General features: G+C 59.4%; 106 protein-coding genes and 1 pseudogene (2 of these 107 only partly in view). 39 read left to right on the plus strand and 68 right to left on the minus strand.

The genetic code is table 11. The features are described 5' to 3' along the window. The 3 genes from dapE to BMS17_RS09025 form a co-directional block, all read left to right on the plus strand. A protein-coding gene (gene dapE / locus BMS17_RS09015) for a succinyl-diaminopimelate desuccinylase (protein ID WP_077430794.1) crosses the window boundary here: on the plus strand, positions 1-642 show its 3' portion. The gene continues 510 nt to the left of window position 1, outside the view; the window shows 642 of its 1,152 coding nt (coding positions 511-1,152); the start codon falls outside the window, past its left edge; it ends in the stop codon at positions 640-642. Then, positions 642-1,451, plus strand: a complete 810-nt coding sequence (locus BMS17_RS09020) for a putative RNA methyltransferase (RefSeq protein ID WP_077430795.1) — start codon at positions 642-644, stop codon at positions 1,449-1,451. Before dapE ends, BMS17_RS09020 begins: the two co-directional genes overlap by 1 nt. 75 nt (positions 1,452-1,526) lie before the next feature. After that, positions 1,527-1,904, plus strand: a complete 378-nt coding sequence (locus BMS17_RS09025; protein ID WP_046029164.1) for a hypothetical protein — start codon at positions 1,527-1,529, stop codon at positions 1,902-1,904. A 135-nt stretch (positions 1,905-2,039) separates the two neighbouring features. On the opposite strand, the gene BMS17_RS09030 is transcribed toward BMS17_RS09025, so the two are convergent. Continuing rightward, positions 2,040-2,249, minus strand: coding sequence for a cold-shock protein (locus tag BMS17_RS09030; RefSeq protein WP_010462862.1), 210 nt, complete (start codon positions 2,247-2,249; stop codon positions 2,040-2,042). A 237-nt stretch (positions 2,250-2,486) separates the two neighbouring features. Between BMS17_RS09030 and plsB the strand changes: the two genes are divergently transcribed. From plsB to BMS17_RS09045, 3 genes are all read left to right on the plus strand, one after another. Beyond that, positions 2,487-4,970 carry a glycerol-3-phosphate 1-O-acyltransferase PlsB gene (gene plsB / locus BMS17_RS09035; RefSeq protein WP_046029161.1) on the plus strand — a complete coding sequence of 828 codons (2,484 nt, stop codon included), beginning with the start codon at positions 2,487-2,489 and terminating at the stop codon, positions 4,968-4,970. A gap of 102 nt (positions 4,971-5,072) precedes the next feature. After that, positions 5,073-5,687, plus strand: coding sequence for a hypothetical protein (locus BMS17_RS09040; RefSeq protein ID WP_175648958.1), 615 nt, complete (start codon positions 5,073-5,075; stop codon positions 5,685-5,687). 77 nt (positions 5,688-5,764) lie between these two features. Next, a complete protein-coding gene (locus BMS17_RS09045) occupies positions 5,765-6,454 on the plus strand; it encodes a DUF4197 domain-containing protein (protein ID WP_077430797.1) in 690 nt (229 codons plus the stop codon). A gap of 62 nt (positions 6,455-6,516) precedes the next feature. On the opposite strand, the gene BMS17_RS09050 is transcribed toward BMS17_RS09045, so the two are convergent. The 3 genes from BMS17_RS09050 to BMS17_RS09060 all read right to left on the minus strand — a co-directional run bounded on the left by BMS17_RS09050 (position 6,517) and on the right by BMS17_RS09060 (position 12,153). Continuing rightward, positions 6,517-7,884: a Fic family protein gene (locus tag BMS17_RS09050; RefSeq protein WP_077430798.1), complete on the minus strand. Its 1,368-nt coding sequence runs from the start codon at positions 7,882-7,884 to the stop codon at positions 6,517-6,519. Between the two features lie 96 nt (positions 7,885-7,980). Beyond that, a complete protein-coding gene (locus tag BMS17_RS09055; protein WP_046029155.1) occupies positions 7,981-11,046 on the minus strand; it encodes an efflux RND transporter permease subunit in 3,066 nt (1,021 codons plus the stop codon). 6 nt (positions 11,047-11,052) lie between these two features. Beyond that, entirely contained in the window at positions 11,053-12,153 is a 1,101-nt protein-coding gene (locus tag BMS17_RS09060) for an efflux RND transporter periplasmic adaptor subunit (RefSeq protein ID WP_046029154.1), read from the minus strand. 93 nt (positions 12,154-12,246) lie between these two features. Between BMS17_RS09060 and BMS17_RS09065 the strand changes: the two genes are divergently transcribed. Further along, a complete protein-coding gene (locus BMS17_RS09065) occupies positions 12,247-12,891 on the plus strand; it encodes a TetR/AcrR family transcriptional regulator (RefSeq protein ID WP_046029151.1) in 645 nt (214 codons plus the stop codon). 118 nt (positions 12,892-13,009) lie between these two features. Here the strand turns inward: BMS17_RS09065 and BMS17_RS09070 are convergent, their stop codons facing one another. Further along, entirely contained in the window at positions 13,010-13,792 is a 783-nt protein-coding gene (locus BMS17_RS09070) for a class I SAM-dependent methyltransferase (RefSeq protein WP_046029149.1), read from the minus strand. Positions 13,793-13,885: 93 nt separating this feature from the next. On the opposite strand from BMS17_RS09070, the gene BMS17_RS09075 reads away from it, so the two are divergent. After that, positions 13,886-14,506: an energy transducer TonB gene (locus BMS17_RS09075; RefSeq protein ID WP_077430799.1), complete on the plus strand. Its 621-nt coding sequence runs from the start codon at positions 13,886-13,888 to the stop codon at positions 14,504-14,506. 34 nt (positions 14,507-14,540) lie between these two features. On the opposite strand, the gene BMS17_RS09080 is transcribed toward BMS17_RS09075, so the two are convergent. The 6 genes from BMS17_RS09080 to ppc form a co-directional block, all read right to left on the minus strand. Further along, positions 14,541-15,362, minus strand: a complete 822-nt coding sequence (locus BMS17_RS09080; protein WP_046029147.1) for an isocitrate lyase/phosphoenolpyruvate mutase family protein — start codon at positions 15,360-15,362, stop codon at positions 14,541-14,543. A 33-nt stretch (positions 15,363-15,395) separates the two neighbouring features. Further along, complete coding sequence (locus tag BMS17_RS09085) at positions 15,396-16,256, minus strand: DUF72 domain-containing protein (protein ID WP_046029146.1); 861 nt, start codon at positions 16,254-16,256, stop codon at positions 15,396-15,398. Continuing rightward, positions 16,256-16,561, minus strand: coding sequence for a hypothetical protein (locus tag BMS17_RS09090; RefSeq protein WP_046029145.1), 306 nt, complete (start codon positions 16,559-16,561; stop codon positions 16,256-16,258). The genes BMS17_RS09085 and BMS17_RS09090 overlap by 1 nt, the downstream gene beginning before the upstream one ends. Positions 16,562-16,795: 234 nt before the next feature. Then, entirely contained in the window at positions 16,796-17,470 is a 675-nt protein-coding gene (gene tsaB, locus BMS17_RS09095; protein ID WP_046029144.1) for a tRNA (adenosine(37)-N6)-threonylcarbamoyltransferase complex dimerization subunit type 1 TsaB, read from the minus strand. A gap of 86 nt (positions 17,471-17,556) precedes the next feature. After that, positions 17,557-18,204, minus strand: coding sequence for an adenylate kinase (adk, locus tag BMS17_RS09100; RefSeq protein ID WP_046029141.1), 648 nt, complete (start codon positions 18,202-18,204; stop codon positions 17,557-17,559). Between the two features lie 288 nt (positions 18,205-18,492). Continuing rightward, complete coding sequence (ppc, locus tag BMS17_RS09105) at positions 18,493-21,123, minus strand: phosphoenolpyruvate carboxylase (protein WP_077430800.1); 2,631 nt, start codon at positions 21,121-21,123, stop codon at positions 18,493-18,495. A gap of 212 nt (positions 21,124-21,335) precedes the next feature. Here ppc and BMS17_RS09110 point away from each other — a divergent pair, with 212 nt between their 5' ends. Next, positions 21,336-21,680, plus strand: a complete 345-nt coding sequence (locus BMS17_RS09110) for a hypothetical protein (protein WP_034150733.1) — start codon at positions 21,336-21,338, stop codon at positions 21,678-21,680. A 69-nt stretch (positions 21,681-21,749) separates the two neighbouring features. Here BMS17_RS09110 and BMS17_RS09115 read toward each other — a convergent pair whose 3' ends face one another. From BMS17_RS09115 to BMS17_RS09190, 15 genes are all read right to left on the minus strand, one after another. Further along, complete coding sequence (locus tag BMS17_RS09115; protein WP_077430801.1) at positions 21,750-22,079, minus strand: hypothetical protein; 330 nt, start codon at positions 22,077-22,079, stop codon at positions 21,750-21,752. Then, complete coding sequence (locus BMS17_RS09120; protein ID WP_077430802.1) at positions 22,076-22,990, minus strand: alpha/beta hydrolase; 915 nt, start codon at positions 22,988-22,990, stop codon at positions 22,076-22,078. Before BMS17_RS09120 ends, BMS17_RS09115 begins: the two co-directional genes overlap by 4 nt. A 147-nt stretch (positions 22,991-23,137) precedes the next feature. Beyond that, entirely contained in the window at positions 23,138-24,415 is a 1,278-nt protein-coding gene (locus BMS17_RS09125; RefSeq protein ID WP_046029128.1) for a flavohemoglobin expression-modulating QEGLA motif protein, read from the minus strand. Positions 24,416-24,451: 36 nt separating this feature from the next. Beyond that, on the minus strand, positions 24,452-25,006 hold the full coding sequence (locus BMS17_RS09130) for a hypothetical protein (protein ID WP_046029125.1): 555 nt from the start codon (positions 25,004-25,006) through the stop codon (positions 24,452-24,454). Between the two features lie 161 nt (positions 25,007-25,167). Further along, a complete protein-coding gene (locus BMS17_RS09140) occupies positions 25,168-25,884 on the minus strand; it encodes a TetR/AcrR family transcriptional regulator (protein WP_046029123.1) in 717 nt (238 codons plus the stop codon). 99 nt (positions 25,885-25,983) lie between these two features. Continuing rightward, positions 25,984-27,486 carry a lysine--tRNA ligase gene (lysS, locus tag BMS17_RS09145; RefSeq protein ID WP_046029121.1) on the minus strand — a complete coding sequence of 501 codons (1,503 nt, stop codon included), beginning with the start codon at positions 27,484-27,486 and terminating at the stop codon, positions 25,984-25,986. A gap of 114 nt (positions 27,487-27,600) precedes the next feature. Next, positions 27,601-28,696, minus strand: a protein-coding gene (gene prfB, locus BMS17_RS09150) for a peptide chain release factor 2 (protein ID WP_109786026.1) whose coding sequence is annotated in 2 segments (ribosomal slippage) — positions 27,601-28,623 and positions 28,625-28,696 — 1,095 coding nt in all. Because the reading frame shifts where the segments join, the coding sequence is not laid out codon by codon here. Between the two features lie 284 nt (positions 28,697-28,980). After that, complete coding sequence (locus BMS17_RS09155; protein ID WP_046029115.1) at positions 28,981-29,982, minus strand: PleD family two-component system response regulator; 1,002 nt, start codon at positions 29,980-29,982, stop codon at positions 28,981-28,983. A 48-nt stretch (positions 29,983-30,030) separates the two neighbouring features. Further along, a complete protein-coding gene (locus BMS17_RS09160) occupies positions 30,031-31,041 on the minus strand; it encodes a chemotaxis response regulator protein-glutamate methylesterase (RefSeq protein ID WP_077430805.1) in 1,011 nt (336 codons plus the stop codon). Then, positions 31,038-33,305 carry a hybrid sensor histidine kinase/response regulator gene (locus BMS17_RS09165; protein ID WP_077430806.1) on the minus strand — a complete coding sequence of 756 codons (2,268 nt, stop codon included), beginning with the start codon at positions 33,303-33,305 and terminating at the stop codon, positions 31,038-31,040. The genes BMS17_RS09160 and BMS17_RS09165 overlap by 4 nt, the downstream gene beginning before the upstream one ends. Next, on the minus strand, positions 33,302-33,985 hold the full coding sequence (locus tag BMS17_RS09170; protein ID WP_077430807.1) for a chemotaxis protein CheW: 684 nt from the start codon (positions 33,983-33,985) through the stop codon (positions 33,302-33,304). The genes BMS17_RS09165 and BMS17_RS09170 overlap by 4 nt, the downstream gene beginning before the upstream one ends. Next, entirely contained in the window at positions 33,982-35,241 is a 1,260-nt protein-coding gene (locus tag BMS17_RS09175) for a protein-glutamate O-methyltransferase CheR (protein WP_077430808.1), read from the minus strand. Before BMS17_RS09175 ends, BMS17_RS09170 begins: the two co-directional genes overlap by 4 nt. Beyond that, positions 35,238-35,774, minus strand: coding sequence for a chemotaxis protein CheW (locus BMS17_RS09180; RefSeq protein WP_046029103.1), 537 nt, complete (start codon positions 35,772-35,774; stop codon positions 35,238-35,240). The genes BMS17_RS09175 and BMS17_RS09180 overlap by 4 nt, the downstream gene beginning before the upstream one ends. After that, positions 35,774-37,396, minus strand: coding sequence for a methyl-accepting chemotaxis protein (locus BMS17_RS09185; protein WP_077430809.1), 1,623 nt, complete (start codon positions 37,394-37,396; stop codon positions 35,774-35,776). The genes BMS17_RS09180 and BMS17_RS09185 overlap by 1 nt, the downstream gene beginning before the upstream one ends. Before the next feature lie 93 nt (positions 37,397-37,489). After that, positions 37,490-38,173 (minus strand): tellurite resistance TerB family protein, encoded by a 684-nt coding sequence (locus BMS17_RS09190; protein WP_046029090.1) that lies wholly within the window; start codon positions 38,171-38,173, stop codon positions 37,490-37,492. 176 nt (positions 38,174-38,349) lie between these two features. Between BMS17_RS09190 and BMS17_RS09195 the strand changes: the two genes are divergently transcribed. The 8 genes from BMS17_RS09195 to BMS17_RS09230 all read left to right on the plus strand — a co-directional run bounded on the left by BMS17_RS09195 (position 38,350) and on the right by BMS17_RS09230 (position 48,288). Continuing rightward, a complete protein-coding gene (locus BMS17_RS09195) occupies positions 38,350-39,264 on the plus strand; it encodes a LysR family transcriptional regulator (protein WP_046029088.1) in 915 nt (304 codons plus the stop codon). Positions 39,265-39,365: 101 nt separating this feature from the next. Next, positions 39,366-40,853 carry a gamma-aminobutyraldehyde dehydrogenase gene (locus tag BMS17_RS09200; RefSeq protein WP_077430810.1) on the plus strand — a complete coding sequence of 496 codons (1,488 nt, stop codon included), beginning with the start codon at positions 39,366-39,368 and terminating at the stop codon, positions 40,851-40,853. 82 nt (positions 40,854-40,935) lie between these two features. Further along, positions 40,936-42,087 carry a putative ABC transporter substrate-binding protein YdcS gene (ydcS, locus tag BMS17_RS09205; protein ID WP_046029082.1) on the plus strand — a complete coding sequence of 384 codons (1,152 nt, stop codon included), beginning with the start codon at positions 40,936-40,938 and terminating at the stop codon, positions 42,085-42,087. Positions 42,088-42,277: 190 nt separating this feature from the next. After that, positions 42,278-43,315 carry an ABC transporter ATP-binding protein gene (locus tag BMS17_RS09210; RefSeq protein ID WP_077430811.1) on the plus strand — a complete coding sequence of 346 codons (1,038 nt, stop codon included), beginning with the start codon at positions 42,278-42,280 and terminating at the stop codon, positions 43,313-43,315. A gap of 1 nt (position 43,316) precedes the next feature. Continuing rightward, the gene (locus BMS17_RS09215) at positions 43,317-44,264 is read left to right on the plus strand and encodes an ABC transporter permease (protein ID WP_077430812.1); all 948 of its coding nucleotides are present in this window, start codon (positions 43,317-43,319) and stop codon (positions 44,262-44,264) included. Then, complete coding sequence (locus BMS17_RS09220) at positions 44,254-45,063, plus strand: ABC transporter permease (protein ID WP_077430813.1); 810 nt, start codon at positions 44,254-44,256, stop codon at positions 45,061-45,063. Before BMS17_RS09215 ends, BMS17_RS09220 begins: the two co-directional genes overlap by 11 nt. Positions 45,064-45,153: 90 nt before the next feature. Next, positions 45,154-46,578 (plus strand): gamma-aminobutyraldehyde dehydrogenase, encoded by a 1,425-nt coding sequence (locus BMS17_RS09225; protein ID WP_077432173.1) that lies wholly within the window; start codon positions 45,154-45,156, stop codon positions 46,576-46,578. A 225-nt stretch (positions 46,579-46,803) separates the two neighbouring features. Then, complete coding sequence (locus BMS17_RS09230) at positions 46,804-48,288, plus strand: APC family permease (RefSeq protein ID WP_046029071.1); 1,485 nt, start codon at positions 46,804-46,806, stop codon at positions 48,286-48,288. Between the two features lie 44 nt (positions 48,289-48,332). Here BMS17_RS09230 and BMS17_RS09235 read toward each other — a convergent pair whose 3' ends face one another. Both BMS17_RS09235 and BMS17_RS09240 read right to left on the minus strand, forming a co-directional pair. After that, positions 48,333-48,959, minus strand: coding sequence for an RloB family protein (locus tag BMS17_RS09235; protein ID WP_077430814.1), 627 nt, complete (start codon positions 48,957-48,959; stop codon positions 48,333-48,335). A gap of 2 nt (positions 48,960-48,961) precedes the next feature. After that, a complete protein-coding gene (locus tag BMS17_RS09240; protein WP_077432174.1) occupies positions 48,962-50,215 on the minus strand; it encodes an ATP/GTP-binding protein in 1,254 nt (417 codons plus the stop codon). Between the two features lie 436 nt (positions 50,216-50,651). Here BMS17_RS09240 and BMS17_RS09250 point away from each other — a divergent pair. Beyond that, positions 50,652-51,187: pseudogene (locus BMS17_RS09250) on the plus strand (Bro-N domain-containing protein). 78 nt (positions 51,188-51,265) lie between these two features. Here BMS17_RS09250 and BMS17_RS09255 read toward each other — a convergent pair. Further along, entirely contained in the window at positions 51,266-51,451 is a 186-nt protein-coding gene (locus BMS17_RS09255; protein WP_046029626.1) for a hypothetical protein, read from the minus strand. 392 nt (positions 51,452-51,843) lie between these two features. Between BMS17_RS09255 and BMS17_RS09260 the strand changes: the two genes are divergently transcribed. Beyond that, entirely contained in the window at positions 51,844-53,469 is a 1,626-nt protein-coding gene (locus tag BMS17_RS09260; RefSeq protein WP_077430816.1) for a glucan biosynthesis protein D, read from the plus strand. A 191-nt stretch (positions 53,470-53,660) separates the two neighbouring features. Here the strand turns inward: BMS17_RS09260 and BMS17_RS09265 are convergent, their stop codons facing one another. The 3 genes from BMS17_RS09265 to BMS17_RS09275 form a co-directional block, all read right to left on the minus strand. After that, positions 53,661-54,767, minus strand: a complete 1,107-nt coding sequence (locus BMS17_RS09265) for an NADH:flavin oxidoreductase/NADH oxidase (RefSeq protein WP_046029058.1) — start codon at positions 54,765-54,767, stop codon at positions 53,661-53,663. A 224-nt stretch (positions 54,768-54,991) separates the two neighbouring features. Further along, positions 54,992-56,701 (minus strand): single-stranded-DNA-specific exonuclease RecJ, encoded by a 1,710-nt coding sequence (recJ, locus tag BMS17_RS09270; RefSeq protein ID WP_046029056.1) that lies wholly within the window; start codon positions 56,699-56,701, stop codon positions 54,992-54,994. 55 nt (positions 56,702-56,756) lie between these two features. Further along, the gene (locus BMS17_RS09275; protein WP_046029054.1) at positions 56,757-57,299 is read right to left on the minus strand and encodes a YaeQ family protein; all 543 of its coding nucleotides are present in this window, start codon (positions 57,297-57,299) and stop codon (positions 56,757-56,759) included. A 147-nt stretch (positions 57,300-57,446) separates the two neighbouring features. On the opposite strand from BMS17_RS09275, the gene BMS17_RS09280 reads away from it, so the two are divergent. Then, positions 57,447-58,646, plus strand: coding sequence for a CaiB/BaiF CoA-transferase family protein (locus tag BMS17_RS09280; protein ID WP_046029052.1), 1,200 nt, complete (start codon positions 57,447-57,449; stop codon positions 58,644-58,646). A gap of 109 nt (positions 58,647-58,755) precedes the next feature. Continuing rightward, positions 58,756-59,568, plus strand: coding sequence for a TIGR02285 family protein (locus BMS17_RS09285; protein ID WP_371916722.1), 813 nt, complete (start codon positions 58,756-58,758; stop codon positions 59,566-59,568). A gap of 170 nt (positions 59,569-59,738) precedes the next feature. Here BMS17_RS09285 and BMS17_RS09290 read toward each other — a convergent pair whose 3' ends face one another. The 6 genes from BMS17_RS09290 to xerD all read right to left on the minus strand — a co-directional run bounded on the left by BMS17_RS09290 (position 59,739) and on the right by xerD (position 66,522). Beyond that, positions 59,739-60,026, minus strand: coding sequence for a DUF3509 domain-containing protein (locus tag BMS17_RS09290; RefSeq protein ID WP_046029048.1), 288 nt, complete (start codon positions 60,024-60,026; stop codon positions 59,739-59,741). Positions 60,027-60,188: 162 nt separating this feature from the next. Further along, entirely contained in the window at positions 60,189-61,541 is a 1,353-nt protein-coding gene (locus BMS17_RS09295) for a transporter substrate-binding domain-containing protein (RefSeq protein WP_046029046.1), read from the minus strand. A gap of 133 nt (positions 61,542-61,674) precedes the next feature. Continuing rightward, on the minus strand, positions 61,675-63,084 hold the full coding sequence (gene thrC / locus BMS17_RS09300; RefSeq protein ID WP_077430817.1) for a threonine synthase: 1,410 nt from the start codon (positions 63,082-63,084) through the stop codon (positions 61,675-61,677). 66 nt (positions 63,085-63,150) lie between these two features. Next, on the minus strand, positions 63,151-64,455 hold the full coding sequence (locus BMS17_RS09305) for a homoserine dehydrogenase (RefSeq protein WP_046029043.1): 1,305 nt from the start codon (positions 64,453-64,455) through the stop codon (positions 63,151-63,153). Between the two features lie 133 nt (positions 64,456-64,588). After that, on the minus strand, positions 64,589-65,320 hold the full coding sequence (gene dsbC / locus BMS17_RS09310) for a bifunctional protein-disulfide isomerase/oxidoreductase DsbC (protein ID WP_046029041.1): 732 nt from the start codon (positions 65,318-65,320) through the stop codon (positions 64,589-64,591). Positions 65,321-65,625: 305 nt separating this feature from the next. Continuing rightward, positions 65,626-66,522 carry a site-specific tyrosine recombinase XerD gene (xerD, locus tag BMS17_RS09315; protein WP_046029039.1) on the minus strand — a complete coding sequence of 299 codons (897 nt, stop codon included), beginning with the start codon at positions 66,520-66,522 and terminating at the stop codon, positions 65,626-65,628. A 105-nt stretch (positions 66,523-66,627) separates the two neighbouring features. On the opposite strand from xerD, the gene BMS17_RS09320 reads away from it, so the two are divergent. Continuing rightward, complete coding sequence (locus BMS17_RS09320; protein ID WP_077430818.1) at positions 66,628-68,436, plus strand: sodium:proton antiporter; 1,809 nt, start codon at positions 66,628-66,630, stop codon at positions 68,434-68,436. Between the two features lie 61 nt (positions 68,437-68,497). On the opposite strand, the gene rplS is transcribed toward BMS17_RS09320, so the two are convergent. The 5 genes from rplS to ffh all read right to left on the minus strand — a co-directional run bounded on the left by rplS (position 68,498) and on the right by ffh (position 72,069). After that, complete coding sequence (rplS, locus tag BMS17_RS09325) at positions 68,498-68,848, minus strand: 50S ribosomal protein L19 (RefSeq protein WP_030139558.1); 351 nt, start codon at positions 68,846-68,848, stop codon at positions 68,498-68,500. Between the two features lie 45 nt (positions 68,849-68,893). Next, positions 68,894-69,646: a tRNA (guanosine(37)-N1)-methyltransferase TrmD gene (gene trmD, locus BMS17_RS09330; RefSeq protein ID WP_010463006.1), complete on the minus strand. Its 753-nt coding sequence runs from the start codon at positions 69,644-69,646 to the stop codon at positions 68,894-68,896. A gap of 2 nt (positions 69,647-69,648) precedes the next feature. After that, complete coding sequence (gene rimM, locus BMS17_RS09335) at positions 69,649-70,185, minus strand: ribosome maturation factor RimM (protein ID WP_046029032.1); 537 nt, start codon at positions 70,183-70,185, stop codon at positions 69,649-69,651. A 5-nt stretch (positions 70,186-70,190) separates the two neighbouring features. Beyond that, the gene (gene rpsP / locus BMS17_RS09340; protein ID WP_003198088.1) at positions 70,191-70,442 is read right to left on the minus strand and encodes a 30S ribosomal protein S16; all 252 of its coding nucleotides are present in this window, start codon (positions 70,440-70,442) and stop codon (positions 70,191-70,193) included. A gap of 250 nt (positions 70,443-70,692) precedes the next feature. Continuing rightward, on the minus strand, positions 70,693-72,069 hold the full coding sequence (gene ffh / locus BMS17_RS09345; protein ID WP_034149000.1) for a signal recognition particle protein: 1,377 nt from the start codon (positions 72,067-72,069) through the stop codon (positions 70,693-70,695). Between the two features lie 195 nt (positions 72,070-72,264). Between ffh and BMS17_RS09350 the strand changes: the two genes are divergently transcribed. The 3 genes from BMS17_RS09350 to BMS17_RS09360 all read left to right on the plus strand — a co-directional run bounded on the left by BMS17_RS09350 (position 72,265) and on the right by BMS17_RS09360 (position 75,951). Beyond that, complete coding sequence (locus BMS17_RS09350; RefSeq protein ID WP_046029026.1) at positions 72,265-73,077, plus strand: inner membrane protein YpjD; 813 nt, start codon at positions 72,265-72,267, stop codon at positions 73,075-73,077. 12 nt (positions 73,078-73,089) lie between these two features. Further along, positions 73,090-74,325, plus strand: coding sequence for a transporter associated domain-containing protein (locus tag BMS17_RS09355; protein ID WP_046029025.1), 1,236 nt, complete (start codon positions 73,090-73,092; stop codon positions 74,323-74,325). A 309-nt stretch (positions 74,326-74,634) separates the two neighbouring features. After that, positions 74,635-75,951 carry an MFS transporter gene (locus tag BMS17_RS09360; RefSeq protein WP_077430819.1) on the plus strand — a complete coding sequence of 439 codons (1,317 nt, stop codon included), beginning with the start codon at positions 74,635-74,637 and terminating at the stop codon, positions 75,949-75,951. Between the two features lie 119 nt (positions 75,952-76,070). Here BMS17_RS09360 and purT read toward each other — a convergent pair whose 3' ends face one another. The 5 genes from purT to BMS17_RS09385 form a co-directional block, all read right to left on the minus strand. Continuing rightward, positions 76,071-77,252 carry a formate-dependent phosphoribosylglycinamide formyltransferase gene (gene purT / locus BMS17_RS09365; protein WP_046029021.1) on the minus strand — a complete coding sequence of 394 codons (1,182 nt, stop codon included), beginning with the start codon at positions 77,250-77,252 and terminating at the stop codon, positions 76,071-76,073. A 94-nt stretch (positions 77,253-77,346) separates the two neighbouring features. Then, entirely contained in the window at positions 77,347-77,814 is a 468-nt protein-coding gene (locus BMS17_RS09370; protein WP_008151608.1) for a VUT family protein, read from the minus strand. Positions 77,815-78,018: 204 nt separating this feature from the next. After that, positions 78,019-78,234 (minus strand): DUF1289 domain-containing protein, encoded by a 216-nt coding sequence (locus BMS17_RS09375; RefSeq protein ID WP_077430820.1) that lies wholly within the window; start codon positions 78,232-78,234, stop codon positions 78,019-78,021. Beyond that, positions 78,231-78,755, minus strand: coding sequence for a gamma carbonic anhydrase family protein (locus BMS17_RS09380; RefSeq protein WP_034154816.1), 525 nt, complete (start codon positions 78,753-78,755; stop codon positions 78,231-78,233). The genes BMS17_RS09375 and BMS17_RS09380 overlap by 4 nt, the downstream gene beginning before the upstream one ends. Positions 78,756-78,819: 64 nt before the next feature. After that, positions 78,820-79,419, minus strand: coding sequence for a CoA pyrophosphatase (locus BMS17_RS09385; protein ID WP_007944856.1), 600 nt, complete (start codon positions 79,417-79,419; stop codon positions 78,820-78,822). Between the two features lie 146 nt (positions 79,420-79,565). Between BMS17_RS09385 and BMS17_RS09390 the strand changes: the two genes are divergently transcribed. After that, complete coding sequence (locus tag BMS17_RS09390) at positions 79,566-80,117, plus strand: NUDIX hydrolase (RefSeq protein WP_046029009.1); 552 nt, start codon at positions 79,566-79,568, stop codon at positions 80,115-80,117. 50 nt (positions 80,118-80,167) lie between these two features. Further along, positions 80,168-80,671: a murein L,D-transpeptidase family protein gene (locus BMS17_RS09395; protein WP_046029007.1), complete on the plus strand. Its 504-nt coding sequence runs from the start codon at positions 80,168-80,170 to the stop codon at positions 80,669-80,671. A gap of 100 nt (positions 80,672-80,771) precedes the next feature. Here the strand turns inward: BMS17_RS09395 and BMS17_RS09400 are convergent, their stop codons facing one another. Both BMS17_RS09400 and purL read right to left on the minus strand, forming a co-directional pair. Then, on the minus strand, positions 80,772-81,083 hold the full coding sequence (locus tag BMS17_RS09400) for a YqfO family protein (protein ID WP_046029005.1): 312 nt from the start codon (positions 81,081-81,083) through the stop codon (positions 80,772-80,774). Positions 81,084-81,103: 20 nt separating this feature from the next. Then, on the minus strand, positions 81,104-85,000 hold the full coding sequence (gene purL / locus BMS17_RS09405; RefSeq protein WP_077430821.1) for a phosphoribosylformylglycinamidine synthase: 3,897 nt from the start codon (positions 84,998-85,000) through the stop codon (positions 81,104-81,106). A gap of 274 nt (positions 85,001-85,274) precedes the next feature. On the opposite strand from purL, the gene mltF reads away from it, so the two are divergent. Continuing rightward, entirely contained in the window at positions 85,275-86,735 is a 1,461-nt protein-coding gene (gene mltF, locus BMS17_RS09410; RefSeq protein WP_077430822.1) for a membrane-bound lytic murein transglycosylase MltF, read from the plus strand. 125 nt (positions 86,736-86,860) lie between these two features. On the opposite strand, the gene pdxJ is transcribed toward mltF, so the two are convergent. The 8 genes from pdxJ to lptF form a co-directional block, all read right to left on the minus strand. Next, complete coding sequence (pdxJ, locus tag BMS17_RS09415) at positions 86,861-87,604, minus strand: pyridoxine 5'-phosphate synthase (RefSeq protein WP_046029001.1); 744 nt, start codon at positions 87,602-87,604, stop codon at positions 86,861-86,863. 48 nt (positions 87,605-87,652) lie between these two features. After that, on the minus strand, positions 87,653-88,339 hold the full coding sequence (gene recO / locus BMS17_RS09420; protein WP_077430823.1) for a DNA repair protein RecO: 687 nt from the start codon (positions 88,337-88,339) through the stop codon (positions 87,653-87,655). Between the two features lie 173 nt (positions 88,340-88,512). Next, positions 88,513-89,415: a GTPase Era gene (era, locus tag BMS17_RS09425; protein WP_046028999.1), complete on the minus strand. Its 903-nt coding sequence runs from the start codon at positions 89,413-89,415 to the stop codon at positions 88,513-88,515. Next, complete coding sequence (gene rnc / locus BMS17_RS09430; protein ID WP_017340629.1) at positions 89,408-90,097, minus strand: ribonuclease III; 690 nt, start codon at positions 90,095-90,097, stop codon at positions 89,408-89,410. Before rnc ends, era begins: the two co-directional genes overlap by 8 nt. A gap of 185 nt (positions 90,098-90,282) precedes the next feature. Next, on the minus strand, positions 90,283-91,137 hold the full coding sequence (gene lepB / locus BMS17_RS09435) for a signal peptidase I (RefSeq protein ID WP_046028998.1): 855 nt from the start codon (positions 91,135-91,137) through the stop codon (positions 90,283-90,285). A 5-nt stretch (positions 91,138-91,142) separates the two neighbouring features. Further along, positions 91,143-92,942 carry a translation elongation factor 4 gene (gene lepA, locus BMS17_RS09440; RefSeq protein WP_046028997.1) on the minus strand — a complete coding sequence of 600 codons (1,800 nt, stop codon included), beginning with the start codon at positions 92,940-92,942 and terminating at the stop codon, positions 91,143-91,145. 172 nt (positions 92,943-93,114) lie between these two features. After that, positions 93,115-94,176 (minus strand): LPS export ABC transporter permease LptG, encoded by a 1,062-nt coding sequence (gene lptG / locus BMS17_RS09445; RefSeq protein ID WP_046028996.1) that lies wholly within the window; start codon positions 94,174-94,176, stop codon positions 93,115-93,117. Then, positions 94,169-95,287 carry an LPS export ABC transporter permease LptF gene (gene lptF / locus BMS17_RS09450; RefSeq protein WP_046028995.1) on the minus strand — a complete coding sequence of 373 codons (1,119 nt, stop codon included), beginning with the start codon at positions 95,285-95,287 and terminating at the stop codon, positions 94,169-94,171. Before lptF ends, lptG begins: the two co-directional genes overlap by 8 nt. A gap of 307 nt (positions 95,288-95,594) precedes the next feature. Between lptF and BMS17_RS09455 the strand changes: the two genes are divergently transcribed. The 5 genes from BMS17_RS09455 to rlmF all read left to right on the plus strand — a co-directional run bounded on the left by BMS17_RS09455 (position 95,595) and on the right by rlmF (position 102,309). After that, positions 95,595-97,085 (plus strand): leucyl aminopeptidase, encoded by a 1,491-nt coding sequence (locus tag BMS17_RS09455; RefSeq protein ID WP_046028994.1) that lies wholly within the window; start codon positions 95,595-95,597, stop codon positions 97,083-97,085. A gap of 60 nt (positions 97,086-97,145) precedes the next feature. Continuing rightward, a complete protein-coding gene (locus tag BMS17_RS09460; RefSeq protein WP_046028993.1) occupies positions 97,146-97,574 on the plus strand; it encodes a DNA polymerase III subunit chi in 429 nt (142 codons plus the stop codon). Positions 97,575-97,582: 8 nt separating this feature from the next. Further along, positions 97,583-97,972 (plus strand): hypothetical protein, encoded by a 390-nt coding sequence (locus BMS17_RS09465; RefSeq protein WP_046028992.1) that lies wholly within the window; start codon positions 97,583-97,585, stop codon positions 97,970-97,972. A 222-nt stretch (positions 97,973-98,194) separates the two neighbouring features. After that, positions 98,195-101,041 carry a valine--tRNA ligase gene (locus BMS17_RS09470; RefSeq protein ID WP_077430824.1) on the plus strand — a complete coding sequence of 949 codons (2,847 nt, stop codon included), beginning with the start codon at positions 98,195-98,197 and terminating at the stop codon, positions 101,039-101,041. 245 nt (positions 101,042-101,286) lie between these two features. Next, on the plus strand, positions 101,287-102,309 hold the full coding sequence (gene rlmF / locus BMS17_RS09475) for a 23S rRNA (adenine(1618)-N(6))-methyltransferase RlmF (protein ID WP_046028990.1): 1,023 nt from the start codon (positions 101,287-101,289) through the stop codon (positions 102,307-102,309). Between the two features lie 206 nt (positions 102,310-102,515). Here rlmF and BMS17_RS09480 read toward each other — a convergent pair whose 3' ends face one another. Further along, entirely contained in the window at positions 102,516-102,797 is a 282-nt protein-coding gene (locus tag BMS17_RS09480; RefSeq protein ID WP_007905514.1) for an HU family DNA-binding protein, read from the minus strand. Positions 102,798-103,191: 394 nt separating this feature from the next. Here BMS17_RS09480 and yejK point away from each other — a divergent pair, with 394 nt between their 5' ends. Both yejK and BMS17_RS09490 read left to right on the plus strand, forming a co-directional pair. Further along, positions 103,192-104,196 carry a nucleoid-associated protein YejK gene (gene yejK, locus BMS17_RS09485; RefSeq protein ID WP_007944833.1) on the plus strand — a complete coding sequence of 335 codons (1,005 nt, stop codon included), beginning with the start codon at positions 103,192-103,194 and terminating at the stop codon, positions 104,194-104,196. Beyond that, the gene (locus tag BMS17_RS09490; RefSeq protein WP_046028989.1) at positions 104,196-104,546 is read left to right on the plus strand and encodes a glutaredoxin family protein; all 351 of its coding nucleotides are present in this window, start codon (positions 104,196-104,198) and stop codon (positions 104,544-104,546) included. Before yejK ends, BMS17_RS09490 begins: the two co-directional genes overlap by 1 nt. A 119-nt stretch (positions 104,547-104,665) precedes the next feature. Here the strand turns inward: BMS17_RS09490 and BMS17_RS09495 are convergent, their stop codons facing one another. The 5 genes from BMS17_RS09495 to BMS17_RS09515 form a co-directional block, all read right to left on the minus strand. After that, positions 104,666-105,601 (minus strand): glutathione S-transferase family protein, encoded by a 936-nt coding sequence (locus BMS17_RS09495; RefSeq protein ID WP_077430825.1) that lies wholly within the window; start codon positions 105,599-105,601, stop codon positions 104,666-104,668. A gap of 88 nt (positions 105,602-105,689) precedes the next feature. After that, complete coding sequence (locus tag BMS17_RS09500; protein WP_077430826.1) at positions 105,690-106,010, minus strand: GIY-YIG nuclease family protein; 321 nt, start codon at positions 106,008-106,010, stop codon at positions 105,690-105,692. Between the two features lie 39 nt (positions 106,011-106,049). Beyond that, positions 106,050-106,520, minus strand: coding sequence for a nuclear transport factor 2 family protein (locus BMS17_RS09505; protein ID WP_077430827.1), 471 nt, complete (start codon positions 106,518-106,520; stop codon positions 106,050-106,052). Positions 106,521-106,633: 113 nt separating this feature from the next. After that, entirely contained in the window at positions 106,634-107,944 is a 1,311-nt protein-coding gene (locus BMS17_RS09510) for an MFS transporter (protein WP_077430828.1), read from the minus strand. Beyond that, positions 107,934-108,593: a FadR/GntR family transcriptional regulator gene (locus BMS17_RS09515; protein WP_046028979.1), complete on the minus strand. Its 660-nt coding sequence runs from the start codon at positions 108,591-108,593 to the stop codon at positions 107,934-107,936. Before BMS17_RS09515 ends, BMS17_RS09510 begins: the two co-directional genes overlap by 11 nt. A gap of 167 nt (positions 108,594-108,760) precedes the next feature. On the opposite strand from BMS17_RS09515, the gene BMS17_RS09520 reads away from it, so the two are divergent. Together BMS17_RS09520 and BMS17_RS09525 are read left to right on the plus strand one after the other, a co-directional pair. After that, positions 108,761-109,072, plus strand: a complete 312-nt coding sequence (locus BMS17_RS09520) for a type II toxin-antitoxin system MqsR family toxin (protein WP_046028977.1) — start codon at positions 108,761-108,763, stop codon at positions 109,070-109,072. Further along, positions 109,069-109,557 carry a type II toxin-antitoxin system MqsA family antitoxin gene (locus tag BMS17_RS09525; RefSeq protein ID WP_077430829.1) on the plus strand — a complete coding sequence of 163 codons (489 nt, stop codon included), beginning with the start codon at positions 109,069-109,071 and terminating at the stop codon, positions 109,555-109,557. The genes BMS17_RS09520 and BMS17_RS09525 overlap by 4 nt, the downstream gene beginning before the upstream one ends. A gap of 65 nt (positions 109,558-109,622) precedes the next feature. Here BMS17_RS09525 and BMS17_RS09530 read toward each other — a convergent pair whose 3' ends face one another. The 4 genes from BMS17_RS09530 to BMS17_RS09545 all read right to left on the minus strand — a co-directional run bounded on the left by BMS17_RS09530 (position 109,623) and on the right by BMS17_RS09545 (position 113,784). Further along, positions 109,623-110,387: an amino acid ABC transporter ATP-binding protein gene (locus BMS17_RS09530; protein ID WP_007944823.1), complete on the minus strand. Its 765-nt coding sequence runs from the start codon at positions 110,385-110,387 to the stop codon at positions 109,623-109,625. A gap of 10 nt (positions 110,388-110,397) precedes the next feature. Further along, positions 110,398-111,495: an amino acid ABC transporter permease gene (locus tag BMS17_RS09535; RefSeq protein ID WP_046028973.1), complete on the minus strand. Its 1,098-nt coding sequence runs from the start codon at positions 111,493-111,495 to the stop codon at positions 110,398-110,400. A 10-nt stretch (positions 111,496-111,505) separates the two neighbouring features. Further along, a complete protein-coding gene (locus BMS17_RS09540) occupies positions 111,506-112,687 on the minus strand; it encodes an amino acid ABC transporter permease (protein WP_046028971.1) in 1,182 nt (393 codons plus the stop codon). A 65-nt stretch (positions 112,688-112,752) separates the two neighbouring features. Beyond that, positions 112,753-113,784 (minus strand): amino acid ABC transporter substrate-binding protein, encoded by a 1,032-nt coding sequence (locus BMS17_RS09545; RefSeq protein WP_046028970.1) that lies wholly within the window; start codon positions 113,782-113,784, stop codon positions 112,753-112,755. A 469-nt stretch (positions 113,785-114,253) separates the two neighbouring features. On the opposite strand from BMS17_RS09545, the gene BMS17_RS09550 reads away from it, so the two are divergent. Both BMS17_RS09550 and rhlB read left to right on the plus strand, forming a co-directional pair. Then, positions 114,254-114,910, plus strand: coding sequence for an alpha/beta hydrolase (locus BMS17_RS09550; protein WP_077430830.1), 657 nt, complete (start codon positions 114,254-114,256; stop codon positions 114,908-114,910). A 96-nt stretch (positions 114,911-115,006) separates the two neighbouring features. After that, on the plus strand, positions 115,007-115,343 hold the start of the coding sequence (gene rhlB / locus BMS17_RS09555; RefSeq protein ID WP_077430831.1) for an ATP-dependent RNA helicase RhlB. It continues 1,151 nt past the right edge of the window; only the first 337 of its 1,488 coding nucleotides appear in the window; the start codon lies at positions 115,007-115,009; its stop codon lies off the right edge, out of view.

Consider the following 115,343-nt stretch of genomic DNA (forward strand, 5'->3'; position numbering starts at 1 on the left):
CCGTCGAGCACCACCCTGGTGGGCGATGTGGTCAAGAACGGTCGTCGCGGTTCCCTCGGCGCCAAATTGACCGTGCGCGGTGTGCAAGGTCACGTGGCCTATCCGCACCTGGCGAAAAACCCGATCCACCTCGCCGCCCCGGCCCTGGCCGAACTGGCCGCCGAGCACTGGGACCACGGCAACGATTTCTTCCCGCCGACTAGCTTCCAGATCTCCAACGTCAATTCCGGCACCGGCGCGACCAACGTCATCCCGGGTGATCTGGTGGCGGTGTTCAACTTCCGCTTCTCCACCGAGTCCACCGTCGAAGGCCTGCAAAAGCGCGTGGCCGACATTCTCGACAAGCATGGCCTGGACTGGCACATCGACTGGGCGTTGTCCGGCTTGCCGTTCCTTACCGAACCGGGCGCGCTGCTGGATGCTGTTGCGTCGAGCATCAAGGACATCACCGGCCGCGAAACCAAGGCTTCCACCAGTGGCGGCACCTCTGACGGTCGTTTCATTGCGACCATGGGCACGCAAGTGGTTGAACTGGGCCCGGTCAACGCGACCATCCACCAGGTCAACGAGCGTGTACTGGCAGCTGACCTCGATGTGTTGACCGAGATCTACTACCAGACCCTGATCAAGTTGCTCGCCTGATGCTCGCGTGCCCGATATGCAGTGAACCGCTGAATGCGGTGGACAACGGCGTGGCCTGCCCCGCCGGGCATCGTTTCGACCGCGCGCGGCAGGGTTATCTGAACCTGTTGCCGGTGCAGCATAAAAACAGCCGCGACCCTGGGGATAACCTGGCCATGGTTGAAGCCCGCCGCGACTTCTTGAACGCCGGCCATTACGCGCCAGTGGCCAAGCGTCTGGCGGAACTGGCGGCGCAATACGCGCCACAGCGCTGGCTCGACATCGGCTGTGGCGAGGGTTACTACACCGCGCAAATCGCCGAGGCCTTGCCGAACGCCGACGGTTACGCGCTGGACATCTCTCGCGAAGCGGTCAAACGAGCGTGCAAGCGTAACCCGCAGCTGACTTGGTTGATCGCCAGCATGGCACGGGTGCCATTGGCCTCGGGTAGTTGCCAGTTTCTGGCGAGCGTCTTCAGCCCTCTGGACTGGGAAGAAGCCAAACGCCTGCTCAGCCCCGGTGGCGGTTTGATGAAAGTCGGGCCGACCAGCGGCCATCTGATGGAGTTGCGCGAACGGCTGTACGACGAAGTCCGCGAATACACCGACGACAAGCACCTGGCCCTAGTGCCGGAAGGCATGGCGCTGCAACACAGCGAAACCCTGGAATTCAAACTGACCCTGGAAAGTGGTCAGGATCGCGCCAACCTGTTGGCGATGACCCCTCACGGTTGGCGCGCCAGTGCCGAACGCCGCACAGCGGTGATCGAGCAGGTCGAGCCGTTCGAGGTCACCGTGTCGATGCGCTACGATTATTTCGTACTTCAATAATTTTTGGTCTTGAGCAACGGCTTGAGGCCGGCTAAATCCGCGAATGGATTTTTCAGACCCGCAGTGAGGACATCCATGCGCCAACCCGATATCGAGATTTACCTGAAAGACGCCGACGTTGACCACAAAGCCATTTCGGCCTGGCTCGGCGCGGCTTTAGGCCCGTGCACCGACTGGGTCCAGAAAGGCCAGACCTACAAGTGCAAGGCCGGCAACGTGCCCGTCACCTGGCTGCCCAAAGCCGTGGGCAAGTGGAACAGCCTGTTTCTGGACAGCGACCAGACCCCGTGGGAAGACGACATCGCCTGCGCCCGCGCAGCCTTTGCCGCGCTGAACGTGGAAGTACGTTGCGCGCCGGGGACGTGGGTCGAAGAAGAAGGCGAAGAGACAGCGGATCGCTGGATGCGCATCAGCGCTGATGGTGAAGAAGAAATCACCTGGAAAACCGCTTAACAACGACACGCATAACCTGTGGGAGCGGGCTTGCCCGCGAAGGCGGCGGCACATCCAGAATAGATGTGACTGACAAACCGCTTTCGCGGGCAAGCCCGCTCCCACAGTGTTTTTTGGTGATCCAAAGAGTGCGAGTTACAGCCCCACCACATCCTCAGCCTGCAAACCCTTCTCGCCGGTCACCACGGCATATTCAACCTGCTGACCTTCAGCCAGCGAACGGTGCCCTTCGCCACGAATCGCGCGGTAGTGCACGAACACGTCCACCCCGTCCTCGCGTTGAATAAAGCCGTAGCCCTTGGCGTCGTTGAACCACTTCACGTTGCCGGTTTCGCGTGTTGCCATTTGTTCATACTCCCTTTTTATTATTGATCGGGCTTTTCGCAGGAAAGCCTTCAGGAACGTCAATCTGCGCGCGACGTCCCAGCAAGGGCTTCGACGGCAGACGGCCGAGTATATGACAGGCAGCGAAACTCTCAACTCAACTTTACTTAGGCGCTTTTTTGCCGATTTTCGACGAATCCGGCACACTGTCGCCCTCCCGAGCAAACGCTCGGTTTTACTCACTCACGCAGAAGCCGTATGACCCGCTCCCCGTTCCGCCGTCTTGTGTTTGGCACCCTGCGTCGACTGTTGTACCTCTGGGTTCGCTCGGAGACGATCAACCAGTCGTCGTTCACCCTCAACCTCGACCGCAGTCGTCCGGTGTTCTACGTCCTGCAAAACCCTTCGCTGACCGACCTCGCCGTGGTCGACACCGAATGCAGCAAGGCTGGCCTGCCCCGCCCGGTACTGCCGGTTTCAGTGGGTAACCTGCTGGAACCCGCCGCGTTCTTTTACCTGACACCGGAGCCCGACTGGCTCGGTCGACAGGACAAACGCGGCGCGCCGCCAACCCTGACCCGCCTGGTCAGCGCCCTGAGCCAGAATGGCGCCGAAGACGCGCAGATCATTCCGGTCAGCGTGTTCTGGGGTCAGTCGCCGGACAGCGAATCGAGCCCGTGGAAACTGCTCTTCGCCGACAGTTGGGCCGTCACCGGTCGCCTGCGCCGCTTGCTGAGCATCATCGTGCTGGGGCGCAAGACGCGTGTGCAATTCTCTGCGCCGATTCACCTGCGCGAGCTGATCGATCACAACAAGGGCCACGAGCGCACCGTGCGCATGGCCCAGCGGATCCTGCGGGTGCACTTCCGCAATCTCAAAGCCGCCGTCATCGGCCCGGACATTTCGCACCGACGCAATTTGGTCAAAGGTTTGCTCAACCAGCCACTGGTCAAGCAAGCGATCCTCGATGAAGCCGAGCGCGAGAACATCTCCCCGGAGAAAGCCAAGGCCCAGGCCTTGCGTTACGGCAACGAAATCGCCTCGGACTACACCTACACCGCAATCCGCTTCATGGAAGTGGTGCTGAGCTGGTTCTGGAACAAGATCTACGACGGCATCAAGGTCAACAACATCGAAGGCGTGCAAAAAGTCGCCCCGGGTTACGAAGTGATCTACGTACCCTGCCACCGCAGCCACATCGACTACCTGCTGCTGTCCTATCTGCTGTTCCGCAATGGCCTGACCCCGCCGCACATCGCTGCCGGGATCAACCTCAACATGCCGGGGATCGGCGGCCTGCTGCGTCGCGGCGGTGCGTTCTTCATGCGCCGTACTTTCAAAGGCAACCCGCTGTACACCTCGGTGTTCAACGAATACCTGCACACCTTGTTTACCAAAGGCTTCCCGGTCGAGTACTTCGTCGAGGGCGGCCGTTCGCGCACCGGGCGCATGCTGCAACCGAAAACCGGGATGCTGGCGATTACCCTGCGCAGCTTTCTGCGTTCGTCGCGCATGCCCATCGTGTTTGTGCCGGTATACATCGGCTACGAGCGTGTGCTGGAGGGCCGGACCTACCTCGGCGAACTGCGTGGTGCGACCAAGAAGAAAGAGTCGATTTTCGATATTTTCAAAGTCATCGGCGCGCTCAAGCAGCGCTTCGGCCAAGTGGCGGTGAACTTCGGCGAGCCGATCAAACTGGCGGAATTCCTCGACAGCGAACAGCCGGACTGGCGCCAACAGGAGCTCGGCCCGCAATTCAAACCGGCCTGGCTCAACGAAACCACCAACCGTTTGGGCGAGAAAGTTGCGCAGCATCTGAACGAAGCCGCAGCGATCAATCCCGTGAACCTGGTGGCCCTGGCGTTGCTGTCCACCAGCCGATTGGCGCTGGATGATCGCGCCATGGCGCGAGTGCTGGACCTGTACCTCGCACTGTTGCGCAAGGTTCCGTATTCGCCGCACACCACACTGCCGGAAGGCGATGGTCGCGCACTGATCGAACACGTGAAGGACATGGACTTGCTGTCCGAGCAGAGCGATGCCCTGGGCAAGATTCTGTATCTGGACGAGCAGAACGCCGTCCTGATGACCTACTACCGCAACAACGTGCTGCACATTTTTGCGTTGCCGGCACTGCTCGCGAGTTTCTTCCAGAGCGCGTCGCGCATGAACCGCGAGCAGATCCTGCGTTACACCCGCGCACTGTATCCGTACCTGCAATCGGAACTGTTCATTCGCTGGTCCATGGATGAACTGGACGCGGTGATCGACCAATGGCTGGAAGCGTTCGTTGAACAAGGCCTGCTGCGTTTCGAAAACGATGTCTACCTGCGCCCCGCACCAAGCTCACGGCATTTCGTGCTGCTGACCTTGCTGTCGAAGAGCATCGCCCAGACCTTGCAGCGCTTTTATATGACCGTGTCCCTGCTGCTCAACAGCGGCCAGAACAGCATCAGCGCCGAAGAACTCGAAGACCTGTGCACAGTCATGGCCCAGCGCCTTTCGATCCTCCATGGCCTGAACGCCCCCGAGTTCTTCGACAAGAGCCTGTTCCGTCACTTCATCCAGACGATGCTTGATCTGGAGGTGCTCAAGCGCGACGAAGCTGGCAAGTTGAGCTATCACGAATTGCTCGGCGAACTGGCCGAAGGCGCGGCCAAACGGGTGTTGCCGGCGGAGATTCGATTGTCGATCCGTCAGGTTGCGTTGCACCGCAGTGAAGATGCGGCGGATCAGGCTTAGTTGGGTCAACAGTAACTTCCTGACAACAACTATAAAAACAGGGACGTTCTTATAGTTGTCCGATTATGGATTAATAGATCACTCCAAATAACCCACCACGATATGGATATCGCGATGAACTCATTAGATAACCCCACCCACTACATCACCCTGACATTTAGTTTGCCTGACGACTTTATGCCTCCCACCAGTGGTGAGGCCGAGACTTATATAAGCGTTCATACGGCAAACACTCAGTCCCCCATCAAAGTGGCGCAATCCCGTAAACCGATGCTGTACAGCGGCCGCTGGAATTTTTCATTTGCACACAGTTTTTCCGACGTCAGCGTCAAATACCGCGTGAGTGTCACCATGACCCACAACGGTGTGCCACTCCTGATCGACCTGGACCACTTCATCATTGTTCACCGCACGCCTCACCGCCAAACACTGCACCTGAGTCCGATCGGTCGCCTCTACATCCAGGCGCAAGAACCTCAAGCGGTGGAACCCGAACACGCGGTGACCATTGTTGCCCATGAGCACGACAATGCGACGGTGCAACTGACTCAAGTGCATATCAGTGAACAAATGGCAGAGGCGTTTTATCTGGAGTACGATCCGGACACTGTTGTGCCCGGTAAACGCTACACCCTGACGGCGACTGAAAATGAATACCGCAATGCAATCGAAGTCTATCCCGGCTCTGTTGTATTAAAACCCTTCAGCAAAGCCTGATAACCTTCGCGCCCACAATAAACCGGCGAAACGGCTGTCAACATCCGTTCCTCCTCAACCCGAACAAGGAAGCTGCCATGTTCCGCCCTACCCTTCGCTTCGCCGGCCTCTGCGCAGGCTTGATGATTTCTGCCAGCGCACTGGCGCTCTCGTTCAGCGACCTGTCGCAAAAAGACGCCACCGGCGGCCTCAAGGATGCCCTGACCCAAGGCGCGCAACTGGCCGTGAAACAGCTCGGCACACCGGGTGGTTTCAGCAACAACCCGGACGTGAAAATCGGACTGCCGGGCAAACTCGGCAAGGTCGCCAGCAAGATGAAGCAGTTCGGTATGGGCGATCAGGTCGACGAACTGGAAGCCAGCATGAACAAAGCGGCTGAAACCGCCGTGACCCAGGCCCAGCCGATCCTCGTGGACGCAGTAAAGAAGATGAGCGTGGAAGATGCCAAGGGCATCCTCAGCGGTGGCAACGACTCCGCCACTCAATACCTGAACAAAACCAGTCGCGAGCAGATCCGCGCCAGGTTCCTGCCCATCGTCAAGCAAGCCACCGACCAGGTTGGCCTCGCCAAACAGTACAACACGTTCGCGGGGCAGGCGGCGACCATGGGCGTGCTGGATGCGAAGAACGCCAACGTCGAAAACTACGTCACCGAGCAGGCGCTGAACGGCTTGTTCGAGATGATCGGCAAACAGGAAGAAACCATCCGCCAGAACCCGGCAGCGGCGGCGACCAGTCTGGCGAAGAAGGTGTTTGGCACGCTGTAACGTTCAGCGAATACCACACAAGAAAAAGCCCGCGGACCTTTCAGGTTCAGCGGGCTTTTTACTTAAATGGCTTCCATGACGGATGAAGTGACGGGTGCGGGCCGTAAAAAGAACACCCACTCACGCCCCATCTTGCGCTTCTCAAACACCTTCAGATCAACCAACCCGTTCAAGGTCGCCGAAGCAGTGTTGTAAGAACAGTCCAGGTTCTCCTTCACATTGACCGCCGTAAATTCCTTGGCCATGCCGCTCTTGGCCACTTGATAGACGGCACGCTGCTTTTCGGTGAGCTGGTTGAAAAAACCGGATGCCATCAACCAGCGATCAAAGCGTTCGGTGTAAGCCAGACTGTTGCGATAGGCGCTGGTAAAACCACTGACCGCCCGAAGGATCACCGAACACTGGAAATCGATGAAGTAGGTCAGGTCCAGTTCATCGGCCTCGGTATTCAAATACGAGCGTCCGTATTTCACCGGCGCGTTGCGTAGCAAAATGCTGATCGCAATGTATCGAAAGGCCGAAAAGTCATTCTTGAACATGAACCAGTAAAACAGCGCCCGCGCGACACGCCCGTTGCCATCGCGAAAAGGATGTTCATAACCCAAAGCAAAATGCAGCGCGATGCCTTTGATCAGCGGATGAAGATAGTCCGCACGGTTGGGATCGTTGTGGGGTTGATTGATCCATTTCGACAGCACCTGTAACCGTGCCACCAGCCCCGCTGCGGGCGGCGGGGTATGCACGGTGTTGCCCTCGCCGTCCTGTACCACCACATCATCGTTGCCTCGCAATTCTCCCGGCGAGTACTGCACGTCGTCGATGCCCTCGACACCAACACGATGCATCGCGGTGATGAGCTCAACACTCAGAGGCTCATAACGCTGCTCCCAAGCAAAGGTCATCATTTGGTAATTGCCAATGACCATTCGCTCATCTGGCGTTCGCGGCTGGCGATGACGCTTGAGCATATCCTTGGCCACCCGAGTGGTCGTTGCCGCGCCTTCGAGCTGGCTGCTGCTGATGGCCTCGTCTTCGATCAGATCATTGAGCAGATAACTGAAATGTGCGCGCTCACCAATCTGGCTGGTCATGTATTCCAACGCAGCGGTTGTGGCTTGCCGATCGACGGCTGAAATAGCCTTCTGCGCCAGCGGTGTCAGCAGGAAGTTGCCCCACTGGACCGGCTCGCCCAAAGGTAGAAGGCGGGAATACTGAGCCGTGCGGGCTTTTTTGACCAAAGCCCAGCACAACCTGGAATCCAGTCCTGGTGCCCAGCGGTAACGCAATTCATCGAATGGAAGATAGCGCCCCTGATCATCCAGCGGCTTGAGCAGGGCCAGGTAGTCCGAGAGGCGTTCCTTGTGGGGCGAGGTCATCAACAGGTCGAATACCGGATCGGTCCTCCCCGCCACAACAGGTGGTTTTTTCATGACGACTGTCTCAAAAACTCGTGAAATCGAGATTCGAGTACAGCATTCAGCCCCCTCTGACTCAATATCAGAGGGATCTGAAATACACGTAGGAAGTCAGACCGGTTCTTTCTTGACCCTGAACCACGCCGCATACAGCGCCGGCAGGAACAACAGCGTCAATGCCGTCGCCACGATCAGTCCCCCCATGATCGCCACCGCCATCGGCCCGAAGAATACACTGCGTGACAACGGGATCATGGCCAGCACCGCCGCGAGCGCGGTCAACACAATCGGGCGGAAGCGGCGCACGGTCGCCTCGATAATCGCTTGCCAGGGCTTGAGGCCTGCCGCGATGTCCTGCTCGATCTGGTCGACCAGAATCACCGAGTTGCGCATGATCATCCCGGACAACGCGATGGTCCCGAGCATGGCGACAAAACCGAACGGCTGACGGAACACCATCAGGAACAGCGTCACGCCGATCAGCCCCAACGGCGCGGTCAGAAACACCATTACCGTGCGTGAGAAACTGCGCAGTTGCAGCATCAGCAACGTCAGCACCACGACGATGAACAGCGGCACGCCGGCCTTCACCGAGTTCTGTCCGCGGGCAGAGTCTTCTACGGTGCCGCCCACGTCCAGCAAGTAACCGTCCGGCAGTTCGGCGCGTATCGGATCAAGCGTCGGCATGATCTGCTGCACCAGTGTGGCCGGTTGTTCCTTGCCATAAATGTCGGCGCGAACCGTCACGTTAGGCAGGCGATTGCGGTGCCAGATGATGCCTTCTTCGAAGCCATACTCCAGCGTCGCGATCTGCGACAGCGCAACGCTGCGGCCGTTGTCGGTCGGCACCGCCAGGCTCGGCAGCAACGACAGCTCGGTGCGCTCGTGCAGGGTGCCGCGCAGCAGAATCTCGATCAACTCGTTGTCTTCGCGGTACTGGCTGACGCTGGAGCCGGTCAGTGAACTTTGCAGGAACTTCGACAAGTTCGCCGTGCTCACGCCAAGCGCTCGGGCGCGGTCTTGATCGACGTTCAGGTACACCACTTTGCTGGGCTCCTCCCAGTCCAGGTGCACGTTGACCACGTGCGGATTCTCGCGAACCTTGGCCGCCACTTTACGGGCCAGTGCGCGAACTTCTTCGATGTGCTCACCGGTCACCCGGAACTGCACTGGATAACCAACAGGCGGCCCGTTCTCAAGACGCGTGACCCGTGAACGCAGGGCCGGAAATTTTTCGTTGAGGGTTTCGATCAACCAGGTGCGCAGGGTCTCACGCTCCTCGATGGTCTTGGCCAGAACCACAAACTGCGCGAAGCTCGCCGCAGGCAGTTGCTGATCCAGCGGCAGGTAAAAACGCGGTGAACCGGTGCCGACGTAAGCCACGTAATTGTCGATACCGGCGTGATCTTTCAACAAGCCTTCAAGGCGTTTGACTTCATCGGCGGTGTTACTCAGGGACGCGCCTTCGGCCAGTTTCAAATCGACCATCAGCTCCAGTCGACCCGACGCCGGGAAGAATTGCTGCGGCACGAAGCGGAACAACACCACCGAGGCAACGAACATCATGATCGTCAGCACGATCACCGTTTTGCGGCGGCGCACGCACCACTCCACCAGACGCCTGACCCGCTGATAGAACGGCGTGGCGTAAGGGTCCGGCTGACCCGCACCATGTTTGGCGGCATGAATTTTCGCCAGATCCGGCAGGAGTTTTTCCCCCAGGTACGGCACGAACACCACGGCGGCCACCCACGAGGCCAGCAACGCAATGGTCACCACCTGGAAAATCGAGCGGGTGTATTCGCCGGTGCCCGACTGCGCAGTGGCAATCGGCAGGAACCCGGCGGCGGTGATCAGCGTACCGGTGAGCATCGGGAATGCGGTGCTGGTCCAGGCATAACTGGCCGCTTTGACGCGGTCGAAGCCCTGCTCCATTTTGATCGCCATCATTTCCACGGCGATGATCGCGTCGTCCACCAGCAAACCCAGCGCCAGCACCAGCGCACCAAGGGAAATCTTGTGCAGGCCGATTCCCAGGTAATACATGCAAGCAAAAGTCATCGCCAACACCAGCGGAATCGCCAGCGCCACCACCATGCCGGTACGCACGCCGAGTGAGAAAAAGCTCACCAGCAACACAATCGCCAAGGCTTCGACCAGCACTTGAACGAATTCGCCGACCCCGGTTTTCACCGCGGCAGGTTGATCCGATACTTTGCGCAGTTGCATGCCGGCCGGAAGGTTTTTCTGGATGCGGTCGAACTCGACTTCCAGGGCCTTGCCCAGCACCAGAATGTCGCCGCCGTCCTTCATCGCGACGGCCAGACCGATGGCATTTTCCGCCATGAAGCGCATGCGCGGCGCTGGAGGATCGTTGAAGCCACGGCGAACGTCCGCCACATCGGAAATGCGGAACGTACGATCACCGACGCGGATAGGGAAGTTCTTGATCTCGTCGACTGTCTGAAAATTCCCCGAGACCCGTAGCTGCAAGCGCTCACTGGTGGTTTCGAAGAACCCCGCCGTCGACACTGCGTTCTGCTCTTCCAACGCTTGCTGCACAGCGGCCAACGGCAAGCCTAGGGTGGCGAGTTTGACGTTGGAGAGATCGATCCAGATCTTCTCGTCCTGCAGCCCGAGCAACTCGACCTTGCCCACGTCCTTGACCCGTTGCAGCTGGATCTGGATACGGTCGGCGTAATCCTTCAACACCGCATAGTCAAAACCGTCGCCAGTCAGGGCGTAGATATTGCCGAAGGTGGTGCCGAATTCATCGTTGAAAAAAGGCCCCTGAATGCCCGGCGGCAGGGTGTGACGGATGTCGCTGATCTTCTTGCGGACCTGATACCAGAGCTCGGGAATGTCGACCGAGTGCATGGAATCGCGAGCGATAAACGTCACTTGGGACTCACCCGGGCGCGAGAACGAGACGATGCGCTCGTACTCGCCGGTTTCCATCAGCTTCTTCTCAATGCGCTCGGTCACCTGGCGCGACACTTCCTCGGCCGTGGCCCCCGGCCAATTGGTGCGTATAACCATCGCCTTGAAGGTAAAAGGCGGGTCTTCGCTTTGGCCGAGTTTGGTGTAGGACAGTGCGCCGACGATTGCCAGCAAAAGCATCAGAAACAGTACGATCTGGCGATTACGCAACGCCCATTCGGAAAGGTTGAAGCGCATCGGGGATTACTCCTTGTCCGCCAGATTGACCACGCGATTGGAGCGATCCACCGGGCGCACTTGCTGCCCGTCATGAAGCACATGAACACCGGCGGCCACGACCCAGTCGCTGGCGTTCAGGCCTTCGAGCACCGGCACGGTTTTCTCGCCGAACGCACCGACCCGCACCGGGGCTTTTTTCAAGGTGTTATTGGCGTTGAGTACCCAAACGTACGTCGCGCCGTTTTCTGCGGTGACGGCCGACAAAGGCACCGACAACGCCACCACTTCAGCGGTCTGGATAAACACCCGGGCGCTCTGGCCGAGTTCAGCGGTGACCTTGCCGGAGGTGAACGCGATGCGCGCGGCAAAGGTGCGCGACTTCGGATCGGCCGCCGGTGACAACTCACGAATGCGGCCACTGAAACGTTGATCGGGCTGAGTCCAGAGTTCTACCGACACCGGCTGCCCGACCTTGAAGCGACCGAAGCTCTGTTCCGGCAGGCTGATCAACACTTCACGTTCGCCATCGGTGGCAATGGTGAACACGGTTTGCCCAGCGGCCACCACTTGCCCGACTTCCACAGCCCGTTTGGCCACCACGCCATCCTGAGGCGCGCGCAGCACCGCGTAACTTGCCTGGTTGGTCGAGACGTTGAATTCGGCTTTGATTTGGTTGAGGCGTGCTTCACCGGATCGGTAAAGGTTTTCGGCATTGTCGTACTGCGAGCGGCTGACCATCTGACGGTCCATCAGGGTCTTGTAGCGATCCCGCTCGGCGCGTACCAGGCTCAGATTGGCCTCGGCGGCGGCGACTTGGGCGCGGGCGGCATCCAGTTGCAGGCGTACGTCTTGCGGATCGAGTTCGGCCAGAGGTTGGTCGGCCTTGACGCGCTGCCCTTCCTCGACCAGTCGTCGGCTGACCTTGCCGCCAATGCGGAACGCCAGGTCCGGCTCATAACGAGCCCGTACTTCACCGGGATAGCTTTCCATCGCCTGCGCCGAAGGCTCTGGCTGAACCACCATGGCCGGGCGCACGCTGACTTGAGGCGCCTCTTCGTGACCACACGCAGACAGAAAAAAAGCCAGGGACACTGGCAACGCGAGGGGCAAGGCATAGCGGAACATGGTGAAGGACCTTTCGCTAATGGTGCTTGGAATAATTATACTGACGAGTATGTTATTAATAGCAAACTCACCAGTCCAGTAATAAAAGCGAATATGCCGAACAATCTTTCAGCACCCAATGGCCCAGGCAGACCCAAGGATTTGGCCAAGCGCCAGGCCATTCTCGATGCGGCGAAAACGCTGTTTCTGACCAAGGGCTATGCCAACACCAGCATGGATGCCGTCGCAGCTGAGGCCGGTGTGTCAAAGCTGACCGTGTACAGCCACTTCAACGACAAGGAGACGCTGTTCTCCACCGCCGTTGTCGCCAAATGCGAGGAGCAGCTACCAACGCTGTTTTTTGAACTGCCGGACGGCGTAGCGGTAGAAACGGTACTGCTGAACATCGCACGCGGTTTCCATCAACTGATCAACAGTGATGAATCGGTGAACCTGCACCGATTGATGATGAACCTGGGCAGCCAGGACCCGAAACTCGCGCAGATCTTCTTCGAAGCCGGGCCGCAACGCATGCTGCATGGCATGGAGCGGTTGCTGGCCAAGATTGATCAAAGTGGTGTGTTGAGCATCGATAAACCGCGCAATGCGGCCGAGCACTTTTTCTGCCTGCTCAAGGGCGCGGGGAATTTTCGGTTGCTGTATGGCTGCGGCGAGCCGGTGGTCGGGGACGCGGCCGAGGAGCACGTGCAGGAAGTGGTGGGGTTGTTTATGCGGGCTTATCGACCCGAGCCAGCCTGATATAAATCGGGTGTCTGGTCTGGCGCCTTCGCGAGCAGGCTCACTCCTACACTGGATCTATGCAACACCGTAAATCCCCTGTAGGAGTGAGCCTGCTCGCGATGAAGGCGACTCGGTTTTAAGGCTTGAGCGCCTTCTTCGGATAAATGTCATACCGGCTGGATTTACCGTCCAACGCATGACTCGGTTTCGGCCCGGCAATGCAGGGCGCCTTGCGCGGCCGCTTGACCACCACCCGATGACTGGCCAGCGCCAGCGCGGCTTCCAGCAGTGCTGGCGCATCCGGGTCATCGCCCACCAACGGCCGGAACAGACGCATTTCCTTTTTCACCAACGCGGTTTTCTCACGGTGCGGAAACATCGGGTCGAGGTAGATCACCTGCGGCGGCTCGCCCTCCCAATTGCGCATCACCTCAATGGAATTGCCCTTGAGCAAATGCATCCGCGCCACGATGGGCGCCACGTCGAAATCTTCCGCACCGCGCGCCAGGCCATCCTCAAGCAAGGCCCCGATCAGCGGCTGACGTTCGATCAGACTCATCTCGCAGCCCAGGCTCGCCAGCACGAACGCATCCTTGCCCAGCCCCGCCGTGGCATCCAGCACGCGGGGACGCACGCCCTGCGCGATGCCAACGGCCTTGGCGATCATCTGCCCGGTGCCGCCACCGAACAACCGGCGATGAGCCGCCCCGCCTTCGACGAAGTCCACCCGCACCGGGCCCGGCGCATCCGCCCCAAGCTGTTGCAACTGCAAACCCTGCTCGCCGACCTGCAAGGCAAACTCGCCATCATCCACTTGCAGCGGTAAGCCCAGGCGCTCGGCCCATTGCTCGGCTTGTGGCTGAAAGGTCGTGCCCAAGGCCTCGACATGGATGCGGCAAACCGCCGGTTGATCAATCATCGGAAAACACGCTCAAAAAATTAATGATCGGCAAAAACGGCCGATAACAAAACTAACGGGCATTTTGCCAGAGCTGAGCGTCGACCGAGAGAAATGTCAGACTTTCAACCCACAATCACAGGTTTTATCTCGCCCTACGGCGATTACAACCTGCGAAACACCCAGGCGTTGGGCGGTGTCAGTCACCTGTGGCAAGATTTTTTTGCCCGGGCGATGGCCGATCAGCCGGGTGACGGGGTTCCTGAATCGCTCAAATTTCCACCGGTTGATCTGGAAAGCCCGGTCGAACCCACGGTGGGCAGCGAGTTGTTGGCGCACATCGTCTCGCAGCGTGAATGCAACGTGACAGAAACCGTGGTTCGCCCGCCAGAGCCGCTGTTCTTGCCGATTGCCGAGTTCGAAATGGACCTGGCCGACAAACCGGCCCCACCCTTCCCGCCTGAAGAAATCGTCGTTCAGCAAAAACAGCAGGACTTCGAAAGCGGCTGGGTCCGTCCAATCGTGCTCACCGCCGGTCAACCTGTACCGCAAGCTGGCCCGGCGCCACAACCGCGCCCGCTGCACCTGCCGATCGCCGAATTCGAAATGGACCTGCTCGACAAACCGTTCCCGCCGTTCTCCCCCGAAGAGCTGGTGGAACAACAGAAACAGTTCGATTTCGATAACGGTTGGGCTCGCCCGATCGTTCTGCAAAACCTGCGCATCGCCGCCTGACCTTCAATAACAGGCCCTCAGCGACACCCCATCGTCAGCCTTTGAACAGTTGATTGGCCTTCGCGTACGGCATGGATCGCGAGGTAAACCCGAAGGTGCCCGATGTCTTGATCTCTTCGGCCGCACGGAAAAACTCGCCATACGCTGCCAACGCCAGCGCCGAACCGACGCTGATACGTTTGACGCCCATCTCGCTCAACTGCTCGACCGTCAACTTGAGCCCGCCAGACATCAACACATTGACCGGTTTGGGCGCCACGGCACGAACCACCGCCAAGACGTCTTCGGCACTGCGCAGTCCCGGTGCGTAGAGCACGTCGGCCCCCGCCTCGGCGAACGCCTGCAAGCGGCGGATGGTGTCGGCGAGATCGGGATTGCCGTGCAGGAAGTTCTCGGCACGCGCGGTCAGCATGAAGGGGAAAGGCAGGCTGCGCGCCGCGGCCACGGCGGCTTCAACGCGCGCCACCGCATGTTCGAAACAGTAGATCGGCGCCGCTTCACGGCCCGTGGCATCTTCGATAGAACCGCCGACCGCACCGGCCTCAGCCGCGCGCAGAATGCTCTTGGCGCATTCGACGGGGTCATCGGCAAAGCCATTTTCCAGATCCACCGCCACGGGCAGATTCGTCGCTGCGACAATCGCGCGGACATTTGCCAGCGTATCGTCCAGAGCCATTGCGCCATCGGGGCGCGCATTGGAAAAGGCATAACCGGCACTGGTGGTGGCCAGCGCCTCGAAGCCGAGACTGGCGAGCATTTTCGCCGAGCCGGCGTCCCACGGGTTGGGAATGACAAAAGCCCCGGCGCGTTCGTGCAGTGCTTTGAACGCCTGGGCTCGAAGGGTTTGCGCATCCATTGGGCAGGCTCCTGAAAAGGGGAAAAAACCGCCTCAGAGCAAGCCAAGTTGCTCCACTGCGGGTTCTCTGTATAGCTCAGGCAGCGGCGGCAGGCCAGGCAAACGCAACATCAGTTGTGCGTGAAAACGTTGCGCCAGCTTGGCGGCCAGCAGGTTGTCTGCGGTGTGCAGGAAGATGTACGGCGTACGGCCCTCTTCGATCCACGCGGCGATTTTCTCGACCCACGGCACCAGGAACGGATCGTTGGCTTCCAGCTGCGGATGGCCGATGAAGCGCACTTGCGGGAATTGTGTGAACGCCGCCGGACGTGGCGGCACTTTGGGCTTTTTCGATTGGGCGTGGAGCACCGACGGATCGGTCGACACACAACTGAACAGCGCTCGCGGATCGAGGCAGATGCGCTCGACACCGCGATCCATCAACAATCGATTGAGCATTCGCTCGGCATCGCCTTTGGCGAAGAACGCGTCATGGCGCACCTCGACGGCCAGAGGTCGCTCCAGCCCATCAATGAAAGCGGCCAGTTCCGGCAACCGTTGCGGCGTGAAGCTTTTCGACAATTGCAGCCACAACGGCGAAACCCGCGCGCCCAAAGGGCTGAGCAACTTCACGAAAGTTTCGGCGGCGGTCAGTTGTTCGCGCAGGTCACCACCATGGCTGATGTCACCGGGGAACTTGGCGGTAAAACGAAAGTGTTCGGGCATGACCTCGGCCCAACGCTGCACAGTCGAGGCAGCCGGGCTCGCGTAGAAGGTCGTATTGCCTTCTACGGCATTGAATACTTGGGTATAGAAATTTAGAAATTCAGCAGGTTTGGCGTCTGGCGGATAGAGGTAATCGCGCCAGGCGTTTTCACTCCAGGACGGGCAGCCGAGGTAGTAAGGCTGCCCCATCAGATGTACAGGTCGAGGCCCAGCACATCCGTATCCCAATCGACAAAAGTGGCCGTGCTCAGGTAGCTGGCGAGTGCCGTAGCAACGCTTTTGCTCATGGCGCGGTGGTAGATCATGTCTTGTTGGCGAGCCGGGAGATTGCTCAGGCGTTGCGCGGAGGCTTTGGCGGCACGGGCAGCCATTTGCTCTTCGGATGGAATTTCCAGCTCGCCGTCGATATCAACGTAATCGTCTTCCGCCACAGGGCCTTTGCGAGCCTTGCGCTTGATGGGGTAGGACTGAGAGGAAACGCCGTCTATACGCATGAGTACATGTCCGGTATCAGTGATGGCAGTTTAGTGGCGCATTTCCCACTTCGCAAACCGCCGAGTGATAACTAGAACACAGAAAACGGAAAAGGTTTAAAAACAGGAGGTATAAATCGACGATTGGCTGCGCTGGATAGATCGCCATCGCGGGCAAGCCACGCGCCCACAGGATCTACGCTACCCCTTGTGGGAGCGGGCTTGCCCGCGATGGAACCAACCCGGTGCTGGATATCAACGGGCTTTGGGCGTCGCCACTTTGTCGCGCAGGTAAACCGGCTGAGCCTGATCCGCGACAATCGCCTCGCCGCGCTCCCAGGCAAACCGCGCCAGTGTCAGCAGGTCTTCGGCATGCGGCAGCATGCCCGCGTCCTGCCCGGTCAGGTTCACGGCAATGCGCTCGGCATAACCCCAACCCGTGCCGGCACCGAACCACTCACCGCTGGCATCCGCCGGCAACGCCGCCGCTTCGGGTGGCAACACGGCTTCATTGCCCGCCAGGCGCATTTCCCCGGCCGTTTCGCGATAGCAGCCCCAGTACACTTCATCCATCCGCGCGTCGATTGCCGCGGCGACCTGGCTCACACCGTGTTCGCGATAGGCGCGTTGCGCCAGTACGGCCAGGTTCGACACCGGCAACACCGGGCGATCCAGCGCAAACGCCAGGCCCTGGACCACGCCGATGGCGATCCGCACACCCGTAAAGGCGCCCGGCCCGCGACCAAATGCGATGGCATCGACGGCTTGCAAGGTGGTCCCGGCGTCGGCGAGCAATTGCTGGATCATCGGCAACAGCTTCTGGGCATGCAGGCGCGGAATCACCTCGTAATGGCTCGTGACTTTGCCGTCATGCAGCAAGGCAACGGAGCAAGCTTCGGTCGCGGTGTCCAGGGCCAGCAAGGTGCTCATCGATGTATCCGTAAGAGAATTCAGAAAAAGTTCGCCAGTATAAACAACTACGGCCCGCAAGCGGGCCGTAGAAGATGAAGCGGTTATCAGCTCAGTGCTTCAAGCACCTTGGCCGTGATCGCTTCAACCGAACCGACGCCAGGGATGTGGCTGTACTTCGGCTTGCCATTGGCAGCGGACAGATTCTGGTAGAACGCTACCAGTGGTTTGGTCTGGGAGTGGTAGACCGACAGGCGATGACGCACGGTTTCTTCGGTGTCGTCCTTGCGCTGCACCAGCTCTTCACCGGTGATGTCGTCCTTGCCGGCAATTTTTGGCGGGTTGTAGACGATGTGGTACACGCGGCCGCTGGCTTCGTGAACGCGGCGACCGGCGATGCGCTGGACGATTTCTTCGTCTTCGACGGCGATTTCGACCACGGCATCCAGCTCGACGCCAGCGGTTACCAACGCTTCAGCCTGAGGAATGGTGCGCGGGAAACCGTCGAACAGGAAACCCTTGGCGCAGTCGGCTTGAGCGATACGGTCCTTGACCAGTGCGATGATCAGGTCATCGGAGACCAGACCGCCAGCATCCATGATGCCCTTGGCCTTGAGGCCCAGCTCAGTGCCGGCCTTGACGGCTGCACGCAACATGTCGCCAGTGGAGATTTGCGGAATGCCGAATTTCTCGGTGATGAACTGTGCCTGAGTACCTTTACCGGCCCCGGGAGCTCCCAGCAGAATGACGCGCATCGATGTGCTCCTCAATTTTTTATATGGATATCGTCAGATTCGCCTCGTGGGGCCAATCTCAAAAATAGGGTCGTGGCCGCCCAAACGGCCAAAGGCTGCTCAAGATACACAGCAGTTCCTGCCCACACAAGCCGCCGAAAGTCGGAGAAACCGGCGCCTGTCATGCCCCTTCGATGAAGTGCTCCAAGTCGCAACCCCATCATTAACTGTCGCCTGACCGACCTTTCAACACCTTCACCGACAGGCACTCGACGCCTGCGTCGAGTGCCTCGCCCCACGGCAAAAACCTTAGCCGGTATTTCGCAAACCGGCGGCAATCCCCGCCACAGACACCAGCAGCGCCTGTTCTACAGGGCTGCCCTGCGCCACGTCCTGCTGCCGCGAACGTGCCAGCAACTCCGCCTGCAATAGATGAAGCGGGTCGAGGTAAGTGTTGCGTAACCGGATGAATTCAAGGGTGTCTGGGCTATGTGCCAGCAGCTGCGACTGACCGGTCAACCCCAGCACCACTGCGCAGGCCTGCGACAATAGGTCGCGTAAATGCACACCTAAAGGAAGCAAATCCGGCTCGACCAGGCGTTCATCGTAGGATCGGGCGATGTCAGCGTCCGCTTTGGCCAGGACCATTTCCAGCATGTCGATGCGGGTGCGGAAGAACGGCCATTGCTCACGCATCTGCCCTAACAACTCGCCTTCACCGCGCTCCAGCGCCTTGCTCAATGCCGCTTCCCAACCCAACCAGGCCGGTAACATCAGGCGGGTCTGGGTCCAGCCGAAAATCCACGGAATGGCGCGCAGGCTTTCGATCCCGCCGGCGCGACGTTTGGCCGGGCGGCTGCCCAACGGCAAACGTCCCAGTTCCTGTTCCGGGGTCGACTGGCGGAAATACTCGACGAATTGCGGGTTCTCCCGCACGACGGCGCGGTACGCCTTGACGCCATCGTCGGCCAGTTCGTCCATCAAATGACGCCATGCCGGCTCAGGTGGCGGCGGTGGTAGCAGGGTCGCTTCCAGCACCGCCGCCAGGTACAGATTGAGGTTTTGCTCGGCGATGTCCGGCAGGCCGAATTTGAATCGAATCATTTCCCCTTGCTCGGTGGTGCGGAAACGCCCCGCGACCGACCCTGGCGGCTGCGACAGAATCGCCGCATGCGCCGGCCCACCGCCACGCCCCACGGTGCCGCCGCGACCATGGAACAACAGCAGCTCCACTTGCTGTTCACGGCAGATGTCGACCAAGCGTTCCTGCGCCCGGTACTGCGCCCACGCCGCCGCCGTTGTGCCGGCATCCTTGGCCGAGTCGGAGTAACCGATCATCACTTCTTGCGGGCCTTGCAAGCGCGCGCGATAGCCCGGCAGCAGCAACAGTTTTTCGATCACCGGACCAGCGTTATCAAGGTCGGCCAGGGTTTCGAACAACGGCACCACGCGCATCGGCCGCAGCACGCCGGCCTCTTTGAGCAGCAGTTGCACGGCGAGCACGTCGGACGCCGCACCGGCCATGGAAATCACGTATGAACCGAGCGATGCACCGGGAGCGGCGGCCACTTCCCTGCAGGTCGCCAGCACTTCGGCGGTGTCGGCCGACGGTTTGAAGTACGCCGGCAGCAATGGCCGACGATTGTTCAGTTCACGCATCAGGAACTCGATGCGCACATCCTCGCTCCAGTCTTCGTAGCGACCCAGGCCCAGGTAATCGGTGATTTCGGTCATGGCCGAGGTGTGCCGCGACGAATCCTGACGCACATCGAGGCGCACCAGAAACAGGCCGAACGTCACCGCCCGGCGCAGGCAATCGAGCAGCGGGCCATCGGCGATCACCCCCATGCCGCACTCATGCAGCGAGTGGTAGCACAGCTCCAGTGGATCCAGCAGTTCGCGGTTGTTTTGCAGTACATCGGGCGGTGCGGGGGTGGCGGTCGTCAACGACGCATGCGCCCAGTTGCGCGTCGCACGCAAGCGTTCACGCAGCTGTTTGAGCACGGCGCGATACGGCTCGGCGCTGTCCCTGGCCTTGGCTTTCAACGCCTCGCTGGCTTGTTGCATCGACAGCTCGGCCGCCAGGTGATCGACATCACGCACATACAAATCGGCCGCCATCCAGCGCGCCAGCAACAACACTTCACGGGTGACGGTCGCGGTCACGTTGGGGTTGCCATCGCGGTCGCCGCCCATCCACGAGGCGAAGCGAATCGGCGCGGCCTGTAGCGGCAAGCGCAGGCCGGTAGCGTCATACAGGGCTTTATCGGCCTTGCGCAGGTAATTGGGGATCGCCTGCCACAGCGAATGTTCGATCACCGCGAAGCCCCACTTGGCTTCGTCTACCGGCGTCGGGCGGGTGCGGCGGATTTCTTCGGTATGCCAGGCTTCGGCGATCAGGCGCTGTAGTTTCGCGTGGATCTGTTCGCGTTCGGCTGGGGTCAGGTCGCGGTGATCTTGTGCGGCCAGTTGCGCGGCGATGGCGTCGTACTTCTGGATCAGTGTGCGGCGCGCCACTTCGGTGGGGTGCGCGGTCAGCACCAGCTCGATGTCCAGTCGCCCCAATTGCCGGGCCAGGGAATCGGCACTGTGGCCTTCGGCGCGCAAGCGAGCGAGCAGTTCCGGCAGCACGCGCGCCTCGAACGGCGCGGGTTGCGACGCTTCGCGGCGATGAATCAACTGATATTGCTCGGCAATGTTGGCCAGGTTGAGAAACTGGTTGAACGCCCGCGCCACCGGCAGCAATTCGTCTTCGCTCAATTGGTTGAGGCTGGCGCTCAGTTCGGCGTCCACCGAACCGCGACGGTCGGCCTTGGCGCCCTTGCGGATCTGCTCGATCTTGTCGAGAAAGCCGTCCCCGTACTGTTCACGAATGGTGTTGCCCAGCAGCTCACCCAACAGGTGAACGTCTTCGCGCAAGCGTGCATCAATATCGGTCATCAGCAGTTCTCCAGCAAAAAATCCGGGCGGCCATGAACATCATGCTTTGCCCAAGAGTGCCGCCGTAAAGCCGTTCTTACAAGCAAACGACGAAGGGACTTTAAACTCACGGTGCAGAAGCTAGTCTGAAGAGGAAGCCGCACAACGGCTTTCGCCGGCCACTGCCGGACTCTGAAACGGCCTGCCACGAGCAGGAACGCATTGAGGTCACTATGAAAATTCGCGAGCTTGCCCAGCATTGGGAAGAAAACGCCAAGGGTCGCCTGACCGAGACGGGCTACACGATTCATCTGGACGTGGAGGCCGCCGCACGGCTGGCGGCGATCACCGAGATGTACCCCAAACGCCAACCCGAAGAACTGCTGGGCGAGTTGATCGGCGCCGCTCTGGAAGAGCTCGAAAAAAGCTTTCCGTACGTGAAGGGCTCGACGGTTGTGGCCACCGATGAAGAAGGTGACCCGCTGTACGAAGACGTCGGTCCGACGCCGCGTTTTCTCGCGTTGTCCCGTCGTCATCTGCACGATTTGTCGGCTGGTAACGACAAGCAAAAACACTGATCCAGCCGCGATGAAACGGTGGGAGCGAACGTGCTCCCACACTGGATCTTGGGTGATGACAAATCCCGGTTACTGTTCCAGTTTCTGCGGGGTTTCCTGGCCCATGCAGCGCACGGCTTTTTTCTTGCTGTCGATCAGCACACCGGTCAGGCCTTTTTGCTCGGTGTCGAACAATACCAGCACGCCGTCGACGCATTGCGCGACCTGGGCCGCCGGTTCCAGCGAGACTTTGTAGTCTTCGCCCGGAATGGTTTTAAGCATCGTGAATTCGTTGAGCAGCAACGCATCCTCAGGCTTGGCGAAATGCAGGTAGCCGTACCACCACAGGGCACCGACAGTGCTGAGGATGCTGCAGATACCGGTGATGATCAGCGGGATGGCGTTACGTTCTTCACTCATTGCGGACTCTCTGGTGGTTCATCTTCAGAATGTTTGGGCGCCGGGTAATTGGGGATTTCACCCAGGCGGCGCAGGCCGTTGAAATGCTGCGGATCGTCGAGATAACGCAACATGACGGTTCGCCAGACCGGGTCGGCGAACGTCTGCACATGCCCCCCTCGGGTCAGTTGCAGCACCCGTGGCGGCGGCGCAGCTTGATACAGACGGATGCCGTTGGAAAGGGGCACGATCGGATCGTCGATGCTGTGGTAGAGCAGTTTCGGTACGCCGTTGAGCTGTGGCATCAAGTTGATCGCGCTGTCGCCGTCCGGCACCAGCCACGACAACGGCACCTGGACTGCCCAGGTCAACCATGAGGTACTCAGGGCAAACTGGCCAACACTTCGATAGCTGGCGGGCGCACCGTCAAGGACCAGCGCCTTGAGTTGCTTCTGGCGCTCAGGGTGTTGAACAAGGTAGTGCACGGCCATCGAGCCACCGAGGCTTTGACCGAGCAGGATCAATGGTTTGCCTTTGACCTCGGGTGCCTGATCAAGCCATTTGAACGCCGCGTCTATGTCCAGATAGAGTGCCGGCAGGCTCGGTTTCCCTTCGGATAAACCATAGCCGCGATAGTCGATCAGCAGCACTTGATAGCCTTCCTTGGGCAACCACCAGCTCCCCCCCAGATGCATCGGCAGGTTGCCACCGTTGCCGTGTAAATGCAGGACAGTGCCTTTGACCTCGACACCTTTTTTCGCCGGCAGCCACCAGGCATTCAGCTTGACGCCGTCGGCGGTGACCAGGGTGACATCGCGGTACTCGAGATCAGCTTTATCCGGGGTAAACAACTGCCCGGGCTCAGGGTAGAACAGCAGCGAGCTGCAGCCGCTCAAGGTCAGAAGCAGACAAACAATGCCGAGGAATCTCATCCGTTGAAACCTCGCGAGAATAAGGGTTGAAACACTGGGTCTGTAGGAGCCGAGCTTGCTCGCGATAGCGGTATGTCAGGCGATACACAGGTTGAATGTAATTGCGCCATCGCGAGCAAGCTCGGCTCCTAAAGGGGACCTCATGGTTCACAGGATGTTGGAGTAATCCGCCTCGATCCGGTCCAGGCTCAGGTGGTTGAGGAAGTTGGAGAAGCACATCCACGCCGACAGCGCGTTCAGGTCGCGGAACTGTTCGGGCAAGTACTTGGGTGGCACCACCAATCCTTCATCGACCAACTGGCGCAAGGTGCGCATGTCTTCCAGCGTGGTCTTGCCGCAAAACAGTAGCGGTATCTGCTCCAGCTTGCCTTTGCGCACCGCCAACTGAATGTAGTTGTAAATCATGATGAAGCCCTTGAGGTAGGACAAGTCTTTGGTAAATGGCAGACCTGTCGGCACCGAGCCACGGAAAACGCGACTGGTGTTGCTGTAGCTCTCGGGCATTTCAAACCCTTGCTCACGGAAAAACTCGAACACCTGCAGGAAGTCCGCGCCCTCCTCCACCATGTGAATGGCGCGGGTGCGGTTGGTCAGTTTGCGCAGGCGACTCGGGTAGGACGCGAAGGTGATGATTTCCATCAGGATCGCCAGGCCTTCCTGCGTCACCGTCGAGGACGGCGGGCCCTTGGCCAGAAAGGTGCAGATCGGCTGGTTCAGACCATTGAGCGTGGTGCCTACGTGCACCAGCCCTTCGTGAACCTCCAGGGCTCGCACGTCGCGGTCGTTGAACATCGCGTCGGAGCGGATCTTGATGTAGTCGGCCCCCGCTGCCGCATCGGCGACGATGCCGTCGGACTCAAACACCCGAATGGTTTCCTCGGCCTCGCCAAACACCTTGTTCAAACGATGCTGCAGCATCGCGACAGCGTCCTTGGCGGTCAGCGTCTTCGGTTCATCCTTGAGATCGCCACGGCCATCAATATTGTTCAGGTAATCGGAGAGCATCAGGCCCAGGTCGGACAAGGTCGGGTCGCCAGCGTGAAACGCATCGGACGCGGCGCCATACAGCTCCTGGGAAATCAGCCCGAAATCCTCGGTGCCGCGCGCTTCGAGCATGCGCACCACCATGCGGTATTCCTTGCACATGCGACGCATGATCTGGCCGACCGGATTGAACTGGCCGAGCTGGCGGGTGATGTCGCGCTCGATGTTCTGGAACTCCAGTTTCACCTGGCTGGAATCGAACGCCAGCGGCCGGTTCAGGTAATAGTCACGGTCCACGGCAGGCAATTCCTTGCCCTTGGCCTTGAGAAATTTCTGACGGATAGTGTCGTCCCACTTGACCGCATCAAGGACCCGAATCGGCGTCTGCGCCAGCACAATGCGATCGGACAAAATGCGTATCGTCTGCTGGTAATCGTCCACCCGAAACTCCTGTAGAAAAGCCGTTATGTACTGGGTTTATTTGCGTTTGGCCATGCGCTGATAGCGCACCGCTTCGACGAAGACATCGGAATTGGCCGGATCGTCGAGGTAAGTAAACACCTGATCCATCGAGTTGTTGACCAATACGCCGTCGCCGTCATCGGTCTGGAAGTCTTCGCCACTCAAGACTTTTTGTCCGAGGGCCTGGTTGATCTGCTCGAGGTCGAGGTTGTAGACCACCAGTTCATGTTGTTCAGTGAGCTCGAAACCGGCAATGGTGAAATGCCCGCCGAATTTGGCCGGCACCTTCGCCGACAAGTACCAGCGGCTGCCATGGCGCGAGACGGTGAAGGGATAGGCTTCACGTTCGCCGGGGGTTGCCTTGAAGTAACTGACCGCCTGATAGCGATTGTCGCCGATGCGCGTCAACTCAAGATTCATCGGTTCGCCCCAGGCGTTGGTGCTGGTCCATTTGCCGAGTAAACCTTTGGGCGCGGGGTCGCTTGCGGGCAGAGGCTCCTTGAAGGTCACCAGACAGCCACTGAGCAGCAACAACGACAAGGCGATCACTACGCCACGCCAGGCTTTCATTCAACACTCCCTATGAACACACGCAGCCCTGAACTGAACACCTGCCCCTGTGGGAGCGAGCTTGCTCGCGATAGCGGTGTGTCAGCCAACAGAGATGTTGAATGTCAGGCCGTCATCGCGAGCAAGCTCGCTCCCACAGGGTTTTGTGGCGCCCTCAGGGATTACACCGACGCGAGTACCAAGTGCATGTAACGATTGAGGATACCGAGCATTTCTTCTTCGCCCACAGGCTCCGCGTCGTTGAGCAAGCCCTGATACTCCATCCGTCCGATAATCGCCGTCAACACTTTGGCATCCTCTTGTGGCTCACGAGAACCCAATACCTCGAAAAGCTGGCACGTGCCCTGAAGGAGGATTTGCTGATGCGAGCGCACCAGTTCCGCCAGGCGCGGGTTCAACAAGGCCTCCTGACGGAACGCCTGTTCCGCCATCAAGTGTTCGCGACGGTTGATCAATTGCCGGTGAACGTAGTCCGCCATCAGCCGCGCGATATCGTCTGCCAGTTGCGCGCGCGCCTGCGGGCTGCCGTCGCCGCTGACCACCATCTCGCGCAGCAGGCCTTCGTTGTTCACCCACAACTTGGCCATGAACGCCGCACTGCGTTCCACGTATTGAGCGAAGGTATCGGTGAGCAAGTCATCGATATCCTTGAAGTAATAGGTCGTCGCCGACAACGGTACGCCGGCCTCGGCCGCCACCGCCCGGTGGCGTACGGCCCGCACGCCATCGCGCACGACAATGCGCATCGCCGCATCGAGAATGTCCTGTCGACGCTGCTCGCTGCCCTGTCGGCTGGCCTTGCGGCCCTGGTACTGAACACTTTCAGCGACCGCAGTGGCGATACCCGCTGCACCTTCTTGAGCCATTGCACGATTCACGACAGGTCTTTCCTCTCAGATGAAAGCAACAAATTGATACGTTTGTGCCAGACAGGCAATAAAAAGCCGCCTGAAAAGGCGGCTTTTTAATTGAAACACTTAAGCTTGCGGCCGCATGTGCGGGAACAGGATCACGTCGCGGATCGACGGCGAGTTGGTCAGCAGCATCACCAGACGGTCGATACCGATGCCTTCACCCGCCGTTGGCGGCATGCCGTATTCCAGCGCGCGCACGAAGTCGGCGTCGTAGTGCATGGCTTCGTCATCGCCCGCGTCCTTGTCAGCGACTTGCGCCATGAAACGCTCAGCCTGGTCTTCCGCGTCGTTCAACTCGGAGTAGGCGTTGGCGATTTCACGGCCGCCGATGAACAATTCGAAACGGTCGGTGACGTTCGGGTTGTCATCGTTGCGACGAGCCAGCGGCGACACTTCGAACGGGTACTGGGTGATGAAGTGCGGCTGCTCCAGCTTGTGCTCGACCAGTTCTTCGAAAATCATCACTTGCAGCTTGCCCAGACCTTCGAAGCCCAGCACCTTGGCGCCGGCCTTCTTGGCGATGGCGCGAGCCTTGTCGATGTCGTTCAGGTCGTCAGCGGTCAGCTCAGGGTTGTACTTGAGGATCGAGTCGAACACCGACAGACGCACGAACGGTTCGCCGAAGTGGAACACTTTGTCGCCGTAAGGCACGTCAGTGCTGCCCAGAACCAGCTGCGCCAGCTCACGGAACAGTTCTTCGGTCAGGTCCATGTTGTCTTCGTAGTCGGCGTAAGCCTGGTAGAACTCCAACATGGTGAACTCAGGGTTGTGACGAGTCGAAACGCCTTCGTTACGGAAGTTGCGGTTGATCTCGAACACTTTCTCGAAACCGCCAACCACCAGACGCTTGAGGTAAAGCTCAGGCGCAATGCGCAAGAACATGCCCATGTCCAGCGCGTTGTGGTGGGTTTCGAACGGCTTGGCCGCCGCACCGCCAGGAATGGTTTGCAGCATCGGCGTTTCGACTTCCAGGAAGTCACGCTGCATCAGGAAGCTGCGGATATGCGCGATGACTTGCGAACGAACGCGGAAGGTCTGGCGCACGTCTTCGTTGACGATCAGGTCGACATAACGCTGACGGTAGCGCTGTTCGGTGTCGGTCAGGCCGTGGTGCTTGTCCGGCAGCGGGCGCAGCGACTTGGTCAGCAGGCGCACAGTGGTCATTTCAACGTACAGGTCGCCCTTGCCGGAACGGGCCAGGGTGCCTTCGGCGGCGATGATGTCGCCCATGTCCCAGGTCTTCACGGCGGCCAGGGTTTCTTCGGACAGGGTTTTACGGTTGACGTAAACCTGAATCCGCCCGGTCATGTCCTGAATCACCATGAACGAGCCACGGTTGAGCATGATGCGACCGGCAACCTTGACCGGAATTGCAGCCTCTGCCAGCTCTTCCTTGGTCTTGTCCGCGTATTTCTTCTGCAGATCTTCGCAGTAGTTTTCGCGGCGGAAGTCGTTCGGGAAGGCATTGCCCTTGGCGCGCTCGGCAGCAAGCTTTTCCTTGCGCAGGGCGATCAGGGAGTTTTCTTCCTGTTGCAGGGCTTGCGGGTCGAGTTCTAGGTCGCTCATGTCTTTAAATATTCCATCACAGGTTCGTTGCCCCCAGGCCTGCGGCCTGGGGATCGCCGGCAGGCCGGCTCCTACAAGGATCGAGGTATGTCAGTCGATCCTGTATTGCATGGCTTACAGGCCTTGTTTCAGGCTGGCCACCAGGTATTCGTCGATATCGCCGTCGAGCACCTTGTCGCAGTCGCTGCGTTCGATGTTAGTGCGCAAATCCTTGATTCGCGACGCATCGAGTACATACGAGCGGATCTGGTGACCCCAGCCGATGTCGGACTTGGTGTCTTCCAGGGCCTGGGAGGCGGCATTGCGTTTCTGCACTTCCTGCTCGTACAAGCGCGCCCGCAACATTTTCATCGCGGTGTCTTTGTTGGCGTGCTGGGAGCGTTCGTTCTGGCAGCTGACCACGGTGTTGGACGGTACGTGGGTGATACGTACGGCCGAGTCGGTGGTGTTTACATGCTGACCACCGGCACCGGAGGAGCGGTAGGTGTCGATGCGCAGGTCCGACGGGTTGATGTCGATTTCGATGTTGTCATCGATTTCCGGCGACACAAACACCGCCGAGAACGAGGTGTGGCGGCGGTTACCGGAGTCGAACGGGCTCTTGCGCACCAGACGGTGCACGCCAATTTCGGTACGCAACCAGCCAAAGGCGTATTCGCCCTTGATGTGCACGGTAGCGCCCTTGATCCCGGCGACTTCACCGGCGGACAGCTCCATGATGGTCGCGTCGAAACCGCGCTTGTCAGCCCAACGCAGGTACATGCGCAGCAGGATGTTGGCCCAGTCCTGAGCCTCGGTGCCACCGGAGCCGGCCTGGATATCCAGGTAGGCGTTGTTGGCATCCATTTCACCGCTGAACATGCGACGGAATTCGAGTTTTTCCAGCGACTCGCGCAGGCGCTCGACTTCGGCAGCGACGTCATCGACGGCGGCCTGGTCTTCTTCTTCGGCGGACATCAGCAGCAGGTCTTTGGCGTCGGCCAGGCCTGAGTGCATTTCGTCGAGGGTTTCGACGATCTGCGCCAGCATGGACCGCTCGCGGCCCAGTTCCTGAGCGTACGTCGGGTTGTTCCAGACAGACGGATCTTCAAGCTCGCGATTGACTTCAGTCAGACGCTCATGCTTTTGATCGTAGTCAAAGATACCCCCGAATAGTTTCGGAGCGCTCGGACAGGTCCTTGATACTGTTAAGGATCGGGTTGATTTCCATGGCGGGCAGCACTCGTTGGCGAACTTTTGAAAGCCGGCGAGTATAACGTAATCAGGCTGTCACGGCAGCCCGCCTGGCCGCTTTACCGGCGAATGGTTTTGATTGAAACCATGGAACATCCCTGTAGCAGCGGTCGAGCCCCGCGAGGCCGCGTCCGAGGACGAAGTCCTCGCCAATCCTGCGCCCGCGGTTTGCCTGGTAGACCGTGTTGTATGGTTTTACGACGGCTTTGCCGCCGGACGCAGCCTCGCAGGCTCGGCAGCTGCTACAGGTCGCGTATTACTTCACTCAATCCCCACCTGATTACGCCCATTGTTCTTCGCCAGATACAGCCCTTTATCCGCCGCCGAGATCAATTGCCGGCAATCGCTGCCCTGCTGCGGGACCATGGTGGACAGGCCGATGCTGATGGTCAGGCATGAGCCTTCGGTCGGTGAAATGTGCGGAATTTTCAGCGCGGCCACGGTTTGACGCAGTTTCTCCGCCACCAGCCGCGCACCGCCCGGCGTGGTATTGGGCAGCACCAACGCAAACTCTTCGCCACCGTAACGGGCTGGCAGGTCGGACGGGCGAGCGCTGGCCTCGCGAATCGCCGTCGCCACCTTGCGCAAGGCTTCGTCGCCCTCCAGATGGCCGAAGCTGTCGTTATAGGACTTGAAGTAATCCACATCGATCATCAGCAACGACAATTGGCTCTGGTCACGCAGCGAACGGCGCCACTCCAGTTCCAGGTACTCATCGAAATGCCGGCGGTTCGACAGCCCGGTCAGGCCATCGGAGTTCATCAGGCGTTGCAGCACCAGGTTGGTGTCGAGCAGTTGCTGCTGGCTGACCCGCAACGCCCGGTACGCCGCATCGCGCTGCAACAGCGTCATGTAGGAGCGCGAGTGATAGCGAATGCGCGCCACCAACTCGATGTTGTCCGGCAGCTTCACCAGATAATCGTTGGCCCCGGCCGCAAACGCCGCGCTCTTGATCAGCGGGTCTTCCTTGGTCGACAGGACAATGATCGGAATGTCCTTGGTCGCCGGATGATTGCGGTACTCGCGCACCAGGCTCAGGCCGTCCAGACCGGGCATCACCAGATCCTGAAGGATCACCGTCGGCTTGATGCGGATCGCTTGGGCAATGGCTTGGTGCGGGTCGGCGCAGAAGTGGAAGTCGATATTGTCTTCGTTCGACAACCCGCGACGCACCGCTTCGCCGATCATCGCCTGATCGTCTACCAACAACACCATGGCGGCGTTTTCGTCGGTCTTGTAGTCGTCGAGCTGTAATTCATTCATGTGCGGTCACCTGAATACTGCCTTTGCCAGGATTACTGCTAATGGTGGTCATTTCGGAAAGATCTCCAGCAATCGTGGTGCGATCTTGTTCAGTGGGCGGACTTCCACAGCAGCGTCGATGGCCGCGGCCGCCTTGGGCATTCCGAACACCGCACTGCTGTTCTGGTCCTGAGCGATGGTCAGGTAACCCTGTTGGCGCATGAGTTTAAGCCCCTGCGCGCCATCGCGCCCCATGCCGGTCAACAAAACCCCCACGGCGTCACCGTTCCAGTAATTGGCAACGCTTTCGAAAAACACATCAATTGAAGGACGGTAGATTTCGTTGACCGGTTCAGCGGTGTAGGCCAGCGTGCCGTTTTTCAGCAAGCGAATATGGTGGTTGGTACCGGCCAGCAACACCGTGCCAGCCTGGGGCGTCTCACCTTCCACTGCCAGGCGCACGTTCAAGCCACTGGCGCTGCCGAGCCATTCGGCCATGCCGGAAGCGAAGACCTGATCCACATGCTGGACCAGCACGATCGCTGCCGAAAAATCTCGCGGCAAACCCTTAAGCAGAATTTCCAGCGCTGCCGGCCCGCCGGCGGATGAGCCGATGGCGATCAGGCGCTGGCGCGAGGCGGAACTGCGATGCGGGCTCGGTGCCTTCGGGACTTGAGCGTTGCGGCCACCAATCAGCCAGCCGATGTTCATGATCTTGCGCAACAACGGGGCCGCCGCCTCTTGGGCATTGCCGGCACCGAGGGCCGGGGTGTCGACCACGTCCAGCGCGCCGTGGCCCATGGCCTCGAACACCCGATGCACGTTCTGCTGGCGGTCAACGGTGACGATGACAATGGCGCACGGTGTTTCTGTCATGATCCGCCGGGTCGCTTCCACCCCGTCCATGACGGGCATGATCAGGTCCATCAAAATCAGATCCGGCGTATTTTCGGCGCAAAGCTGCACCGCCTCCGCTCCATTGCCAGCGACCCAAATCACCTGGTGCGCCGGCTCAAACGCCAAGGCCCGGCGCAAAGCCTCTACCGCCATGGGCATGTCATTGACGATCGCGATTTTCATGCCTTTGCTCCTCCGATGAGCTCAACCACTGCATCAAGCAGGGCATCGTCATGAAAACTGGCCTTGGCTAGATAATAGTCGGCCCCGGCGTCCAGTCCACGACGACGGTCTTCCTCGCGATCCTTGTACGACACCACCATCACCGGCAGCGATTGCAGGCGATTGTCCCGGCGCAGCAACGACACCAGTTCGATGCCATCCATGCGCGGCATATCAATGTCGGTGATCAGCAGATCGAAATCCTCCGAGCGCAGGGCGTTCCAGCCATCCATACCGTCAACCGCCACGGCCACATCGTAGCCGCGATTGAGCAGCAGCTTGCGTTGCAACTCGCGAACCGTCAGTGAGTCATCAACCACCAGAATCCGTTTACGCGCCGCCTCGACCGCTTGATTGCTGTGGCGGGCAATGCGCTCCAGGCGCCCGGTATTGAGCAGTTTGTCCACCGAACGCAGCATGTCTTCGACGTCGACGATCAGCACCACCGAACCATCGTCGAGCAAGGCCCCGGCGGAGATGTCCTGCACCTTGCCCAGACGTTCGTCCAGCGGCAATACGACCAATGTCCGCTCGCCGATAAAACGCTCGACCGCCACGCCGTAAATCGCATCGCGCTCGCGGATGACCACGACTTTAAGCGTCTGCTGACTGTTCTGGCTGACCGGGCGCTGCAACAGCTGACTGGCCGCCACCAGGCCGACATGCCGACCTTCATGCCAGAAATGCTGACGCCCTTCGACCTGCACGATGTCCGCCGACTCCAGGTCGCACATGCGTTCGATATGAGCCAGCGGAAACGCATAAGCCTCGTCACCGACTTCCACCACCAGGCTACGGACCACCGACAGCGTCAGCGGCACTTCGAGGTGGAAGCGGCTGCCTGCGCCCGCCGTTTGCTCCAGCACCACCGCTCCGCGCAATTGGCGGACCATGTGTTGAACCGCATCCAGCCCGACACCACGTCCGGAGACTTCGGTGACCTTGTCGCGCAGGCTGAAACCCGGCAGGAACAAAAACGTCAGCAGCTCTTCTTCGCTCAATTGCGCGGCGGTTTCGGCTGGGGATAACTGCCGCTCGACAACGGTGCGGCGGACCTTTTCCAGGTCGACGCCGTTGCCGTCATCGCTCAACTCCAGCACCAGCAGACCGGCCTGATGGGAGGCACGCAGACGAATCACCCCCTCCGCCGGTTTGCCGGCCAGCAACCTTTGTTCCGGGGATTCGATGCCGTGATCCACGGCGTTGCGCAACAAGTGCGTCAGTGGCGCTTCGAGTTTTTCCAGGACGTCGCGGTCGACCTGGGTTTTCTCGCCCTCGATCTCCAGCCGCACCTGTTTACCCAGGTCCCGGCCCAGATCGCGGACCATGCGCACCTGCCCGCTCAACACGTCGGCAAACGGGCGCATGCGACAAGCCAGCGCGGTGTCGTACAGCACCTGCGCCCGCTGACTGGCCTGCCAGGCAAACTCATCCAGCTCGGCGTTTTTTTCGATCAACAGTTGCTGGGATTCCGCCAGCAACCGCCGCGCATCCTCGAGCGCCTCCTGAGCTTCAAGGCTCAAGGCGTGCTCCTTGAGATGCACGTTGAGGTTTTCCAGTGCCCGCAGACCGTTGTTTTGTATGCGCTTGAGGCGCTGCATGGTCGCCAGGTGTGGTTTGAGCCGCTGGGTTTCCACCAGGGATTTACTCGACAGGTCGAGCAGGCTGTTCAAGCGCTCGGCCGTGACGCGCAGCACGCGCTCACCGTTTTCGGTGGTGCGTTTAGCCTTGCGCGGGGTTTCAACCGGGGCGGCTGGCGGCTCAATGACCGGGGCCGGCAACTCGACGGTCTGCGGTTCAGGCAGACGTTCGTCCCTGAGCGGTTCGACCGGTGCCAACGGATCAAGTACATGGGCCATCAACGCCACATAGGCCTCGATATCCGCCGGTGTCAGGTTGTTGTTCGGCGTGGCGATGCGCATCAGCAGATCGGTGCCTTGCAACAACGCATCGATGTGCTCGGGCCGCAAGTACAACTGCCCTTCCTGAGCGCTGACCAGGCAGTCTTCCATCACATGCGCAACACTGACCCCGGCATCGACACCGACGATCCGCGCCGCGCCCTTTAGCGAGTGCGCCGCGCGCATGCACGATTCGAGCTGATCGGCCTGAGTCGGGTTGCGCTCCAACGCCAACAGCCCGGCGTTCAGGACCTGGGTCTGGGCCTCGGCTTCCAGGCTGAACAGTTCGAGCAACGAAGCGTCGCGCATTTGCTCGGGGGTCATGTGAGGCTCCGGGTCACGGCGGACAGCAACTGTTCTTCATCCAGCCAGCGCAAACTGCGACCTTTGAACGGCAACACGCCTCGGGTGTATTTGCCGCTGGCCTGAGTGCCCGATTGCGATGCGGCATCCAGAATTCGTTCGTCGATGGCATGAATCCCGTCAACCTCGTCCACCGGCACCACCACCGGCCCACCGTGGGCGGCGATGATCAGCATGCGCGGCATAACCCGCGCACCGGTGGCCACGTTGTTGGTGGCGTCGAGCCCGAGCAATTCCACCAACGACAGGCACGCGACCAACGCTCCGCGAACATTCGCCACGCCGAGCAACGCCCGGGAGCGCTGGTGCGGCAACGAATGAATGGCTTGCAGGGGCGCCACTTCCACCAGGCTGCGAGTGGCCAGGCCCAGCCATTCCTCGCCGAGTCGGAACATCAGCAGCGAACGGGTTTTCACCTCGGTTTCAACCGCTGCCGAATGTTGCACGCGGTCGTCCTGCTGCAAGGCGTAGCGGTCGAGCAAACGCGTAGCGGCGGCCGAGTACACCGCGCAATTGCGGCAGTGAATGTGCTTGGTCAGCAGCGGGCAGGACTTGTCACCGTGAATACCGATGCGGTTCCAGCAATCGTCGATGGCCTGGGCATCTTCATGGGTAACGTTCAAGGTGTCGGAGGCGCTCATCGTTTACGCTCACTGTCGGCGCGCTCGCTGCGGGCGGCGCGGTCCTGCAATCGTCTGGCACCCGCCGCATCACCCTGGGATTGCAGCAAGGCCGCCAGGTGCATCAACGCGTCGGGATGTTGCGCTTCAAGGTACAACGCCTTGCGATAAAAACCTTGGGCTTCGAAGGTGTTTCCACTGACATCGCTGAGCAGCCCCAGCCAGTAAAACACTTGGGCGACCGGCTCGTGGCTGCGCAAATACCCTTCGCACGCGGCGCGGGCTTCGACACTTTTGCCTTCGTTGGCCAGCACCGCGATGTTCGCCAGCAACGCAATCGCGTCCGATGCTTTCGCGGCGATTGGCGACGTGAGGGGGGTGAACGGGCGGTTACGCACGGTTGGCGGTGTCACGCTGCGCACGGGTTGGCGTACCGGCAGCGGCGCCGGCACGAACACGGGAAACGGCTCAGGCTGTGGCGCACTCTGGCGGCTGAACGCAAACGACTGCGCAATGCCAATCGAGCGCATGCCAAAACGCCCCAACAAACCACCTTCGGCCGGGCCGATAAACAGCACGCCGTCGACATGCGTCAGGTGCTTGAGTACTTCAAAAACCTGCTGCTGGGTTGGCTGATCGAAATAGATCAGCAAGTTGCGGCAGAACACAAAATCATAGGGTTGCGCGTTAGCGAGCAAGGCCGGATCAAGCAGGTTGCCGACCTGCAAACGCACCTGCTCAAGCACGCGCTCGCTGAGGCGATAACTGTCGTCTTCGGCACTGAAATGGCGGTCGCGAAACGCGATATCGTGACCGCGAAACGAGTTTTTCCCGTAGACCGCACGCCTGGCCTTTTCCACCGACAGTGGGCTGACGTCCATGCCTTCTACCTTGAACTGATGCGGTTCAAGCCCGGCATCAAGCAGGGTCATGGCGATGGAATACGGCTCCTCACCCGTGGAACACGGCAGGCTGAGAATTCGCAGCGCACGCATGTTGTTGATTTCGGCCAGCCGTTTTACCGCCAGTTTCGCCAGGGTCGCGAAGGATTCCGGATAACGGAAAAACCAGGTCTCCGGCACGATCACCGCTTCGATCAATGCCTGCTGCTCATCCTGCGAGCCTTGCAGTGTGTGCCAATACTCATCGGCCGTCAGCGCATTGGACGCCGTGCTGCGCTGGCGCACCGCGCGCTCGATGATCGCCGGGCCCACCGACGTCACGTCGAGGCCGATACGTTCCTTGAGGAAATCGAAAAAACGCTGATCGCTGCTCATGACCGCTCCTCAAGCGATGCCAGGTCCAGCGGTGGCGAAGGAAACAGCAGCGCGCGAACCTGATCATCGAGCAAATCGACGACCCGTACCCATTGCAGCAGTCCCTGCGCATCCTCCCGAACCGGCCCCAGGTACGGCGCCTGGCGGTTGTCCAAACCATAGGGTTTGAAGTCCGCAGCGTCACAACGCAAGGTATCGGTGGCCTGCTCAAGGATCAGGCCCAGCAACATCGAGGGTGTCGTGTCATCCGGCCGATAGTGCACCAGCACCAGCCGCGTACTGGTACGGGCCTGCGCCGGTTGACCGAACGTCAGCGCACAAAGGTCGATCACCGGTACGACGGCGCCGCGATAAGCAAAGACCCCGGCGACCCAATCAGGCGCCCGTGGAATCGGCTTCAAAGGCAGGCGTGGCAACACTTCCGCCACTTCGATGGCCTGCAAGGCAAAACGCTCGCTGGCAATGCGAAACACCAGGAACAACGATTGCTTCGCCGGCACCACGGCGCCGCGTTTGCCCGCGAGTTCGCTCATCAGACTTTGAATCGCGAAACGCCGCTGCGCAGCCCGACGGCCACCTGGCTCAGTTCGTCGATGGCGAAACTGGCCTGGCGCAACGACTCGACGGTCTGGCTGCTGGCATCACCCAACTGCACCAGCGCATGGTTGATCTGTTCGGCGCCGGTGGCCTGCGCCTGCATGCCTTCATTGACCATCAACACCCGCGGCGCCAGCGCCTGCACCTGATGGATGATCTGCGACAACTGCTCGCCGACCTGCTGCACTTCGGACATGCCCCGGCGCACTTCCTCCGAGAACTTGTCCATGCCCATGACACCCGCCGACACCGCCGACTGGATCTCACGCACCATCTGTTCGATGTCGTAGGTGGCGACGGCCGTCTGATCCGCCAGGCGCCGCACTTCGGTGGCGACCACGGCGAACCCGCGACCGTATTCACCGGCCTTCTCGGCTTCGATTGCAGCGTTGAGCGACAGCAAGTTGGTCTGGTCGGCGACTTTGACGATGGTCACCACCACCTGGTTGATGTTGCCGGCCTTCTCATTGAGGATCGCCAGTTTGGCGTTGACCAGATCGGCCGCGCCCATCACCGAGTGCATGGTGTCTTCCATGCGCGCCAGGCCTTGCTGCCCGGAACCGGCCAGCACCGAAGCCTGATCGGCAGCAGTGGAGACTTCAGTCATGGTGCGCACCAGGTCCCGGGACGTCGCGGCGATTTCTCGGGAGGTCGCGCCGATTTCCGTGGTGGTGGCGGCGGTTTCCGTGGCGGTGGCTTGCTGCTGCTTGGACGTGGCGGCGATCTCGGTCACCGACGTGGTCACTTGCACCGACGAACGCTGGGCCTGAGACACCAGCGACGTCAGCTCGGTCATCATGTCGTTGAAGCCGGTTTCCACGGCGCCGAATTCGTCTTTGCGCTCCAGGTTCAAACGGCCACTAAGGTCGCCGGTGCGCATAATTTCGAGGATGTCCACGATCCGGTTCATTGGCGCCATGATCGCGCGCATCAGCAGCAAACCGCACAGGCCGGCGGCCAGCACCGCAATCAGCAGGGAAATGCCCATGATGACCTTCGCGGTGACCACGGCGTCATCGATGTTCGCCATGTCCTGGTCGGCCACTGCTTTGTTTTCGCGGATGATGTCGTTGAGTTTCATCCGGCCCGCCGTCCACGCCGGGGTCAGCTGTTCATTGAACAGTTTGATGGCGTCGGCTTCCTGATTGTTCTTATGCAGGTCGAGGACTTTCGCCAGGATCTTCTGGTACTCCTCATGCAGCTTTTCGAACGCGGCGATTTCGACCTTGTCTTCCTCCGTGGTCACCGTGCGTCGATAGTTATTCATCTGCTCCAGCAGTCGCGCCTCGAACACCTTGAAATCGGCGGCGTCTTCGACACTGACGCCCTGCCCTTCCTTGAGGCCGAGCATCTCCTGGGTCTGGATAAAACTGTCGACCCAGGCACTGCGAATCATCGAGCTGAAATACACCCCCGGCAGCGCATCATCGCGAACGCTTTCTTCACTGGCTTCGATCTTCAACAGCCGTGAATACGAGACGACGACCATCAACAGCATGATGGCGATGATTACCGCAAAGCTCGCCAAGATGCGTTGGCGCAACGTCCAGTTTTTCACAGTCAGTCCTCGGGGCGGTTCAAATGCTGGGGAGTATAGCCGAGGACGTTGTTTCATTTATAAGACGGTGTGCGGCGGTTCTCAATCCAGGACTTACAGGGAAACCTGTCGCACCTGCTTCTCCAGCTCTGCCTTCAACCCCGGCTCCAGCTTCAACTGCCGCGCCAGCTCATCGAGGTAGGACTTCTCCATGAAGTTCTGCTCATCCACCAGCATCACGCTGGCGATGTACATCTCGGCGGCCATTTCCGGCGTGCTGGCAGCCCGGGCAACGTCCGTCGGGTCCAGCGGTTTGTTGAGTTCGGCATGCAGCCAGTGCTGCAACGCCTGATCGTTGTCGAGCTTGCTGAACTCACTTTCAATCAGCGCACGCTCGCGTTCATCAATGTGGCCGTCCGCTTTCGCTGCAGCCACCAACGCCTTGAGAATCGCCTGGCTGTGCAATTCGACTTGCGCCGGGGGCAAGCGATCGAGGGTTTGCGGTTCAGTGTTCGGCGCCGTGCCTTGCTGGGCCTGCCAGTTGCCAAAGGCCTTGTAGGCAATCACGCCCAACGCGGCGAGGCCGCCGTAGACGGCGACTTTGCCGCCGACGCTACGAGCCTTTTTGCTGCCGAGCAACAACCCCATGGCGCCCGCAGCTATCGCACCGCCGCTCGCGCCCGAGAGCAAACCGCCGAGGCCACCGCTGGACGCCTTGTTCTGATTGCCGCCGGCCTTGTTCTGCAGCAGGTCCTGACCGGACTTGAGCAGTTGATCGAGCAATCCACGGGTATTCATTTTGCTGCCTCCAGGAAAGGGGTTAACCGGACACTTAAGGCCCCGAGCCTAATTCGAAAGTGCCCCGCGTCTGCTGGCGAGAGTGCTTCTGAATGTTGCCAGGATAAAACGAGCCATCGATTAAAAAGATATACACTCGAGCAAATCTATAAAAACCGCCCACCGGGTACTGTCCCATGATGACCCTGCGTCAGATTCGTCACTTCATCGCCGTGGCCGAGACCGGCTCGATCTCCGCCGCCGCACAAACCGCGTTCATTTCCCAATCGACATTGACCCTGGCGATCCAGCAACTGGAAGAGGAGATAGGCGTAGGCCTGTTTAACCGGCATGCCAAGGGGATGAGCCTGACTCATCAGGGCCATCAATTCCTGCGTCAGGCGCACTTGATCCTGGCCACGGTGGACAACGCCAAGCGCAGCCTGCAACAGAGCACCGATCAGGTGGCCGGGCAGTTGATCGTCGGGGTGACCAGCCTGGTGGCCGGCTATTACCTGGCGGACTTGCTGACAAGATTCCAACGCGCCTACCCCAACGTCGAAATCCGCGTAATGGAAGACGAACGCCCCTACATCGAGCATTTGCTGGTCAGTGGCGAGATCGACGTCGGCGTGTTGATCCTCTCCAACCTCGAAGACCGCCACGCCCTGCAAACCGAAGTCCTGACCCATTCGCCCCATCGCTTGTGGCTGCCGGCGCAGCATCCGCTACTGGAACACGACAGCATCAACCTCGCCGATGTGGCGCGAGAGCCGCTGATTCAACTGAACGTCGATGAAATGGACCGTAATGCCCAGCGCATGTGGTCCGCCGCGTCGTTGCAACCACGCATCACCCTGAGAACCGCGTCGACCGAAGCCGTGCGAAGCCTGGTGGCGGCCGGTTTGGGCGTATCGATCCAGCCCGACATGACCTATCGCCCGTGGTCGCTGGAGGGCGACATCATCGAAGCGCGCCCGATTGCCGACCTGAGTCAGACCCTCGACGTCGGCCTGGCCTGGCGTCGCGGCACGGCGCGGCCAGCGCTGGTGGACCCGTTCCTGACGGTTGCGCGCGAGCAGCCCCACGGCGGGCGCAAGCCATCTATTTAATCGAACGCCACCTTCAGTATTTAGTATTTGTCGACCTCGGGTCCGCGCACTAGTCTTGTTGCATCTATATAAGACGGCCGGCCCCAGTCACAGGGAGCAGCATGGCCACACAAGAAAAGAGAACCCGAAAGATGGCTGGCGCGCAGACCCCGTTGTTCACCGCGTTGTTGATCGATGGCGAATTGGTCGCGGGTCAGGGTTTTGTCGAACCCATCCTCAACCCCGCCACCGGGGAAGTGCTGACGCACATCGCCGAAGCCAGCACCGAGCAAGTGGAAGCCGCGATTCTCGCCGCCCATCACGCGTTTGCCAGTTGGTCGCGGACCACGCCACAGCAACGTTCGAACCTGTTGCTGGACATCGCCAACGCGATCGAAAAACAAGCCGACCTCCTCGCCCGTCTCGAATCCCTGAACTGCGGCAAGCCATTGCACCTGGCCCGTCAGGATGACTTGAGCGCGACGGTCGATGTGTTCCGTTTCTTTGCCGGCGCCGTGCGCTGCCAGACCGGCCAGCTCAGCGGTGAATATCTGCCGGGGTATACCAGCATGGTGCGCCGCGATCCTATAGGGGTCGTCGCCTCTATCGCGCCGTGGAATTACCCGATCATGATGGCCGCGTGGAAAATCGCCCCGGCCCTCGCCGCCGGCAACACGCTGGTGTTCAAGCCGTCCGAACACACGCCGTTGTCCATCCTCGCCCTGGCCCCAGCCCTGGCCGAGATCCTGCCGCGTGGTGTGATCAATATTGTCTGCGGCGGCGGTGAAGGGGTCGGCAGCCACTTGGTCAGCCACCCGAAAATTCGCATGGTGTCGTTGACCGGCGATATCGTCACCGGGCAAAAAATCCTGCAAGCCGCGGCGAAAACCTTGAAGCGCACGCACCTCGAACTCGGCGGCAAAGCGCCGGTGATCGTCTGTAACGATGCGGACATTCAAGCGGTGGTCGAGGGTGTGCGCACTTACGGTTATTACAACGCCGGTCAGGATTGCACCGCCGCGTGCCGGATTTACGCACAGGCGGGGATTCATGATCGTTTGGTGGCTGAGCTCGGCGCGGCGGTCAGCAGCCTGCGTTTCGCCGGCAAGCGCGATGCCGATAACGAAATCGGCCCGCTGATCAGCACCCGCCAGCGCGACCGCGTGGCCAGTTTTGTCGAACGCGCCCTCGGCCAACCGCACATCGAGCGGGTGACCGGTGCGGCGGTGCATTCCGGTGCCGGCTTCTATTACCAGCCGACGCTGCTGGCCGGCTGCAAGCAGAGCGATGAGATCGTCCAGCGCGAAGTGTTCGGGCCGGTGGTCACCGTGACCCGTTTTGACGGGCTCGAACAAGCCGTGGACTGGGCCAACGACTCCGAATACGGCCTCGCCTCCTCGGTCTGGACCCAAAACCTGGACAAGGCGATGCAGGTCGCAGCGCGCTTGCAGTACGGCTGCACCTGGATCAACAGCCATTTCATGCTGGTCAGCGAAATGCCCCATGGTGGCCTGAAGCGTTCGGGCTACGGCAAAGACCTATCCAGCGATTCGCTCCAGGACTACAGCGTGGTGCGGCACATCATGGCGCGCCACGGCCAACATCTCTGACTACGCTAATAACAAGCCGCTAACGGCATGCTTCACCACGTTCACAACTGCCCCGACCATAATTAAAGAAGAGGGAATTCCCATGTTCGTGCACAAGACCGCACTGCTCAGTGCAATCACTACAGCGCTGCTGGCCAGCGCCAGCCTCCAGGCCGCTGAACCGCTGAAAGCGGTCGGCGCCGGCGAAGGTCAGCTGGATATCGTGGCCTGGCCCGGCTACATCGAACGTGGCGAAAGCGACAAGGCCTACGACTGGGTCACCGGTTTCGAGAAGGAAACCGGTTGCAAGGTGAACGTGAAGACTGCGGCCACTTCCGATGAAATGGTCAGCTTGATGGCCAAGGGCGGTTACGACCTGGTGACCGCGTCGGGCGATGCCTCGTTGCGGTTGATTGGCGGCAAGCGTGTGCAGCCGATCAACACGGCGTTGATCCCGAACTGGAAGAACATTGACCCTCGCCTCAAAGACGGGGCTTGGTACGTCGTCAATAAACAAACCTATGGCACCCCGTACCAGTGGGGCCCGAACGTGTTGATGTACAACACCAATGTGTTCAAGACCGCGCCGACCAGCTGGGGCGTGGTGTTCAATGCGGAAAACCTGCCGGACGGCAAGCCAAACAAGGGTCGCGTGCAGGCTTATGACGGCCCGATCTACATCGCCGATGCGGCGCTGTACCTCAAGGCCACCAAACCGGAGCTGGGCATCCAGAGCCCTTACGAACTGACCGAAGCACAGTACAAAGCCGTGCTGGATCTGTTGCGCGCCCAGCAGCCGTTGATCCACCGCTATTGGCACGACACCACCGTGCAGATGAGTGACTTCAAGAACGAAGGCGTGGTCGCGTCCAGTGCCTGGCCGTATCAGGTCAACGGCCTGATGAACGAGAAGCAGCCGATCGCTTCGACCATCCCGAAAGAAGGCGCCACCGGTTGGGCCGACACCACCATGTTGCACGCCGAGGCCAAGCACCCGAACTGCGCTTACAAGTGGATGGACTGGTCGCTGCAACCGAAAGTCCAGGGTGATGTGGCGGCCTGGTTCGGCTCCTTGCCAGCGGTGCCGGCGGCGTGCACCGGCAGCGAACTGCTGGGCGCCGAGGGCTGCAAAACCAACGGTTTCGACCAGTTCGAAAAGATCGCCTTCTGGAAAACCCCGCAGGCTGAAGGCGGCAAGTTCGTGCCATACAGCCGCTGGACCCAGGACTACATCGCGATCATGGGCGGCCGATAAGCCCCCCGTAGCAGCTGCCGAGGCACGAGGCTGCGTTGCGTGTCCGCAGGACCGCCCTCGGGGCCGCTGCGCAGCCCAACGCAGCCTCGTACCTCGACAGCTGCTACGACGCTGTTCATTAAGTTTCAGTTTTTTCAGAAGTCCAGGCAGGGCCGCTGCGACGGCCCTCGCCTTTTTGGAGCACCGCACCATGACGCTTGCAGTCCAGTTCACCAACGTTTCCCGTCTGTTCGGCGAAGTGAAAGCCGTAGACCGGGTTTCCATCGACATCCAGGACGGCGAGTTTTTCTCCATGCTGGGCCCTTCCGGCTCGGGCAAAACCACCTGTTTGCGCCTGATCGCCGGTTTCGAACAACCGAGCGCAGGCTCTATCCGGATTCACGGCGAAGAGGCCGCCGGGTTGCCGCCGTATGAGCGTGACGTCAACACGGTGTTTCAGGATTACGCCCTGTTTCCGCACATGAATGTGCGCGACAACGTCGCCTATGGTTTGAAAGTCAAAGGCGTCGGCAAGGCCGAGCGCCAGAAACGCGCCGAAGAAGCCCTCGACATGGTCGCCCTCGGTGGCTACGGCGAGCGCAAACCGGTGCAACTGTCCGGCGGTCAACGTCAGCGTGTGGCCCTGGCCCGCGCACTGGTCAATCGCCCGCGTGTGCTGCTGCTCGACGAACCCTTGGGCGCCCTCGACTTGAAGCTGCGCGAGCAAATGCAGAGCGAGCTGAAGAAACTGCAACGCCAGCTCGGCATCACGTTCATTTTCGTCACCCATGACCAGACCGAAGCGCTGTCGATGTCCGACCGCGTGGCCGTGTTCAACAAGGGCCGCATCGAACAGGTCGACACCCCGCGCAACCTCTACATGAAACCGGCAACGACCTTCGTCGCCGAATTCGTCGGCACCTCCAACGTGATTCGCGGCGATCTGGCCAAGCAGTTGAGCGGCAATCCACAGCCGTTCTCGATTCGTCCCGAACACGTGCGTTTCGCCGAAGGCCCGCTGGCCGGCCACGAAATCGAAGTCAGCGGATTGCTGCACGACATCCAGTACCAGGGCAGCGCTACTCGCTACGAACTGAAGCTGGAAAACGGCCAGACCCTGAACATCAGCCAGGCCAACAATCAATGGCTGGACGTCAGCGCCCAGCACCAGACCGGGCAACGCATCAGCGCACGCTGGGCACGGGAAGCCATGATCCCGTTGCACGACACCGTTGCCGGCGGGGTGTGAGATGACCAGCGTGGTTATCCCTCAAACCCCGGCCGGCGGCTCGCCGTTGCGCAGGTTTTCCAACCTGCTGTATCGCCGGCCGAATTTTTACCTGTCATTGCTGCTGGTGCCGCCACTGCTGTGGTTCGGCGCGATCTATCTCGGCTCGTTGCTGGTGCTGCTGTGGCAAGGCTTCTACACCTTCGATGACTTCACCATGGCGGTCACACCCGACCTGACCCTGGCGAACTTCGCAGCGCTGTTTCAGCCGTCGAACTTCGACATCATCCTGCGCACCTTGAGCATGGCTGTCGTCGTGTCGATTGCCAGCGCCATCGTCGCGTTCCCGATTGCCTACTACATGGCGCGCTACACCACCGGCAAGACCAAGGCGTTTTTCTACATCGCGGTGATGATGCCGATGTGGGCCAGTTACATCGTCAAGGCGTATGCCTGGACCTTGCTGCTGGCCAAGGGCGGCGTCGCGCAGTGGTTCGTTCAACACATGGGGCTGGAGCCGGTGTTGCAGTTTGTGCTGGGCATTCCGGCCGTGGGCGGCAGCACCTTGTCGACCTCGCACCTGGGGCGCTTCATGGTGTTCGTCTACATCTGGCTGCCGTTCATGATCCTGCCGATTCAGGCCTCCCTGGAACGCCTGCCGCCGTCCTTGCTGCAAGCCTCGGCCGATCTAGGCGCCAAGCCTCGCCAGACCTTCATGCAAGTGATTCTGCCGCTGTCGATTCCGGGCATCGCCGCCGGTTCGATCTTCACGTTCTCGCTGACCCTGGGCGACTTTATCGTGCCGCAACTGGTCGGCCCGCCGGGCTACTTCGTCGGCAGCATGGTGTACGCCCAGCAAGGCGCGATCGGCAACATGCCGATGGCCGCCGCCTTCACGCTGGTGCCGATTGTGCTGATCGCCATTTACCTGTCCATCGTCAAACGACTGGGGGCCTTCGATGCACTCTGACAAAGCCTCTTGGGGCCTGAAAATCGCAGCCTGGGGCGGGTTGCTGTTTTTGCACTTCCCGATCCTGATCATCTTCATGTACGCCTTCAATACCGAAGACGCGGCTTTCAGCTTTCCGCCCAAGGGTTTCACCCTGAAGTGGATCGGCGTGGCGTTCTCGCGCCCCGACGTGCTGGAAGCGATCAAGTTGTCGTTGCAGATCGCTTCGATCGCCACGCTGATCGCCATGGTCCTCGGCACGCTGGCTTCAGCGGCGTTGTACCGGCGCGACTTCTTTGGCAAGCAAGGCATTTCGCTGATGCTGATCCTGCCGATTGCGTTGCCGGGGATCATCACCGGGATCGCCTTGCTGGCGACCTTCAAGACCTTGGGGATCGAGCCGGGGATGTTCACCATCATCGTCGGCCACGCGACCTTCTGCGTGGTGATCGTCTACAACAACGTCATCGCCCGTTTGCGCCGTACTTCACACAGCCTGATCGAAGCGTCCATGGACCTCGGCGCCGATGGCTGGCAGACCTTCCGCTACATCGTCCTGCCGAACCTCGGCTCGGCGTTGCTGGCCGGCGGCATGCTCGCCTTTGCCTTGTCGTTCGACGAAATCATCGTCACCACCTTCACCGCCGGCCATGAACGCACCTTGCCGCTGTGGCTGCTCAACCAGCTCAGCCGCCCACGGGACGTGCCGGTGACCAACGTCGTCGCGATGCTGGTGATGATCGTGACCATGCTGCCGATCCTCGGCGCCTATTACCTGACCCGGGGCGGTGAGAGTGTGGCCGGTAGCGGCGGGAAATAACTGAAAACCCTTACTCCCGGTAGGAACCGGCTCCCACATTTGAGCCGGTTCCCACAGAAGAAAAACAACAGTTGCGATGAGGACAATGCCATGCAAACCAAACTCTTGATCAACGGCCAACTGATCGACGGCGAAGGCCCCGCCCAATCCGTGTTCAACCCGGCCCTGGGTCGCGTACTGGTCGAAATCAACGAAGCCAGCGAGGCCCAGGTCGATGCCGCCGTGCGCGCTGCCGCTGCAGCCTTTGAAAGCTGGTCGCATACCCCGCCCAAAGAACGCTCGCTGCTGCTGCTCAAACTCGCCGACGCCATCGAAGCCCATGGCGAAGAACTGGCCAAACTGGAATCGGACAACTGCGGCAAACCGTACAGCGCCGCGTTGAACGACGAGATCCCGGCGATTGCCGACGTGTTCCGCTTCTTCGCCGGCGCCAGCCGTTGCATGAGCGGTTCGGCGGGCGGTGAATACCTGCCGGGCCATACCTCGATGATCCGCCGCGATCCGGTGGGCGTGATCGCCTCCATCGCGCCGTGGAACTACCCGCTGATGATGGTCGCCTGGAAAATCGCCCCGGCCCTGGCCGCCGGTAATACCGTGGTGCTCAAGCCGTCGGAACAAACCCCGCTGACCGCCCTGCGCCTGGCCGAACTGGCGTCGGAAATTTTCCCGGCCGGCGTGCTCAACCTGGTGTTTGGCCGTGGTCCTACCGTGGGCAGCCCGTTGGTCACGCACCCCAAAGTGCGCATGGTGTCGCTGACCGGTTCGATCGCCACCGGCTCGAACATCATTTCCAGCACCGCCGACACCGTTAAACGCATGCACATGGAACTGGGCGGCAAAGCCCCGGTGATCATCTTCGACGATGCCGACATCGACGCCGCCGTGGAAGGCATCCGCACCTTTGGTTTCTACAACGCCGGCCAGGACTGCACGGCGGCATGCCGCATCTATGCGCAGGCAGGCATCTACGAAAAATTCGTCGAGAAGCTCGGCGCGGCGGTCAGCAGCATCAAGTACGGCTTGCAGGATGATCCGTCGACCGAACTGGGGCCGTTGATCACCGCCCAACATCGCGACCGCGTGGCCGGGTTTGTCGAGCGCGCCATTGCACAACCGCACATCCGTTTGATCACCGGCGGCAAGTCGGTGGACGGCAATGGCTTCTTCTTCGAGCCGACCGTACTGGCCGACGCCCAGCAGGATGACGAAATTGTTCGCCGCGAAGTGTTCGGGCCTGTGGTGTCGGTCACAAAGTTCAGCGATGAAGCCCAAGTGCTGGGCTGGGCCAATGATTCGGACTACGGCCTGGCGTCGTCGGTCTGGACGGCGGATGTCGGTCGCGCGCATCGCCTGTCTGCCCGCTTGCAGTACGGCTGCACCTGGGTGAATACGCACTTCATGCTGGTCAGCGAAATGCCTCACGGCGGTCAGAAACTGTCCGGTTATGGCAAAGACATGTCGATGTACGGGCTGGAGGACTACACCGTCGTCCGGCATGTGATGTTCAAGCACTAAAAGCTTCGCGAGCAAGCCCGCTCCCACATTTGACCGCATTCCCCTGTGGGAGCGGGCTTGCTCGCGAAGGCGTCACCTCGGTTTCAAGGCAGAAACCGGCAGTACGCACCACCCAGGTTCCACCCCAAAGAAGTCAAAACAATAACCACCGATCCGGGCAGTGCCGTCATGGCCCCGCCACGGTTTCGGACATCCGAAATCTGCCGATTTTCCGGAGCTAACACCATGGATACAACACCCGAACTCGCTGTCCCCGTCGCTGACAGCGACGCCGAGCAGTTACGCAAACTGGGTTACACGTCGAACTTCAATCGCAGCATGAGCCTGTGGGAAAACTTCGCCCTGGGCTTCACTTACCTCTCGCCGGTCGTAGGGGTTTATACCCTCTTCGGCCTCTGCCTCGCGGCGGGCGGGCCACCGATGTTCTGGGCCTACCTGCTGGTCGGATGCGGCCAGTTGCTGGTGTGCCTGATCTTCGGTGAAGTGGTTTCGCAATTCCCGATTTCCGGTGGCGTCTACCCGTGGGCCCGTCGTTTAGTGGGCAAGCGCTGGGCGTGGATGGTCGGCTGGATCTACTCCATCGCCCTGTGCGTGACCATCGCGGCAGTTGCCGTGGGTGCCGGCCCGTACCTGGCGGCCATGATGGGTTTTGAACCGAGCAACAACACCAACATCATCATCGCGCTGTTGCTGACGCTGTTTGCCACGTTGGTCAACCTCAGCGGCACCAAGGTGCTGGCGCGCATCGCCATGTTCGGCTTCCTGTGCGAATTGGTGGGCGCGGTGATCGTCGGCGTTTACCTGCTGGTCTTCGAGCGTCATCAACCGCTCAGCGTGTTGTTCAACACCTTCGACATCAGTGTTGACGGCTCGTACCTGCCAGCCTTCCTGACCGCTTCGCTGGCGGGGATGTTCCTGTACTACGGCTTCGAGGCTTGCGGCGATGTGGCCGAAGAAACCCCGAACCCGAGCAAGAAAATCCCGGTGGCCATGCGCATGACCATCTACATCGGTGGCATCGCGGCGATGTTCGCCTGCCTGGCGCTGATCCTCGCCGTGCCAGACATGCAAGCCGTGATCAATGGCACCGACAAGGACCCGGTCACCACCATCCTCAACAACGCCTTCGGCCCGGTCGGTTCGAAAGTGGTGATGGGCGTGGTGATGATTTCCTTCATCTCCTGTGTCATCAGCCTGCAAGCGGCGGCGAGTCGTCTGCTGTATTCCTACGCTCGGGATGAAATGGTCATCGGCAGCTCACTGCTGAAGAAGATTTCTCCTACGACCCAGGTTCCGGTTGCAGCGCTGTTCGTGTCCGGCGTCCTGCCGGCGCTGATCATCGTGCTGGGCTTCTTCCTGCAGGATGCGGTGGCCACCATCGTCAGCTTCGCCGCCATCGGCATCTACCTGGCGTTCCAGATGATCGTGCTCGGGGCTCTCTACGCCCGTATGAAAGGCTGGAAACCAAGCGGCAAATTCACCCTCGGTGCGTGGGGCTGGATCGTGAACATCGGCGCGCTGGCGTATGGCATTGGCGCAATCATCAACATGGCCTGGCCACGTACGCCGGATGCGGCGTGGTACATCAACTACGCCATGGTGCTGAGCACGGCCATCGTGATTGGCCTGGGGTTGTTGTACATGTGGATTGCCAAGCCGTATGACCACGGGACTGCGCCTGCGGGGGATGCGTGGAAGGTTAGTCGGTAAAGGTACTTTCTCAGCCCGCAGCGATGCGGGCTGGGTTGGTGGTGTTAAATCGGTTGAGGTTTGGAGAGACTTTCAAACTCGTCCATCAATAGATGGATTTCGGTACTCGGGTTGGCTTCGCCGCTAATGGCGACATCCTCGATAATCTTTGGCGCTAAAGCTCTTGCCCTTTGAAATGGCTCCCCCAAGAGTTTGGCGAAATAGTTGATGTCTTCGCCCTTCGCATACTTATCCATGTTGGGCTTTTCTCTGAGGCTCTTGGCTACCAAGTCGCCTGGAGAGCACTTCCCGACCGCACGAAAAGGCTTTCGATTGAACCCAAAATGCAGAAGAAGCCAAAACTCAAAACAGGGGTATGAAGCGATGACCTTGATTTTCGGATGCGGCCTAGCCAGATTAATTGCTCGCTCAAAACACAAATGCGTATCGCGATCCAAGGCACAAAACACCTTATCGAATCCTTTCTGACGGGCGATGGCTGTTTTTACAATGCCACTTGGGTGTGTGATGCCGCAGTGGGCAATGTCCACTTGAGCATTGGCGCGAAAATGAAATGCGGCCTCTTCCAGGTATCGTTTTCCTGACTTGCTGTCTTCACAGAGAATCAGCACTTTGGGTTGAGGCTTGAACCGGGATGCCTTTCGATCAAACAGCCGTATAGGGCGTGCCATGATCAGCCCCGCCTTATCAACGGTAATCCGCGATAACGGCCTTCAAAGTAGCGCTTCTCGACGTCCTCTCCTTCTCGTCCTTCAAAATCGTGAACCGAATAAAGACAGGTTGCACCGTTGGCATCGCGCTCGGTGATCCAGAACTGATCGCGCCGAAGTGTTTTGGCGTTCATTAGATGAGTGTCATGGGTGGTAAAGATCAGTTGAGTATCCAGCCCACTGTCCAAGTGTTTCTCAATCAGGTCATCAACGATTGAAGGGTGAAGGCTGCTGTCCAACTCATCGACAGAAAGAATCCCGCTCCCATCGGCGTGATTGATCATGAACCAGGGCAGCCAGAATCCGATCAGGTTTTTTGTACCCCCCGACTCCTCTGAAAAATCGAATTCGGCTTTTCCAAGAAGGCTCGTATGCGTCAGGGTAACTTTGTCTTTTTGGGCGGCCGCAAAGAACTCTTTCAGCGTGAGTTTTTTTGCAGGTTGAACAGATTCCGCGTCTTCGGTGTTGAGGTGGATAGCTGACACAGGGATATCCACATCCTTTAGAAAATCTCGCAAATTGCCGGTGTGATCCGAAGCAATCTTCAGAAATCTGATGGCCGCGGCTGACAGCCCCATGAAGTTGTTCTGCTCGATCACGAGTAGACCGGTTTGAAACCAGCCAAACGGACCCCGCAACTGGGTCAGCTCTTCGCTACTGTTCGCTATCGCCTGCGAAATAAACAATGTTTTGGGGCTCGTCAGACGCCGCCACGCATTGTGGACTTCTTTACCACCCTCAAGGTGTGCTCCAAAAATATACTGCTCACCCTCCTCCGCAAAACGACGCTGATACAGCAGCACTTCCTTGCCTTTGGGGTATGAAACCAGTTGTTCCTCGATAATCCGCAGAGCAGTCAGTCGCAGAACAAACCGATATCGGAGCCCGCGTTGAATGAAGTTGTACTCAAAACAACTGGGTTCATGTTGGAGTTTCGGGTCAAAACGAAAGGGCGAAACCGGTAGCGGTTCATCATTTGAGGACGGTAATGCTGTGAGCAACTGTCCGATGATTCCCATCGCCCGAATGAGCGAAGATTTACCAGACGCATTCGGCCCGTAGATCGCCGCCACCTTCAACAAATCCGGCAGTTTTTCTCCATTTACCGGCGGCGCGAACAGGTTGCGCTTTTTGCTCAAGCGCGGCGTCGCAGCCATGGACAGGGTTTGTTTGTCACGGAAGGAGCGATAGTTGGAAACAGAGAATTCGATCAACATGTAGCAAACCTGCAGTTCGTTCCTGAAAACGAAAAAACTATAGGAAAAACCTGGGCTGGGATGCTGCATCAGTGCATTTCAAGCAAAAACAGGAAATTCCTACAGCCCGAGCCTTCAAGTTAAAAGCCCCATTCCTACGGCATGCGTCGCCAGAGTAGACTTGGCGCCGCGAGCGCCTGAGAGATAGGCTTTACCTCGTCGCTGCCAAATCAGCGACCCGGGGTCGAAGCCGGAACACTATCAACATGGCGCATCCGCGCCCCCATATGAACTGGGGCAATTTTTTGCCTTTCAGTTTCGCTTTATGGTGGGCCGTGTGGCGCGGGCCTCTTGGCTTCATGTTGATCGAGAATGTCCCGACTTCGAACGCCGCACGGTCCGCCACCCAAATCTGTCGAAGGATCAGTGGCGGCTCCTTTTCAACATGGAGTCGAAAATGCTTGAGCACACGCTAAATCCGTCCAAAATCCATTCTCATTTCACCCCAACCGTCTTCACCCGCCACAACCGCTTTCTTCACACCTTCATGCACGCCAACCAGGCTTGGTTCTGCGTCCAGGACCTCGGTCGCCTGATGGGCCGCCCTCTGGATCAACGCCTCACCCTGAAGCTCGATCCCGATCAGCGCCAACAGGTCTTGTTGCTGAGGAACGGCAACAGGTCTTGTTGCTGAGGAACGGCAAAACCATTGAATCGTTGATGGTCAGCGAATCTGGGATGTACGCCCTGCTGGTTCACCATTTCGTCCCGGAAAACCGAAACTTGCGCCAATGGCTGAGCAACGAGGTCATACCTACCCTGCGTGAGTCGAAAGCTGCTGTGGATAACATTCCAAGCCTGAGTTCATTGCAATGGGCAGGCATCTCGGTGCCGCTGCTGCATTGGCAACATCAAGCCTGGATCAAATGGCGGGACATGCCTGACCTGATGCAAGTACAACGACCCTTCAAGATCATGGGCACTTGCAGTTGAAGACAGGGTAAAAGATGAAAAAGGGGCGGACTTCACAGTCCGCCCCTTGGCTTTCCAACAAGACTTAATCTCAAACCTTCAAAACCGCGAAACACTCCGCATCGCATCCACCAGATACCGCATCGCAATCCGGTCGCTCTCCGACAGCTCGCGATACCGTTGCAACAACTTCAGCTCATCCGGGCTGAGCCGACGCCTTCGCCGGCCACTCGCCAGGCACGGAAGGATTCCTAACATATCGGTGAGTCCTTGTACTTTCGTCATGGACGATGTCCTTCTATAGGTCTGTGGAAACTTCAAAAACCGCATCGCCCTTTCCTCTTCATCAGTCGCCGGCCTGAAGGGCAGAAACCGGTCATGACCACAGAATAGAAACTATCTGCGCGCTGAAAAGCGATTTTTAGAGTAATTAGTCAAAAAAAGCAGAAATGCCCTATAAATCAGAAAGTACTGTCGGAAAACTTCACCGACATTTCTTGTTTCATTGCTGCACTGACAAAGTGTTACCCATCAATTCTTGTCTGCAATCGAACGGTTTAAGCTATTTGGCATCTGTTTAAAGTCCGTTGCGTTTGGCCGAAGGCATGTCCGAACCGATATTTTTGATCCAGCACGTGCCAGGAACGGCGCGGGATTGTTCACGACAGGTTGTACTTATGCATCGCAGGAACTTGCTCAAAGCGTCCATGGCCATCGCGGCTTACACCGGTTTGTCTGCCACCGGCCTGTTGGCCGCCCGCGCCTGGGCGGGCAATGGCACAGCGGATGGCGAGGCCCAGGCCTTCGATTTCGAAGCACTGAAAATTCAGGCCAAGCAACTTGCCGGCAACCGCTATCAGGACACCAAGCAGGTGCTGCCGCCAACGCTGGCGACCATGACGCCGCAGAATTTCAACGCCATCCGCTACGACGCGAACCATTCGCTGTGGAAAGACCTGAACGGTCAGCTGGATGTGCAGTTTTTCCACGTCGGCATGGGGTTCAAGCAGCCGGTTCGCATGTACAGCGTCGATCCCAAGACGCGTCAGGCGCGCGAGGTGCATTTCCGCCCTTCCCTGTTCAACTATGAAAAAACCACGGTCGACACCAAACAACTGACGGGCGATTTGGGGTTTTCCGGGTTCAAGCTGTTCAAGGCCCCGGAGCTGGACAGGCACGATGTGCTGTCCTTCCTTGGCGCGAGTTATTTCCGAGCGGTGGATAGCACCGGGCAATACGGGCTGTCGGCACGCGGCCTGGCAATCGATACCTACGCAAAGAAGCGCGAGGAATTTCCGGACTTCACCAAGTTCTGGTTCGAGACTCCGGACAAGGACAGCACCCGTTTTGTGGTCTATGCCCTGCTGGATTCGCCGAGCGCCACCGGCGCTTACCGTTTTGATATCGATTGCCAGGCCAATCAGGTGGTCATGGCGGTCGATGCCCACGTCAACGCGCGTACTGCCATCGAGCAACTGGGGATCGCACCCATGACCAGCATGTTCAGCTGTGGCACCCATGAACGGCGCATGTGCGACACCATTCACCCACAGATTCACGACTCGGACCGTCTGGCGATGTGGCGTGGTAATGGCGAGTGGATCTGCCGCCCACTGAACAACCCGGCGAAACTGCAATTCAATGCCTTCGCCGACACCGATCCCAAAGGCTTCGGCCTGGTGCAGACGGACCATGAGTTCGCCAGCTATCAGGACACGGTCGACTGGTACAGCAAGCGTCCGAGCCTGTGGGTAGAACCTACAACCGCGTGGGGCGAAGGCTCTATCGATCTGCTGGAAATTCCTACGACCGGTGAAACACTGGATAACATCGTCGCGTTCTGGACCCCGAAAAAACCGGTCGCGGCCGGTGACTCCCTGAACTATGGCTACAAGCTGTACTGGAGCGCGCTGCCACCGGTCGGCACGCCATTGGCTCGGGTCAACGCCACCCGTTCGGGCATGGGCGGCTTCACCGAGGGCTGGGCGCCGGGCGAGCACTACCCCGAAGTCTGGGCGCGGCGTTTTGCCGTGGACTTCACCGGCGGCGGCCTCGATCGCTTGCCCGAAGGTGCCGGGATCGAGCCGGTGGTGACGTGCTCGAACGGGCAGGTGAAGGATTTCAACGTGCTGGTGCTCGATGACATCAAGGGTTACCGCATCACCTTCGACTGGTTCCCCACCAATGACAGCGTCGAGCCGGTGGAGCTGCGGTTGTTCATTCGAACCAATGACCGGACGTTGAGTGAAACCTGGTTGTATCAGTATTTCCCGCCGGCGCCGGATAAGCGTAAGTACACCTGACAGTTAATGGTTGTCTGGGCTGGCCCCATCGCGAGCAAGCTCAGCGCCTACAAGTGTATGCGTTCGATACGATACCCTTGTAGGCGCTGAGCTTGCTCGCGATGAGGGCCTGACAGACAACAAACCTCAGTGCACAGAAACGCAAAAGCCCCAGTCAACTCGACCGGGGCTTTTTGGTTTTACAGCGTCAATCAGTCACGCAAATCCGACTCATGAATCGGCTGCTCCCGATGGGTCGCGCGTTGGTATTGCGCCGGCCAGATGGCCTTGCGTCCACCCAGGTCATCATCGGCATGCAGCGGCCAATACGGGTCGCGCAACAACTCGCGGGCCAGGAAGATGATGTCCGCCTGACAGGTGCGCAAAATGTGCTCGGCTTGCGCCGGCTCGGTAATCATTCCAACCGTGCCAGTGGCGATGCCTGACTCCTTGCGCACACGCTCAGCGAAGCGGGTTTGATAACCGGGCCCTGTCGGAATTTCGGCATTGGCTGCCGTACCGCCCGAGGACACGTCAATCAGGTCCACACCCAACGCCTTGAGGCGGCGCGCCAGCTCTACCGTTTCATCCGGGTTCCAGCCGTCTTCCACCCAATCGGTAGCCGACACCCGCACGAACAGCGGCAGCTCTTCAGGCCATACCGCACGCACCGCTTCAGTGACTTGCAGCACCAGCCGAATCCGGTTCTCGAACGAACCGCCAAATTGATCGCGTCGCTGATTGCTCAGGGGCGAAAGAAATTGATGCAACAGGTAACCGTGGGCGGCGTGTATTTCGACCACTTTGAAACCAGCGGTCAGTGCGCGCCGGGCCGAGTCAACAAAAGCCTGGACGACCTCGGCGATCTCGCTTTCATCGAGCTGCCGTGGGTGGGTGTGCTGCGGGTCAAATGCAATCGTCGAAGGCCCCACCGGCACCCAGCCACCGTCTTCGGGCTTGACGCTGCCATGTTTGCCGAGCCACGGCCGATGGGTGCTGGCCTTGCGCCCGGCGTGCGCCAACTGGATACCGGCCACAGATCCCTGGGCGGCGATAAAGCGCGTGATGCGTTGCAGGGGTTCGATCTGTTCGTCGTTCCACAGGCCGAGGTCCTGGTCGGTGATGCGCCCGTCGGCGGTGACCGCCGTGGCTTCGGTAAACACCAGGCCGGCACCGCCGACAGCGCGACTGCCGAGGTGGACGAGGTGCCAGTCATTGGCCAGCCCATCGACGCTGGAGTACTGGCACATCGGGGATACCGCGATACGGTTGAGCAGGGTCAATTGACGCAGGGTATAGGGTTCAAGCAGCAGACTCATGGGTCACCTCTCGTATCAGTGGGCAGGCTCCAGGGTTCTGTTTGAAAAGTCGACGAGTGACATGAAAAAGGCGCAGCACCCGCCCCCGCGGGCAAAAAATTCGACAAGACGTCACAAGGATAATCAAGCAGTGATTAGAGCCTAGTCGACATCGGGGGATGAGGGAGGGTTCAGATGAATTGGGGGTCAGAAAGTTTGCTATCGCGGGCAAGCCCGCGATGGAGTCAACGCGGTTCGATGTGGACAATCATCAGCTGAACGGTTTCGTTGCCACGGAACTCGTTGAGGTCGAGCTTGTAGGCCAATTCCACCCACTTGATGGTCGGGTTCGGCCAAATATCGCGGTCGACGCCGAAGGCGATACCGTCGAGTTTGACCGAACCGCATTCGCTTTTCAGTACCACTTTGAGGTGACGTTCGCCGACCACGCGCTGCTCGACCAATTGGAACACGCCATGGAACAACGGCTCCGGGAAGTGCTGCCCCCAAGGACCGGCATGTCGCAGGGCACGCGCCAGCTCGAGGTGGAACTCTTCGACCGCCAGCGTGCCGTCCGACAGCAGGCGCCCGGTCAGGTCTTCTTCACGCAATTGCCGCCGCACTTCGGCGTCAAAGGCCTCGGCGAACAGCGGAAAATTCGCTTCCGGCAGCGTCAGGCCAGCCGCCATGGCATGACCGCCGTATTTGCTGATCAGGTTCGGATGCTGCGCTGCCACCACGCTCAACGCGTCGCGAATGTGGAAGCCCTGAACCGAACGCCCCGAGCCCTTGAGCAAACCATCGCCCGCATCGGCAAAGGCGATCGTCGGACGGAAATAGCGCTCTTTCATACGCGAAGCGAGGATCCCGATGACCCCTTGGTGCCATTCGGGGTCGAACAGGCATAAGCCGAACGGCATCGACTCGACCGGCAAATCCTTCAGTTGCGCCAGCGCTTCACGCTGCATGCCTTGCTCGATGGATTTGCGGTCCTGGTTCATGCCATCCAGCTGGACGGCCATTTCCCGCGCCATTCCCGCGTCTTCGGTGAGCAGGCATTCGATACCCAGGCTCATGTCGTCCAGCCGCCCTGCCGCGTTCAGGCGCGGGCCGACAATGAAGCCCAAGTCCGTGGAGGTGATGCGTGCAGGTTCGCGCTTGGCCACTTCCAGGATGGCCTTGATTCCCGGCCGGGCACGGCCGGCGCGAATTCGCTCCAGGCCCTGGTGCACCAGAATCCGGTTGTTGGCATCCAGCGGCACCACGTCGGCAACGCTGCCCAGCGCCACCAGGTCGAGCAGTTCACCGATGTTTGGCTGCGGGCGGCTCTCGTACCACCCGAGGCTGCGCAGACGGGCGCGAAGAGCCATCAGCACATAAAAAATCACCCCGACGCCGGCCAGCGCCTTGCTCGGAAACTCGCACCCTGGCTGGTTCGGGTTGACGATGGCATCGGCCAGCGGCAGTTCATCGCCCGGTAAGTGGTGATCGGTAACCAGCACGTTCAGGCCATGCTGCTTCGCCGCCGCGACACCTTCGACGCTGGAGATCCCGTTGTCCACGGTAATCAGCAGCTGTGGCGAACGGGTCAACGCCACTTCGACGATTTCCGGTGTCAGGCCGTAGCCATACTCAAAACGGTTCGGCACCAGGTAGTCGACATGAGCGGCGCCCAGCAGGCGCAATCCCAACACGCCCACGGTACTGGCCGTCGCGCCATCGGCGTCGAAGTCGCCGACGATCAGAATCCGCTGCCGCTGCTCCAGCGCCGTCACCAGCAAATCCACGGCGGCATCGATGCCTTTGAGCTGTTGGAACGGAATCAGCCGCGCCAGGCTCTTGTCCAGTTCAGCCTCGGTGAGCACGCCCCGCGCTGCGTACAGGCGGGTCAGCAGCGGTGGCAGATCACCGAGAAATGGCAGAGTGGCAGGCAGTTGGCGAGGATCGATACGCATGGGGTGACGGAGGCTTCTCTTGAATACGTGGGATTAATCGGGTGTCGGCGCAGGATCAGCCGCGCTCACCTTGCAGCCATTGCAACTGGACTTCGTGCTGACCACGGTCGTCGGTCACGAAAATCGTCCCTTCGCTGATCATCACGTCCCACTTGATAACGCGTGGCATGTCCTTGGCCAGGGTTTCCAGGACTTCCTGCGGCACGGCGGCGATGTTGACGTTTTTCAGGGTTTTGATCGCCGGGATCACTTTGGTTTCCCAGACACGCAGGCTGCCGTAGGCCAGCAGGCTGGTGCGTTCGGTGCGACGCGAGCACCAGGTCAGGCGATCGGCATCTGGCTGACCGACTTCGATCCAGTGCAGGACACGGTCGTCCAGGCTCTTTTCCCACAGAGCGGGCTCATCCACGTCTGACAGACCACGGCCAAAAGACAGCTGCTCGTTGTACCAGAAGGCGTAGGCCAGCAGCCGCACGGTCATGCGCTCTTCGGTTTCCGAAGGGTGACGGGCTATGGTCTGCTTCACAGTCTGGTAAACGCTGCGGTCGAGGTCGGTGAGGTTCAGTTCAAACTTGTAGGTCGTGGACGGCTGGGCCATGAACGGGCTTCTTGATACGAGGAAAGGCGGCAAGTCTAACCGATGCTGTAGGCAATCAACGAATTGAAGGCGATGAACCTTGGTCGTCTGACGTTCGGCTATGTTAAAACGCTGTATCCGCTCAGCCTTTGTCCTACAGGATCCCGCATGCCGCTTACAGGAAAACCGCTCTCAGGTTTGAAAGTCATTGAATTGGGTACGCTGATCGCCGGGCCGTTTGCCTCACGCATTTGCGGCGAGTTTGGCGCTGAAGTGATCAAGATCGAATCCCCCGACGGCGGCGATCCGTTGCGTAAATGGCGAAAACTGTACGAAGGCACTTCGCTGTGGTGGTTCGTTCAGGCACGCAACAAAAAATCCCTGACCCTCAACCTGAAACACCCTGACGGCTTGGCGATTCTGAAAAAGTTGCTGGGCGAAGCCGACATCCTGATCGAGAATTTCCGCCCTGGCGTGCTGGAAAAACTGGGCCTCGGCTGGGAGACCTTGCACGCGCTGAACCCGAAACTGGTGATGGTGCGTCTCTCCGGCTTCGGTCAGACCGGGCCGATGAAAGACCAGCCAGGTTTTGGCGCGGTTGGCGAATCCATGGGCGGTTTGCGCTATATCACCGGTTTCGAAGACCGACCACCGGTACGCACCGGGATTTCCATCGGCGACTCGATCGCGGCGCTCTGGGGCGTGATCGGCGCACTGATGGCCCTGCGTCATCGCGAAGTGAACGGCGGTCTCGGCCAAGTGGTCGACGTGGCGCTGTACGAAGCGATCTTTGCCATGATGGAAAGCATGGTGCCGGAGTTCGATGTGTTTGGTTTCATTCGCGAACGCACCGGCAACATCATGCCGGGCATCACGCCCTCCTCGATCCACACCAGCGCCGACGGCAAACATGTGCAGATCGGCGCCAACGGCGATGCGATTTTTAAACGGTTCATGCTGATCATCGGCCGCGAAGACCTGGCCAATGACCCGGTGCTGGCCAGCAATGACGGGCGTGACAGCCGTCGCGACGAAATTTATGGCGTGATCGATCGCTGGGTCAACTCACTGCCGCTGGACACGGTTATCGAACAGCTGAATCAGGCCGACGTTCCGGCCAGCCGGATCTTCAGTGCCGAAGACATGTTCAGCGATCCGCAGTACCTGGCCCGGGAAATGTTCCTGCAGGCCAAGCTTCCGGACGGCAAAGATTTCAAGATGCCGGGAATCGTGCCGAAACTCTCAGAGACACCCGGCACTTCGCAATGGGTTGGGCCGCAACTGGGCGAGCACAACGCACAGGTACTCCAGGAACTTGGCTATGACGCGACGCAGATCGCACAACTGCGCAAAGACGGAGCTATCTAAGCTGAGGCGCCTGCTTGCGTTGCCCTTTACACCTCGCACGTCGTCCGACGCGCGGGTGACAGGCGCGTTGCTGTTGATATTTCTGCTCGGCGGCCTGGTCTCATCGGCGATGGCACAACCCAGGGAAACCCTGGTCTGGTTGATGCGAGATCTACCGCCCCTGACCATTTTCGAAGGACCGAAAAAAGGCCAGGGCGTCATCGATCAACTGTTGCCCCTATTGATCGCCGGCATGCCGCAATACGAACACACCGTGATGCGGGTCAATCGCGCTCGCGGCCTGCAAATGCTCCACGAGCCTTCCCTGACCTGCGATGCGGCGTTGAACTGGAGCAAGGAGCGTGAAAGCTGGATCGCATTTTCCCTCCCGGTTTTTCGGGCCATGAGCAATGGTTTGGCGGTCAGACGGATAGATCAACCGGTGCTGGAGCCCTTTATTCGGGACGGTGAAGTAGACCTGGCGGCCCTGCTGGCCAGTGGTCGCGAGAAGTTGGGGATTATTGCCGAGCGCAACTACGGCGAATACCTCGATGCATTGCTCAAACAAGCACCGCCCGGTGCGTTGACGTTGCACTACGGAAACGACGCCTTGGGCAGTCTGTTGCAAATGCAACGCCTGGGGCGCTTGCGACTGTTGTTGGGCTACCGCCCGGAAATCCGCTATCAGGCCCAACAGCAAGGAATAGCGGAAGATGAATTGCAGTTTTATCCGATTCGCGGCACCGGCAAATACCTCTCCGGCTACATCGGTTGCACCGACACTCCCAAGGGTCGGCAGGCCATCGTCGAGATCAACCAATTGCTGCGCAAAATGCCGCGCGATCATTTGAGCGAGGCCTATGCGGCCTGGCTCGATCCGGAAAGTCGCGGCGCCTATCTGGAAGATACCCGGGCCTTTTTCGAGCATCAGGCCGGGCAGTGATAAATCGCAGGCAAAAAGAAACCCCGAGCAGTGGGGAGACAACTCGGGGTTAAACGTGGCCTACATAAAGACCCGTAACAGCAAGCGACAAGCACCGGAGCACAATGCTTGATCCTGCTGCTGTAGGGTCTGACTGATCTGTGCGCAGGAAGGTTCCCACAGATGTCACTTCAATTTCGGCTAGCCAGCATTTTGTCCTGAGCGGCATTGCGCAATGCCGCGATAACGCAAGGCTCCAGCCGTCCTTCGGCAATGAGCACGTCGCGGTGCAAGCCGTCGACGACGTCGGTCAGCAGACGTTTGTCGGTCAACTGAGCCTGATTGAAGGCTCGTTCGACGACAATGACGCCGATCGCATTTTTCAGTGTTACCAGGCATTCGCCATGGGCACCCGACGGGGACAGCGTGACCTGATACGGGCTCAGCGCTTCACCGAGCAACAGACTGATACTTTCCATCTCGATCACCACTCAATAGTCCGAAAACAAAGTGCCTGGGGCGTGCTCACAATTAGTGACCACTGGCCCGAGTAGAAAGTTCTGGATTCCAGGTACACGCGCGTCGGCGCCTCTGGTTGTTAGAGCATGCACGGCAAAGATGACAGGGAAAAAACAAGCGCATCACCCGTCGCGGCTCCGCCCCCTGTCCGTCCAGCCGCCCAACAAACCACGCAATTGGCCATCGGCGCTATAGAACGGCACCGTCCACTGGTAGATATCCCTGATACCGTTCTTGAACTGCAATTGACGCTCGCTGAACCGGGCCTTGCGCGTACTCAATTGGCTGATGAACTCGGCATGCAAACGTTCAGCAGTCGCTTTGGGCAAGACATCCAGTTCAATCAACTGTCGGCCCTGAATCTGCTCGAAACGGGTCGCCAGGCTCTCCTCGTAACTTTTGTTGCACATGATCAAACGCCCTTCCAGATCACGCACAAACATCGGATCGGGCATGGCATCCATCAAGGCGTGCTGAAAGGCGAGTTGGTCGCCGAGGCTTTTCTCCGCTTCCAGCCGTTTCTTGATCAACACCGTGAAGCGACGACTCCACAGCAACGACAGCAAGCCAAACAGACTGACGAAGACCACTCCCCAGCAACCCCACTGGCTTAGCCGCTGCCATACAGTGGGCGCGTGCACCGGGCTGATACCGTCGAGCCATTTCAAGCGAATGGCGCGCAACTCGGCAGGCGGAAAAGCTTCGAGCGCTTTGTTGAGGATACTCAACAACTGCGCCTGGCCTTTGCGGACCGCCAGGTAATCGGGGTCCCACTTTCCCTCCAGGGTATGCCACACCTTAAGCTGTCCCGCGGGATAGAGATGCGCGCCGATTTCGTTTTCGATGGTGGCATACGCTTCACCGCTCTCGACCAGCGCCCGGCCTTCGGCATAGGTTTTCACCGAGCGCAACACGATCGCCGGATGGTCACGACGAATCGTCGCCTCCAGCGCATGCCTGGCCGGTAGCACCAGCACCCGTTTTGCCATTTGATCCAGAGACTCAACGACAGGCATCCCCGCGCGCCCGATCAGCACCCAGCCAGCGCCCCCGAACGAGTGACTGAAATCCATAAACGTCTTGCGCTCGTCATTCATTGCCAGCGTCGTGGTCATGTCCGCGGCTCCACTTTCCAGACGCCCCATCAACTGATCAGTGGAAAACGTCTCTTCGTGAACAAATTGCAAGCCTGTCATGGCGCTGATGCGGTTGAGCAAATCGTTGTTCAAGCCGCTCCATTGACCGAGCTCATCCTTGAACAGATACAGCGGGTACTGCGCCGAAGCGACAATCACCCGAGGGTGTGCAGCAATCCATTCACGTTCTTGGGCGTCGAGCTCGATCATCGCTCTGACGGCAGGCTCCGCGGACTGCGGCACTGCCAATTGCGCTGCTGTTGCCCCTTGAGCAAAACCCAGGGCAATGAGTAAAAACATCCAGCACACGGCTGGTTTTAATCCTTTGAAAAACTGCATCACCACTTCCTTGCTGTTCAACTCGTCTGTCCGTCATAGGCGGCTCTTCATTAACGAAGTGGGACAAGTGTGGCATGCAGAAACGAGAAAGCCCGTCAGGAGACGGGCTTCAAAATGTGACAGCTTTTAGCGCTTACAAGGGTTTACCACGGTTGCCATGCTGACTGACAAAGGCCTGTACAGCTTTCAGGTCGTTCGGCAACACGGTGCAACGCTCATCTCGCTCAAACAAATCAGAAAGATGTGCAGGGAGCTCAAGCGCTTTTCCTACGCCAGCCTTCTCCACCGCGTCCGGGAATTTGACCGGATGGGCCGTCCCCAGAATCACCATTGGAATATCCAGGCTACGACGACACTCGCGCGCAGCTTTCACGCCGATGGCCGTGTGCGGATCCAGCAATTCGCCGGTCTGCTCGTACACTTCGGCGATGGTTTCGCAGGTTTGTGCATCATCCACGGCCAGCGAATCAAACAGCTTGCGGGCTTCGGTCCAGCGTTCCTCTTCAACGCTGAAACCGCCACCCTGTTTGAAGCTGTCCATCAGGCCGGCAATGGCTGCACCGTTGCGACCGTGCAGGTCAAACAGCAGGCGTTCGAAGTTCGACGACACCATGATGTCCATCGACGGCGACAGCGTGGCGTGCAGGGTTTCCTTGACGTACTGATTACCGCTCATGAAGCGGTGCAGGATGTCGTTGCGGTTGGTAGCGACGATCAACTGGTTGATCGGCAGGCCCATGTTGCGCGCCAGGTAACCGGCGAAGATGTCGCCGAAGTTGCCGGTCGGCACCGAGAACGATACCGAACGCGCCGGGCCACCCAGCTGCAGCGCTGCGTGGAAATAGTAAACGATCTGGGCCATGATCCGCGCCCAGTTGATCGAGTTCACCGCCACCAGACGTGTGCCTTTGAGGAAGCTCTGGTCAGCGAAGCTCGCCTTGACCATTTCCTGGCAGTCATCGAAGTTGCCTTCGATGGCGATGTTATGGATGTTCTCGCCGAAGATCGTGGTCATCTGGCGACGCTGCACTTCCGACACGCGGTTATGCGGGTGCAGGATGAAGATGTCGACGTTTTCGCAGTGCTTGCAGCCTTCGATGGCTGCCGAACCGGTGTCGCCGGAAGTAGCGCCGACAATCACCACGCGCTCACCGCGCTTTTCCAGCACGTAGTCGAGCAAACGACCGAGCAGTTGCAGGGCGAAGTCTTTAAACGCCAGGGTCGGGCCGTGGAACAGTTCCAACACCCATTCATTGCCGTTCAGCTGACGCAACGGTGCCACGGCGTTGTGCGAGAACACGCCGTAGGTTTCTTCAAGGATCTTTTTGAAATCGGCGTCGGGAATGCTGCCGGTAACGAACGGGCGCATGACCCGGAAGGCCAGTTCGTGATACGGCAGGCCGGCCCAGGAGGCAATTTCTTCCTGGGTGAAACGTGGCAGGTTTTCCGGGACGTACAGACCGCCGTCGGTGGCAAGACCTGCCAGCAGGACGTCTTCGAAATTCAGGGCCGGTGCCTGGCCGCGGGTACTGATGTAACGCATGACTGACTCCAATGGACAGTGTTCGTAGTGCCGGGCCCGCAAGCGAGCCCGGTCAACGATATCGGCTTAGTTCAGGTGCTCGACGCGGATCCGTACAACCGGACCGACGACGCCCGCCAGGGCTTCGAGAGCGGCGATCGCATCGTTGATGTGCTGTTCCAGCACGCGATGGGTCAGCAGGATCATCGGCACCAGGCCGTCGTGTTCCTCGGCTTCCTTCTGCATGATCGACTCGATGTTGATGCCGCGCTCCGACAGGATGCTCGCCACCTGGGCCAACACGCCCGGATGGTCCTTGGCCTGAATGCGCAGGTAGTAGGCGCTTTCGCAGGCTTCGATCGGCAGGATCGGGTGAGCCGACAGCGAGTCCGGCTGGAAGGCCAGGTGCGGCACACGGTTTTCCGGGTCGGACGTCATGGCGCGAACCACGTCCACCAGGTCAGCGATCACGGACGAAGCCGTTGGCTCCATGCCGGCGCCAGCACCGTAGAACAAGGTCGAACCGGCAGCGTCGCCGTTGACCATGACCGCGTTCATCACGCCGTTGACGTTGGCGATCAGGCGATCAGCCGGGATCAGCGTCGGGTGTACGCGCAGTTCGATACCGCTGGCGGTGCTGCGTGCAACGCCCAGGTGCTTGATGCGGTAGCCCAGCGCTTCGGCATAGTTCACGTCAGCAGTGGTCAGCTTGGTGATGCCTTCGGTGTAAGCCTTGTCGAACTGCAGCGGGATACCGAACGCGATGGACGCCAGGATCGTCAGCTTGTGGGCTGCGTCGATGCCTTCAACGTCGAACGTCGGGTCAGCTTCGGCGTAACCCAGGGCTTGCGCCTCGGCCAGCACGTCTTCGAAGGTGCGACCCTTCTCGCGCATTTCGGTGAGGATGAAGTTGCCGGTGCCATTGATGATCCCGGCGACCCAGTTGATACGGTTGGCGGACAGGCCTTCACGGATCGCCTTGATCACCGGAATGCCACCGGCCACCGCCGCTTCGAACGCCACGATCACGCCTTTCTCGCGTGCCTTGGCAAAAATTTCATTACCGTGAACGGCAATCAATGCCTTATTCGCGGTGACCACATGCTTGCCATTCTCGATGGCCTTGAGTACCAGCTCGCGGGCAACGGTATAGCCGCCCATCAGCTCTATAACGATGTCGATCTCAGGGTTCGTGGCCACTTCGAAGACATCGTTGGTAATCGCAATACCGGTCGTCTGGAACTGAGGCTTTGGCGTGCGCATGGCAATTTGTGCCACTTCGATTCCACGCCCGGCACGACGAGCAATTTCCTCGGCGTTGCGCTGAAGTACGTTGAAGGTACCGCCACCGACGGTTCCTAACCCACAGATGCCTACTTTGACCGGTTTCACTGTGAACTCCCCATAAAACGGCCGACGCAAGGTCGGCCGTGAAAACAACCGCGTGCTCGCGGTTCTCTATTAATGGCCCGGCGATGTGGCTGCCGGACCATGATCGTCAATGGCTGACCGTGACGATGCGAATTTACTTCGCGCCCAGTGCCAGTTTGGCGACTTGTGGCGCCGGCTGGTAGCCCGGAATGACCTGACCGTCGGCCAAAACGATGGCCGGTGTACCGTTCACGCCGATCGACTGACCGAGGGCGAACTGCTTGGAAACCGGGTTATCGCACTTGGCGGCCTTGATTTCCTTGCCATCGACCATTTTGTCCATGGCCGCTTTCTTGTCCTTGGAGCACCAGACCGCTTGCAGCTGTTCGTCACCCGGCGAACCCAGGCCCTGGCGTGGGAACGCAACGTAGCGCACTTCAATGCCGCGCTTGTTCAGCTCAGGCACTTCGGCGTGCAGTTTGTGGCAGTACGGGCAGGTGGTGTCGGTAAATACGGTGATGTGCGACTTGGTTTCGCCAATGGCCGGGTAGACCACGGTTTCAGCCACAGGAATGTCGTTGACCAGTTTGGAAATACCCAGGCGCTCGGTCTTCTCGGTCAGGTTGACCGGTTTGCCATCCTTGAGCTGGAACAGGTAGCCCTGAACGACATACTGGCCGTCGGCGCTGGCATACAGCACACGGCTGCCCTTGAGTTTGACTTCGTACATCCCTGGCAACGGGCTGGCCGTAATGGTTTCGACGGGCACGTCGAGCTGGAGGTTTTCCAGGCTTTTACGAATGGCTTTGTCGGCCGCGTCATCGGCGACGGCAAAGGTGCTGACCAACGCAATGGCGGCGGCGGCGAAAATCTGGGTCAGACGCATGAGAACTCCTGAAGGCGGACAAATGGGACGATCAGAACGCCCGTGCCGAAACACCGGGTCATAAACGCCCATCGTGCAAACCGGCAAAGCCTACCACATAAGGTCCGTGTGGCCGAATGCGCCTGTCGTAAGTCATCTCACTCACCGTGCACGACGCTTTTATGTAGCAGCTGGCGAAGCCTGCGTTCGACTGCGCAGCAGTCGTTAAATCAGACACAGAGGTGTATCAGTTAAACCGCGGGCTCAGGGTTTACGGCTGCTGCGCAGTCGAACGCAGGCTTCGCCAGCGGCTACACAGTCCTGTGTTAACCGCGCGGGTGATGTTTGGCGTGCAGGTCTTGCAAGCGCGCCCGGGCTACATGAGTGTAGATCTGGGTGGTGGACAAATCGCTGTGGCCCAGCAGCATTTGCACCACCCGCAAGTCAGCACCATGGTTGAGCAGGTGCGTGGCGAAGGCATGGCGCAACGTGTGCGGCGACAGCGACTTGCCGATCCCGGCGACCTTGGCCTGGTGCTTGATGCGGTGCCAGAAGGTCTGGCGGGTCATTTGCTCGCCGCGCAGACTCGGGAACAGCACATCGCTGGGGCGCCCGCCGAGCAGTTCGCCACGGGCATCGCGCATGTAGCGCTCAACCCAGACAATCGCTTCCTCCCCCATCGGCACCAATCGTTCCTTGCTGCCCTTGCCCATCACCCGCAACACGCCTTGACGCAAGTTGACTTGCTCCAGGGTCAGGCTGATCAACTCGGTCACCCGCAAGCCACAGGCATACAGCACTTCGAGCATGGCGCGGTCACGCTGGCCGATCGCTTCGCTCAAGTCCGGCGCCTTGAGCAAGGCTTCAACGTCGGCTTCCGACAGGGATTTAGGCAAAGGCCTGCCCAACTGAGGCATGTCGACGCGCAAGGTCGGATCGACAGCGATCAACTTTTCCCGCAGCAGATAGCGATAAAAGCCACGCACACCCGAGAGAAATCGCGCGGTGGAACGGGGTTTGTAGTTCTGCTCCAAGCGCCAGGCCAGATGATCGAGGATCAGCTCACGACCGGCGTTGATCAGCTCCAGATCCTTCTCCTGCAGCCAACCGTTGAACAGGGCCAGGTCGCTGCGATAAGCATCGCGGGTATTGTCGGAAAGACCTTTCTCCAGCCACAGGGCGTCGAGAAACTGGTCTATCAGCGGATGATCGATAGCAGGCATGGGCGCTCTAGGCACACAGTCTCGGGACTGCGCGCGAAAAAAGGTGAACTGTAAAAATGGCCGCTAGTCTTTCATAGCCCGCCACTTCAAGGAACAGGAGCTTCAATGAGCGAACAGCAGATTCTGTTGGTTTTTGGCGGTATCGGTGCGGCAGCGTTGGGCTGCCAATGGTTGGCCTGGCGCCTCAAGTTACCGGCGATTCTGTTTCTATTGTTGACCGGGATTCTGGTCGGGCCGGTTCTGGGTCTGCTCGACCCGCTGGAAATGTTCGGACCATTGCTGATGCCGCTGGTATCGCTGGCGGTGGCACTGATCCTGTTTGAAGGCAGCCTGACCCTGCACCTTTCAGAATGGCGCGAGATTGGCAGCGTGGTGCATCGACTGGTCACCATCGGCGCGCTCTCGACCTGGGTGGTCATCGCCGTCGCGACCCATTACTTGCTGGGTTTCGACTGGTTGCTCGCCATACTCTTCGGCAGCCTGACGCTGGTCACCGGGCCCACGGTGATCGTGCCGATGTTGCGCGTAGTGCGGCCGAAAGCCTCGATCGCCAACATCCTGCGCTGGGAAGGCATCGTCATCGACCCGATTGGTGCCCTGCTCGCCGTGGTGGTTTACAGCTTTATCATCGCCCGCGCCTCGGGTGATGGCTGGAGCCAAAGCCTGCTGACTTTCGGTGGCGTGATTGTGTGCGGCAGCTTATGCGGGATCGCCGGGGGCTGGGTGCTCGGCACGATCATCCGACGCCAATGGCTGCCCGAATACCTGCACAACCTGGCAGCGCTCGCGGCGGTGTTGGGGATTTTCATTGCGGCCAATGAAGTCATGAACGAATCCGGATTGCTGGCGGTGACGTTGATGGGGATGTGGCTGGCCAACATGAAGGGCGTGGATGTGCGCGACATCCTGCACTTCAAGGAGAACCTCAGTGTGCTGCTGATCTCCGGGCTATTCATTCTGCTGGCCGCGCGGCTGGACTTGAACGCCTTGATTGCACTGGGGCCGCTGGTGCTGATTCTGCTGCTGATCATTCAGTTGATTGCCCGGCCATTGAACGTGATGCTTTCCACGGCGGGTTCAAGCCTGAGCTGGCGTGAACGTGCGCTGCTGGCCTGGATCGCACCGAGAGGGATTGTGGCGGCGGCGGTCTCGGCGATTTTCGCGATTCGTCTGGATGAAGCCGGCCATGAAGGTGCCTTGCTGCTGGTGCCGCTGACGTTTGCTGTGATCATCGGCACGGTGGTACTGCAAAGTGCCACGGCTCGACCGTTAGCCCGGTTATTGAAAGTCGCTGAACCAGCGCCCAGCGGCTTCCTCATCGTCGGCGCCAACGGCCCGGCGCGAACCGTGGGCAAAGCCTTGCAACAACTGGGCAGTCGAGTACTGCTGACGGATTCAAGTTGGGAGAACATTCGGGCGGCGCGAATGGACGGTCTGCCCACCTACTTCGGCAATCCGGCATCACAGCATGCCGATGCTCATCTGGATCTGGTTGGCCTGGGGCATTTGCTGACCCTGTCACCTTCGGGCGAATTGAACACGGTGGCGACCATGCGCTTTCGTCATGACTTTGGTCATCAGCGCATGTTCGGCGTAGCCAGCGGCCAGGACAGCCGCCGCACCGACAAGCATCGGGCGAGCCGCAAGCATCGTGGGCGCTTGCTCGGCAGCGAGGGAATGACCTACGGCAAACTGGCCAGTCTGCTCAGCCAGGGCGCCGAGCTCTACAGCACGCATCTGACAGAGGAATTTGATTTGGAAGACTACCGGGAACTGCACGGGGATCGGGCAACGTTGTTGTTCATCCGCGATGCCAGCGGATGGGTGCATGTGGTGACGCCTGGCAGTTCGCTGAAACCTTCGGCGGGGTGGACGCTGCTCGCGCTGATTCAGCCAGACACCGTCTGCGCCTGAGAAATCGCAGGCAACAAAAAAGCAGCCCGCAGGCTGCTTTTTTTTGCATCGGAAGCTGGACTTAAGCCAGTTTTTCCTTGATGCGAGCTGCTTTACCGGACAGGTCACGCAGGTAGTACAGCTTGGCTTTACGTACGTCACCGCGACGTTTAACGGCCATGCTGTCGATTTGCGGGCTGTAGGTCTGGAAAGTACGCTCTACGCCAACACCGTTGGAGATTTTACGAACGGTGAATGCACTGTTTACGCCGCGGTTACGCTTGGCGATTACAACGCCTTCGAACGCTTGCAGACGTGCACGGTCGCCTTCCTTCACTTTCACCTGAACGACAATGGTGTCGCCCGGGGCAAAGGTAGGGATTTCTTTGGTCATCTGCTCTGCTTCGAGTGCAAGGATGATTTTGTTAGTCATGCTGTGCTCCTAAGGTAAATCAACGGATTTACCATCGATACGTTGTTAACTATCGTCCCGCTCGCGGATGTATTCCTCGAGCAGCTTCTTCTCTTCTCCAGAAAGCGAGCGGCTTTCCAGAAGATCGGCGCGTCGTTCAAAGGTCCTACCAAGGGACTGCTGTAAACGCCAACGCCGGATGTGCGCGTGATTGCCACTTAGCAATACGTCGGGAACACGCTGATCCGCATACACCTCCGGTCGGGTGTAGTGCGGGCAATCCAGCAAACCATCCGTAAAGGAATCTTCCTCGGCGGAGTCCGCATGCCCTAAAGCTCCAGGCAGCAGTCGTGTAACCGCATCGATCAGGACCATCGCCGGCAGCTCGCCGCCAGACAGTACATAGTCGCCAATCGACCACTCTTCATCGACATGAGCTTCAATAAAACGCTCGTCAATGCCTTCATAGCGGCCGGCAATCAGGATCAATGCATCCAGATTCGCCAACTCGCGCACCGCCGACTGAGTCAGTTGACGGCCTTGGGGGGACAGGTAAATTACCTTCGCCGCCTCCCCGGCTGCTGCCTTGGCCTGAACCAGTGCATCTTCCAGGGGCTTGATCTTCATCACCATGCCCGGACCACCGCCAAATGGGCGATCATCCACAGTGTGATGTCGATCCGTCGTGTAGTCTCGCGGATTCCAACAGGTGAGCTGCAACAGCCCCTGTTTCACCGCCCGACTGGTGATGCCGTACTCGCTGATGGCGGAGAACATCTCGGGAAACAAACTGATCACTTCTACGCGCAAGTTAGCCACGCTTAGAAATCCGCGTCCCAATCCACCTTCATCTCGCCTGCGGCCAGGTCGACAGCCAACACGCATTGCTCCGTATAGGGCAACAGACGTTCGCGATCATCCAGGCTGCCAGCGCAAGGCTTGACCACCATGACATCGTTCGAGCCAGTCTCTAACAGGTGATCGATCTTCCCGAACAATTGCCCGAGTGTGTCGATAACCTTGAGACCTTCCAGCTGGTACCAGTAGTACTCGCCGTCGGTCAGTTCAGGGAACAGGTTGCGCGGCACGCAGATCTCATAACCGGCCAGAAGACGAGCTTCTTCGCGATCATCGAGATCCTTGAGCTTTGCGACCAGGAATTTGTCATTCCCGCGTCCGCTGACCAGCTCTACCTGCTTTACATTACCGTCACGCTTGAGCGTCCAGGTTTTGTATTCCAGCAGGTTTTTAATTGGATCAGTAAAGGAGTACACCTTCACTTCGCCGCGAACGCCATGAACAGAATAAATTTTGCCAATAACGATCAAATCATCGGCAACAACTGGCGTCGCGTTCATATTGCTCAGGCCGCAGCCTTAGCAGATTCCTTCAACAACTGAGCAACACGCTCAGAAGGTTGTGCACCAACGCTCAGCCAGTAGGCTACGCGCTCTTGGTTCACGGACAGACGGACTTCTTGACCACGAGCAACAGGGTTGAAGAAACCAACCTGTTCCTTGTGCGAACCGTCGCGCGGGTTGCGGCTGTCGGTTACGGTCAAGTGGTAAAACGGGCGCTTTTTGGAGCCGCCAAGGGCAAGACGGATTGTTAGCATGTGAACATCGTTCCTGTAGTCGGTGCTGCAAATCTAAAGGCACAGCGGGCATAGGTGCCCGAAAGGCCGCATATTCTAAGGAATATCCGGACTTTTGCAAATGACTTTTTCCGGCGGCCTATCGGACGCCATCCAGATTTGCTATAGAGCCGTCGTTGAAAACGGCCGGTCAGCTCCCGCCAAGTGCGGGTTTGCTGGAGATCCCGCATCCTTGCGGGTCTGCGCCGGTGCGATGACCGGCGCGGATTCTTTACATCTTCGGCATGCCGCCGCCGGGCAACATACCGCCCATGCCGCGCATCATTTTGGCCATTCCGCCTTTCGCGGAGAATTTCTTCATCATCTTCTGCATCTGCTTGTGCTGCTTGATCAAGCGACCGATGTCCTGCACCTGAGTGCCGGAACCCATGGCGATCCGGCGTTTGCGCGAACCACTGATCATCTCAGGGTCGCGGCGCTCGGCCGGGGTCATGGAGTTGATGATGGCTTCCATCTGCTTGAATTGCTTCTCTGCCGCACCCTGGGCGTTGCCCATCTGCGCCAGATTCACGCCGCCCATGTTCGGCAGCTTGTCCATGAGCCCGCCAAGGCCGCCCATGTTCTTCATTTGTTGCAACTGATCGCGGAAGTCTTCGAGGTCGAAGCCCTTACCCTTCTTCAGTTTCTTGGCCAGTTTGTCGGCCTTGTCCTTGTCGAGGGTCGCTTCGGCCTGTTCGATCAGGCTGAGCACGTCGCCCATGCCGAGGATGCGTGAAGCAATACGCTCAGGGTGGAACGGATCGAGCGCTTCGCTCTTCTCGCCCATACCGATGAACTTGATCGGCTTGCCGGTGATGGCGCGAACCGACAGGGCGGCACCGCCACGGGCATCGCCGTCGACCTTGGTCAGGATCACACCGGTCAGCGGCAGCGCATCGCCGAAGGCCTTGGCCGTGTTGGCGGCATCCTGGCCGGTCATGGCGTCAACCACGAACAGGGTTTCAACCGGGTTGATCGCGGCGTGCAGCGCCTTGATCTCGCCCATCATCTCTTCGTCGATGTGCAGGCGACCGGCGGTATCGACGATAACCACATCAATGAACTTAAGCTTTGCTTCTTTTATAGCCGCTTGCGCGATGTCGACCGGCTTCTGGCTCAGGTCGGACGGGAAGAAGGTAACGCCGACTTCACCCGCGAGCATTTCCAGCTGCTTGATCGCCGCCGGACGGTAAACGTCCGCGGACACGACCATGACCGACTTCTTCTTGCGCTCCTTTAGGAAGCGCGCAAGTTTGCCGGCGGTGGTGGTTTTACCCGCGCCCTGCAAGCCGGCCATCAGGATCACGGCGGGTGGAACGGCGCTCAGGTTCAGGTCTTCGTTGGCTGCGCCCATCAGGCTTTCGAGCTCGGCCTGGACGATCTTCACAAAGGCCTGGCCCGGCGTCAGGCTGCGCGACACCTCGGTGCCGACAGCGCGCTCCTTGACCGAGTTGACGAAGTCTTTGACCACGGGCAAGGCGACGTCAGCTTCGAGCAACGCCATGCGCACTTCACGCAGGGTGTCTTTGATGTTGTCTTCGGTCAGCTTGGCCTTGCCGGTGACATGGCGCAGCGTCTGCGAGAGACGGTCGGTTAAGTTTTCAAACATTGCGCGATCCTTTCAGGCCCTGTGTAGACCGGGATAATGGCGGCCCAGACCGGAATAAACATGTGCTCGGCGAGCCTGCGGCGTGGGCAGGTCGCGGATTATAGCGAAGACTGCGTCTGGCGGACACCTCGCACTTTCGTGCCGCGGGGGTTCTATGCCAAACTCAGCGCCTTTCGGGCCTGCCTAACAGGATTTATGCTCCCCTTGTCACCCAGTTTGCTTACTACCCTCGCCGCCGCCTGCTTATATGCCGCTGCGACTCTTTATCAGGGCTCTCGTCTGGCCACCGGCGCCAAGGCGAACAAGCGCCTGCTGGTCACGCTCGGCGTGCTGGCCGTCCTGGCTCACAGCGCCAGCCTGTTCACCCATCTGCTGACGCCGATCGGCCTGGGCCTGGATTTTTTCAGCGCCGCCAGCCTGATTGCCGCAGCGGTCATCGCACTGACCCTGCTGGCCTGTTCACGGATCCCGGTGGAAAACCTGCTTATATTGCTGTTCCCGCTGGGGGCCGCGACCGTGTTGCTGGCGCAGCTCGCCCCGGCCGGCACCGTACAGGTCATCGACGAAGAACCGGGCATCCTCGCCCATATTCTCTTGTCGATACTCGCTTACGGCATGTTTACCATTGCGGTGTTCCAGTCGTTGTTGCTGCTGGTTCAGGACCATCAGCTCAAGCACAAACATCCGTCAGGGCTGATCAAGAACTTCCCGCCGCTGCAAACCATGGAAAGCCTGCTGTTCGGTTTCCTGTGGGCTGGCTGGACCCTGCTATCGTTGTCGTTGATCTCCGGCTGGTTGTTTGTCGACAACCTGTTCGCCCAGCATCTGGTGCATAAAACCTTGCTGGCGTGCCTGGCCTGGGTTGTCTTCAGCGTGCTGTTGTGGGGCCGTAACCGCCTCGGTTGGCGCGGCCACAAGGCGATTCGCTGGACCCTCGCCGGTTTCTGCCTGCTGATGCTGGCGTATTTCGGCAGCAAGCTGGTTCGTGAATACATCCTGCATATCTGACGAGCGGCATTAATGGACGACTTGCCCATAGGGCCGATGCTCGCGGTATTGGCCCTGCTGATTTTATGGTCGGGGCTGTTTACCGCTATCGAAGTGGCACACCAGCATTTGCTGGCCCAGCGGACCGCATCGCGCTCGAGCGACAAACCGGTGGCGAAGCTGAGCTTTCCACTCAACAGCCTGATCTTCTGTAATACCCTGTGCCGCGCGCTGGTCATGGTCATCAGCACCTTGCTGGCGATCTTCACCTGGTCGGCCAATGGTCCGTGGGCTGCCTGCATCGGCGCCGGCGCCGCGCTGCTGATATTCGCTGACTACCTGCCACGCACCCTCGCCACTCGCTATCCGGACGCCGTGCTGAACCTGGGCAACACCTTGCTCGGCGCGCCCCTGAAAATCATCTACCCGCTCGCCTGGATGCTCAATGGCATCAGCCAGTTGCTGATGCGACCGTTCGCCCGCAAAGTCAAAGTGGTGCAGCAGAGCGAAGACGAAATGCCCACGGATCGCCATGACGATCAGGACCACGGCGTCTGCCGCCCGCATCCACTGTCCGGCATCCACGCGCTGGACAACATCACGGTCAACGACATTCTGGTGCCGCGCAGCGACGTCGACGGCATCAACCTCGACGACCCGATTGAAGAAATCATCGAGCAGTTGCGTCATAACAAGCGCACGCGCCTGCCGGTATTCCACAGCGATATCAACCAGGTCGAAGCCGTCCTCAACACCCGGCACATCCGTCACTTGCTAGGCGATGCAAGCTTGACCCTGGATGCGCTGATGGCGGCCAGCCACGACCCTTATTTCGTACCGGAAAGCACGCCGCTGCAGCTGCAGCTGCTGAATTTCCACAAGCAGCAGCGACGCTTGGGCATGGTGGTCGACGAGTACGGCGAAGTGCTCGGTATCGTGACCCTGGAAGACATTCTTGAAGAGATCGTCGGCGAGTTCGAAAGCCAACACAGCCTGAAGAATCCGCACATTCATCCACAGGCCGACGGGCGCCTGGTGATCGAAGGGGCGGCATCGATTCGCGAACTGAACAAGAGCCTGGGCTGGCATTTACCCAGCGATGGTCCAAAAACCCTTAACGGGTTGGTGACCGAGGCCCTGGAGACCATTCCGGACAGCGCCGTATGCCTGAAGATCGGACGCTATCGCCTGGAGATTCTGGAAACCGAAGATAACCGTGTCACGCGGGTGCTGATCTGGCATACCAGCTCAGTGCCAGCAATCCTCTAGCCTCAACCCCTGTAGCAGCTGCCGAAGGCTGCGTCCGGCTGCGCAGCAGTCGTAATACCGGACAATGCGGTGTTTCAGGGCGTCCGCGTGTACAGGGTTTACGACTGCTGCGTAGCCGGACGCAGCCTTCGGCAGCAGCTACAAGGATTTGCGCTTGTTTGATCGTTAGCAGCCTTCCTATAATCGAGTCGCTTACCCAAGCCCCGCCTTACTCCAGTGCTACCCGCACTCTGCGTTAAGCCCACATCCCTGGGTGTTCGACCATAATAATTCGCTCCACTGGGGCACATGACTGTCAGGGATAACCGCATGACGACCAGCACGACTTACACCCAAACCACACCTGCACAACCGACCAACTCCGCCACCCGCGTGGCCACCGCGAGTTTCATCGGTACCGCCATCGAGTTTTACGACTTCTACGTCTATGCCACGGCGGCCGCACTGGTGATCGGTCCGGTGTTCTTTCCGCAGACCTCCGGCACCGCGCAAATGCTGTCGGCATTCCTAACTTTCGGCATCGCCTTTCTTGCACGACCACTGGGCTCAGCGCTGTTCGGCCACTTCGGTGACCGTATCGGCCGAAAATCGACACTCGTTGCCTCGCTGCTGTTGATGGGCGTCTGCACCACGTTGATCGGCGTGTTGCCGGGCTACGACAGCATCGGTGCCTGGGCGCCGATCCTGCTTTGTGTGCTGCGCTTCGGCCAAGGCCTGGGACTGGGCGGCGAATGGGGGGGCGCGGCGTTGCTGGCGACCGAGAATGCCCCCAAGGGCAAACGCGCCTGGTTCGGCATGTTTCCGCAGCTTGGCCCTTCGATTGGCTTTCTGGCGGCGAACGGCCTGTTCCTGACACTGGCCATGACCCTGAACGACGAGCAATTCCGCTCGTGGGGCTGGCGCATTCCGTTCCTGCTCAGCGCCGCACTGGTCATGGTCGGCCTGTATGTGCGTCTCAAACTCCACGAAACCCCGGTGTTCGCCAATGCCATGGCCCGCCAGGAAAGGGTGAAGATCCCGCTGATCGAGTTGCTCAGCCAATACTGGGCGCCGATGCTGTTGGGTGCCGGCTCGATGGTCGTGTGCTACGCGCTGTTCTACATCTCGACCGTGTTTTCGCTGAGTTATGGCGTGTCGACCCTCGGCTATACCCGTGAAACCTTCCTCGCCTTGCTGTGCTTCGCAGTGCTGTTCATGGCGGCAGCCACCCCACTGTCGGCGTGGGCCAGCGACCGTTACGGACGCAAGCCAGTGCTGATCATCGGCGGTGTGCTGGCGATGCTGTCGGGGTTCTTGATGGAGCCGCTACTGACCCACGGTTCGACCTGGGGCGTGGCATTGTTCCTGTGCATCGAGCTGTTTCTGATGGGCGTGACGTTTGCGCCGATGGGTGCGCTGTTGCCTGAGCTGTTTCCGACTCACGTTCGCTACACCGGTGCATCGGCCGCGTACAACCTGGGCGGGATCGTCGGAGCCTCGGCGGCACCGTTCTTCGCACAGAAACTGGTGGCGATGGGGGGACTGAGTTATGTCGGCGGGTATGTGTCGGGGGCGGCGGTGCTGAGCTTGATTGCGGTGCTGTGCCTGAAGGAAACACGTCACAACGATTTGAATCGGGTGGCCTGATAGTCAGTCATCGTCGGAACGCCGCCCGGAGCAAGCCCGGCGCCCACAGGAACCGCATTCTTTCTGACGGAATGCGATCTCTGTGGGAGCCGGGCTTGCCCGCGATGGCCTCGCCTCGGTTACAGCTCTACAACAACAGCCTGAGAAGCACGAGTCGCCTTGGCGCGAGCCGCTTCAATCGACTCATCACGCGCCAACGCCACACCCATCCGGCGCTGACCGTTCACTTCTGGCTTGCCAAACAAACGCAACGCCGTGTCCGGCTCGCTCAACGCAGCACCCAGGTTAGCGAAAGCGGTCTGGGTCGACTGCCCTTCCACCAGAATCACCGCAGAAGCCGAAGGACCGAACTGACGGATCAATGGGACCGGCAGGCCCAGAATTGCCCGTGCGTGCAGCGCGAACTGCGACAGGTCCTGGGAAATCAAGGTGACGAGGCCCGTGTCATGCGGACGCGGCGACACTTCGCTGAACCACACCTGATCGCCTTTGATGAACAACTCGACGCCGAAAATCCCACGACCGCCCAAGGCTTCAGTCACGGCTTTGGCAACACGCTCGGACTCAGCCAGGGCAACCGGGCTCATGGCTTGTGGCTGCCAGGATTCCTGATAGTCGCCTTTCTCCTGACGGTGACCGACTGGCGCGCAGAACGTGGTGCCGCCCACATGACGCACGGTCAGCAGGGTAATTTCGTAGTCAAAGTCGATGAACCCTTCGATGATCACCCGACCTTTGCCGGCTCGACCGCCTTCTTGCGCGTAATCCCAAGCGGTCTTCACGTCATCAGCGCTACGCAGCAGGCTCTGGCCTTTACCCGACGAGCTCATGACCGGTTTGACCACACAAGGGAAACCGAGGTCTTCGACCGCTTTGCTGTAGTCCTCGAAGGTATCGGCGAAGTGGTACGGCGAAGTCGGCAGGTCCAGCTCTTCGGCGGCCAGGCGACGGATACCCTCGCGGTTCATGGTCAGCTGTGCAGCACGAGCGGTCGGGATCACGGTGAAGCCTTCGGCTTCCAGTTCGACCAGGGTGGCCGTGGCGATGGCTTCGATTTCCGGCACGATGAAGTGCGGCTTCTCGGCTTCGATCACTGCACGCAGGGCGGCGCCGTCGAGCATGTTGATCACATGGCTGCGATGGGCGACTTGCATGGCGGGTGCATTGGCGTAGCGATCCACGGCAATCACTTCAACGCCCAGGCGTTGCAGCTCGATCACCACTTCCTTGCCCAACTCACCACAGCCACACAGCAATACGCGGGTCGCGGTTGGCGACAATGGAGTTCCGATACGGGTCATCTCAGGTCCTCAAGAAGCGGATCATCGAGGGATGCGCCACGCGCTTCCCATGGGGAGAAAGCGCGGCATTTTACATGAACCAGAGGGTTTGGCTTCAGCTGACGACGGCCTGTTTGCGCAAGCGCCAGGCCATGATCAGCCACACGGCGGTCACGCCCGCGAACTTCGAGCCCATGGCCGTGAGGATCACGGCCGGGGTGAACGCGTCGATCATGCCAAAGAAGATAAAGGTATCGAGGGGAATGCTCAGCGCCGAACTTATCCACAGGCGGTCGTGCAGCGGGCGCTTGGTGATGCTGAACACCAGCCAGTCGATGCACTCGGACACGGCAAACGCCGTGGCGCTGGCCAAGGCAATGGACGGATCGGAGGTGACATAGGACAGGACCAGCGCCGCCAGCATCGCGGCGATGGCGCCGTGACCGAAACGGGTCTGCACCATGTCGCGCAACACGAACACCAGACCACCCCAGGCCGACCAGATGATGTCCAGGTGCGGAGCGGTGGAAAAGGCGTAGTTGATCAGCACGACGCTGCTGATGTAAGCGATCAGGAAGAGCATGGGGCGTGGGGATACCTGTCAATTTGGCGCACAGATTACTTCAGCCCTGCCCAACAACCAAACCCGAACACGAACCTGTAGCAGCTGGCGCAGCCTGCGTCCGACTGCGAAGCAGTCGTAAAATCAGGCCATTGAGCCATTCAGGCAAACCTCACGCTCAGGATCTACGACTGCTACGCAGCCGGACGCAGCCTTCGCCAGCTGCTACAGGTCCGGGGTTTTACCGATCATCCAGACCAGCCCGCTGGACTTGGCCCGTTCATGACACAACCCCAACACCGCGCGGCGCTCGTCGTTGGTCATCCGGCTCCAGCGGGTAATCTCTTCCACCGTGCGCTGGCACCCGGTGCAAATATCATCCTCGTCCAACGCGCAAATGTTCACGCAGGGCGATAGCACCGGTCGTTCAGTGGCGCTCATTCTTCCTGCTCGACCAGATCACGGGCATAGCGTTGCGAGTTATGCACATAGTGAGCGGCGCTGGCCTCCAGCATCTTCTTCTGCGGCTCGGTCAGCTCACGCACCACTTTGCCCGGCGAGCCCATGACCAGCGAACCGTCCGGGATTTCCTTGCCTTCGCCGATCAGCGAATTGGCGCCAATGATGCAGTTTTTGCCGATTTTCGCGCCGTTGAGAATCACGGCATTAATACCGATCAAGCTGTAGTCGCCCACGGTGCAACCGTGAAGCATGGCATTGTGGCCGATGGTCACGCCGGTGCCGATGGTCAGCGGGAAGCCCATGTCGGTGTGCATCACGGTGCCGTCCTGGACGTTGCTGTTCTTGCCGATCAGGATCAGTTCGTTGTCGCCGCGCAGTACGGCGTTGAACCAGACATTGGCACCCTCTTCCAGTTTGACCTTGCCCACCAGTACGGCATTGGGTGCGACCCAGCTCTGCGGGTGGGTTTCGACGCGGGCGTCGCCCAGGCGATATTTCATCTTGTTGTCCTCAAGGCCAGGCAGGCTTATGCACAGCACGGTTCACGCCATACGAACGATGGCTTCAGGTGTTGATAAAACTCTTGGGCGGTTGATGCAGGCTGATTTTCGCGTCATAGAGCAGATTGATCAACTCGACGATCATAATCGCCGTGAGGCCCCAGATTTTGTATTCGCCATACCGATAGCTCGGAACGTACCAGCTACGGCCCTGGTAATCGATGCGATGGGTGTGTTCGCGCGGGTCCTTGCGGAAAAACTCGAGCGGCACGCTAAAGACGGCGGCGATCTCGGCATCGTTGGCCCGGTACTCGACAAAATCCGGAATCACCCCGACATAGGGTGTGACCTTGATACCGTGCAGGGAGATCAGCGGGCTAAGCGGGCCGATCACTTCAACCAGACCCGGCGGCAAGCCAATTTCTTCTTCAGCCTCACGTAGCGCGGTGAAAATCAGGTCGGGGTCCTCGGGATCGCGACGACCACCGGGAAAGGCCACTTCACCACCATGGGTCGAGAGCCCGCTGGCGCGCAGGGTCAGAACCAGTTCCGGCTCATCACTGCGAGTGATGGGCACCAGTACCGCGGCTTCCGGGAAACGCTTGTCGGTTTCCAGTGTGCGAGGGGTGTGGTTACTAACTCGATGCAGTAGCTCGTCCAGCATGAGACTTCTCGATTTATTCGCTACTTTGCATCATGCACCAATCGAACCGAGCGCCCAACCCCATAACCATTGCATGTCGCTAAACGACAACTTGCCGACAGACACCGCCGCACGCCAAGATAGGCGCAGCATTCAGGAACCCAAGCATGAAATTTTGCAGTCAGTGCGGCAACCCGGTGACCCAGCGCATTCCCGAAGGCGATTCGCGCCTGCGATTTGTCTGCGACAGCTGTCAGGCGATTCACTACCAGAACCCCAATATCGTCGCTGGCTGTGTCGCGACCTGGGGCTCGAAAGTGTTGCTGTGTCGACGTGCCATCGAGCCACGACTCGGTTACTGGACCCTTCCAGCCGGCTTCATGGAAAACGGTGAAACCATCGAGCAGGCGGCTATTCGCGAAACCGCCGAAGAAGCCTGTGCGCGGGTGCGCAACCTGAAGATCTATACGCTGATCGACGTACCCCACATCAGCCAGGTGCATGTATTCTTTCGCGCAGAGCTGGCGGACCTGGACTTTTCTGCCGGTCCGGAGAGCCTGGAGGTGCAGCTTTTCGATGAAGCCGACATCCCTTGGTCCGAGCTGGCTTTCCGCACAGTGGGCCGTACCCTAGAATGCTTCTTCGCTGACCGACGGACCGAGGTCTACCCCGTGCGTTCCGAGTCGATCCCGCCGCTCGCTCAGCCTGCCAATACTTAAAAAACACCTATAACTAAAAATAGCCGACACCTCCTAGGGATATCGTTTCAATGCGCTGGTTGCTTGCCCTGTTTTGCTTGTCGTTCGTCACGGTATCCCAGGCTTCTGCCGCGGGAACCCTGAACGGCAAAGCCATCGATAAAATTCTGGTCATCAAGTCCACCCACCAATTGCAATTGATCAATGACGGCCAGCCGCTCAAGACCTATCGCATTTCCCTGGGTAAACGCCCCAAGGGACCGAAGCTGATGGAGGGCGACAAACGCACCCCGGAAGGCTTCTACTGGGTGGATTGGCGCAAGACCAGCGACAATTTCAACCTGGCGATGCACATCTCCTACCCGAACATCAGCGACTCTGCGCGCGCTCGACGCGAAGGCGTCGCACCGGGTGGCATGATCATGATCCACGGAACTCCAGACACTGAAGACACCCCTGAAGACCTGTTCCACACCCTGGACTGGACCGACGGCTGCATTGCCATGCGCAACATGGACATGCGTGAAGTCTGGAACCTGGTGCCGGACGGCACGATGATCGAAATCCGCCCGTAATCCGTACCCTCAGTAGAAGCGCTGCATCCATCAATTCGCAGACAATAAAAAACCCGCTGAAATCGCTTTCAGCGGGTTTTTCGTTTAAGCGCTTGAAGGATCAGAAATCCTCCAGCCGCCACACCTCATAAGCCGGCGTCTCGTAGGGATGGCTCTCTTTCAGCGCCAACACCACCGCCCGAATCAACTCATCGCTGACCACCAGCTCAACCTTCCATTCCTCAACCTGCTCGACCTGCCCCGCTTCGCCAATGAACGGCTGACTACCATCCAACGGGCGAAACTGGCCGAGGCCGAGCACTTGCCAGGCGCAATGGTCGTAAGCGCCGATCCGTCCGCCACCGGCGGCGAATACGGCACTCTTCACGTCTTCGACGTGACTGGCTGGAACAAAAAAACTGAGTTTGTACACAGCTGTCAGTTAACCCGCTTTTAGTTTACCCAGACCCGAGCGTTACGGAACATACGCATCCAAGGTGCGTCTTCGTTCCAGTCTTCCGAACGCCACGAGTTCTGCACGGCGCGGAACACACGTTCCGGGTGCGGCATCATGATCGTTACGCGACCGTCGCGGCTGGTCAAACCGGTGATCCCGCGCGGCGAGCCGTTCGGGTTGGCCGGGTATTTTTCGGTGACCTTGCCGTGGTTGTCGACGAAACGCATCGCCACGCAACCCGACAGATCGGCTTCCAGCAGTGCTTCTTCGCTGGCGAACTCGGCATGGCCTTCGCCGTGAGCGATGGCGATCGGCATGCGCGAACCGGCCATGCCTTGCAGGAAGATCGAGTTCGACTCCTGGACCTGAACCATGGCCACGCGTGCTTCGAACTGCTCGGAGCGGTTACGCACGAAGTGCGGCCAGAACTCGCTGCCCGGGATCAGTTCGTGCAGGTTGGACATCATCTGGCAACCGTTGCACACGCCGAGGGTGAAGCTGTCGGTACGTTCGAAGAAACCCTGGAACGCATCGCGAGCACGGCTGTTGAACAGTGCGGACTTGGCCCAGCCTTCGCCGGCGCCGAGTACGTCGCCGTAGGAGAAACCACCGCACGCCACCAGACCTTTGAACTCGTTCAGGTCGACACGGCCGGCCAGAATGTCGCTCATGTGCACGTCGATCGCGTTGAAACCTGCGCGGTCGAACGCGGCCGCCATTTCCACCTGACCGTTGACGCCCTGCTCACGCAGCACGGCAACCTGTGGGCGGATGCCTTTCTTGATGTAAGGCGCGGCGACGTCCTGGTTGACGTCGAAGCTGAGCTTGACGCTCAGGCCCGGGTTTTCTTCTTCCAGCAGCACGTCGAACTCTTGCTCGGCGCAGTCGGCGTTATCACGCAGACGCTGGATCTGGTAGCTGGTTTCGGCCCACTGACGTTGCAGCAGACGACGCTGACCTTCGAACACGGTGTCGCCGTTGAAGGTGATGCTGATCTGGCCGTTGTTCATCGGCTGACCGATCACCGACACGCAGTCGCCCAAGCCAGCCGCGCTGAACTGCGCAAGGATGTCCGGGGTCGAGTCCTGACGAACCTGAATCACAGCGCCCAGCTCTTCGTTGAACAGGATCGCCGCGATGTCGGCGGAAGTTTCCGCCAGGCCGTCGAGGTTCAGGCTCAGGCCGCAGTGGCCGGCGAAGGCCATTTCCACCACGCTGGTCAGCAGACCACCGTCGGAACGGTCGTGGTAAGCCAGCAGGTGACCGTCGGCGTTGAGGCCCTGGATCACGGCGAAGAAGGCCTTGAGGTCTTCGGCATCGTCCACGTCCGGCGCTTGCGAACCGAGCTTGCCGTGAACCTGAGCCAGGATCGAGGCGCCCATGCGGTTCTGGCCACGGCCCAGATCGATCAGGATCAGGTCAGTGGTGCCCTTGTTCATGCGCAGTTCCGGCGTCAGGGTCTGACGGATGTCAGCCACAGGCGCGAAACCGGTCACGATCAGGGACATTGGCGAGGTCACGGTCTTGTCGACGCCTTCATCGCTCCAGCGTGTGGCCATGGACATGGAGTCCTTGCCCACCGGAATGGTGATGCCCAGCTCAGGGCACAGTTCCATGCCGACCGCTTTCACGGTGTCGTACAGACGCGCGTCTTCGCCCGGGTGACCGGCAGCGGACATCCAGTTGGCCGACAGTTTGATGTCGGAAATCTTGTTGATGCGCGAAGCCGCGATGTTGGTCAGGGTTTCGCCAATGGCCATGCGGCCCGACGCCGGAGCGTTCAGCAATGCCAGCGGAGTACGCTCGCCCATCGCCATGGCTTCACCGGTGTAAACGTCGAAGCTGGTGGCGGTGACGGCAACGTCAGCCACCGGAACCTGCCACGGGCCAACCATCTGGTCACGGGCCACAAGGCCGGTGATGGTGCGGTCGCCGATGGTGATCAGGAAGCTTTTGCTCGCCACGGCCGGGTGATGCAGAACGCGCTCGACGCAGTCGGCAATCGCCAGCGTCGACGGATCGAAGTCATCGCCCAGTTCGCTTTCGCGAACGGCCGAGCGGTGCATGCGCGGCGCTTTGCCCAGCAACACTTCCAGTGGCATGTCCACCGGGCTGTTGCCGAAGTGGCTATCCGTGACAGTCAGTTGCGGTTCGGCAGTGGCTTCGCCGACGACGGCGAACGGGCAACGCTCGCGTTCGCAGATCGCTTTGAAACGCTCGAAGTCAGCCGGGCCGACTGCCAGAACGTAGCGCTCCTGGGATTCGTTACTCCAGATTTCGTGCGGGGCCATGCCCGGCTCGTCGTTTGGAATGTTGCGCAATTCGAAACGGCCACCACGGTCGCCGTCGTTGACCAGTTCCGGGAAGGCGTTGGACAGACCGCCTGCGCCCACGTCGTGGATGAAGCTGATCGGGTTCTTGTCACCCAACTGCCAGCAACGGTCGATCACTTCCTGGCAACGGCGCTCCATCTCAGGGTTTTCGCGCTGTACGGAAGCGAAGTCCAGGTCAGCCGAGCTGGTGCCCGTGGCCATGGAGGAAGCAGCGCCGCCGCCCAGGCCGATCAGCATTGCCGGGCCACCCAGCACGATCAGCTTGGAGCCAACGATGATTTCGCCTTTCTGCACGTGTTCGGCACGGATGTTACCCATGCCGCCGGCCAGCATGATCGGCTTGTGGTAACCACGAACTTCGTCGCCACGCGGGGTGGTGATCGACTGTTCGAAGGTACGGAAGTAACCGGTCAGGGCCGGACGACCGAATTCGTTGTTGAACGCGGCGCCACCCAGTGGGCCTTCGATCATAATGTCCAGCGCGGTGACGATGCGCTCAGGCTTGCCGTACGGCACTTCCCACGGCTGTTCGAAGCCCGGGATTTGCAGGTTGGATACGGTGAAACCGGTCAGGCCAGCCTTCGGCTTGGCGCCACGACCGGTCGCGCCTTCGTCACGAATCTCACCGCCACTGCCGGTGGATGCGCCCGGGAACGGGGCAATCGCAGTCGGGTGGTTGTGGGTTTCGACTTTCATCAGGATGTGCACCGGTTCCTGCACCGCGCCGTACTGGCGGGTTTCAGGGTCCGGGAAGAAACGGCCGGCGACGTTGCCGACGATGACCGAGGCGTTGTCCTTATAAGCCGACAGAACGCCTTCGCTGTGCATCACGTAGGTGTTCTTGATCATGCCGAACAGGCTTTTTTCCTGGCTCTGGCCGTCGATATCCCAACTGGCGTTGAAGATCTTGTGGCGGCAGTGCTCGGAGTTCGCCTGGGCGAACATCATCAGTTCGATGTCGTGCGGGTTGCGCTTCAAGCCGACGAAGGCGTTGACCAAGTAGTCGATTTCGTCTTCGGCCAAGGCCAGGCCCAGCTCGGTGTTGGCTTTTTCCAGCGCGGCGCGGCCGCCACCCAGCACGTCGATCGCGGTCAGCGGCTTCGGTTCGGCGTGGCTGAACAGGCCGGCGGCCTGTTCGAGGTTGGCCAGAACGATTTGCGTCATGCGGTCGTGCAAGGTGTCGGAGATCAGCTGTGCTTCGGCATCGCTGAACTGACCGGCTACATAGAACGCGATGCCGCGTTCCAGGCGCTGGATCTTGCTCAGGCCGCAGTTGCGAGCGATATCGCTGGCTTTACTGGACCACGGCGAGATGGTGCCGAAACGCGGCAACACCAGGAACAGACGACCGGTCGGCTCTTGTACCGGAACACTTGGGCCGTACTTCAGAAGGCGCGCGAGCACCTGCTGTTCGTCGCCGGTCAGGACGCCGGTAACTTCGGCGAAGTGAGCGAATTCAGCATACAAGCCGCTGACAGCCGGGACCTTCTGGCTCAGTTGCTCAAGGAGTTTGCTGTGGCGAAAGGCAGAAAGGGCAGGAGCGCCGCGCAGGATCAACATCTTCGGGACAGCCTCGGGAAGGGGTGTGCTTTGAGGCCGTGCATTCTAGCCTAAACCGCCCGCGACATCACCCGAAACGGTACGGGTGGCTGCACCCGGGTGTCGGACCGTAGATCCGGGTCTGCAAATGGCGCTTAAAAAGGGTTATTTTTTCTGTCACAAAATGCGCTGCGGACCCATTCCTGCGGGCTCTGGAGCCGTTTTCAATTGCCTAGCAGACAAGCCCTTCGCTGTCGAGATATGGCGGCCGTGGTCCTTTGCGTATACTGCGCAGATGTTTTCCCCAATGGCTTTGCGTCCGCGGTACGCCAAATGGCTGATCGCAACCGGACTCTTCCTGGTGCTCAGTGGATGTGTTGATAAACCCAACACGCTGGAGCGCGTAAAGGAGGATGGCGTGCTGCGGGTGGTTACCCGAAACAGTCCCGCCACCTACTTCCAGGATCGCAACGGTGAAACCGGCTTCGAATACGAGCTGGTGAAGCGCTTCGCCGACGATCTGGGGGTGGAGCTCAAGATCGAGACCGCCGACAACCTCGACGACCTGTTCAATCAGGTGGGCACGCCTAACGGCCCGGTGTTGGCGGCTGCCGGCCTGGTCAGCAGCGAGGCACGCAAAAAGCAGGTCAGGTTTTCCCACTCTTACCTGGAAGTCACCCCACAGGTCATCTACCGCAACGGTCAGTCACGGCCAACTGATGCGGGTGATCTGGTCGGCAAGAAGATCATGGTGCTCAAGGGCAGCACCCACGCCGAGCAGTTGGCTGCGCTTAAACAGAAATATCCCGGCATAGAATACGAAGAGTCCGACGCGGTTGAAGTGGTCGACCTGTTGCGCATGGTCGATGAAGGTCAAATCGACCTGACGCTGGTCGACTCCAATGAAGTGGCGATGAACCAGGTGTACTTCACCAACATTCGCGTCGCCTTCGACCTCGGCGACGCCAGCAACCAGAGCTGGGCGGTGGCCGCCGGCGAAGACAACAGCCTGCTCAACGAGATCAACGCCTACCTCGACAAGGTGCAGAAAAACGGCACCCTGCAACGCCTGAAAGACCGCTACTACGGGCATGTCGATGTACTCGGCTACATGGGCGCCACTACGTTCGCCCAACACCTGCAACAGCGGTTGCCCAAGTACGAGCAGCACTTCAAGGCATACGCCAAGAAAGAAAAAGTCGACTGGCGCCTGCTGGCAGCGATCGGCTATCAGGAATCTTTGTGGCAACCGGCCGTCACGTCCAAGACCGGCGTGCGCGGCCTGATGATGCTGACCCAGAACACCGCGCAAGCCATGGGCGTGTCCAACCGCCTGGACCCCAAGCAAAGCATTATGGGCGGCGCCAAGTACCTGGCCTACATGAAGGATCAACTGGACGAGTCGATTCAGGAACCGGACCGCACATGGTTTGCCCTCGCGGCCTATAACGTTGGCAGCGGTCACCTGGATGACGCGCGCAAACTGGCGGCGAAGGAAGGGCTGAACCCGGACAAGTGGCTGGACGTGAAGAAAATCCTGCCACGCCTGTCAGAGAAGAAGTGGTACAGCAAAACCCGTTACGGCTACGCCCGTGGCGGCGAGCCGGTGCATTTCGTGGCGAACATCCGTCGTTACTACGACATCCTGACTTGGGTCACGCAGCCTCAGCTTGAAGGTGACCAAGTGGCTGAGGGCAAACTGCTTGTGCCTGGGATCGACAAGACCAAGCCTGCTCAAGAGCCTGCGCCGCTTTAACTATCACCAAAATACAATGTGGGAGCGGGCTTGCCCGCGATAGCAGAGTGTCAGTTAACGATTCTATTGACTGACACGACGCCATCGCGGGCAAGCCCGCTCCCACAGGGTTTTGTGTTTGCTCTTTAAGCTTTTGCGGCGGCCAGGATCAACGCTTTCATCTCCGACACCGCCGACTTGAAGCCGACGAACAACGCATGCGCCACGAGCGCGTGGCCGATGTTCAGCTCATTGATGCCTTTGATTGCCGCCACCGCTTCCACGTTGTGGTAGTGCAGACCGTGCCCGGCGTTGACGATCAAACCCTGAGCCAGGCCAAACGCGACACCGTCAGCCACACGCTTGAGTTCCTCAGCCACATCCGTCGGCGTCTCGGCATCGGCGTAACGACCGGTGTGCAGTTCGATGGCGGGGGCACCGACGCGGCGTGAAGCTTCGATCTGCCGCTCATCAGCGTCGATGAACAGCGACACCTCACAGCCAATCTTGGACAGGCGATCGACGGCCGCTTTAATTCGCGCTTCCTGCCCTGCTACGTCGAGGCCACCTTCGGTGGTCAGTTCCTGACGAGTTTCCGGGACCAGGCAAATGTGCGCCGGACGGATGCGCTCGGCGAACACCATCATTTCTTCGGTGACGCCCATTTCGAAGTTCATGCGGGTTTGCAGAACGTCCTTGAGCACCAGAACGTCGCGCTCCTGGATGTGCCGACGGTCTTCGCGCAAATGCACGGTGATACCGTCAGCGCCCGCCTCCTCCGCATCCAGCGCTGCCTTGACCGGGTCCGGATAGCGAGTACCCCGAGCCTGACGCAGGGTGGCAACATGGTCGATGTTCACGCCAAGAAGAATGCGATTGCTGGTGGTCACGGAAGCGCTCCTGAAGAAGGGAAATTCGGTGCACAGCATACGGGGAGACTACGGCTTGCGAAACAACTCGCGACTGACCAGCGGACGACCGCCCAGATGGACAGCAAGCGCCTGACGCATCAAACGCTTGGCCGCTGACAGTGCGCCGGGGGCGGACCAGTCGGCGTCGGCCATGGCCAGCAGTTCGGTGCCATTGAACAGACCGGGTTGCAGCAGGTAGACCCGTTCCAGGCCCGCGTCCACCTGCAGACGGTAGAGCCCGTCCGGGGCAATAGGCTCGCCATGGAGGTCAGTGGTCAGTGCAAAACCGTAACCGAGATCGTCCAGCAAGCGCCATTCGAAGGAGCGCAACAACGGCTCCAGCGGACGACCCTCCGCTAACGCCAGCAACGTCGCAGCATAGTGATCGAACACAGCGGGATGAGGGTCTTCGGCGGGCAGCAGACGAATCAATAGCTCATTGAGATAGAGGCCACTGAACAGCGCCTCGCCATTGAGCCAGGTCGATACACCGGCGCTTTCCATGCGACCGACATTCTTCAACTCCCCCCTCCCACGGAACTCGACCTCCAGCGGCACGAATGGCCGCGCCAACGTCCCGGCCTTGCCCCGCGCACTGCGCAACACCGCCCGCAGCCGACCTTGCGGCGTGAGGAAATCCACCAACGCACTGCTTTCGCGGTAGGCGCGGGAGTGGAGAACGTAGGCGAGTTGGCCGATGGGAGGGTGTGACATGGACGTCAGGGTTCTCTGTGAGCGAGCGCAATTTTACAAACAACCAAAACCAATGTGGGAGCGGGCTTGCCCGCGATGGCGGACTCACATTCAACATCTCTGCCGAACATTACATCCTCATCGCGGGCAAGCCCGCTCCCACAAGGTTCTACGGTGTCTCAGCAACCGAGACGTTACAGGTCGCCGTAACCCAACGAACGCAACGCGCGCTCGTCATCGGACCAGCCGCCTTTCACTTTGACCCAGAGGTTGAGCATGATCTTGGAGTCGAACAACAGTTCCATGTCCTTGCGCGCCTCGGTGCCGATGCGCTTGATGCGCTCGCCCTTGTCACCAATGATGATTTTCTTCTGGCCGTCACGCTCAACGAGGATCAAGGCATGAATGTGCAGGGTCTTGCCCTGCTGCTTGAACTCTTCGATTTCGACGGTGATCTGGTACGGCAGCTCGGCACCCATCTGGCGCATGATCTTCTCGCGCACCAGTTCTGCGGCGAGGAAACGGCTGCTGCGGTCAGTGATCTGGTCCTCCGGGAAGAAGTGATCGTTTTCCGGCAGATGCTCGGCGATCACGCGCTCCAGCGTTTCAAGGTTGTGCCCGTGCTGGGCCGAGATCGGCATGATCTGCGCGTTCGGCAGCTGTTCCTGCAACCAGGTCAGGTGCGGCATCAACTCGGACTTGTCTTCGATACGGTCGGTCTTGTTCAGCGCCACGATCAGCGGGCCGGTCACGTATTGGACGCGCTCGAGGACCATCTGGTCTTCGTCGGTCCACTTGGTGCGGTCAACCACGAAGATCACCACGTCGACGTCTTTCAACGCCGCCGAAGCGGTCTTGTTCATGTAGCGGTTCAGCGCCTTTTCGCCGCCCTTGTGCATGCCCGGGGTATCGACGTAGATCGCCTGCACGGCACCTTCGGTCTTGATCCCCAGCATGTTGTGACGGGTGGTTTGCGGCTTGCGCGAGGTGATTGCCAGCTTCTGACCCAGGATGTGGTTCAGCAGCGTGGACTTGCCCACGTTGGGACGGCCGACGATGGCAACATAGCCACAGCGAGTTGCGGTTGTATCAGTCATTGCCATTCTCCACACCCAGGGCAATCAGTGCTGCGGCGGCCGCTACCTGTTCGGCAATACGACGACTCACACCCTGACCTCGGCTTTTTTCGTTCAGTAAGGTGATTTCGCATTCGACGAAGAACGTCCGGCAATGCGGTTCACCCTGGATATCCACCACTTCGTAACGCGGCAGCTCACAGCCACGCGATTGCAGGAATTCCTGCAGGCGGGTCTTTGGATCTTTGTTGGTGTCGACCAGCGTCAAGCCCTCGAACTCCCCGGCCAGCCAGGCCAGTACGCGCTCACGCGCCACGTCCATGCCGGCGTCCAGGTAGATCGCACCAATCAGCGCTTCCAGGGCATCGGCCAGAATCGACTCGCGACGGAAACCGCCACTTTTCAACTCACCGGAACCCAGGCGCAGGTATTCACCCAGATCAAAACCACGGGCCAGTACGGCCAGGGTCTCACCTTTCACCAAGCGTGCGCGCAAACGCGACAGCTGGCCTTCGCGGGCCAGCGGGAAGCGATCGAACAGCGCCTCGCCTGCGACGAAGTTGAGGATGGCATCACCGAGGAATTCCAGGCGTTCGTTGTTGCGCCCGGCAAAGCTGCGGTGAGTCAGGGCCAGGACCATCAGTTCCTGATCCTTGAAGGTGTAGCCGAGCTGACGCTCTAGACGGCTTAAGGAGACGCTCACGGTTTACCCACGCTGAGTTCGTGGTTGGATTCCACCGCCATCGCCGAGAGTCGACGCAGGCCTGGGACAATTAACGCTGTGTTCAAAAATAACGTCCTGAATATCATTGGCTTCATGCTTCCGGCCCCGAAATCTATCGGTTCCAAAAATGCATTCGGCGCTGTGTTCAACAGCGCCGTGTGTGATTACTTGATCAGGCCAACCCGCGAAAAATTCGGCAGGTGACTGAGTTTAGGTTCCGGCCAGCTCATCCAGACTGCGAAGGCCTTGCCGACGATATTCTTGTCGGGAACCATGCCCAGCAGATCCTTGGGAATAGTTGGATCATCCCAATAGCGACTGTCATTGGAGTTGTCGCGGTTGTCACCCATCATGAAGTAGTGCCCGGCAGGCACGGTCCACGAATGGTCCGGTGTTGCGCGATAGCGGCTCATTTCCTTGCGGATCAGGTGCTCGGCAACGCCGAGTTTTTCCTTATAGAGCTCAGCGCTACCCAGCGTTCCCGGCTCGGAGCCGACCATTTGTTCGGCAATCGATTCGCCGTTGACGAACAGACGCTTGTCAGCAGTGTAGCGAATCTTGTCACCCGGCAGGCCCACTACACGCTTGATGTAGTTGACGTTCGGATCGCTCGGGTAACGGAACACCATCACATCGCCGCGCTGTGGATCACCGACTTCGATGACTTTCTTGTCGATCACCGGCAGGCGGATCCCGTAAGAAAACTTGTTCACCAGAATGAAGTCGCCAACGTCCAGGGTCGGTTTCATCGAGCCGGAAGGAATCTGGAACGGCTCCACCAGGAACGAACGCAGGACCAGCACGATGAACAACACCGGGAAGAACGACTTGCCGTATTCGACCAGCATCGGCTCTTTGTTCAGTTTCTCGACCACCTGCACATCAGGCTGGCTGACGCTACCCTGATAGGAGGCAATGGCGGCACGCCGACGCGGGGCCAGCAAAACCAGATCAAGCAACGCCAACAAGCCGCAGACGAACACGGCGATGACCAGCAACAGCGGGAAATTTAGTGACATAGGACCTAACTATCCAACCTGAGCACTGCAAGGAAGGCTTCTTGTGGAATTTCCACGTTGCCGACTTGCTTCATGCGTTTTTTACCGGCCTTTTGCTTTTCCAGCAGCTTTTTCTTACGGCTGACGTCACCACCGTAGCATTTGGCCAATACGTTCTTTCTCAGCGCCTTGACGGTTGTCCGCGCCACAATCTGCCCGCCAATGGCGGCCTGGATTGCCACGTCGAACATCTGCCGAGGAATCAGTTCCTTCATCTTCTCGGTCAACTGGCGACCTTTGTAGTGCGAGTTGTCACGGTGCACGATCAGCGCCAGGGCGTCGACCTTGTCACCGTTGATCAGCACATCCAGTTTCACCAGGCTGGCCGATTGATAACGATCGAAATGGTAGTCCAGCGAAGCATAGCCGCGACTGGTGGACTTCAGACGGTCGAAGAAGTCCAGCACCACTTCGTTCATCGGCAGGTCGTAGGTCACTTGTACCTGGGAGCCGAGGAACAGCATGTCGACCTGTACGCCGCGTTTCTCGATGCACAGGGTAATGACGTTGCCCAGGTGCTCTTGCGGCACAAGAATATTGGCCCGCACGATCGGTTCGCGCATGTCTTCAATCGAGGACAGGTCCGGGAGTTTCGACGGGTTATCGACGTAGATCGTCTCGCCGGTCTTGAGCAGCAGCTCGAAGATTACCGTCGGCGCCGTGGTGATCAGGTCCAGGTTGTACTCGCGCTCCAGGCGCTCCTGGATGATTTCCATGTGCAGCATGCCGAGGAACCCGCAACGGAAACCGAAGCCCAGAGCATCAGAACTTTCCGGGGTGTACTGCAGGGACGAGTCGTTGAGCGTGAGCTTTTGCAGGGCTTCACGGAAATCTTCGAAGTCGTCGGAGCTGACCGGGAACAGACCGGCGTAAACCTGCGGCTGGATACGTTTGAAGCCTGGTAGTACATCAACGTCCGGCGTCGAGCTCAAGGTCAGGGTGTCGCCCACTGGCGCGCCGTGAATGTCCTTGATGCTGGCGATGATGAAGCCCACTTCACCGGCCTTCAGGTCAACGGTAGGGGTGTGTTTCGGGTTGAATACACCGACGCTGTCCACCAGGTGGATCTTGCCGGTGGATTTGACCAGGATCTTGTCGCCCTTCTTCACACGCCCGTGGCGCACGCGTACCAGGGAAACAACGCCCAGGTAGTTGTCGAACCAGGAATCGATGATCAACGCTTGCAGCGGATCTTCGTAGTTGCCAGTCGGCGCAGGAATGGTGGCGACCAGACGCTCGAGCACTTCGTCGACGCCCAGACCGGTCTTGGCCGAGCACTCGACCGCATCGGTAGCGTCGATGCCAATGATTTTTTCGATTTCTTCTTTAACGCGATCCGGATCGGCCTGCGGCAGGTCGATCTTGTTCAGGACTGGCATGACTTCCAGGCCCTGCTCGATCGCCGTGTAGCAGTTGGCAACCGACTGCGCTTCAACGCCCTGACCGGCATCGACCACCAGCAATGCACCTTCACAGGCCGCCAGCGACCGGCTGACTTCGTAGGTGAAGTCAACGTGGCCGGGGGTGTCAATGAAGTTCAGCTGATACTTGATGCCATCGCGAGCGGTGTAATAAAGGGTAACGCTATGGGCCTTGATGGTGATCCCGCGTTCACGTTCCAGGTCCATGGAGTCCAGCACCTGGGCCTCCATTTCGCGCTCGGCAAGGCCACCGCACATTTGAATGAAGCGGTCGGCCAGCGTCGACTTGCCATGGTCAATGTGGGCGATGATGGAGAAATTGCGGATATGACTCAAATCACTCACGGATCAACACTCAAAAAGGCTGCAGGCATAGCCCGCCGAAAAATAGCCGGGAATTGTACCTGATCCACGGTGCAAGCGTCACGTTCACAGGTCAGACGGCAGGTACAAAAACGCCCCGGTCTTGCGACAGGGGCGTTTCTTCATGACAGGCAACGACAGGAGAGGCCCGTAATCAACCGGCCCGGCGCAACAGCCAGACACCGGCCAGGGCACAGACACCGGCCGGGATCAGCACCGCAAACAGCGGCGAGAAACCGAACACCAGGCTCGAAGGCCCCAGCAAATCCTGGACGATACGGAAGGTGAACCCCACCAGTACGCCGGTGAATACTCGCTGACCGAGGGTCACCGAGCGCAAAGGACCGAAGATGAATGAGATCGCCATCAGGACCAGCGCGGCGGTGACCAACGGCTGCAATACCTTGACCCAAAACGCCAGCCAGTAACGGCCGTTGCTCAAGCCCTGGTCTGCCAGGTAGTGGATGTAACCCCACAGGCCGGAGATCGACAGCGACTCTGGCGCCATGACCACGGTATCCAACAACTGCGGGCTCAGGGCGATTTCCCAGCGCTCGACCGGCGTCGTCACCACTTCGGTGCTTTTTTCATGGAACACCGTGGTCGTGACGTCGGATAGCTGCCAGTGATCCTTGTCGAACTCGGCACGCTTGGCGAAGCTCGATGACAGCATGTGCCGCTCGTTATCAAAGCGATACCGCGTCACGCCATACAGCAGGCCGTTGGGCTGCACGGAGTTGACGTGAATGAACTCCTCGCCCTGGCGATGCCACAGGCCGTGCTTGGCGCTTTGCGCATCGCCGCTGCCTTGAGCCAGCGAGCGATTGGCCTGAGCCGTCACTTCGGTGGCCGGCGCGACGTATTCTCCGATCAGCACGCCTACGGCCATCAGGATCAGCATCGGTTTCATGACCGCCCAGACGATCCGGCCGATCGACACGCCAGCGGCGCGCATGATGGTCAGCTCACTGTTGCTGGCCAGGCTGCCCAGACCAATCAGGCATCCGATCAGCGCGGCCATTGGCAACATGTCGTAAAGACGGCGCGGCGCCGTCAGAAAGACGTAACTGGCAGCATCAAGCAAGGTGTAGGTATCGCTGATTTCCCCCATCTCATCGATGAAGGCGAACAGTGTCGCCAGGCCGAGAATGATCCCCAGTACGGCCAGAATGGCCATGAACACGCTGCTACCGATGTAGCGATCGAGCTTAACCACGAGCCACCTCCAACGCGCTGCGGCGACTCGCCATTTTCAAGCGCAACGGCTCCCAGTACAGCAACCCGAGACCAATGATCAGGAACAACCCGTGAACCCACCACAACCCCAGGGCAGCCGGAATCTTGCCCTTATCAAGGGCACCGCGGGCGGCAATCAGGATGGTCAGGTAAGCCATATAAAGAAGAATCGCCGGCAGCAACTTGAGGAAGCGACCCTGGCGCGGATTGACTCGCGCCAACGGCACCGCCATCAGAGTCACAATGAAAACCAGCAACGGCAGGGACAGCCGCCATTGCAGCTCAGCGCGCAAGCGAGTGTCGTCGCTGCCCATCAATGAACGGGTAGACATTGCATCACGGTCGGTTACTTCGTCGCTGACGTCCGGTTTTGGCAGCAGCACGCCATATTCGTCGTATTTGATCGCACGATAGTCAGCCTGCCCCGGATTACCGTCGTAGCGATAACCGTTGTCGAGAATCAGGTAGCGGTTGCCGTCCGGGCGGATTTCCTGACGGCCTTTTTCAGCCACCAGCACGGAAATCCCGCGATCCTTCTGGTCAGAGTTGGTGTTTTTTTGCGAAATAAACACGCCGCCCAGTTTGATGCGGTCATCTGTCAGCGTTTCGGTGTAGGTCACGCGGGTTCCGTCACGCAGGGCCTGGAAGCGACCCGGCTCGAGGGTGTCGAACTCCGTCAGCGCGTCCTGCTTGTTCAGCAGCAACTGGAACTGATTGGCACCTTGTGGCGCCAGGCTCAGGCTCAACCACGCCACCACCAGCGCAACCAGCGTGGCCGGAAACAGCGTCATGGCGAGCAGACGCTGCTGACTCATACCGGTAGCCGACAGCACCGTCATTTCGCTTTCAAGGTACAGGCGACCGTACGCCAGCAAGATCCCGAGAAACAGGCCCAGAGGCAGGATCAACTGCAGGAAGCCTGGCAGACGGAATCCCATGATCAGGAACAGAGAGCCGGGATCCAGCAGGCCAGCGGCCGCTTGTGCGAGGTATTTGATAAAGCGACCGCTCATGATGATGACCAGCAGCACGGCGCTGACGGCGCTCAAGGTCAACAGGACTTCGCGGGATAGATAACGGAAGACAATCAAACCAGACACTCCAGGGTTGTCAGGCTAAGGCGGCCAAACAAGCAAACGTATCAGGCGACCCACAGGACAGGGCCGCCGAAAAAGATGGCGCATTATCCTGTGATTGAGTGCGCCTGTCACTGCGCATGCTCAAGCTGGCGGTCAATGCGTTGAAGATCGTACAACCGAGGGTTGTCAGGCGCAGGGAGCGAGGTTCAAACTGCGGCCTTTGTCGCAGGCCGTGACCTGCGTCTTCCATCTATATAAGCAAGCGTCTGTGCGTCGCCGTTTTGCCCACGCACGTTGACCATTATTCAGGGACCCGGACATGGAACTGGTTGTAAAAAGCGTTAGCCCAGAAACGTTGAAGACCGCCACTCTGGTCGTCGCCGTCGGCGAAGGCCGCAAACTCGGTGTCGTGGCCAAACAACTGGACGAATTGAGCGGCGGTGCGATCAGCGCTGTACTCAAGCGTGGCGACCTCGCCGGCAAAGTCGGCCAGAGCCTGTTGCTGCACAGCCTGCCGAACCTGAAGGCCGAGCGCGTTCTGTTGGTAGGCGTGGGCAAGGACGAAGAACTGGGCGACCGCCCGTTCCGCAAAATCATTGCCGGCGTACTCAACACCCTCAAAGGCCTGGGCGGCAGCGATGCGGTACTGGCCCTGGATGAAGTCGTGGTCAAAGGCCGCGACAGCTACGGCAAGACCCGCTTGCTGGCGGAAACCCTGGTGGACGGCGAATACAGCTTCGACCAGTTCAAGAGCCAGAAAGCCGAACCCCGCGCCCTGAAGAAAGTCACCTTGCTGACCATCAAGGCTGCACAGGCTGAAGTCGAGCGCGCCGTGGCCCACGCCACTGCCATCGCCAACGGCATGGCCTTCACCCGTAACCTGGGCAACCTGCCGCCAAACATCTGCCACCCGACGTTCCTCGGCGAACAGGCCAAGAACCTCGGTAAAGAATTCAAGACCCTGAAAGTCGAAGTCCTTGATGAAAAGAAGATCAAGGAACTGGGCATGGGTTCGTTCTACGCCGTCGGCCAGGGCAGCGCCCAGCCACCGCGCCTGATCGTCATGCAATACAACGGCGGCAAGAAATCCGAGAAGCCATACGCGCTGGTCGGCAAAGGCATCACCTTTGACACGGGCGGCATCAGCCTCAAGCCTGGCTTGGGCATGGATGAAATGAAGTACGACATGGGCGGCGCCGCCAGCGTATTCGGTACCCTGCGCGCCGTGCTTGAGCTGAAACTGCCGATCAACCTGGTGTGCATTCTGGCCTGCGCCGAGAACATGCCGAGCGGCAACGCTTCGCGCCCGGGCGACATCGTCACCACCATGAGCGGCCAAACCGTGGAAATCCTCAACACCGACGCCGAAGGCCGTCTGGTGCTGTGCGACGCGCTGACCTACTCCGAGCGTTTCAAGCCACAAGCGGTGATCGATATCGCCACCCTGACCGGCGCTTGCGTCGTTGCCCTGGGCGCCCACACCTCGGGCCTGCTGGGCAACAACGACGAACTGATCGGCCAATTGCTCAGCGCCGGCAAGGCTGCCGACGACCGCGCCTGGCAACTGCCGCTGTTCGATGAATACCAGGAGCAACTGGACAGCCCGTTCGCCGACATCGCCAACATTGGCGGCCCGAAAGCCGGGACCATCACCGCTGCCTGCTTCCTGTCGCGCTTCACCAAGAACCTGAACTGGGCACACCTGGATATCGCCGGCACCGCATGGACCAGCGGCGGCAAGGACAAGGGCGCCACTGGCCGTCCGGTTCCATTGCTGACCCAATACCTGCTGGACCGCGCCAAAGCCTGAAACCGATGACCCTGAACGGCGTCACTTTAGGGTGACGCCGGTCAAGGCTCAGGAACCGCAATGACCAAAGTCGACTTCTATATCCTGCCCAGCGCCGATCCTTCGGCTCGGCTGGATTTCGCCTGCAAGCTCACCGAAAAAGCCTGGCGCATGGGCCACCGCATTTACTTGCACTGCAGCGATGCCGCCCAGCGCGAGGAGCTCGATGCACGTTTGTGGGCATTCAAGGGCGAAAGCTTCGTGCCTCATGGTCCTGCCGAAAGCGAACCGCAGAGTTTGATTGTGCTGGGGCTTGGCGATGACTGCGGTCAGCACCAGGATCTACTGGTCAATCTCGATCTGAAAGTGCCGGCATTCGCCAACAAATTCGCCCGCGTGGCGGAAGTGGTGGTGGAAGAGCCGACGATTCGTGCGGCTGCGCGGGAGAGTTTCCGTTTCTACCGCGAACAGGGCTATCCTCTGCAAGACCACCGTTTACAGCGACTCTGAGCATTCCGATGGACACTCCGAAACCGCAACAACAGTCCGCGCACCTGCTGGACGACCTCGAGTCGATCCGCCAACTGCTCGGCGATGACAACCTGCAACCACCGCTGCTGACCGACACGGTCGTTGACGGTGACCAGGAGCAGATTCCCATGTTGTTCGAATCTGTCGACAACGCGCCACAGCCCGTCGAACCCCCTTCACCGCCAGCCGCAGCCGCGCAACCATCACCGCCCCCGAGCAAAGGTCCCGACGCCCTGCTGCATCTGGACAGCGAATTGCGCGCTGCCGCGCTGTTGATCATGCAGGACGTGATCGACGACTTCGCCCCGCACATCGAAACCGAAATCAAACGCCGGCTGGATGCGCGGATGGAACGGTTGCTGAGCCAGTACGAATAACACCACCATTCCAATGTGGGAGCGGGCTTGCTCGCGAAAGCGGTTTCACATTCAGCATCGTTGCAGACTGGAAGACCGTATTCGCGAGCAAGCCCGCTCCCACATTGGATCTATGGTGCTGCTGGTGGTCAGGTTCATCCCGCGATCAACTCGCCCTCTGCCCCTTGCCCCGCTATACTTGCCGGCTTTTCCTGAATAAATGCCAATAGGGTCCCGCCGCGCATGGATAAGACCTACCAGCCGCACGCCATTGAAGCTTCCTGGTACAACACCTGGGAGTCAGAGAATTACTTCGCCCCGCAAGGCGCGGGCGAGTCCTACACCATCATGATCCCGCCGCCGAACGTCACCGGCAGCCTGCACATGGGTCACGGCTTCAACAACGCGATCATGGACGCCCTGATCCGTTTCCGCCGCATGCAGGGTCGCAACACCCTGTGGCAGCCGGGCACCGACCACGCCGGTATCGCCACCCAAATGCTGGTGGAACGCCAACTCGAAGCTCAAGGCCAGAATCGTCACGATCTGGGCCGCGAGAAGTTCCTAGAGAAAGTCTGGGAGTGGAAAGATCAGTCCGGCGGCAACATCAGCCGTCAGATCCGCCGCCTCGGCTCGTCCGTGGATTGGAGCCGTGAGCGCTTCACCATGGACGACGGCCTCTCGGAAGCCGTAAAAGAAGCCTTCGTACGCCTGCACGAAGACGGTTTGATCTACCGCGGCAAGCGTCTGGTCAACTGGGACACCAAGCTGCACACGGCGATTTCCGACCTTGAAGTGGAAAACCACGACGAGAAAGGTTTCCTGTGGAACCTCAAATACCCGCTGGCCGACGGCGTAAAAACCGCGGAAGGCAATGACTATCTGATCGTCGCGACCACTCGCCCGGAAACCATGCTCGGCGACGCCGCCGTGGCCGTTAACCCGAACGACGAACGCTACAAAGCCCTGATCGGCAAATTTGTCGAGCTGCCTCTGGTTGGCCGCCGCATTCCGATCATCGCCGACGATTACTGCGACCCTGAATTCGGCACCGGCTGCGTGAAAATCACCCCGGCCCACGATTTCAACGACTACGAAGTCGGCAAACGCCACAACCTGCCGCTGCTGAACATCTTCGACAAGAACGCGGCCGTACTGCCGGCCTGCCAGGTGTTCAACCTCGACGGCACGCTGAACGACAGCATCGACGGCAAGATCCCGGCCGAGTACGCCGGCCTCGACCGTTTCGAAGCGCGCAAGCAAATCGTTGCTGCATTCGACGCTGCAGGCCTGCTGGTCAGCGTCAACGATCACGCCCTGAAAGTGCCGAAAGGCGACCGTTCCGGCACCATCATCGAGCCGTGGCTGACCGACCAGTGGTACGTGTCGACCAAGCCATTGGCCGAGCCGGCCATCACCGCCGTTGAAGACGGCCGCATCGCCTTCGTGCCAAAACAGTACGAAAACATGTACTTCTCGTGGATGCGTGACATCCAGGATTGGTGCATCAGCCGTCAGCTGTGGTGGGGCCACCGGATTCCGGCCTGGTACGACGAGTCGGGCAAGGTCTACGTCGGTCGCGACGAAGCCGAAGTTCGCGCCAAGAACAACCTCGGTCCGGACGTTGCTCTGCAACAGGACAACGACGTTCTCGACACCTGGTTCAGCTCGGGGCTGTGGACGTTCTCCACACTCGGCTGGCCTGAGCAGACAGAATTCCTGAAGAAATTCCACTCCACCGACGTGCTGGTGACGGGCTTCGACATCATTTTCTTCTGGGTTGCCCGGATGATCATGCTCACCATGCACTTGGTGAAAAACGAAGACGGCACACCACAGGTTCCGTTCAAGACCGTCTATGTTCACGGCCTAGTGCGTGATGGCCAAGGCCAGAAAATGTCCAAGTCCAAGGGCAACGTCCTGGACCCACTGGACATCATCGACGGCATCGAGCTGGAAGAGCTGGTGCAGAAACGCACCTCCGGCATGATGCAGCCGAAACTGGCGAAGAAGATCGAGAAGCAGACCCGCGAGGAGTTCGCCGACGGCATCGCCAGCTATGGCACCGACGCCCTGCGTTTCACCTTCTGCTCGCTGGCGTCCACCGGTCGTGACATCAAGTTCGACATGGGCCGCGTTGAAGGCTATCGCAACTTCTGCAACAAGATCTGGAACGCCGCGCGCTATGTTCTGGACAAGGGCGAAGACTGCGGCCAGAACGGCGAAGCCTTTGAGCTGTCCCTGGCGGATCGCTGGATCATTTCGCAGTTGCAACGCACCGAAGCCGAAGTGACCCGTCAACTCGACCAGTTCCGCTTCGACCTGGCGGCACAAGCCTTGTACGAGTTCATCTGGAACCAGTATTGCGACTGGTACCTGGAACTCTCCAAGCCTGTGTTGTGGGACGAGAACGCACCGGTCGAACGCCAGCGTGGCACCCGTCGCACCCTGGTTCGCGTACTGGAAGTTGCGTTGCGCCTGGCGCACCCGTTCATGCCATTCATCACCGAAGAAATCTGGCAGCGCCTGGCGCCGCTGGCCGGTATCGAAGGCAAGACGATCATGCTGCAACCTTGGCCAGTGGCTAACGAAGCGCGCATTGATCAGGCCGCCGAAGACGACATCGAATGGCTCAAGGGCTTGATGCTCGGCACACGCAACATCCGTGGCGAAATGAACATTGGTCCAGGCAAGCCGCTGCCATTGTTCCTGAAGAATGTCAGCGCCGAAGACCAGCGTCGCCTCACCGAGAACGATGCCCTGCTGAAGAAACTGGCGCGTCTCGAATCGATCACTGTTCTGGCTGCCGGCGAAGAAGCACCGCTGTCCGCCACGGCACTGGTTGGCGAGATGGAAGTGCTGGTACCAATGGCCGGCCTCATCGACAAAGGTGCGGAACTGGCGCGTCTGGACAAGGAAATCCAGCGTTTGCAAGGTGAAGTGCAACGCGTCGGCGGCAAGCTGTCCAACGCTGGCTTCGTCGACAAGGCCCCGGCCGAAGTGATCGACAAGGAGCGCGCCAAACTGGCTGAAGCCGAACAGGCTTTGAGCAAGTTGGCCGAGCAGCATGCGCGGATTGCCAGCCTGTAACGGCAAATCGCAATGAAAAAGGGAGGCCCGCAACGGCCTCCCTTTTTTGTGCCCGCCCCTTTCCCTAATCCACCAAAAATCCCTGTGGGAGCGGGCTTGCCCGCGATGGCGGAGTATCAGAAAACCACTTTATACCCTGACACACCGCCATCGCAGGCAAGCCAGCTCCCACAGGAAAGCTTTTCAATGCGAGGAATGTGGGACAATACCCCCCACTTTTAGCCATACCCGAATCGACCTCGCCCATGAACGCCCCCCGCACACCTAGACCTGCGCGTAAAAAGCCTGACACCGCGACCCCGGCCAAAGCCGTGGAACCGCGCGAAAAAGCCAGCCTTCACCCGCGCAACCGCCATCAGGGTCGTTACGACTTCCCGGCCCTGATCAAAACCACGCCGGAACTGGCGAAGTACGTGATCATCAACCCGTACGGCAAGGAAAGCATCGACTTCGCCAGCCCCGATGCGGTGCGTGTGTTCAACCGGGCGTTGCTCAAGTCGTTCTATGGCATCGCGCATTGGGACATCCCGGCTGATTACCTGTGCCCACCGGTTCCGGGGCGTGCCGACTACGTGCACTTCCTCGCCGACCTGTTGGCCAGCGTCAATGACGGTGAAATCCCTCGCGGCGCGCCAGTCAAAGTGCTCGATATCGGCATGGGCGCCAACTGCGTTTATCCGTTGATCGGCTACAGCGACTACCGCTGGCACTTCCTCGGCTCGGAAATCGATCCGACGGCCGTGGCCGCTGCCAAAGCCATCGTGCAGTCCAACGGGCTGAACAAAGCCATCCAGCTGCGCCAGCAAACCAACCCCAAGCACATTCTGCTGGGCCTGCTGGAGCCGGGCGAACGTTTTGACCTGACCATGTGCAACCCGCCGTTCCACGCCTCGATGGACGAAGCGACCAAGGGCAGCGAGCGTAAGTGGCGCGCCTTGGGCCGTGCCGACCCGAAACGTAAATTGCCGGTGCTGAACTTCGGCGGACAATCGGCTGAGCTGTGGTGCGAAGGGGGCGAGGCGCGGTTTGTCACGCAATTGATCGCCGAGAGCGCCCATTTCCAACACAAAGTGCTGTGGTTCAGCACCCTGGTGTCGAAGGCTTCAAATCTGCCAGCGATCCAGACCGCCTTGAAAAAGGCCGGCGTCCTGGAAAGCCAGGTGGTGGAAATGTCCCAAGGACAAAAGCAAAGCCGCTTCGTTGCCTGGACCTTCCAGACAAAATCCGAACAGCAAGTGTGGCGCGAGCGCTGGGTTAAAAAAAGCTGATTACCTGACCGCCGCAAATCAAATGTGGGAGCGGGCTTGCTCGCGAAGGCGGTGGGTCAGTCGACTTCAATGGTGACTGACCCACCGCTTTCGCGAGCAAGCCCGCTCCTACATTGGTTTAGCGGTGCTGCAGGACAATCGCTGAATCGCAGACACAAAAAAACCGTGCCCGGATTGCTCCGGAGCACGGTTTTTTTTAACAAGTCTTACTTGTTAACAGCGTCGGTCAGGCCTTTGGCCACAACCAGCTTGATAACTTTCTTGGCAGCGATTTCGATGGCAGCGCCAGTCGAAGGGTTACGGCCAGTACGGGCAGGACGCTCAGTCACTTTCAGTTTGCCGATACCTGGCAGAGTGATTTCGCCGCCGTTTTCCAGCTGATCAGCAACGATTTGGCCCAGTTGGTCCAGAGCGTTACGCGCGGTGGTTTTTGGCGCGTCGATGGCTTCAGCGATGTCGGCGATCAGTTGGTCTTTAGTAAGAGCCATGTAGTGTTCCTTCCCTATCAAATTCATATGGATTGCAGAGTGCAGTGTCAGCCATCGAGCCCGATCTTCTGGATCTGGCACCCTCGGCCAATAACCACTGGATCGGGGTTATAGATACCGAAATCAGGGTTTGGTTCGACCTGACAAATGCTGAATGCACGCTTAACGCAGTGACTTCGCGTAAGACGGGGCAAAACTAGCACAGAGACGGGGAAATATCCGCCTCTAGCTACCCATTTGGTCAGCTTTATTGCTCTAAATCGGGAAAAAAACGCATAAGCACCGTCGGTCGCCCGGGATTTGCCCTTCATGCCGCGCCAAAACCAGTGGTTGCGGTACACTTGGCACTTTTTCGGGGAGCACGCCCTCCTCTCTTCATTCAGCCGAGAAGCCCATGCCGATCCGTCATTGCATCGTCCACCTGATCGACAAAAAACCCGACGGCACACCCGCAGTTCTTCACGCCCGCGACTCTGAACTCGCCGAGTCGAGCGCGATCGAGAACATGCTTGCCGACCTCAATGAGAGCTACAACGCCAAACAAGGCAAGGCGTGGGGGTTTTTCCATGCCGAATCCGGCGCGCACCCGTTCAGCGGCTGGCTGAAGGAATACTTCGAGGGCGGCAAGGACTTCACGGCGTTCAGCCGGGTGGCAGTAGAGCACCTGCAAAAGCTGATGGAAGAGTCGAACCTCTCGGTGGGCGGCCACGTGCTGTTTGCCCATTACCAACAAGGCATGACCGATTACCTGGCCATCGCGCTCCTGCACCACAGTGAAGGCGTTGCAGTGACCGATCAGCTGGATGTCACCCCGTCCCGCCATCTGGATTTGGGCCAATTGCACCTCGCGGCGCGGATCAACGTGTCCGAGTGGCAGAACAACAAGCAATCCAAGCAGTACATTTCGTTCATCAAAGGCAAGAACGGGAAAAAGGTTTCGGAGTATTTCCGCGACTTCATCGGTTGCCAGGAAGGTGTCGACGGCCCTGGTGAAACCCGCACTTTGCTCAAAGCCTTCAGCGACTTCGTGGAAAGTGAAGATTTGCCGGAGGAGTCTGCCCGCGAGAAGACCAAGACCCTGGTCGATTACGCCAGCAGCCAGGCCAAACTCGGTGAGCCCATGGGCCTGGAAGAACTCTCGGAGCTGATCGACGAAGAGCGCCCGAAAGCCTTCTACGATCACATCCGTAACAAGGACTACGGCCTGTCCCCGGAAATCCCGGCGGACAAACGCACCCTGAACCAGTTCCGCCGCTTCACTGGCCGCGCCGAAGGCTTGTCGATCAGCTTCGAAGCACACCTGCTGGGTTCGAAGATCGAGTACGACGAAGAAGCCGGCACGCTGATCATCAAAGGCCTGCCCACCCAACTGACCGACCAGCTCAAGCGACGCAACTGATGCTGAACAGCATCCTGAAGAAATTCCTGCTGATCGTGTTGGTGGTCGTGGTCTACCAGAACTGGGGCAAGATCGAGCGGGTGTTCAACCCCTCACAAGTCGTGTCAGAGCAGACGCAGGCCAAGGCCAACGTCGTGCTCTACGCGACCGACTGGTGCGGCTACTGCAAGCTGACCCGGCGTTTTCTCGACCAGAAAGGTATTCCGTACAAGGAATTCGACATCGAGAAAGATGCCGAGGCGCGCAAGGCTTATGAAGCCTTGGGGGGTGGCGGAATTCCGATCATCGACGTTAATGGTACGTTGATTCGCGGGTATGACCCGGATGCGATCCTCGCCGCATTGAAGTAACTCTTCGCCTCACACAATTCCTGTAGGAGCCTGGCTTGCCCGCGATGGCCGCGACTCGGTCTAACAGTCACACCGCGTAATCGTTCATCGCGGGCAAGCCACGCTCCCACAGGGGCAGGTCAGTGTTTCTCGATGCGGAATCCGAACCGTGGAAAGTGCACATGCACCACGCCGCCACGCTCGTCTTCACGACGCAGAATCAATTCCTCGCTGCCCGCGAACACTAATTCCCCGGCCACCGGATCAACGCCATAATCGGTTGCGGCAATGACCACCTGCTGGCCCGCCTCAAATCCATTGGGCTCATCGAACTGCTCATCCGGCAGTGCCGCTGGCGTGCTATTGCGCGCGATCTCCAGCGCCTCTTCGGAGGTCATCTCGCTGAAGGCACCGTGCCCGAAACCCAATACTCGCGCGTGCCACGCGGCAACCGCCGGGTAAGCATCCACCAGCGGTGCAGTGACCGGGGTGGCTTTGAGGAACCAGAGGCAATGCGCCAGGGCGAAGTCGGCAATCGACGGTTCGCCGAACAGGAAGTCACCCTGCTCGCGCTGCAATTGCAGCTCCAGCCGCGACATGATCGTGGGCCACTGGTGCCGCGCCTGCTCGGCGGACAATCGGGTCGCACTACCGCCACTGAACAATCCAGCGCGGTCAGCGAGAAACGCCTTGATTGCTTCCGGCGACAACCTGCCAAATCTGACGGCGATCGATTCCGGCTGAAACACCAGGCTGACCGCATGCTGGAACACCACCGAATCGGCCCATGCAGCGAGGGTCGCGGCAATCATTTCCTGACCTTCCGGGAAGAACGCCGGCAAGGCTTTTTCCTGTTCCAGTCGACGGGCGATCAGCGACGTGTCGCAGTAAATATCCGCCCCGACCTGCAATACCGGCGTCTTGCGGTAACCGCCAGTCAACGCCGTCAGATCGGGTTTTGGCATCACCGGCGAGATGTTCACCGAGCGCCAGGACAGCCCCTTGAAGCCCAATAACAGACGGGCCTTTTCGGCAAAGGGGGACGTCGGGTAATGGTGAAGAATCAACTCGGACATGCTCGGCTCCGCCGCACGGATTAGGAATCCGCAGCTTAGCGCGCAATCCGCACGCGGCCTACAGATCTGCCTGATGGGAACCTATCAGTCAGGTTGATAAGCCCGCAGCAGCGCTCGCCACCAGACATTCCTTGGCACTTTTCTTGAGTTTTTTGATCAGCCGTTCCTGTCGTAGCGCTTCGCTTTTATCGCGACAGACTTCGGTGTAGACCAAGGCCACGGCAGGGCTGGACAGGAAAAACCGCGCGCCCTTGCCGCTCTGGTGAGTGGCGAAGCGACGCACGGGATCGTCGCTGATCCCGCAGTAGAGCGAGCCATTGGCCGCACGAACGAGGTAGACGAACCAGGGTTTGCTGACGGGCAGCGCCGGCTCGGCGGCAATGTCGGAAGATTCGCTCTGGGTGTTCACGTGACGATCAAGGCTTGTAGGAAACAAGCCGCGATCTTATCAGCGACTGGCCTGGAATACCTTCAGCCCCTTCAGGGCTTGAGCTCGCACGGCGTTTCTGACCAGAGGTGTCCAGCCCAGAATCAGCCCTTTGAAACCCAGCGCCTGGCGGGACCAGGTCCACAGGTCGAAGCTGTCGTGATGTTCGCAAATCTTGCCATCGCGAAATATGAAGCGGGCCTGAATGTCGTTGACCACGGTGTTGCCAGTCTGGCTGAACAGATACGTCGCGACCCAATGCGCACCGCCGGTGCGCTCGTCGGTCCGCACGTTATCGAACGTCAGGGAGAAATCCTTCGCCCGGGTGGTGAGCATGCGCCACATGTCGCCGGCGTCGCGGCCGCGCAGTTCACCGAACGCCGGATCACTGAACACCACGTCGTCGGTATAGCAGGCGCTCATGGCCTCGGCATCCAGACGCTGGAAAGCTTGATAGAACCGGGTGATCAATTCGTTGTGGGCATCACTCATGGGCAGACTCCCTGTGCTTGCAAAATGGCCTTGAAAGATTGCCTGCACGATAGTCTGCAACGGAGCGAAACACTATCGGCATTCGCGGGCCGAATACCGACAGTGCGCAGGCGTCAGACTTTTTCGCTTTCGACTCGAACGTACAGCGAACGTCCTGCACCGAGCCCGGCAACAATTGCACCGAGACCAATCACGCCAAAGATCCAGCCCAGCGCCGTCCAGCCGCCGGTCCAGTCATGCACGATACCCACCGCGAACGGTCCCATTGATGCCAGGGTGTAGCCGAACCCCTGGGCCATGCTCGACAGGTTGGCCGCGACATGCGAGTCCCGCGAGCGCAGCACAATGAGGGTCAACGCCAGGCTGAACGTGGCACCCTGCCCCAGACCGAGCAGAATCGCCCAGCCCCACAGGCCTTCAATCGGCGCATACAGACAGCCGAACAGGCCGCCGAGGGTCATCAGCATCACCACCACAATCGCCAGGCGCTGATCCTTGCCGCGTGTCGCCAGCCAAGGCGCCGCCAGTGAACTGACCAACTGAACAATCACCGAACCTGACAGCACCAGACCGGCTTGTGTCGGCGTCAGGCCACGGCCGATCAGGATCGACGGCAACCAGCCAAACACGATGTAGGCCAGGGAGGATTGCAGCCCCATGTACAAGGTCACTTGCCACGCCAACGGATCACGCAGTAGCCCGCGAACCCGGTAAGCGACATTGTGTGCACCGTGTTTCTGGCCGCCCACTTGCGGCAACCAAAAGATCGCCGCGATCAATGCTGGCAACACCCAGAAGCCAAGACCCAAGGCCCAGCTTTTGTCGAAATGCTCGCTCAGTGGCACGGTCGCACCTGCGGCCATCGCCGCCCCCAGACACAAAGCCATGGTGTAGACACCGGTCATGGTGCCGGCCTGTTTCGGGAAATCTCGCTTGACGATACCGGGCAACAAAACACCGATCACACCAATGCTCGCACCAGCCAGCACACTGCCGGCGAACAAGCCTGTCTGGCCAAATGAGCTGCGCAAAATGATCCCGCCCGCCAGCATCAGCAGAATGCCCAACACCACCCGCTCGGCACCAAACCGTCGCGCCAGCACCGGCGCCAACGGCGCGAACAAGCCGAGGCACAGCACCGGTAAAGTCGTCAGCAGGCCGGCCTGGGCAGCCGACAAACCGAGGGTCTTCGAGACCTCGCTGAGCATCGGCGCCATGCTCGACAACGCCGGACGCAAGTTCAACGCCACCAGGATCAGCCCCAGTAACAACAGCCATGGCCGGCGCAGTATCGGGTGACTTTGCTGGACTTGTTCGTCATCCGCTTCGGCGTCGATCAGCAGCTCTTCGAGCTCCGTCGTGCGCTTGGATTGGGCGAGGTTGTTTTCGCTGCTGGACATGGGCTTCCCGGTTTCAAGGTTCATTGATCAACTGCCTCGACAAGGCTTTGGCCCGCTCCGGGTCACGTTGTTCGACGGCATCCAGCAGCTCGATATGCAGGTCGAATACTTCCTGGCGTCGCGGGGTGATATTCAGGGTCTGGCGCAATTGCGCGCCGATGACGCTGGAGAAATAGCGATACAGCTCGCTGAGCGTCGGGTTGTGCGCGGCATCCACCAGACGGCGGTGGAAGACCAGGTCGCAGGCGATGTAACTGTCGAGATCGCCGTGGTAATGACGGCCGCTGACGCCGAGTGCCTCGCGCAACGCCACCAGGTCTTCATCCGTTCTGCGTAACGCAGCGAGACCGATGGCTTCAACTTCGAGGATGTGCCGCGTTTCGCGGGCCTGCTCATGGGAGCAGCGGGACAAGGCTTTCATCGTGTCCAACGGATCGATCACGGCCCGCAGGTAACTGCCGTCGCCCTGGCGGATTTCGATCAAGCCTGAAAATGCCAACACGCGCATGGCTTCACGCACGGTATTGCGGCTGATGCCCAGCTCGGTCGCCAGTTCCGGTTCGGTGGGTAGACGTTGGCCGACGACCCAGACGCCTTGCGTGATGCGAAGGCGTAACTGGTCCAGCGCTTGGTCGACCAAGGATCGCTTGGTCAATGGAGAAATGTCTGACATGGAATTCGCCCTTTCATCCAATCATAGGATGAATTTTCTGACATGTTAGTCAGCTACCTGTAGGACGGCAACCGCCTACGGTCAGAGAGAAGGAAATGGAGCGGGATTTTCGATTGGTCAAAATTACCCTTTAAGGGTAATTTCAGGGATAGGGTTCACAGCTTCTTATGGAAAAGAACACACCCCACTACGCCTTGTCAGTCATCAAGGACGAGGTAAGAAGGCAAGGAGCCAAAGCGTTTACTCAAGTCGCATTGAGATCTGGCACGCAATTGGGATTGCACCTGCGAGATATGGAATCAATCATTTGCTCGCTGGAACGCCGAATGCTCTACAAGTCAATGACGTGCTACTCCGATCACCGAAGGTGGCAGGATGTTTACCACACTACATTTCGTGAAATGGAGCTCTACATCAAAGTGACCTACTGCCCCAACGGTGGGCCCCCGGTGATCTCTTTCAAGGAGCGGAACTTATGAACACGCGGCAATGCATGAGTTGTGGCACTCGACATGCCATGCAACATTTCGAAGGTCGCAGCCTCAGTGTCGACTACAAGAACGTATCACGCTGGGTGCACGATATCGCCGGCTGGGAGTGCAAGGTATGCGGTGAAATCATTTTCGATAATGAAACTGACAGCGCCGAGCGCTATTCCGACGCTGGCGATAAATTGCTCGAAGATTGCTTTCAGACCATGGGCGCGGAGATGAAACGCATCCGCCGAAAATTACATCTCACGCAGAAGGAAGCGGTGAAGCAGCTTTCCGGTGCTGGCCACAATGCGTTCTCACGTTACGAACGCGGCGAACTTCCCCCACCTCAAGCGTTATTCACGCTAATGCGTCTGTTGGATCGTCATCCGCATTTACTTGCTGAAATACAAGCGATGAACGAAGGCACTGACTTGAGGCGATTGCTCGCTGCTCGATTCCCGGAACAGGAAACAGTATTGGCGTCCTGACCTCAAACCCCAGCCAAAAATAAACCCGGAACACTGTCCGGGTTTATTTCACTGCCTGGCTTCGATCAATGCAGGATCTGGCTCAGGAACATCTTGGTCCGCTCATTCTGCGGGTTATCGAAGAAGTCGTTCGGCGCGGCCTGTTCGACGATTTCACCCTTGTCCATGAAGATCACGCGATTGGCCACGGTACGGGCGAAGCCCATTTCGTGGGTTACGCAGAGCATGGTCATGCCGTCTTCAGCCAGGCCGATCATGGTGTCCAGCACCTCTTTCACCATCTCGGGGTCGAGCGCGGAAGTGGGTTCATCGAACAGCATGATTTTCGGTTTCATGCACAGCGCGCGGGCAATCGCCACACGCTGTTGCTGACCACCGGACAGTTGCCCCGGGAATTTATGCGCCTGCTCCGGAATGCGTACGCGCTCCAGGTAATGCATGGCGATTTCCTCGGCCTGGCGCTTGGGCATTTTGCGTACCCACATCGGCGCCAAGGTGCAGTTCTGCAGGATGGTCAGGTGCGGAAACAGATTGAAGTGCTGGAACACCATGCCGACTTCACGGCGCACCGACTCGATCTGCTTGAGGTCGTTGGTCAGTTCCACGCCATCGACCACGATGCGCCCCTGCTGGTGTTCTTCCAGACGGTTGAGGCAACGGATGGTGGTGGATTTGCCCGAACCCGACGGGCCGCACAACACAATACGCTCGCCCTGTTTCACGTTCAGGTTGATGTCTTTCAACACGTGAAACTGGCCATACCACTTGTTCACGCCCTGCATCTGAATAATGCCTTCAGGGCTCACAGGCTTTTTGATTGCTTCGCTCATTACAGAACTCCTAACGCTTGTGGCCAGTGTCGAGCTTGCGTTCCAGATGCATGGAATAGCGCGACATACCAAAACAGAAAATCCAGAACACCAGGGCCGCGAACACATAACCTTCAGTAGCCATGCCCAGCCATTTCGGGTCGGCGGCGGCTTGTTTGACGCTGTTTAGCAGGTCGAACAGGCCGATGATGATCACCAGGCTGGTGTCCTTGAACAGCGCAATGAAGGTGTTGACGATGCCGGGAATGACCAGCTTCAGGGCTTGCGGCAGGATCACCAGGCCCATGCTGCGCCAGTAACCGAGGCCCATCGCGGCAGCCGCTTCGTACTGACCTTTTGGAATCGCTTGCAGACCACCGCGCACCACTTCGGCCACATAGGCCGACTGGAACAGGATCACGCCGATCAGCGCCCGCAACAGTTTGTCGAAGCTCATGCCTTCAGGCAGGAACAACGGCAGCATCACCGACGACATGAACAGCACCGTGATCAACGGCACGCCGCGCCAGAATTCGATGAAGGTCACGCAGACCACGCGAATCGCCGGCATGTTCGACCGACGGCCCAACGCCAGGACAATCCCCAGCGGCAACGCACCGGCAATCCCCACGGTGGCGATCACCAGGGTCAGCATCAGCCCGCCCCACTGGCTGGTTGCCACGTTGGTCAAGCCGAAGATGCCGCCATGCAACAGGAAGTAGGCAATGATCGGGTACAGCACCAGGAAGCTCAGCGCGTATACCGCTTTACGGTGAAAGCGCGAGATGAACAACGGTGCAATGCCGATGACGGCCAGCCACACGGTCAGGTCCACGCGCCAGCGCAGTTCCGGTGGGTAGTAGCCGTACATGAACTGACCAAAACGCTGTTGGATAAACACCCAGCAGGCGCCTTCCTTGGTGCAGTCGGCGCGGGTCGTGCCCACCCAGTTGGCGTCGAGGATGGCCCAGTTCAGGATCGGTGGGACGACCAGGTAAATCAGGTAAAACGCGAACAAGGTCAGCAAGGTGTTGAGCCAGCTGGAAAACATGTTCGCGCGCATCCATGCGACCACACCGATGCTGCTGCTCGGTGGAGGCATGTCAGGTTTGAAAGTATGAGTACTCATGCGCTTTTCCTTACCGCTCGATCAGCGCAATGCGCTTGTTGTACCAGTTCATCAGCAGGGAGATGCTGATACTGATCGCCAGGTACACGCTCATGGTGATGGCAACCACCTCGATCGCCTGCCCGGTCTGGTTCAGCACCGTACCGGCAAACAACGAAACCATTTCCGGATAACCGATACCGGCCGCCAGCGAGGAGTTTTTCGCCAGGTTCAGGTATTGGCTGGTGAGCGGTGGAATGATCACGCGCAAGGCTTGCGGGATGATCACCTTGCGCAGCGTCGGACCGTTGCGCAGGCCAAGCGAATGCGCCGCTTCGGTCTGGCCGTGGCTGACCGACTTGATGCCCGAACGCACGATTTCGGCGATGAACGCCGCGGTGTACACCGTCAGGGCCAGGGTCAACGCCAGCAATTCCGGGATCAGTACCCAGCCACCGACGAAGTTGAAGCCTTGCAGCTTCGGCATTTCCCAGTGCAGCGGTGCACCGAAGATCAATGCGCACAGCGCCGGGATCACCAGGAACATCGCCAGGCCAACCCAGAACTTGTGGAACGGAACGCCGGTCTCTTCGAAGCGCTTGGTCGCCCAGCGGCTCATCAGCACGATGGCGACGATGGCCACCACAACGCTCGCCACAAACGGCCAGAACCCGTCCGACATCTGGGCGGCCGGCATATTCAGGCCACGGCTGCTGACGTAGAAGGTGTCGCCGAAATTATGACTGTTACGCGGCCCCGGCATGGTCAGGAACACCGCGAAGTACCAGAACAGGATTTGCAGCAGTGGCGGAATATTGCGGAAGACTTCCACATACACCGTCGCTACCTTGCTGATGATCCAGTTCTTCGACAGCCGTGACACGCCGACGATGAACCCGAGGATCGTCGCCAGGATCACGCCGATGAAGGTCACCAGCAGCGTGTTGAGCAAGCCGATGACAAACACTCGGGCATAGGTGTCCGATTCGGTGTAGTCGATCAGGTGTTGAGCGATGCCGAAACCGGCACTGCGCTCCAAAAAGCTGAAACCGGAGGTAATGCCCCGGTGCTGAAGATTGGTCTGGGTGTTATCAAACAGATACCAGCCCATCGAGACCACCGCCACGATGGTGATGATCTGAAATAGCCACGCACGCACTTTGGGATCGCTGAGGCTAAGCCTCTGCTTTGGTGCGCCGATTGAATTTTGCATGAAGTGCCCCGGATGTAATGGAACAGAACATCACCCGGTGGTTGGCCCACCGGGTGATAGAACCATCAGCGCACTGGTGGTGCGTATTGAATGCCGCCAGCGTTCCACAGAGCGTTCAGCCCGCGGTCGATTTCCAGCGGAGTGTTCTTGCCGAGGTTCTTCTCGAACACTTCGCCATAGTTACCGACTTGCTTGACGATCTGGACGACCCAGTCTTTTTTCACTTTCAGGTCTTTGCCGTATTCACCGTCGGTGCCCAGCAGACGAGCAACGTCCGGGTTCTTGGTGCCTTTGGCTTCAGCTTCGACGTTTTTCGAAGTGATACCGGCTTCTTCAGCGTTGAGCATGGCGTAGCCAGTCCAGCGCACAATGGCCAGCCATTCGTCGTCGCCGTTACGCACGACAGGGCCCAGAGGTTCTTTGGAAATGGTTTCCGGCAGAACCACGTAGTCCTTCGGCGAGGCCAGCTTGCTGCGCTGGGCGAACAGCTGAGACTTGTCGGAGGTCAGTACGTCGCAACGACCGGACTCGAGCGACTTGGCGCTTTCGTCAGAGGTGTCGAACGTGATCGGGGTGTATTTCAGACCGTTGCCGCGGAAGTAGTCGGAAACGTTCAGCTCGGTGGTGGTACCGGCCTGGATGCAGATGGTTGCACCGTCCAGTTCTTTGGCACTCTTGACGCCCAGCTTGTTGTTAACCAGGAAGCCGATGCCGTCGTAGTAAGTGATGAAGCCAGGGAATTTCAGGCCCATGCCCGCGTCACGAGAGCTGGTCATGGTGGTGTTGCGCGACAGGATGTCGATTTCGCCCGACTGCAGCGCAGTGAAGCGCTCTTTGGCGTTCAACTGGCTGAACTTCACTTTGGTCGCGTCGCCGAAAACGGCAGCGGCCACAGCACGGCAATAGTCAGCATCGATACCAACGATCTTGCCAGTGGAGTCCGGAACCGAGAAACCCGGCAGACCGTCACTTACACCGCACTGTACGAAACCTTTCTTCTGCACTGCATCCAGGGTTGCACCCGCCTGAGCGAACCCGCTGACACCGAGTACTGCGGCTGCAGTCACGATGGCCAGGGTGGATTTCAACATCTTCATTCAAACCTCCAGTTTTGCTCTTGTTGTGTCGGAGCTTGAGTCCTGCCGCACCCTTTTGAGGCGTAATTGACCCCTGTTGATTTTTTTTAGGGTCAACCGACGTAAGGACCTGCGCTATGAGTCTAGTAGGAGAAAACCCACATCATGGATTACTCACTTCTCACCAATCGGCCGAACGGGCTGTAGCCCTTTCACGCTCGCTAAGCCCGTAACGGCCACTGGCGAACATCCATCACCGGATTCTTTGCTATCCCACCACCAACAATGGCCTGATAGTGTTACCGACAGGCGTGGGATTGTTCGTGCAGGTTTTCCCATAGCAAGGCCCGTACCAGACCGCCTGCTGAAGCGTTTATGCGACAGGTCAATAGCAAAACTTGTAGCCTTGCGACATCTTGTTAACTGATCAACCAGACGCGCACCCGGATCTCGCACTCAATGAGAGCGCGCGCACAACTATGGAGCAGCCATGACCGAGCCCCTTATCCTTGAACCCGTGAAGGCCGCAGACGCCTGCGTTATATGGCTTCACGGCCTGGGTGCCGACCGTTACGACTTCCTGCCGGTGGCGGAAGCGTTGCAGGAAACCCTGCTGAGCACCCGATTCGTTTTGCCCCAGGCGCCGACCTGTGCCGTCACCATTAACGGCGGCTACGAGATGCCGAGCTGGTACGACATATTGGCCATGAGCCCAGCGCGCGCGATCAATCGTGATCAACTGGAAGCATCGGCGGACAAGGTCATTAAATTGATAGAAGCACAACGAGCCAGCGGAATAGACGCCTCGCGGATTTTCCTGGCAGGCTTTTCCCAGGGCGGTGCCGTGGTGTTGCACACCGCATTCTTGAAATGGCAGGGGCCATTGGGTGGCGTACTTGCCCTCTCCACTTATGCCCCGACGTTCAGCGATCAGCTTGAGCTTTCAGCCAGCCAGCAACGCATTCCCGTGCTGTCGTTGCACGGTCAATACGATGACGTGGTGCAAAACGCCATGGGCCGCTCTGCCTATGAGCATTTGAAGCAGCGTGGTGTCACCGTGACATGGCAAGAGTACCCAATGGGTCACGAAGTGTTACCCGAGGAGATTCGCGACATCGGCACCTGGCTTACAGAGCGTTTGCGTTAACGTTCAGGTGAAATACCGCCCTTTGATCATCCCACTACGCCGCGCCCGATTCTTGCATTACACTGGCCGGCGTACATTCCTTAACCAATTGATGAGATGACCGTGCTCAAAGCACTCAAGAAAATGTTCGGTAAAAGCGAGGCTGAGCAGCTCGCGCCAGTTCCCAGCGCTCCGTCTCATACTCCCAGCCACCGCACCGACGGTAATCAGCCTGGCCGGACCGCAACCGTAGCGGCACCGAAACACGAGCCGATGACCACACCGGCCACTCCCTCTGCCCCGGCGACTGCCGATGAGCAGCCGCGTAGCGAAGCGCCAAAACCGGCAAAACCGCGTCGCGAACCCAAGCCAAAAGCCTCTGTCATTCCCTGGAAACTCGAAGATTTCGTCGTCGAACCCCAGGAAGGCAAAACCCGCTTCCACGATTTCAAAC

This window comes from Pseudomonas sp. C9, assembly GCF_002000165.1.
Taxonomy (GTDB): domain Bacteria; phylum Pseudomonadota; class Gammaproteobacteria; order Pseudomonadales; family Pseudomonadaceae; genus Aquipseudomonas.

Bases quoted from the DNA above. Each gene is read 5' to 3' on its own strand.
- BMS17_RS09020 (WP_077430795.1), top strand. From the start codon at position 642: ATGCTCGCGTGCCCGATATGCAGTGAACCGCTGAATGCGGTGGACAAC.
- BMS17_RS09025 (WP_046029164.1), top strand. From the start codon at position 1,527: ATGCGCCAACCCGATATCGAGATTTACCTGAAAGACGCCGACGTTGAC.
- BMS17_RS09030 (WP_010462862.1), bottom strand. From the start codon at position 2,249: ATGGCAACACGCGAAACCGGCAACGTGAAGTGGTTCAACGACGCCAAG.
- plsB (WP_046029161.1), top strand. From the start codon at position 2,487: ATGACCCGCTCCCCGTTCCGCCGTCTTGTGTTTGGCACCCTGCGTCGA.
- BMS17_RS09040 (WP_175648958.1), top strand. From the start codon at position 5,073: ATGGATATCGCGATGAACTCATTAGATAACCCCACCCACTACATCACC.
- BMS17_RS09045 (WP_077430797.1), top strand. From the start codon at position 5,765: ATGTTCCGCCCTACCCTTCGCTTCGCCGGCCTCTGCGCAGGCTTGATG.
- BMS17_RS09050 (WP_077430798.1), bottom strand. From the start codon at position 7,884: ATGAAAAAACCACCTGTTGTGGCGGGGAGGACCGATCCGGTATTCGAC.
- BMS17_RS09055 (WP_046029155.1), bottom strand. From the start codon at position 11,046: ATGCGCTTCAACCTTTCCGAATGGGCGTTGCGTAATCGCCAGATCGTA.
- BMS17_RS09060 (WP_046029154.1), bottom strand. From the start codon at position 12,153: ATGTTCCGCTATGCCTTGCCCCTCGCGTTGCCAGTGTCCCTGGCTTTT.
- BMS17_RS09065 (WP_046029151.1), top strand. From the start codon at position 12,247: ATGCCGAACAATCTTTCAGCACCCAATGGCCCAGGCAGACCCAAGGAT.
- BMS17_RS09070 (WP_046029149.1), bottom strand. From the start codon at position 13,792: ATGATTGATCAACCGGCGGTTTGCCGCATCCATGTCGAGGCCTTGGGC.
- BMS17_RS09075 (WP_077430799.1), top strand. From the start codon at position 13,886: ATGTCAGACTTTCAACCCACAATCACAGGTTTTATCTCGCCCTACGGC.
- BMS17_RS09080 (WP_046029147.1), bottom strand. From the start codon at position 15,362: ATGGATGCGCAAACCCTTCGAGCCCAGGCGTTCAAAGCACTGCACGAA.
- BMS17_RS09085 (WP_046029146.1), bottom strand. From the start codon at position 16,256: ATGGGGCAGCCTTACTACCTCGGCTGCCCGTCCTGGAGTGAAAACGCC.
- BMS17_RS09090 (WP_046029145.1), bottom strand. From the start codon at position 16,561: ATGCGTATAGACGGCGTTTCCTCTCAGTCCTACCCCATCAAGCGCAAG.
- tsaB (WP_046029144.1), bottom strand. From the start codon at position 17,470: ATGAGCACCTTGCTGGCCCTGGACACCGCGACCGAAGCTTGCTCCGTT.
- adk (WP_046029141.1), bottom strand. From the start codon at position 18,204: ATGCGCGTCATTCTGCTGGGAGCTCCCGGGGCCGGTAAAGGTACTCAG.
- ppc (WP_077430800.1), bottom strand. From the start codon at position 21,123: ATGACCGATATTGATGCACGCTTGCGCGAAGACGTTCACCTGTTGGGT.
- BMS17_RS09110 (WP_034150733.1), top strand. From the start codon at position 21,336: ATGAAAATTCGCGAGCTTGCCCAGCATTGGGAAGAAAACGCCAAGGGT.
- BMS17_RS09115 (WP_077430801.1), bottom strand. From the start codon at position 22,079: ATGAGTGAAGAACGTAACGCCATCCCGCTGATCATCACCGGTATCTGC.
- BMS17_RS09120 (WP_077430802.1), bottom strand. From the start codon at position 22,990: ATGAGATTCCTCGGCATTGTTTGTCTGCTTCTGACCTTGAGCGGCTGC.
- BMS17_RS09130 (WP_046029125.1), bottom strand. From the start codon at position 25,006: ATGAAAGCCTGGCGTGGCGTAGTGATCGCCTTGTCGTTGTTGCTGCTC.
- lysS (WP_046029121.1), bottom strand. From the start codon at position 27,486: ATGAGCGACCTAGAACTCGACCCGCAAGCCCTGCAACAGGAAGAAAAC.
- BMS17_RS09155 (WP_046029115.1), bottom strand. From the start codon at position 29,982: ATGAATGAATTACAGCTCGACGACTACAAGACCGACGAAAACGCCGCC.
- BMS17_RS09160 (WP_077430805.1), bottom strand. From the start codon at position 31,041: ATGAAAATCGCGATCGTCAATGACATGCCCATGGCGGTAGAGGCTTTG.
- BMS17_RS09165 (WP_077430806.1), bottom strand. From the start codon at position 33,305: ATGACCCCCGAGCAAATGCGCGACGCTTCGTTGCTCGAACTGTTCAGC.
- BMS17_RS09170 (WP_077430807.1), bottom strand. From the start codon at position 33,985: ATGAGCGCCTCCGACACCTTGAACGTTACCCATGAAGATGCCCAGGCC.
- BMS17_RS09175 (WP_077430808.1), bottom strand. From the start codon at position 35,241: ATGAGCAGCGATCAGCGTTTTTTCGATTTCCTCAAGGAACGTATCGGC.
- BMS17_RS09180 (WP_046029103.1), bottom strand. From the start codon at position 35,774: ATGAGCGAACTCGCGGGCAAACGCGGCGCCGTGGTGCCGGCGAAGCAA.
- BMS17_RS09190 (WP_046029090.1), bottom strand. From the start codon at position 38,173: ATGAATACCCGTGGATTGCTCGATCAACTGCTCAAGTCCGGTCAGGAC.
- BMS17_RS09195 (WP_046029088.1), top strand. From the start codon at position 38,350: ATGATGACCCTGCGTCAGATTCGTCACTTCATCGCCGTGGCCGAGACC.
- BMS17_RS09200 (WP_077430810.1), top strand. From the start codon at position 39,366: ATGGCCACACAAGAAAAGAGAACCCGAAAGATGGCTGGCGCGCAGACC.
- ydcS (WP_046029082.1), top strand. From the start codon at position 40,936: ATGTTCGTGCACAAGACCGCACTGCTCAGTGCAATCACTACAGCGCTG.
- BMS17_RS09210 (WP_077430811.1), top strand. From the start codon at position 42,278: ATGACGCTTGCAGTCCAGTTCACCAACGTTTCCCGTCTGTTCGGCGAA.
- BMS17_RS09215 (WP_077430812.1), top strand. From the start codon at position 43,317: ATGACCAGCGTGGTTATCCCTCAAACCCCGGCCGGCGGCTCGCCGTTG.
- BMS17_RS09220 (WP_077430813.1), top strand. From the start codon at position 44,254: ATGCACTCTGACAAAGCCTCTTGGGGCCTGAAAATCGCAGCCTGGGGC.
- BMS17_RS09225 (WP_077432173.1), top strand. From the start codon at position 45,154: ATGCAAACCAAACTCTTGATCAACGGCCAACTGATCGACGGCGAAGGC.
- BMS17_RS09230 (WP_046029071.1), top strand. From the start codon at position 46,804: ATGGATACAACACCCGAACTCGCTGTCCCCGTCGCTGACAGCGACGCC.
- BMS17_RS09235 (WP_077430814.1), bottom strand. From the start codon at position 48,959: ATGGCACGCCCTATACGGCTGTTTGATCGAAAGGCATCCCGGTTCAAG.
- BMS17_RS09240 (WP_077432174.1), bottom strand. From the start codon at position 50,215: ATGTTGATCGAATTCTCTGTTTCCAACTATCGCTCCTTCCGTGACAAA.
- BMS17_RS09255 (WP_046029626.1), bottom strand. From the start codon at position 51,451: ATGACGAAAGTACAAGGACTCACCGATATGTTAGGAATCCTTCCGTGC.
- BMS17_RS09260 (WP_077430816.1), top strand. From the start codon at position 51,844: ATGCATCGCAGGAACTTGCTCAAAGCGTCCATGGCCATCGCGGCTTAC.
- BMS17_RS09265 (WP_046029058.1), bottom strand. From the start codon at position 54,767: ATGAGTCTGCTGCTTGAACCCTATACCCTGCGTCAATTGACCCTGCTC.
- recJ (WP_046029056.1), bottom strand. From the start codon at position 56,701: ATGCGTATCGATCCTCGCCAACTGCCTGCCACTCTGCCATTTCTCGGT.
- BMS17_RS09275 (WP_046029054.1), bottom strand. From the start codon at position 57,299: ATGGCCCAGCCGTCCACGACCTACAAGTTTGAACTGAACCTCACCGAC.
- BMS17_RS09280 (WP_046029052.1), top strand. From the start codon at position 57,447: ATGCCGCTTACAGGAAAACCGCTCTCAGGTTTGAAAGTCATTGAATTG.
- BMS17_RS09285 (WP_371916722.1), top strand. From the start codon at position 58,756: ATGGCACAACCCAGGGAAACCCTGGTCTGGTTGATGCGAGATCTACCG.
- BMS17_RS09290 (WP_046029048.1), bottom strand. From the start codon at position 60,026: ATGGAAAGTATCAGTCTGTTGCTCGGTGAAGCGCTGAGCCCGTATCAG.
- BMS17_RS09295 (WP_046029046.1), bottom strand. From the start codon at position 61,541: ATGCAGTTTTTCAAAGGATTAAAACCAGCCGTGTGCTGGATGTTTTTA.
- thrC (WP_077430817.1), bottom strand. From the start codon at position 63,084: ATGCGTTACATCAGTACCCGCGGCCAGGCACCGGCCCTGAATTTCGAA.
- dsbC (WP_046029041.1), bottom strand. From the start codon at position 65,320: ATGCGTCTGACCCAGATTTTCGCCGCCGCCGCCATTGCGTTGGTCAGC.
- xerD (WP_046029039.1), bottom strand. From the start codon at position 66,522: ATGCCTGCTATCGATCATCCGCTGATAGACCAGTTTCTCGACGCCCTG.
- BMS17_RS09320 (WP_077430818.1), top strand. From the start codon at position 66,628: ATGAGCGAACAGCAGATTCTGTTGGTTTTTGGCGGTATCGGTGCGGCA.
- rplS (WP_030139558.1), bottom strand. From the start codon at position 68,848: ATGACTAACAAAATCATCCTTGCACTCGAAGCAGAGCAGATGACCAAA.
- rimM (WP_046029032.1), bottom strand. From the start codon at position 70,185: ATGAACGCGACGCCAGTTGTTGCCGATGATTTGATCGTTATTGGCAAA.
- rpsP (WP_003198088.1), bottom strand. From the start codon at position 70,442: ATGCTAACAATCCGTCTTGCCCTTGGCGGCTCCAAAAAGCGCCCGTTT.
- ffh (WP_034149000.1), bottom strand. From the start codon at position 72,069: ATGTTTGAAAACTTAACCGACCGTCTCTCGCAGACGCTGCGCCATGTC.
- BMS17_RS09350 (WP_046029026.1), top strand. From the start codon at position 72,265: ATGCTCCCCTTGTCACCCAGTTTGCTTACTACCCTCGCCGCCGCCTGC.
- BMS17_RS09355 (WP_046029025.1), top strand. From the start codon at position 73,090: ATGGACGACTTGCCCATAGGGCCGATGCTCGCGGTATTGGCCCTGCTG.
- BMS17_RS09360 (WP_077430819.1), top strand. From the start codon at position 74,635: ATGACGACCAGCACGACTTACACCCAAACCACACCTGCACAACCGACC.
- purT (WP_046029021.1), bottom strand. From the start codon at position 77,252: ATGACCCGTATCGGAACTCCATTGTCGCCAACCGCGACCCGCGTATTG.
- BMS17_RS09370 (WP_008151608.1), bottom strand. From the start codon at position 77,814: ATGCTCTTCCTGATCGCTTACATCAGCAGCGTCGTGCTGATCAACTAC.
- BMS17_RS09375 (WP_077430820.1), bottom strand. From the start codon at position 78,234: ATGAGCGCCACTGAACGACCGGTGCTATCGCCCTGCGTGAACATTTGC.
- BMS17_RS09380 (WP_034154816.1), bottom strand. From the start codon at position 78,755: ATGAAATATCGCCTGGGCGACGCCCGCGTCGAAACCCACCCGCAGAGC.
- BMS17_RS09385 (WP_007944856.1), bottom strand. From the start codon at position 79,419: ATGCTGGACGAGCTACTGCATCGAGTTAGTAACCACACCCCTCGCACA.
- BMS17_RS09390 (WP_046029009.1), top strand. From the start codon at position 79,566: ATGAAATTTTGCAGTCAGTGCGGCAACCCGGTGACCCAGCGCATTCCC.
- BMS17_RS09395 (WP_046029007.1), top strand. From the start codon at position 80,168: ATGCGCTGGTTGCTTGCCCTGTTTTGCTTGTCGTTCGTCACGGTATCC.
- purL (WP_077430821.1), bottom strand. From the start codon at position 85,000: ATGTTGATCCTGCGCGGCGCTCCTGCCCTTTCTGCCTTTCGCCACAGC.
- mltF (WP_077430822.1), top strand. From the start codon at position 85,275: ATGTTTTCCCCAATGGCTTTGCGTCCGCGGTACGCCAAATGGCTGATC.
- recO (WP_077430823.1), bottom strand. From the start codon at position 88,339: ATGTCACACCCTCCCATCGGCCAACTCGCCTACGTTCTCCACTCCCGC.
- era (WP_046028999.1), bottom strand. From the start codon at position 89,415: ATGACTGATACAACCGCAACTCGCTGTGGCTATGTTGCCATCGTCGGC.
- lepB (WP_046028998.1), bottom strand. From the start codon at position 91,137: ATGTCACTAAATTTCCCGCTGTTGCTGGTCATCGCCGTGTTCGTCTGC.
- BMS17_RS09455 (WP_046028994.1), top strand. From the start codon at position 95,595: ATGGAACTGGTTGTAAAAAGCGTTAGCCCAGAAACGTTGAAGACCGCC.
- BMS17_RS09460 (WP_046028993.1), top strand. From the start codon at position 97,146: ATGACCAAAGTCGACTTCTATATCCTGCCCAGCGCCGATCCTTCGGCT.
- BMS17_RS09465 (WP_046028992.1), top strand. From the start codon at position 97,583: ATGGACACTCCGAAACCGCAACAACAGTCCGCGCACCTGCTGGACGAC.
- BMS17_RS09470 (WP_077430824.1), top strand. From the start codon at position 98,195: ATGGATAAGACCTACCAGCCGCACGCCATTGAAGCTTCCTGGTACAAC.
- rlmF (WP_046028990.1), top strand. From the start codon at position 101,287: ATGAACGCCCCCCGCACACCTAGACCTGCGCGTAAAAAGCCTGACACC.
- BMS17_RS09480 (WP_007905514.1), bottom strand. From the start codon at position 102,797: ATGGCTCTTACTAAAGACCAACTGATCGCCGACATCGCTGAAGCCATC.
- yejK (WP_007944833.1), top strand. From the start codon at position 103,192: ATGCCGATCCGTCATTGCATCGTCCACCTGATCGACAAAAAACCCGAC.
- BMS17_RS09490 (WP_046028989.1), top strand. From the start codon at position 104,196: ATGCTGAACAGCATCCTGAAGAAATTCCTGCTGATCGTGTTGGTGGTC.
- BMS17_RS09495 (WP_077430825.1), bottom strand. From the start codon at position 105,601: ATGTCCGAGTTGATTCTTCACCATTACCCGACGTCCCCCTTTGCCGAA.
- BMS17_RS09505 (WP_077430827.1), bottom strand. From the start codon at position 106,520: ATGAGTGATGCCCACAACGAATTGATCACCCGGTTCTATCAAGCTTTC.
- BMS17_RS09510 (WP_077430828.1), bottom strand. From the start codon at position 107,944: ATGAACCTTGAAACCGGGAAGCCCATGTCCAGCAGCGAAAACAACCTC.
- BMS17_RS09515 (WP_046028979.1), bottom strand. From the start codon at position 108,593: ATGTCAGACATTTCTCCATTGACCAAGCGATCCTTGGTCGACCAAGCG.
- BMS17_RS09520 (WP_046028977.1), top strand. From the start codon at position 108,761: ATGGAAAAGAACACACCCCACTACGCCTTGTCAGTCATCAAGGACGAG.
- BMS17_RS09525 (WP_077430829.1), top strand. From the start codon at position 109,069: ATGAACACGCGGCAATGCATGAGTTGTGGCACTCGACATGCCATGCAA.
- BMS17_RS09530 (WP_007944823.1), bottom strand. From the start codon at position 110,387: ATGAGCGAAGCAATCAAAAAGCCTGTGAGCCCTGAAGGCATTATTCAG.
- BMS17_RS09535 (WP_046028973.1), bottom strand. From the start codon at position 111,495: ATGAGTACTCATACTTTCAAACCTGACATGCCTCCACCGAGCAGCAGC.
- BMS17_RS09540 (WP_046028971.1), bottom strand. From the start codon at position 112,687: ATGCAAAATTCAATCGGCGCACCAAAGCAGAGGCTTAGCCTCAGCGAT.
- BMS17_RS09545 (WP_046028970.1), bottom strand. From the start codon at position 113,784: ATGAAGATGTTGAAATCCACCCTGGCCATCGTGACTGCAGCCGCAGTA.
- BMS17_RS09550 (WP_077430830.1), top strand. From the start codon at position 114,254: ATGACCGAGCCCCTTATCCTTGAACCCGTGAAGGCCGCAGACGCCTGC.